At 71.6% G+C, this 115343-nt stretch carries 92 protein-coding genes, 2 pseudogenes and 1 riboswitch (2 of these 95 running past the window's edge); of the genes and pseudogenes, 39 read left to right on the top strand and 55 right to left on the bottom strand.

What is annotated here, in order from left to right; all coding sequences use genetic code 11:
* From ACZ6NZ_RS11215 to ACZ6NZ_RS11195, 5 genes and pseudogenes are all read left to right on the top strand, one after another.
* Positions 1-1170, top strand: partial view of a DNA gyrase/topoisomerase IV subunit B gene (locus ACZ6NZ_RS11215; protein WP_366611555.1) — the 3' portion only. The gene continues 888 nt to the left of window position 1, outside the view; 1170 of the gene's 2058 nt are visible here — the last part of the coding sequence; its start codon lies beyond the left edge, outside the window; it ends in the stop codon at positions 1168-1170.
* 101 nt (positions 1171-1271) lie between these two features.
* Positions 1272-1700 (top strand): annotated as a pseudogene (locus ACZ6NZ_RS11210) (DNA gyrase subunit A); the annotation flags it as partial.
* Positions 1698-2327: pseudogene (locus ACZ6NZ_RS11205) on the top strand (LAGLIDADG family homing endonuclease); the annotation flags it as partial. The pseudogenes ACZ6NZ_RS11210 and ACZ6NZ_RS11205, both read left to right, overlap by 3 nt.
* A 48-nt stretch (positions 2328-2375) precedes the next feature.
* Positions 2376-5060 (top strand): DNA topoisomerase (ATP-hydrolyzing), encoded by a 2685-nt coding sequence (locus ACZ6NZ_RS11200; protein ID WP_465858416.1) that lies wholly within the window; start codon positions 2376-2378, stop codon positions 5058-5060.
* Positions 5061-5482: 422 nt separating this feature from the next.
* A complete protein-coding gene (locus ACZ6NZ_RS11195) occupies positions 5483-6001 on the top strand; it encodes a TrmH family RNA methyltransferase (protein ID WP_366611556.1) in 519 nt (172 codons plus the stop codon).
* Positions 6002-6332: 331 nt separating this feature from the next.
* Here the strand turns inward: ACZ6NZ_RS11195 and ACZ6NZ_RS11190 are convergent, their stop codons facing one another.
* The gene (locus ACZ6NZ_RS11190; protein WP_465857903.1) at positions 6333-6905 is read right to left on the bottom strand and encodes a peptidoglycan-binding domain-containing protein; all 573 of its coding nucleotides are present in this window, start codon (positions 6903-6905) and stop codon (positions 6333-6335) included.
* 410 nt (positions 6906-7315) lie between these two features.
* Between ACZ6NZ_RS11190 and ACZ6NZ_RS11185 the strand changes: the two genes are divergently transcribed.
* On the top strand, positions 7316-10063 hold the full coding sequence (locus tag ACZ6NZ_RS11185; RefSeq protein WP_465857901.1) for an AfsR/SARP family transcriptional regulator: 2748 nt from the start codon (positions 7316-7318) through the stop codon (positions 10061-10063).
* Here ACZ6NZ_RS11185 and ACZ6NZ_RS11180 read toward each other — a convergent pair whose 3' ends face one another.
* The 7 genes from ACZ6NZ_RS11180 to pseB all read right to left on the bottom strand — a co-directional run bounded on the left by ACZ6NZ_RS11180 (position 10064) and on the right by pseB (position 17480).
* Complete coding sequence (locus ACZ6NZ_RS11180) at positions 10064-10699, bottom strand: alpha-ketoglutarate-dependent dioxygenase AlkB (RefSeq protein WP_465857899.1); 636 nt, start codon at positions 10697-10699, stop codon at positions 10064-10066.
* 113 nt (positions 10700-10812) lie between these two features.
* Positions 10813-11934 (bottom strand): PseG/SpsG family protein, encoded by a 1122-nt coding sequence (locus ACZ6NZ_RS11175; RefSeq protein ID WP_465858415.1) that lies wholly within the window; start codon positions 11932-11934, stop codon positions 10813-10815.
* Positions 11931-12671 (bottom strand): cytidylyltransferase domain-containing protein, encoded by a 741-nt coding sequence (locus ACZ6NZ_RS11170; RefSeq protein ID WP_465857897.1) that lies wholly within the window; start codon positions 12669-12671, stop codon positions 11931-11933. The genes ACZ6NZ_RS11175 and ACZ6NZ_RS11170 overlap by 4 nt, the downstream gene beginning before the upstream one ends.
* Complete coding sequence (locus ACZ6NZ_RS11165) at positions 12668-14494, bottom strand: methyltransferase domain-containing protein (RefSeq protein WP_465857895.1); 1827 nt, start codon at positions 14492-14494, stop codon at positions 12668-12670. The genes ACZ6NZ_RS11170 and ACZ6NZ_RS11165 overlap by 4 nt, the downstream gene beginning before the upstream one ends.
* Positions 14484-15332 carry a hypothetical protein gene (locus ACZ6NZ_RS11160; RefSeq protein WP_366611565.1) on the bottom strand — a complete coding sequence of 283 codons (849 nt, stop codon included), beginning with the start codon at positions 15330-15332 and terminating at the stop codon, positions 14484-14486. The genes ACZ6NZ_RS11165 and ACZ6NZ_RS11160 overlap by 11 nt, the downstream gene beginning before the upstream one ends.
* A gap of 10 nt (positions 15333-15342) precedes the next feature.
* The gene (locus ACZ6NZ_RS11155; protein ID WP_465857892.1) at positions 15343-16500 is read right to left on the bottom strand and encodes a DegT/DnrJ/EryC1/StrS family aminotransferase; all 1158 of its coding nucleotides are present in this window, start codon (positions 16498-16500) and stop codon (positions 15343-15345) included.
* Entirely contained in the window at positions 16497-17480 is a 984-nt protein-coding gene (pseB, locus tag ACZ6NZ_RS11150) for a UDP-N-acetylglucosamine 4,6-dehydratase (inverting) (RefSeq protein ID WP_366611567.1), read from the bottom strand. Before pseB ends, ACZ6NZ_RS11155 begins: the two co-directional genes overlap by 4 nt.
* Before the next feature lie 365 nt (positions 17481-17845).
* On the opposite strand from pseB, the gene ACZ6NZ_RS11145 reads away from it, so the two are divergent.
* Positions 17846-19582 carry a hypothetical protein gene (locus ACZ6NZ_RS11145; protein WP_465857890.1) on the top strand — a complete coding sequence of 579 codons (1737 nt, stop codon included), beginning with the start codon at positions 17846-17848 and terminating at the stop codon, positions 19580-19582.
* Positions 19583-19683: 101 nt separating this feature from the next.
* On the opposite strand, the gene ACZ6NZ_RS11140 is transcribed toward ACZ6NZ_RS11145, so the two are convergent.
* Positions 19684-20193: a GNAT family N-acetyltransferase gene (locus tag ACZ6NZ_RS11140; protein WP_465857888.1), complete on the bottom strand. Its 510-nt coding sequence runs from the start codon at positions 20191-20193 to the stop codon at positions 19684-19686.
* 99 nt (positions 20194-20292) lie between these two features.
* Between ACZ6NZ_RS11140 and ACZ6NZ_RS11135 the strand changes: the two genes are divergently transcribed.
* Genes ACZ6NZ_RS11135 through ACZ6NZ_RS11120 form a run of 4 tightly spaced genes read left to right on the top strand, consistent with a single transcriptional unit; the run spans position 20293 to position 23059 of the window.
* A complete protein-coding gene (locus tag ACZ6NZ_RS11135) occupies positions 20293-20544 on the top strand; it encodes an acyl carrier protein (protein ID WP_091401397.1) in 252 nt (83 codons plus the stop codon).
* Positions 20541-21803 (top strand): AMP-binding protein, encoded by a 1263-nt coding sequence (locus ACZ6NZ_RS11130; RefSeq protein WP_465857885.1) that lies wholly within the window; start codon positions 20541-20543, stop codon positions 21801-21803. The genes ACZ6NZ_RS11135 and ACZ6NZ_RS11130 overlap by 4 nt, the downstream gene beginning before the upstream one ends.
* Positions 21796-22551, top strand: coding sequence for an SDR family NAD(P)-dependent oxidoreductase (locus ACZ6NZ_RS11125; RefSeq protein WP_465857883.1), 756 nt, complete (start codon positions 21796-21798; stop codon positions 22549-22551). The genes ACZ6NZ_RS11130 and ACZ6NZ_RS11125 overlap by 8 nt, the downstream gene beginning before the upstream one ends.
* Positions 22535-23059: a hypothetical protein gene (locus ACZ6NZ_RS11120; protein ID WP_465857881.1), complete on the top strand. Its 525-nt coding sequence runs from the start codon at positions 22535-22537 to the stop codon at positions 23057-23059. The genes ACZ6NZ_RS11125 and ACZ6NZ_RS11120 overlap by 17 nt, the downstream gene beginning before the upstream one ends.
* Positions 23060-23290: 231 nt before the next feature.
* Here the strand turns inward: ACZ6NZ_RS11120 and pseI are convergent, their stop codons facing one another.
* Positions 23291-24343 (bottom strand): pseudaminic acid synthase, encoded by a 1053-nt coding sequence (pseI, locus tag ACZ6NZ_RS11115; protein ID WP_465857879.1) that lies wholly within the window; start codon positions 24341-24343, stop codon positions 23291-23293.
* A gap of 133 nt (positions 24344-24476) precedes the next feature.
* Positions 24477-25640 (bottom strand): glycosyltransferase family 2 protein, encoded by a 1164-nt coding sequence (locus tag ACZ6NZ_RS11110; protein ID WP_465857877.1) that lies wholly within the window; start codon positions 25638-25640, stop codon positions 24477-24479.
* 289 nt (positions 25641-25929) lie between these two features.
* On the opposite strand from ACZ6NZ_RS11110, the gene ACZ6NZ_RS11105 reads away from it, so the two are divergent.
* From ACZ6NZ_RS11105 to ACZ6NZ_RS11085, 5 genes are all read left to right on the top strand, one after another.
* Positions 25930-27165, top strand: a complete 1236-nt coding sequence (locus ACZ6NZ_RS11105; RefSeq protein ID WP_465857875.1) for an acyltransferase family protein — start codon at positions 25930-25932, stop codon at positions 27163-27165.
* A 93-nt stretch (positions 27166-27258) separates the two neighbouring features.
* Positions 27259-27741, top strand: coding sequence for a hypothetical protein (locus ACZ6NZ_RS11100; RefSeq protein ID WP_465857873.1), 483 nt, complete (start codon positions 27259-27261; stop codon positions 27739-27741).
* Between the two features lie 135 nt (positions 27742-27876).
* Positions 27877-28647, top strand: coding sequence for a hypothetical protein (locus tag ACZ6NZ_RS11095; RefSeq protein ID WP_465857871.1), 771 nt, complete (start codon positions 27877-27879; stop codon positions 28645-28647).
* Between the two features lie 284 nt (positions 28648-28931).
* A riboswitch (cyclic di-AMP (ydaO/yuaA leader) is annotated at positions 28932-29072 on the top strand.
* Positions 29073-29304: 232 nt separating this feature from the next.
* Positions 29305-30153 (top strand): C39 family peptidase, encoded by an 849-nt coding sequence (locus tag ACZ6NZ_RS11090; protein ID WP_465857869.1) that lies wholly within the window; start codon positions 29305-29307, stop codon positions 30151-30153.
* A gap of 123 nt (positions 30154-30276) precedes the next feature.
* Positions 30277-31023, top strand: coding sequence for an alpha/beta hydrolase (locus ACZ6NZ_RS11085; RefSeq protein ID WP_465857867.1), 747 nt, complete (start codon positions 30277-30279; stop codon positions 31021-31023).
* A 3-nt stretch (positions 31024-31026) separates the two neighbouring features.
* On the opposite strand, the gene ACZ6NZ_RS11080 is transcribed toward ACZ6NZ_RS11085, so the two are convergent.
* The 4 genes from ACZ6NZ_RS11080 to ACZ6NZ_RS11065 form a co-directional block, all read right to left on the bottom strand.
* Positions 31027-32697 carry a CDP-glycerol glycerophosphotransferase family protein gene (locus tag ACZ6NZ_RS11080; protein ID WP_465857865.1) on the bottom strand — a complete coding sequence of 557 codons (1671 nt, stop codon included), beginning with the start codon at positions 32695-32697 and terminating at the stop codon, positions 31027-31029.
* A 34-nt stretch (positions 32698-32731) separates the two neighbouring features.
* Entirely contained in the window at positions 32732-34243 is a 1512-nt protein-coding gene (locus ACZ6NZ_RS11075; protein ID WP_366611593.1) for a bifunctional cytidylyltransferase/SDR family oxidoreductase, read from the bottom strand.
* A 146-nt stretch (positions 34244-34389) separates the two neighbouring features.
* Complete coding sequence (locus ACZ6NZ_RS11070; RefSeq protein WP_036412239.1) at positions 34390-35166, bottom strand: ABC transporter ATP-binding protein; 777 nt, start codon at positions 35164-35166, stop codon at positions 34390-34392.
* A 34-nt stretch (positions 35167-35200) separates the two neighbouring features.
* Positions 35201-36094, bottom strand: a complete 894-nt coding sequence (locus ACZ6NZ_RS11065) for an ABC transporter permease (RefSeq protein ID WP_357200062.1) — start codon at positions 36092-36094, stop codon at positions 35201-35203.
* Positions 36095-36274: 180 nt separating this feature from the next.
* Here ACZ6NZ_RS11065 and ACZ6NZ_RS11060 point away from each other — a divergent pair, with 180 nt between their 5' ends.
* The 3 genes from ACZ6NZ_RS11060 (at position 36275) to ACZ6NZ_RS11050 (ending at position 41250) form a co-directional block, all read left to right on the top strand.
* Positions 36275-36913, top strand: coding sequence for a TetR/AcrR family transcriptional regulator (locus ACZ6NZ_RS11060; RefSeq protein ID WP_366611594.1), 639 nt, complete (start codon positions 36275-36277; stop codon positions 36911-36913).
* 108 nt (positions 36914-37021) lie between these two features.
* Positions 37022-39136, top strand: a complete 2115-nt coding sequence (locus ACZ6NZ_RS11055) for a DUF6077 domain-containing protein (RefSeq protein WP_366611595.1) — start codon at positions 37022-37024, stop codon at positions 39134-39136.
* 356 nt (positions 39137-39492) lie between these two features.
* Complete coding sequence (locus ACZ6NZ_RS11050; protein ID WP_465857861.1) at positions 39493-41250, top strand: CDP-glycerol glycerophosphotransferase family protein; 1758 nt, start codon at positions 39493-39495, stop codon at positions 41248-41250.
* A 119-nt stretch (positions 41251-41369) separates the two neighbouring features.
* Here the strand turns inward: ACZ6NZ_RS11050 and ACZ6NZ_RS11045 are convergent, their stop codons facing one another.
* The gene (locus ACZ6NZ_RS11045; protein WP_465857859.1) at positions 41370-41708 is read right to left on the bottom strand and encodes a DUF952 domain-containing protein; all 339 of its coding nucleotides are present in this window, start codon (positions 41706-41708) and stop codon (positions 41370-41372) included.
* A 113-nt stretch (positions 41709-41821) separates the two neighbouring features.
* Here ACZ6NZ_RS11045 and ACZ6NZ_RS11040 point away from each other — a divergent pair, with 113 nt between their 5' ends.
* The 3 genes from ACZ6NZ_RS11040 to ACZ6NZ_RS11030 all read left to right on the top strand — a co-directional run bounded on the left by ACZ6NZ_RS11040 (position 41822) and on the right by ACZ6NZ_RS11030 (position 44328).
* Entirely contained in the window at positions 41822-42133 is a 312-nt protein-coding gene (locus ACZ6NZ_RS11040; RefSeq protein ID WP_366611600.1) for a hypothetical protein, read from the top strand.
* Between the two features lie 98 nt (positions 42134-42231).
* On the top strand, positions 42232-42888 hold the full coding sequence (locus ACZ6NZ_RS11035; RefSeq protein ID WP_366611601.1) for a response regulator transcription factor: 657 nt from the start codon (positions 42232-42234) through the stop codon (positions 42886-42888).
* A gap of 9 nt (positions 42889-42897) precedes the next feature.
* Positions 42898-44328, top strand: coding sequence for a sensor histidine kinase (locus tag ACZ6NZ_RS11030; protein WP_465857856.1), 1431 nt, complete (start codon positions 42898-42900; stop codon positions 44326-44328).
* 10 nt (positions 44329-44338) lie between these two features.
* On the opposite strand, the gene ACZ6NZ_RS11025 is transcribed toward ACZ6NZ_RS11030, so the two are convergent.
* The 4 genes from ACZ6NZ_RS11025 to ACZ6NZ_RS11010 form a co-directional block, all read right to left on the bottom strand.
* Positions 44339-45295: a TAXI family TRAP transporter solute-binding subunit gene (locus ACZ6NZ_RS11025; protein WP_366611604.1), complete on the bottom strand. Its 957-nt coding sequence runs from the start codon at positions 45293-45295 to the stop codon at positions 44339-44341.
* Positions 45296-45359: 64 nt separating this feature from the next.
* Positions 45360-46112 (bottom strand): hypothetical protein, encoded by a 753-nt coding sequence (locus tag ACZ6NZ_RS11020; protein ID WP_465857854.1) that lies wholly within the window; start codon positions 46110-46112, stop codon positions 45360-45362.
* A 106-nt stretch (positions 46113-46218) separates the two neighbouring features.
* Positions 46219-47016 carry a peroxide stress protein YaaA gene (gene yaaA, locus ACZ6NZ_RS11015; RefSeq protein ID WP_366611608.1) on the bottom strand — a complete coding sequence of 266 codons (798 nt, stop codon included), beginning with the start codon at positions 47014-47016 and terminating at the stop codon, positions 46219-46221.
* Between the two features lie 65 nt (positions 47017-47081).
* A complete protein-coding gene (locus tag ACZ6NZ_RS11010; protein ID WP_465857851.1) occupies positions 47082-48737 on the bottom strand; it encodes an ArnT family glycosyltransferase in 1656 nt (551 codons plus the stop codon).
* Positions 48738-48911: 174 nt separating this feature from the next.
* Here ACZ6NZ_RS11010 and ACZ6NZ_RS11005 point away from each other — a divergent pair, with 174 nt between their 5' ends.
* Positions 48912-49952 carry an App1 family protein gene (locus ACZ6NZ_RS11005; RefSeq protein ID WP_465858414.1) on the top strand — a complete coding sequence of 347 codons (1041 nt, stop codon included), beginning with the start codon at positions 48912-48914 and terminating at the stop codon, positions 49950-49952.
* A gap of 17 nt (positions 49953-49969) precedes the next feature.
* On the opposite strand, the gene ACZ6NZ_RS11000 is transcribed toward ACZ6NZ_RS11005, so the two are convergent.
* The 4 genes from ACZ6NZ_RS11000 to ACZ6NZ_RS10985 form a co-directional block, all read right to left on the bottom strand.
* Positions 49970-50233, bottom strand: coding sequence for a hypothetical protein (locus ACZ6NZ_RS11000; RefSeq protein ID WP_465857849.1), 264 nt, complete (start codon positions 50231-50233; stop codon positions 49970-49972).
* A gap of 118 nt (positions 50234-50351) precedes the next feature.
* Positions 50352-50744, bottom strand: coding sequence for a hypothetical protein (locus tag ACZ6NZ_RS10995; RefSeq protein ID WP_465857848.1), 393 nt, complete (start codon positions 50742-50744; stop codon positions 50352-50354).
* Positions 50745-50973: 229 nt separating this feature from the next.
* The gene (gene glgB, locus ACZ6NZ_RS10990) at positions 50974-53076 is read right to left on the bottom strand and encodes a 1,4-alpha-glucan branching protein GlgB (protein ID WP_366611614.1); all 2103 of its coding nucleotides are present in this window, start codon (positions 53074-53076) and stop codon (positions 50974-50976) included.
* Positions 53064-55229 (bottom strand): alpha-1,4-glucan--maltose-1-phosphate maltosyltransferase, encoded by a 2166-nt coding sequence (locus ACZ6NZ_RS10985; RefSeq protein ID WP_465857845.1) that lies wholly within the window; start codon positions 55227-55229, stop codon positions 53064-53066. The genes glgB and ACZ6NZ_RS10985 overlap by 13 nt, the downstream gene beginning before the upstream one ends.
* 251 nt (positions 55230-55480) lie before the next feature.
* On the opposite strand from ACZ6NZ_RS10985, the gene ACZ6NZ_RS10980 reads away from it, so the two are divergent.
* Complete coding sequence (locus ACZ6NZ_RS10980) at positions 55481-56434, top strand: inositol-3-phosphate synthase (protein WP_465857843.1); 954 nt, start codon at positions 55481-55483, stop codon at positions 56432-56434.
* 12 nt (positions 56435-56446) lie between these two features.
* On the opposite strand, the gene glgA is transcribed toward ACZ6NZ_RS10980, so the two are convergent.
* Positions 56447-57664, bottom strand: a complete 1218-nt coding sequence (glgA, locus tag ACZ6NZ_RS10975) for a glycogen synthase (RefSeq protein WP_465857841.1) — start codon at positions 57662-57664, stop codon at positions 56447-56449.
* A 70-nt stretch (positions 57665-57734) separates the two neighbouring features.
* Here glgA and glgC point away from each other — a divergent pair, with 70 nt between their 5' ends.
* The gene (gene glgC, locus ACZ6NZ_RS10970) at positions 57735-58967 is read left to right on the top strand and encodes a glucose-1-phosphate adenylyltransferase (RefSeq protein WP_366611621.1); all 1233 of its coding nucleotides are present in this window, start codon (positions 57735-57737) and stop codon (positions 58965-58967) included.
* A 31-nt stretch (positions 58968-58998) separates the two neighbouring features.
* A complete protein-coding gene (gene pgm / locus ACZ6NZ_RS10965; protein WP_465857838.1) occupies positions 58999-60642 on the top strand; it encodes a phosphoglucomutase (alpha-D-glucose-1,6-bisphosphate-dependent) in 1644 nt (547 codons plus the stop codon).
* A 147-nt stretch (positions 60643-60789) separates the two neighbouring features.
* On the opposite strand, the gene ACZ6NZ_RS10960 is transcribed toward pgm, so the two are convergent.
* From ACZ6NZ_RS10960 to ACZ6NZ_RS10915, 10 genes are all read right to left on the bottom strand, one after another.
* On the bottom strand, positions 60790-61713 hold the full coding sequence (locus tag ACZ6NZ_RS10960) for an NAD(+)/NADH kinase (RefSeq protein WP_465858413.1): 924 nt from the start codon (positions 61711-61713) through the stop codon (positions 60790-60792).
* Positions 61714-61813: 100 nt separating this feature from the next.
* Positions 61814-64918, bottom strand: a complete 3105-nt coding sequence (locus ACZ6NZ_RS10955; RefSeq protein WP_465857836.1) for a M14 family metallopeptidase — start codon at positions 64916-64918, stop codon at positions 61814-61816.
* 255 nt (positions 64919-65173) lie between these two features.
* Entirely contained in the window at positions 65174-67057 is a 1884-nt protein-coding gene (locus tag ACZ6NZ_RS10950; protein WP_465857835.1) for a polysaccharide biosynthesis protein, read from the bottom strand.
* Between the two features lie 104 nt (positions 67058-67161).
* The gene (locus tag ACZ6NZ_RS10945; protein WP_465857833.1) at positions 67162-68412 is read right to left on the bottom strand and encodes a glycosyltransferase family 4 protein; all 1251 of its coding nucleotides are present in this window, start codon (positions 68410-68412) and stop codon (positions 67162-67164) included.
* Positions 68409-69662 (bottom strand): glycosyltransferase family 4 protein, encoded by a 1254-nt coding sequence (locus ACZ6NZ_RS10940; RefSeq protein WP_465857831.1) that lies wholly within the window; start codon positions 69660-69662, stop codon positions 68409-68411. Before ACZ6NZ_RS10940 ends, ACZ6NZ_RS10945 begins: the two co-directional genes overlap by 4 nt.
* A 17-nt stretch (positions 69663-69679) precedes the next feature.
* Entirely contained in the window at positions 69680-72553 is a 2874-nt protein-coding gene (locus ACZ6NZ_RS10935) for an O-antigen ligase family protein (RefSeq protein ID WP_465857829.1), read from the bottom strand.
* Positions 72550-73773 carry a glycosyltransferase family 4 protein gene (locus tag ACZ6NZ_RS10930; RefSeq protein WP_465857827.1) on the bottom strand — a complete coding sequence of 408 codons (1224 nt, stop codon included), beginning with the start codon at positions 73771-73773 and terminating at the stop codon, positions 72550-72552. Before ACZ6NZ_RS10930 ends, ACZ6NZ_RS10935 begins: the two co-directional genes overlap by 4 nt.
* Positions 73774-73845: 72 nt before the next feature.
* On the bottom strand, positions 73846-74490 hold the full coding sequence (locus ACZ6NZ_RS10925) for an acetyltransferase (protein WP_366612501.1): 645 nt from the start codon (positions 74488-74490) through the stop codon (positions 73846-73848).
* Positions 74487-75635, bottom strand: coding sequence for a DegT/DnrJ/EryC1/StrS family aminotransferase (locus ACZ6NZ_RS10920; protein ID WP_465857825.1), 1149 nt, complete (start codon positions 75633-75635; stop codon positions 74487-74489). Before ACZ6NZ_RS10920 ends, ACZ6NZ_RS10925 begins: the two co-directional genes overlap by 4 nt.
* Positions 75632-76345, bottom strand: a complete 714-nt coding sequence (locus tag ACZ6NZ_RS10915) for a sugar transferase (RefSeq protein ID WP_465857823.1) — start codon at positions 76343-76345, stop codon at positions 75632-75634. The genes ACZ6NZ_RS10920 and ACZ6NZ_RS10915 overlap by 4 nt, the downstream gene beginning before the upstream one ends.
* Positions 76346-76584: 239 nt before the next feature.
* Here ACZ6NZ_RS10915 and ACZ6NZ_RS10910 point away from each other — a divergent pair, with 239 nt between their 5' ends.
* Positions 76585-77532, top strand: a complete 948-nt coding sequence (locus ACZ6NZ_RS10910) for a DUF389 domain-containing protein (protein WP_465857821.1) — start codon at positions 76585-76587, stop codon at positions 77530-77532.
* Here the strand turns inward: ACZ6NZ_RS10910 and ACZ6NZ_RS10905 are convergent.
* Positions 77462-77998: a hypothetical protein gene (locus tag ACZ6NZ_RS10905; RefSeq protein ID WP_465858412.1), complete on the bottom strand. Its 537-nt coding sequence runs from the start codon at positions 77996-77998 to the stop codon at positions 77462-77464. The genes ACZ6NZ_RS10910 and ACZ6NZ_RS10905 overlap by 71 nt on opposite strands.
* A gap of 281 nt (positions 77999-78279) precedes the next feature.
* Positions 78280-80769 carry a Tex family protein gene (locus ACZ6NZ_RS10900; RefSeq protein ID WP_465857819.1) on the bottom strand — a complete coding sequence of 830 codons (2490 nt, stop codon included), beginning with the start codon at positions 80767-80769 and terminating at the stop codon, positions 78280-78282.
* A 155-nt stretch (positions 80770-80924) separates the two neighbouring features.
* On the opposite strand from ACZ6NZ_RS10900, the gene ACZ6NZ_RS10895 reads away from it, so the two are divergent.
* Entirely contained in the window at positions 80925-82436 is a 1512-nt protein-coding gene (locus tag ACZ6NZ_RS10895; RefSeq protein ID WP_366612496.1) for a deoxyguanosinetriphosphate triphosphohydrolase family protein, read from the top strand.
* An 81-nt stretch (positions 82437-82517) separates the two neighbouring features.
* Here ACZ6NZ_RS10895 and ACZ6NZ_RS10890 read toward each other — a convergent pair whose 3' ends face one another.
* From ACZ6NZ_RS10890 to ACZ6NZ_RS10855, 8 genes are all read right to left on the bottom strand, one after another.
* The gene (locus ACZ6NZ_RS10890) at positions 82518-83657 is read right to left on the bottom strand and encodes an MBL fold metallo-hydrolase (RefSeq protein ID WP_465857816.1); all 1140 of its coding nucleotides are present in this window, start codon (positions 83655-83657) and stop codon (positions 82518-82520) included.
* Between the two features lie 123 nt (positions 83658-83780).
* Positions 83781-84785, bottom strand: a complete 1005-nt coding sequence (locus ACZ6NZ_RS10885) for a serine hydrolase (RefSeq protein ID WP_366612494.1) — start codon at positions 84783-84785, stop codon at positions 83781-83783.
* A gap of 112 nt (positions 84786-84897) precedes the next feature.
* Complete coding sequence (locus tag ACZ6NZ_RS10880) at positions 84898-85827, bottom strand: SDR family NAD(P)-dependent oxidoreductase (RefSeq protein ID WP_465857814.1); 930 nt, start codon at positions 85825-85827, stop codon at positions 84898-84900.
* 13 nt (positions 85828-85840) lie between these two features.
* Complete coding sequence (locus tag ACZ6NZ_RS10875) at positions 85841-87025, bottom strand: zinc-dependent alcohol dehydrogenase (RefSeq protein WP_465858411.1); 1185 nt, start codon at positions 87023-87025, stop codon at positions 85841-85843.
* A 95-nt stretch (positions 87026-87120) separates the two neighbouring features.
* A complete protein-coding gene (locus ACZ6NZ_RS10870) occupies positions 87121-88062 on the bottom strand; it encodes a phosphotransferase (RefSeq protein WP_465857812.1) in 942 nt (313 codons plus the stop codon).
* Between the two features lie 136 nt (positions 88063-88198).
* Positions 88199-88963 carry a succinate dehydrogenase/fumarate reductase iron-sulfur subunit gene (locus ACZ6NZ_RS10865; RefSeq protein ID WP_465857810.1) on the bottom strand — a complete coding sequence of 255 codons (765 nt, stop codon included), beginning with the start codon at positions 88961-88963 and terminating at the stop codon, positions 88199-88201.
* Positions 88960-90897, bottom strand: a complete 1938-nt coding sequence (locus tag ACZ6NZ_RS10860; RefSeq protein ID WP_465857808.1) for a fumarate reductase/succinate dehydrogenase flavoprotein subunit — start codon at positions 90895-90897, stop codon at positions 88960-88962. Before ACZ6NZ_RS10860 ends, ACZ6NZ_RS10865 begins: the two co-directional genes overlap by 4 nt.
* Position 90898: 1 nt before the next feature.
* Complete coding sequence (locus ACZ6NZ_RS10855; RefSeq protein ID WP_366612490.1) at positions 90899-91630, bottom strand: succinate dehydrogenase cytochrome b subunit; 732 nt, start codon at positions 91628-91630, stop codon at positions 90899-90901.
* 35 nt (positions 91631-91665) lie between these two features.
* Between ACZ6NZ_RS10855 and ACZ6NZ_RS10850 the strand changes: the two genes are divergently transcribed.
* Positions 91666-92598: a LysR family transcriptional regulator gene (locus ACZ6NZ_RS10850; RefSeq protein WP_357228684.1), complete on the top strand. Its 933-nt coding sequence runs from the start codon at positions 91666-91668 to the stop codon at positions 92596-92598.
* 78 nt (positions 92599-92676) lie between these two features.
* Here the strand turns inward: ACZ6NZ_RS10850 and hrpA are convergent, their stop codons facing one another.
* Positions 92677-96741 (bottom strand): ATP-dependent RNA helicase HrpA, encoded by a 4065-nt coding sequence (hrpA, locus tag ACZ6NZ_RS10845; RefSeq protein WP_465857805.1) that lies wholly within the window; start codon positions 96739-96741, stop codon positions 92677-92679.
* Positions 96742-96891: 150 nt separating this feature from the next.
* Here hrpA and ACZ6NZ_RS10840 point away from each other — a divergent pair, with 150 nt between their 5' ends.
* Positions 96892-97278 (top strand): cytidine deaminase family protein, encoded by a 387-nt coding sequence (locus ACZ6NZ_RS10840; RefSeq protein WP_465857803.1) that lies wholly within the window; start codon positions 96892-96894, stop codon positions 97276-97278.
* 10 nt (positions 97279-97288) lie between these two features.
* Here the strand turns inward: ACZ6NZ_RS10840 and ACZ6NZ_RS10835 are convergent, their stop codons facing one another.
* Positions 97289-97648 carry a YciI family protein gene (locus tag ACZ6NZ_RS10835; protein ID WP_465857801.1) on the bottom strand — a complete coding sequence of 120 codons (360 nt, stop codon included), beginning with the start codon at positions 97646-97648 and terminating at the stop codon, positions 97289-97291.
* A gap of 118 nt (positions 97649-97766) precedes the next feature.
* Here ACZ6NZ_RS10835 and ACZ6NZ_RS10830 point away from each other — a divergent pair, with 118 nt between their 5' ends.
* Genes ACZ6NZ_RS10830 through ACZ6NZ_RS10810 form a run of 5 tightly spaced genes read left to right on the top strand, consistent with a single transcriptional unit; the run spans position 97767 to position 103819 of the window.
* Positions 97767-99746, top strand: coding sequence for a multicopper oxidase family protein (locus ACZ6NZ_RS10830; RefSeq protein ID WP_465857799.1), 1980 nt, complete (start codon positions 97767-97769; stop codon positions 99744-99746).
* A gap of 60 nt (positions 99747-99806) precedes the next feature.
* A complete protein-coding gene (locus tag ACZ6NZ_RS10825) occupies positions 99807-100847 on the top strand; it encodes a FecCD family ABC transporter permease (protein WP_355007169.1) in 1041 nt (346 codons plus the stop codon).
* Positions 100844-101884, top strand: a complete 1041-nt coding sequence (locus ACZ6NZ_RS10820; RefSeq protein WP_465857796.1) for a FecCD family ABC transporter permease — start codon at positions 100844-100846, stop codon at positions 101882-101884. The genes ACZ6NZ_RS10825 and ACZ6NZ_RS10820 overlap by 4 nt, the downstream gene beginning before the upstream one ends.
* 19 nt (positions 101885-101903) lie before the next feature.
* On the top strand, positions 101904-102872 hold the full coding sequence (locus tag ACZ6NZ_RS10815) for an ABC transporter ATP-binding protein (protein WP_465857794.1): 969 nt from the start codon (positions 101904-101906) through the stop codon (positions 102870-102872).
* The gene (locus ACZ6NZ_RS10810) at positions 102872-103819 is read left to right on the top strand and encodes an ABC transporter substrate-binding protein (RefSeq protein WP_465857792.1); all 948 of its coding nucleotides are present in this window, start codon (positions 102872-102874) and stop codon (positions 103817-103819) included. Before ACZ6NZ_RS10815 ends, ACZ6NZ_RS10810 begins: the two co-directional genes overlap by 1 nt.
* A 240-nt stretch (positions 103820-104059) precedes the next feature.
* Here the strand turns inward: ACZ6NZ_RS10810 and ACZ6NZ_RS10805 are convergent, their stop codons facing one another.
* From ACZ6NZ_RS10805 to ACZ6NZ_RS10790, 4 genes are all read right to left on the bottom strand, one after another.
* Positions 104060-104962 (bottom strand): endonuclease domain-containing protein, encoded by a 903-nt coding sequence (locus tag ACZ6NZ_RS10805; protein WP_465857790.1) that lies wholly within the window; start codon positions 104960-104962, stop codon positions 104060-104062.
* A 259-nt stretch (positions 104963-105221) separates the two neighbouring features.
* Positions 105222-105866, bottom strand: a complete 645-nt coding sequence (locus ACZ6NZ_RS10800; RefSeq protein WP_355007174.1) for a hypothetical protein — start codon at positions 105864-105866, stop codon at positions 105222-105224.
* Positions 105867-105907: 41 nt separating this feature from the next.
* Positions 105908-106219: a hypothetical protein gene (locus ACZ6NZ_RS10795; protein ID WP_465857788.1), complete on the bottom strand. Its 312-nt coding sequence runs from the start codon at positions 106217-106219 to the stop codon at positions 105908-105910.
* 190 nt (positions 106220-106409) lie between these two features.
* A complete protein-coding gene (locus ACZ6NZ_RS10790) occupies positions 106410-106829 on the bottom strand; it encodes a GNAT family N-acetyltransferase (RefSeq protein ID WP_465857786.1) in 420 nt (139 codons plus the stop codon).
* 48 nt (positions 106830-106877) lie between these two features.
* Between ACZ6NZ_RS10790 and ACZ6NZ_RS10785 the strand changes: the two genes are divergently transcribed.
* Together ACZ6NZ_RS10785 and ACZ6NZ_RS10780 are read left to right on the top strand one after the other, a co-directional pair.
* Positions 106878-107609, top strand: a complete 732-nt coding sequence (locus ACZ6NZ_RS10785) for a class I SAM-dependent methyltransferase (protein ID WP_465857784.1) — start codon at positions 106878-106880, stop codon at positions 107607-107609.
* 119 nt (positions 107610-107728) lie between these two features.
* Positions 107729-108868, top strand: coding sequence for an acyltransferase family protein (locus ACZ6NZ_RS10780; RefSeq protein ID WP_465857782.1), 1140 nt, complete (start codon positions 107729-107731; stop codon positions 108866-108868).
* On the opposite strand, the gene ACZ6NZ_RS10775 is transcribed toward ACZ6NZ_RS10780, so the two are convergent.
* Positions 108846-111359: a DEAD/DEAH box helicase gene (locus ACZ6NZ_RS10775; RefSeq protein WP_465857780.1), complete on the bottom strand. Its 2514-nt coding sequence runs from the start codon at positions 111357-111359 to the stop codon at positions 108846-108848. The genes ACZ6NZ_RS10780 and ACZ6NZ_RS10775 overlap by 23 nt on opposite strands.
* A gap of 112 nt (positions 111360-111471) precedes the next feature.
* The gene (trmB, locus tag ACZ6NZ_RS10770) at positions 111472-112179 is read right to left on the bottom strand and encodes a tRNA (guanosine(46)-N7)-methyltransferase TrmB (RefSeq protein WP_465857778.1); all 708 of its coding nucleotides are present in this window, start codon (positions 112177-112179) and stop codon (positions 111472-111474) included.
* Positions 112180-112310: 131 nt separating this feature from the next.
* On the opposite strand from trmB, the gene ACZ6NZ_RS10765 reads away from it, so the two are divergent.
* Positions 112311-113078 carry a hypothetical protein gene (locus ACZ6NZ_RS10765; protein WP_465858410.1) on the top strand — a complete coding sequence of 256 codons (768 nt, stop codon included), beginning with the start codon at positions 112311-112313 and terminating at the stop codon, positions 113076-113078.
* Between the two features lie 235 nt (positions 113079-113313).
* Positions 113314-113979, top strand: coding sequence for a class F sortase (locus ACZ6NZ_RS10760; RefSeq protein ID WP_465857776.1), 666 nt, complete (start codon positions 113314-113316; stop codon positions 113977-113979).
* Positions 113980-114136: 157 nt separating this feature from the next.
* Here ACZ6NZ_RS10760 and ACZ6NZ_RS10755 read toward each other — a convergent pair whose 3' ends face one another.
* Together ACZ6NZ_RS10755 and ACZ6NZ_RS10750 are read right to left on the bottom strand one after the other, a co-directional pair.
* A complete protein-coding gene (locus ACZ6NZ_RS10755) occupies positions 114137-115012 on the bottom strand; it encodes an alpha/beta fold hydrolase (protein ID WP_465857774.1) in 876 nt (291 codons plus the stop codon).
* Positions 115013-115279: 267 nt separating this feature from the next.
* Positions 115280-115343, bottom strand: the 3' end of a protein-coding gene (locus ACZ6NZ_RS10750) for an antibiotic biosynthesis monooxygenase family protein (RefSeq protein ID WP_465857772.1). It continues 254 nt past the right edge of the window; only the last 64 of its 318 coding nucleotides appear in the window; its start codon lies off the right edge, out of view; it ends in the stop codon at positions 115280-115282.

Genomic DNA, 115343 nt, shown 5'->3' with positions numbered 1-115343 from the left:
CGGTGGGGCACCGGTTACGAGCGCACCGTCGAGTGCTTCACCAACACCATCCGCAACGCGCACGGCGGCACCCACCGCAAGGGTTTCGAGCGGGCCCTCGTCCGCGCCCTCGCCGACGCGATCCGCAACACCCGCGGTCTGCTCAAGGCCAAGGAGGAGCCGCCCACCCTGGACGACGTCCTGGAGGGGATGACGGCGGTGGTGCACGTGCGGATCCCCGAGCCGCAGTTCACCTCGCAGACCAAGGACGAGCTCTCCACGACCGGCATCACCAAGGTTCTCCAGTCCCTGGTCGACGCCCACATCAAGGCATGGCTGGAGGACCGGCGCACCAAGGCCGAGGCGCGCACCGTCCTGCAGAAGATCGTCGACGCCGCCCGGGTGCGGCTCACCCAGAAGCAACAGAAGGACGCCGCCCGGCGCAAGACCGCCCTGGAGGGCGCGTCCATGCCGCCGAAGCTCGTCGACTGCCGGGCCACCGGCATCGACCGCAGCGAGCTGTTCATCGTCGAGGGTGACAGCGCCCTGGGTACGAGCCGGATGGCCCGTTCCTCGGAATACCAGGCGCTGCTGCCGATCCGCGGCAAGATCCTCAACGTGCAGAAGGCCAACCTCCAGCAGGTTCTGGACAATGCCGAGTGCGCGGCGATCGTGCAGGTCCTCGGCGCCGGCTCGGGGCGCACCTTCGACCTCTCCGCGCTGCGCTACGGCCGTGTGCTGATCATGGCCGACGCCGACGTGGACGGCGCCCACATCCGGACACTGCTGATCACTCTGTTCGCCCGGTACATGCGACCGCTGATCGAGGCCGGTCGGCTCTATGCGGCGATGCCACCCCTGCACAAGATCACCACCAAGGGGCGCAGTCCGCAGACGGTCTACACCTACACCCAGGCCGAGATGGAGACGACGGTCCGCAAGCTGGAGAAGGCCGGCAAGCAGATCGTCACACCCATTCCACGGTTCAAGGGTCTCGGTGAGATGGACGCCGACGAGTTGTGGGACACCACGATGAACCCGGCCACCCGAGCCGTCCGCCGGATCACCCTCGACGACGTCGACGCCGCCGAACGCATCCTCGAACTGCTGATGGGCGAGAAGGTCGAGCCGCGCCGCAACTGGCTCATCGACTCCGCCGACCGCGTCGACCGGGATGCGATCGACGCGTGAGCGAGCGACAGCGAGCGAATCTCGATACAGCGCGATGGTGTCTCGTGCCGTCGCGAAGCGACGGCGTGAGCGCCCGATCCGTTCCGATGGAGAGCTGAGTCATGGCACGCCGTAAGGAAAACAAGGTCGACCTCTCCTCGTTCGACCAGGCCGGCGCGCGGGTCTTCGACAACCCGCTGGTCACCGAGGTCTCCGACTCCTACCTGGAGTACGCGTTCTCGGTCATCCACTCCCGCGCCCTGCCCGACGCCCGCGACGGCCTCAAGCCCGTGCACCGGCGCATTCTCTGGTCGATGTACGAGCAGGGCTACCGCCCCGACCGTGGGCACGTGAAGTCCGCGCGGATCGTCGGCGACTGCTTCGTTGCCGGCACGCTGGTCTCCACGCCTGACGGCCTGCGACCGATCGAGGAGATTGAGGTCGGGGACCTCGTGCTGGACGGTGAGGGCGCTTCGGTCCCGGTCACCGCCGTGTATCGAAACCCGACCTCCGCCCTCGTTCGCGTCACCTGGAGTAATGGGCACACGATGCTCGTCACCCCAGGCCAACGCTTCCGGGTGGTCGCGGACGACCTCTCGGTGCAGTGGGCCGAGGCTCGGGATCTGGCGGGACGCCTTTCGCTGGCCTACGGGAGCCGCCGTAGCGAGGTGTCGACGCAACCTGGCAACGTCTACGACTACGTGCGCGGACTGCTGGTAGCCGAGGGCTTCCCGGCCGACCGGAACCGCGCGGCGGACGGCCGGGTTCGGATCCACATGTGTGACATCGAACCGCTCGATGTCGCTCACGGCTGGGCCATCGCCAGTGGGGTGAACGTCTCCCGAGATAAGCGCGAGGCACGCAATCCCCTCCATCGCGACCAGCACATTCTGACCTTCAGTCGGCACGAAGGGCTGCTGCAGGCCACGGAACCGCTCAGCCGCGACAAGTACGTTCCCCGTGACATCGTCGAAAACCGATCGGCGTGGGCACCGTTCCTCGCTGGCTTCTTCGACGGAGACGGTTACGTCCGTAAGCGCTTCAGGGAGATCGTCTTCGTCAGCACGAGCGAGGTGCTGGTACGGCAGATCTACGCCATGCTCGCCGACCTTGGGCTGCATGGGCATCACTGGATCAGCGGTCGTGCCTCCGCCGGTAACCCACTCTTTGGCCTATCGGTCTCCGGGCGGGACGCCGCAGAGCTTGCCCGTTTGCTGTTGCCCTGGGTGCGGATCGGATACAAGCACGATGGCTTGCAGCGGGTTACCGATATCGGCTACGAGTACAGCGGCAAGCAGGGCGACGACCGGTTGCCGTACGGTCCGGTCGTCGCGGAGTTCACGGCCGCGCACCAGGGCGGCGGGTGGTTCCGGGACCAAGACGGCCAGGCGTTTCGCGCCTCGCTCTCGGCGAGCGGCGGACCGAAGGTACGGTACGGCAAGGACCGCAATGGCGTAGCGCTTGCGGACCGGTCGTTCCAGTTGGAGCGTGCGGTCCGGGACGGTTGGATCGACAAGCTCCACCGCCTCGGCTCTCCACTCGCAGCTCGACTGGAAGCGTTGGTCGGGAGCTCGTTTCTCCGAGTCACCTCGGTCGAGGAGGTGTCACCCGACGTTACGTACGACATTCAGGTTGGCAGTGACGAGCACGCGTTCGTCGCCGAGGGCTACGTCGTTCACAACTGCATGGGTAAGTACCATCCGCACGGCGACACGGCGATCTACGACGCCATGGTCCGCCTCGCCCAGGACTTCTCCCTCAACGTGCCGCTCATCGACGGGCACGGCAACTTCGGCAGCCCCGACGACGGCCCCGCCGCCTCGCGTTACACGGAGGCCCGGATGTCCCGCGAGGCCATGCTGCTCGTCGGCGAGCTGGGCGAGGACACCGTCGACGTCGAACCCAACTACGACGGGTCGCTGACCCAGCCGACAGTGCTGCCGGCGGCCTTCCCCAACCTGCTGGTCAACGGCGCTTCCGGGATCGCGGTCGGGATGGCCACCAACATGATCCCGCACAACCTGGCAGAGGTCGTCTCCGCGGCCCGCTGGCTGATCAACCACCCCGACGCCACTCTGGACAAACTCATGGAGTTCGTCCCCGGCCCCGACCTGCCCACCGGCGGCGTGCTGCTCGGCCTGGACGAGGTGCGCCGGGCGTACGAGACCGGCCGCGGCGTGGTGCGGATGCGCGGCAAGGTGGAGATCGGCCCGATCGAGGGCAGCCGGGGCCGTCAGGCGATCACTGTTGTCGAGCTGCCCTACGGCGTCGGCGCGGAGAAGGTCATCGCCGCGATCACCAACGAGGTCACCAAGACCAAGCGGCTGACCGGCATCGCCGACGTCAAGGACCTCACCGACCGGGAGAGCGGCACCCGGCTCGTCGTCGAGTGCAAGGTGGGCGTCAACCCGCAGGCGTTGCTCGCCGACCTCTACCGGCTGACCCCGCTGGAGCAGTCGTTCGGCGTCAACAACCTGGTCCTGGTCGACGGGCAGCCGCGCACGCTGGGCCTCAAGGCGCTGCTGGAGGTCTTCCTGGCCCACCGGTACGAGGTCGTCACCCGGCGTACCTCGTACCGGCGACGCAAGCGTCAGGAGCGGCTGCACCTGGTCGACGGTCTGCTGATCGCGCTGCTCGACATCGACGAGGTGGTCCGGCTGATCCGGGGCAGCGACGACGCTCAGGCAGCGAAGGACGGGCTGATGAGCCGGTTCGGCCTCTCCGACATCCAGGCGACGTACATCCTGGACACTCCGTTGCGCCGGCTGACCAAGTTCGACCGGATCGAGCTGGAGGCTGAGCAGGAGCGGCTGCGCGCCGAGATCGCCGAGCTGAGCAAGATCCTCGACGACGAGCGGGTGCTCCGGAAGGTGGTCTCCGACGAGCTGGCCACCGTGGTCAGGCAGTTCGGCACCGAACGTCGTACGACGCTTGTCGACGGTGACCTCAAGGAGGTGTTGGCCGCGTCCGTACCGGCCGGCCCGCTGGAGGTCGCCGACGACCCGTGCCAGGTGATCCTCTCCGCGACCGGGCTGGTCGCGCGGACCGCGGCCGAGTCGGAGGAGAGCGCCGAGGGGCGCCGACGTAACGGCCGGGTCAAGCACGACACGGTACGCGCCATCGTGCACTCCACCGCCCGTGGTCGGGTGCTGCTGTTGACCAGCGCCGGTCGGGCGTTCAAGGTCGACGTCCTGCCACTGCCGGTGCTGCCCGAGCAGGCGGGCACCGTGTCGCTGCGTGGTGGTATGTCCGCCGCCGAGCTGGTGCCGTTGGCGGCGGGGGAGACCGTCGTCGGTCTGGCCCCGCTCGGCGGGCAGGCGGAGGGCTCACCGGGGCTGGCGTTGGGCACCCGACAGGGCGCGGTGAAGATCTGCGCGCCGGAGTGGCCGGTGCGGTCCGACGAGTTCGAGGTGATCGGTCTGCGCGACGGCGACGAGGTGGTCGGGGCGACCTGGCTGACCGACGGCACCGAGACGCTGACCTTCGTCACCTCGGAGGCGTCCCTGTTGCGCTTCCCCGCCGGGTTGGTCCGCCCACAGGGCCTCAAGGGCGGCGGTATGGCCGGCATCAACCTGCCGGTCGGGGCGCGGGTGGCGTTCTTCGGGGCGGTGCGCACCGACGACCCGGGGCACGGCGAGCCGATGGTGGTCACCTCCACCGGCGCGACGGTCAAGGTGACGCCGTTCAAGGCGTACCCGGCGAAGGGCCGGGCGACCGGCGGCGTGCGCGCGCACCGCTTCCTCAAGGGTGAGACGGACGTGGCCGTCGCCTGGGTGGGCCCGCGACCGGTCGGCGCGACCGCCACCGGCGAGCCGGTGGAGCTGCCCGCGGCGGACCCACGCCGTGACGGCAGCGGCTTCGCGGTGATGCTCGGTCCGACGGTGGTGGGCCACCTGATCGAACGCGACTGACCCCTGCCACGGGCGTCGGCGCGCCGCCCAGGAGGGGGTGTGCGGCGTGCGGGCCCGCTCGGGGGTGTGCGGCGTGCGGGCCCGCTCGGCCGGGCCCGCTCGGCCGGGCCTGCTCGGCCGGGCGCCCCAAGATCTGCACAACGTGGGGGAAGTTGCTGCTTCCGGGATGCCGCAGGCAGCAGTCTCCCTGAAGCTGTGCAGATCTTGATGGTCGAACTGCTGAAGATCGTGCTCGATCCAGGAGGTAGGGGTTTCACCGACGCGGTGATGCCACTCGATCCTGGATCTAGCACGATCATGCGAAGTGGGGCTTCCGCCGGCGCGCTATGGTGGTGTCCTCTGTTGTCGGTGAGGGTCCGGGTGCACCGCGAAGCACCCCTCAACATGATGTCTTTCTTGTCCGGCGGAGTCGCCGACGCGGCGTGAGCGCCGCCATCCGGGTCCGGCCGAGGCGTGAGCTCCGTGCCGCCCGCCGTCCCCGGCCACACCGCTGTTGGGGTCACCTGATCGCCGCGCCACTCTGGCCGCTGCACGGCGCGAATCTCGGCACCCTGTTGCGGACGTGCGATGCGGTCGGCGCCTGCCTCGCCGTACCCCCGTTCCGTTGGGTGGACGAGGCCGTGGCCCGGGGCAACACGCTGCGTCGGCCGGGCTGCGTTCACCGGGTCGGCAGTCCGCTGCGCTGGCTGGCCGCCGAACGGGCCGCCGGCGCCCGGGTCCTCGGGGTGGAGTTGGCCGACGAGGCCGTCCGGCTCGGTGATCTGCCCGCCGCTCGAGGTCGCACCGTTGTGCTGTTGGGGCACGAGGCGACGGGCATCCCGCCCGAGGCGCTCGACCATCTTGACGCGGCGGTGGAGATTCCCATGGTCGGCCACGGTCACAGCCTGAACGTCGCGGTAGCCGGCTCCCTGGTCCTCTACAAACTCGCCGGCCTCCTCTAGGGCAGCCGCCGGTTGAGATGTTGCTGGGGCGGACCGGGTAGCTGAGGCTGCCCGATGCCACGAACCGCGAGGTAGGTCCGGACAATCGGACCTACCTCGCGAGTCGCTGGTCAGTCGTGGCGATCGGCCACTCGCGATCGTCCCGCCTCCCACGATCCCGTCGATATCACCCCGGTAGGGAGAGGGCTGGCCGGGCCAGTTGGCCAGGTAGCGCTGCATCGCCTTCCAGCTGTTGGTCCCGAGCGCCCCGTCGATCGCGCATCCGTCGAAATTTTCCCGGATCCGCGCAGCGGCTGGCCTGGTGTCCGTCGCGTCGCGGTGCTGGGCGAGGTCAGCAGGTGCGGGAGTTGTAGGCGGCCCAGTAGGGGCCGCCGCCCTGAGGCGGGTAGAACCGGTAGTTTCCGTCGGGCGAACGCTGCAGCACGAACTGGTGCGAGCCGTACGGACTCCGGGAACCCGTCGCCCCTCGGTACACCACGTATACCCATCCGTTCTGGCTGTCGTCCTGCGCCAGCCTGTCGCCGGCCTTGGTCCAGCTGTTCCGGCCTGCTGAGCCATCCGCTGAAAGGCCCTTGTCGCGCTGGAAGTTCCTCGTCGCGGCATCGGTCTGGTCGCCGAAGACGCCGTCGATCCCGGACGAGGGCAGGTAGCCATTCGCCCAGAGGATCGTCTGCCACAGACAGGCGACGTTCGAGTTGCGGTGCGTGGTGACGTTGGTGACGCCTTCGTCGTCGAAGTCGTCAGACACCGCGCCGGTGCCATGGACGTACGCCCTGCCCGTGTAGGAGCCGCTGGCTGCGGCCGGCGTGGCGATGGTGACGTTGACGCCGATGGCCAGTGCCGCGCCGATGGCGGGTACCGCAGCTTTCTTGAGGACGCGGCGGATGGAGCGGTGCGACGACATGCATCTCCTTCGGTCGGGATTCGTTGGGGGGCATCGGTGCTGGGCGACGCGCAGCCGGCGGTGTCAGACCTGGCACGACGAGGCGAGCTGCCTCGCGCCCGGTGTGGACGGTCCGGTTCGACTTCGTTCCATCGTCGTGCGACCAGTCCTGGCGATTGGTGCTCTTGGATGGGGCGGTGAGGACGGTAGAACCGTCCTCACCGCTCCGGGGCCCCCCGTGGAGAAGGTACGGTGGGGCCGGTACAACCGCCGTACAACTAGCGCATAGATCATTTACTCGCCCGCGTTGTCCGGGTGTTGTGCGCGTTGCGGTACATGGCTGTGCCCACATGTGAGGTGCCTGGTTGCGTTTCGAACTCCTTGGCCCGATCCGGGTGTACCGCGACGACCGTTCGGTTGCACTGGGCCCGGTGAAGCAGCGTCTCCTGCTGGCGACCCTGCTGCTGCGCCCGAACGAGGTCGTCGGCACCAACGAGTTGGCCGCGATGCTGTGGGGCGACGAAGAGCCGGCGTCGGCCGCCGCGAATCTGCGCACCTATGTCCGCGGGTTGCGGCGGTCGCTGGGTGATGGGGCGACCTGGGATGGGATAACCGCTACGGCAGGCGGCTACCTGCTGCGGGTGGGCCCAGGCGAACGGGACCTGGACCTGTTCGACGACGCGGCGGCGCGGGGCCGCGAGGCGCTCGCCGCTTCCGATCTGGACCGGGCTGAGGCCGAATTCTCCGCCGCAATGCGCCTGTGGCGTGGTGTTCCGCTGTCTGACCTGCCGCTGCGCTCGACGCTGTCTCGGCGGGTGGTGCAGTTGGAGGAGCGTCGGCTGCTCGTCGAGGAGGACTACGCCGAGGCGATGCTGGCCCGCGGCGCGTCGGCCGACGTCGTGCACCGGTTGCGCGGCCTGCTCGACCGGCATCCGTTGCGGCAGCGGGCGTGGGGCCAGCTGATGGTGGGTCTGTACCGCATCGGGGACGTGGCCGGCGCGCTTGATGCTTTCCGGCAGGCCCGACAGAGGCTCGCGGAGGAGACCGGCCTCGATCCGGCGCCGGAACTCGTCACACTGTACGGCGACATCCTGCATCACCGCCCGGGCCTGACGGCGCAACCGCCAGCGGGGCCGGGCCGGCCGGCGTCGGAGACGACAGGGGCGCCGCTCATTCAGCGCCCCGAGCAACTGCCGCGCGCGGTGCCGGGGTTCGTTGGACGCAGCGTCGAGTTGGCGGGCCTCGACGGGCTTCTGCAGGGCGGTGCTGAGGGGCCGGCGAGCGTGGTCATCTCCGTGGTGTCCGGCATGGCCGGGGTCGGCAAGACGGCCCTGGCGTTGCACTGGGCGCACCGGGTTGCCGACCGCTTTCCGGACGGTCAGCTCTATGTGAACCTTCGCGGCTACGACGAAGCCGGCGTGGTGTCCCCGTCCGACGCCCTGTCCGGCTTCCTCGAAGCGCTCGGCGTGCCGCACGCCCGGATTCCCTCCGACATGGAGGCTCGGACTGGTCTCTACCGCAGCCTCTTGGCTTCGCGTCGGATGCTTCTGGTGCTGGACAACGCTCGCGACTCCGCCCAGGTGCACGCCCTGCTGCCCGGTGCGGGCAGCTGCATGGTCGTGGTCACCAGCCGTGATCGTCTCGGCGGCCTGATCGCCGCCGAGTGTGCCACGCCGTTGACACTGGACGTGCTCACGGCGGAGGAGTCGAGGAGCCTGCTCGCCAGACGTCTCGGGGTCAGCCGGCTCGCCTCCGAGTCGGTGGCCGTGGCCGACATCATCGAGGCCGCCGGCCGGCTTCCGCTGGCGCTGTCGATAGTGGCGGCGCGGGTGGCGACCCATCCCACGTTCCCGCTCGGTGCGATCGCCGCCGAACTGCACTCGGCCGAGGCGAGGCTCGACGCGTTGGCCGACGGTGACGTCCGGCGCGTCTTCTCGTGGTCGTTCCTGGCCCTGGGGGCGGACGCCGCCCGGCTGTTCACCCTGCTGGGGCTGCATCCGGGCCCGGACCTGACCACCGCTGCGGCCTCGGCGCTCGCCGGTGTGTCGGCTGCTGCGGTCACGCCGATCCTGCGGGAACTGACTCGGCTCCATCTGCTGGCTGAGCACGCGCCCGGCCGGTTCGCCTTTCATGATCTTCTGCGCGCCTATGCGGCCGAGCTCGCACAGTCGTCGGAGCGCGGCGACGAACACGTCGCGGCCCGACGACGCCTGTACGACCACTACCTGCATGCCGCCTATCCGGCCGCCCGGCTGCTCCAGCCGCAGTGGCCCTCGATCGAGCCGGTGCCGCCACTGTCCGTACCCGCCAGGTCGCCGGTAACCGATCATGACGGCGCGCTCGTCTGGTTCACGGCGGAGCATCGGGTGCTGGTCCGGGTGGTCCGACAGGCCGCCGAGAACGGCTTCGAGACGTACGCCTGGCAGATCGCCTGGGCGCTAACCACCTTCGTGGCACCGCGCGGTCTCTGGCAGGACCAGCTCGACATCCAGGAGGTCGCGCTGGGTGCCGCGGAAAAGATCGACGACCTCCCCGGTCAGGCCGTCGCCAACCGGCTGGTCTCCCGCGCGCTGACCCGACTGGGCGACCGCACCACGGCCGAGTACCGGCTCAAGCGTGCGCTCGAGCTGCACGAACGTCTCGGCGACCCGATCGGCCAGGCCCAGACGCTGCACAACTACTGCGAACTCTGCTACCTGGACGGCCGGCTCGACGAGGCGCTCGCACACGGTCGCGAGGCACTGCGGCTCTACCGGCTGGTCGGCAATCACGCGGGCGAAGCCCGGACGCTCAACGCGATCGGTTGGCTGCTCGCCACCACAGGCGATTACGTCCAGGCCATCGCCAGTTGCACCGAGGCCCTCGACCAGCAACGACGGACCGACGACCGCAATGGTCAGGCTGCGACGCTCGACAGCCTCGGCTTCGCCTACGACCGCCTGGGTGACCGCGACCGCGCGGCCAACTGCTACGAGCAGGCGATCGAGCTCTTTCGCGACTCCGCGGACCGGTATCACGAAGCGGAGACCCTCATCCGGCTTGGGGAAACCCGGGAAGGGATGGGCGACCGCGACGCTGCCGCTGCCGCTTGGCGGCTGGCTGTGCGGATTTACGAGGAGGTCGGCGACCCCGCAGCCGAGGAGGTCCGCAGCCGCCTTGAACGTCTGGTTCCGTCCTAGTTACGCGACGTTGTGGGGGCGGAACTGGACGCTCACCCGGGGGCCCACCGGGCGGGTGGTCTTGGGGATGGCGTGTTCCCAGGTGCGTTGGCAGGAGCCGCCCATGACGATCAGGTCGCCGTGGCCCACCGGGAAGCGCAGGCTCTCGCCGCCGCCGCGGGGGCGCAGCAGCAACGGCCGGGGTGACCCGAAGGAGACGATCGCGACGATGGTGTCGCTGTGCGCCGAGCGACCGATGGTGTCGCCGTGCCAGGCCACGCTGTCGCGCCCGCAGCGGTAGAGGCACATGCCGGCGGTGACAAAGGGCTCGCCCAGCTCGGGCGCGTAGTGCTCGGTGAGTGCGGTCCGCGCGGCGGTGAGGACGGGGTGGGGGAGTTGCCGCGCCTCGTCGTACCAGCAGAGCAGGCGGGGCACGTCGACCTCGGCGTCATACATGGTGCGCCGTTCGGCACGCCAGGGCACCTCGGTGAGCAGGGTGTCGAGGACGGTGTCGGAGCCGCGCACCCAGCCGGGGAGGTGGTCGACCCAGGCGCCCCGGCTGAGCTGGTGCCGGCGGATCTGGCCGGGCAGCGGCCCCAGGGTCGGCCCGGTGTCGGCCAGGTCGAGCATCGACGGCTGGTAGGCGGCCTGCGTCATTGGCCCACCCTAGCAGCACTTTCGTACACCCGTACTAGTGGCGTCCGGCGTCAACCCCCGGCCAAGATCGCGATCGGTCCCGGATCAAGTCGCCTTCGAGGGGGACGACGCGGTCAGTTCGGGACGGTGGCGGCGCGTACGGCGTCGAACACCGCGTCCACCACCCGCGCCCGGCCCTGGCCGTCGACGGTGGACCAGGCGCGGGCGGCGAGCGTCGCGCGCCGCTGCGGCGAGCTGAGCAGCCCGTGCAGGGTCCGCGCCGCCGCCGCGCGGGCGGCTCGTCCGGCGACGCCGCCGGCGGTCAGCTCCGGCAGCTCGCCGAGGCCGGCGGCCAGGCCGTGGCGAACCACCCGGGTGTACGACTCACGTTGGTTGTCGACCACGCAGACCAGTGCGCTGGGTGCGCCGAGGCAGCAGAGTTCCCAGGTGGACGTGCCGGCGGCGCTCACCACGAGGTCGGCTTCGGTGATCAGCGCCGGCAGCGAGGTGGTGGGCGGGACCGCTCGGATGGTCTGACCCCGACCGGGGGCGACATCGTCGACCTCCGCCTCGATCTCGGGTCGGCCGACGATGACCGTGAGGTCCATCGGGTGGCCGGTGGCCGCCAGCACCCTGGTCAGGACGGGGGCCGCGCCGACCGCATCGGTGCCGCCGAAGAAGGCCAGCACCCGGGGGCGGCTGACCGCCGTGGCGCGAGGGGCGACCGGCGGCCGGGCGCTGATCACGGCGTCGCGCAGCAGGGCGTACCCGCTCCCGGCGAGCAGTCGGCCGGGCAGCTCCGCGGTGGAACCCCGCTCGGGCAGCCCCGCCCCGGGACCCAGCCCCGGCGACTCCGCCCCGGAACCCGGCTCCGCTCCGAAGTTCTGGTCGAGGTAGAGGTCCGCGACCTGGCCCCGGCTGTCGCCGTCGATGATGGCGAGGGTGTGGACGCCGGCGGCGCGCACGGCGCCGGCTCCGGCCGGGTCCAGTTCGTAGGAGTCGAGGACCAGTACGTCCAGGTGGTGTCGGCGGGCCGCCTCGACCAGGTCGGCAGCCGAATCCGGGCCGGGGAGCAGCGGGATGCCCCGCGCGGCCAGCTCCGCGGTTGCCCAGTCGAGCCGTTCGACGGTGCCGAACACCGTGACGTCGGCGCCCCTGGCGAGGAACTCCTCGGCGAGCGCGAGGCAGCGGACGAGGTGGCCGACGCCGCGCCGTGGCCCGGCGTCGCAGCGCAACCCGACCCTCAGGGTGCTCAGGATTCCTCCAGGTGCTTCTGACGTACGTTGGCGTTGAGGGCGCGCAGCCGGGGTTGGCCGTCGAGCCAGTCGGCGAGCTTGGCCAGGGGCACGCTGACGTCACCGAAGTGGTCGATGATCGCGCTGACCAGCGTCCAGTCCTGCTCGGTGTCGAGGGTGAGCCGCAGCGCGGAGCGGTCCGGGGTGAGCGTCACCCCGAGCACCCGGAACAGCTCCGGATGGGTGTACGCGTACGAGGTGACGTGCACCCGGTGGTGGTCAGTGGCGAGCCGGCCCAGGGTGCGCAGTGTCTCCGCTCGGATGATCTCGACGTCCAGCCCTCGGGGCAGGGTCCGGGCGATGGAGGTGCTGGCGTAGTCCAGCCCGGGGACCGCCCGGTACACCGAGGCGACCAGGGTGATGATCTCCGGGTCGAGCAGGGGGCAGTCGGCGGTGAACCGCATGACGGCGTCTCCCGGGTGCGCCGCGAGAGCCCCCACGAACCGGTCCAGCACGTCGTCGACCGGCCCGCGGTGGCACGGCACGTCGAGCCGCGCGCACTCGGTGGCCACCGCGTCGTCGACCGCGTCGGTGCTGGTGGCGACGACGAGGTCGGCCAGGACGCCGCTGTCCCGGGCGGCGCGTACGACCCGGCCCAGCACTGAGCGTCCGGCGAGCGGGCGGAGCACCTTGCCGGGCAGCCGGGACGAACCCATCCGAGCCTGCACGATGCCGACGATCCGCGGTACGCCGGTCACTGCTGCTCCTCCTGCTTGGGGGACAGCACCGCGGTGGCCCGGCGTTTGGCGGCGCGGGCACCCCGTTTGGCCAACCGGGCCGGGGTGATGGCGAGCCGACCCACCCGGTAGCTGATCGACCCGCTGAGCAGGCTGATCGTCGTCTCGGCCCGGCGCAGCGCCCGTTCCCGCGAGGTGAGCAGGTCCTCGGTCCACGCGTTCAGCGCCGCCAATCGGGCGAGTTCCTCGCGCTGGCGCAGCCACGCCTCGCGGAGCTGCTGGTAGCTGTGCCCGCCGACCGGCGGGTCGGTCGGCGCGACGGCGTGCAGTTCGTTGGCGAAGCCGACCGTGCCGTCGGCGTCGAGCCCGTGCAGCGCGGCGGTGATGGCCGCCTCGGCCTCGATCGCCTCGCTGACCGTCGCGCGGTCGAGGTCGTGGCCGGCGAGTCCGCCGAGCACCACGGTCAGACCCGCGACGTCGAGAGTGGACGACCACGGGTGGGCGTACCCGCCGGTGAGCAGGCCCGCGGCGAAGCGCCACAGCCCGCGCGCGAGCACCACGTCGGCGGGCAACGGGGCGGTGGCCCGCCAGCTGGGGTCGAGCACCGCGTACCGCTCGCCGTCGACCACCACGTTGTCGGCGCCGGCCAGCGCCGCCGCGCCGGCGATCCGGCCGTCGGCATCGGTCTGGTCGGCGAGCCAGACCGCGTACCCGTGCAGCAGCGCGCGCAGGGTGGCCAGGTCGCGGCGCAGCGAGGCGTCGAGCAGCAGGGTACGCAGCAGCCGGCCGGACGGCACCGGTCCGGACAACGCGTCGGCGTCCCGGTAGGCGGTCTCGCGGCTGGCGAACGGCGCGACGGCCGGTGTGGTCGGGTCGGTGGCCGGGATGAGCCCCCAGCGCCAACCGGACGGGCCGTGCAGCACCTCCAGCACGCCGATGCCGGGGCGACCGGTCTGCACGAGAGCCACCGGCAGGTCCGCCTCGACGGTCGGCGCGGCCGGGTCCGTGGTGTCGGCGGGCCGGTGGGCGAGGGTCAGCCAGCCCGGTGCGAGGTCGGCGGCACGCCCGGCGTGCAGGGCGTCCACCGCGAGCCGGGCCGGGTCCTGCAGCACTGTGGCGCTGGTGAAACCCCCGGCGCAGGCGCCGTGCAGCACCGCGTCGAACAGGCCGGAGCCCGCGTCGCGGTCGAGGTGGTCGGCGTCCAGCAGCGCCGTCGGGATGCTGACATCGGGGTACGCGGCCCAGCACGCGGCCGGCCGCAGCCCCGCCGCGCGGAGCCGCTCGCGCAGTTGGTCCCGGTTGGCCGGGTGGGCGCGGTCCAGCACGCCGCCGATGGTCCAGGCGGAGTCGTCCCGGCGGGCGTACCAGGGGCTGGTGTCGACGAGCCGGTGCAGGCCCAGCGGGTTGTCCAGGCGCAGCAGCAACGCGCCTCCCGGCCGGATCGCGGCGACGAGTCGTGCCAGCACGGCGTCCCAGCCGAGGCGGGTGCCCTCCACCGACTCCACCGGTTCCAACCCGGCAGCCGCGATCACCACGTCGTACGTCTCGTCGTCCGGTATCCCGGCCGGGCCACCCACCACCACGCGGGCGGCCCGGTCCGCGAGCGCCACCGCGTCCGGGTGGCTGCGCAGCAGACAGGTGACCTCGGCGTGGGTGAGCTGGTCGAGCAGCGCCGGGTCGTGTGGACCGGCCACCAGGACCCGGGCGCCGGGCGGCACCAGCCGTGCGGCCAGCGCGGCGAGCGGCCCACCGTTGGCCAACCGTTCCTGCGGCAGGTCCGACCAGGCCAGCATCTCGCCGCCCGGCAGGGTGATCCGGTCGGCGGGTGCCGTCTCAGTCGTCACTGTCTTCCTCTTCCTCCTGGAGATTCGCCCAACCGAGCAGCTCGCGAAGCTCGGCCGGCGCGCAGCGGTGGTCGGTGCCCAGCTCGGCGCGGGCGATCTCGACGGCGGTGGGCAGGTCGACAACGGTGCCGTGCAGCTGTGGCCACTGCCGTCGGATCCGAGCGGTGCCACCGAAGGTGGGGTCCTCGTTGGACAGGATCATCGGGTCGCCGTAGACCGCCGGTTCGCATCCGGCCGCGATGCCGTAGAAGATCGCGCTGGTCAGCCGGTTGGATGCTACCCGGCGGTGCCGGCGCAGTTCGGTGAGCTGTCGGTCGAGGAACTCCGGATCGGTGTCCTTCCACCAGTGTCCCCGGTAGCCGTGGCAGATCACCCGGAACCCGGCGCGCTCGTAGAGCCGGCGCACGTTGCGCATCCGGTACTCGTGCCAGTAGAGGCAGACCGTGACCGGGCCGGGCTCGGTGTCCTGAATGAGGGCGATCAGTTTGCGGTGGTCGCCCTTGACGTGTTGACCCTCCCAGCCGTGGAACGGGTACCAGATGGTGCCCTCCCGCTCCTCGGCCGGTGGTTCCTCGGGTCGCATGGCCAGCAGGTAGCTGAACGGTGCGCCGATGACGACCACGTTGCGTCGTCCCACCGACCAGGCCCGACGACGGGTCTGCTCCGACCAGAGCAGGCTGGGGGTGCGTTCGGCGTACGGGTGGCCGGGGGCCAGGCCGTCACCGATGTTCCAGCCGTGCTGCACGTACCCGTTGATCCGGGGTGGGTGCCGGTCGCCGAGGCCGGCGTAGCGGGCCAGCACGTGCGCGTGGCCGTAGAAGTGGTTGGCGTGGTGCATCAGGTTCCCATCAGACGGCCGGACGCACCGGGCCGCCACGCACCGCGGCGGTCAGCGCGTCGATGACGCGGTCCTGGTCGGCGTCGCTGAGCCCCGGGTACAGCGGCAGCGACAGCTGCTGGAGGTAGAACGACTCGGCGACCGGGCAGGACCCGCGCCGGTATCCCAGGTCGGCGAAGGCCGGGTGCCAGTGCACCGGGATGTAGTTGACCTGAACGCCGATGCCGGCGGCCCGCATCCGGTCGTACACCTCGCGGCGGCGTCCGTCGAGCACCCGGATCGGGTAGAGGTGCCAGGCCGGGTCGGCCCACGACCTGCGGTTCGGCACCAGCACGCCGTCCAGGTCGGCGAACGCCTCGTCGTAGCGGGCGACCAGGGCGCTGCGGCGGGCCGTGAACTCGCCGAGCCGACGTAGCTGGCTGCGGCCCAGGGCGCAGAGCACGTCCGGGAGCCGGTAGTTCAGCCCGAACTCGTGCACCTCCTGGTGCCAGCCGCCCTCGTCCGGGAACCGCAGGTCGTCGCGGTCGCGGACCACGCCGACACCACGGAACCGGCGGGCCCGCTTCAGGATCTCCGGGTCCAGCGCCGCGACGGCGCCACCCTCGGCGGTGGTCAGGTTCTTCGTGGGGAAGAACGAGAACGTGGTGAGGTCGGCGAGCGAACCGACCGGTCGACCGTGGTACGTCCCGCCGATGGAGTGCGCCGCGTCGCCGAGCAGGAGCGCGTCGCTGCCCTCGATCGACGTGCGCAGCGCGTCGTAGTCGGCGGGGTGGCCGGCGTAGTCGACGGCGGCGACGACCTTCGTGTGCGAGGTGACCGCGGCGGCGGCCGCCGCCGGGTCGAGGCAGAACGTCTCGTCCTCGACGTCGGCGAACACGATCTTCGCGCCGAGGGCGACCGCGCTGCTGGCGGTCGCCACGAACGTCATCGGCGGGACGACCACCTCGTCGCCCGGTCCCACCCCGGCCGCCGCGTACGCCACGTGCAGCGCCGCGGTGCCGTTGGAGACGGCGGCGACACCGACGCCGCCGGTCCACCGGGCGAGGTCGGTCTCGAAGGCGTCGACCTGCGGACCGGTGGTGAGCCAGTCGCCGCGCAGCACGTCGGCGACGGCTGCGACGTCGTCCTCGTTGATCGACTGCCGACCGTACGGGAGCATCCCCGTCATCCGTTGATGCCGAGCATGTCGCGCAACTGCTCGACGGTGAGCCACTCGTCGTTGGTGTCCGACTGGTAGGCGAAGCCGTCCGGCACCGGGTCGCAGTCGATCGGCGCCTGGTAGCCCCAGGTGGCGATGGTCGGTTGGACGATGAACCGGCCGTCGGCGCGCAGCGTCCGCCGGCTGTCGTCGGGCGCGATCATCTCCTCGTGCAGCTTCTCGCCCGGCCGGATCCCGATCTCGTGGGTGGTGGCGTCCGGGGCGACGGCCTCGACCAGGTCGAGGATGCGCATGCTCGGGATGCGCGGCACGAACAGCTCGCCGCCCTGCATCTGGTCGAACGAGTCCATGACGAACTGCACGGCCTGGTCCAGGGTGATCCAGAAGCGGGTCATCCGCTTGTCGGTGATCGGCAGGCTCTTGCCCTCGGCGGCGAGCCGACGGAACAGCGGGACCACCGAGCCGCGGCTGCCCACCACGTTGCCGTAGCGCACCACCGAGAAGCGGGTGGGGTGCTGGGCGGCGTAGTGGTTGGCCGAGACGAACAGCTTGTCGCCGACCAGCTTCGTCGCCCCGTACAGGTTGATCGGGCTGGACGCCTTGTCGGTGGAGAGCGCGATGACCTTTTTGACGCCGGCCTCGATCGCCGCGTCGACGACGTGCTGGGAGCCGGTGATGTTGGTGGCGATGTACTCCGAGGGGTTGTACTCCGCGGTGTCCACCTGCTTGAGCGCGGCGGCGTGCACCACGTGGTCGACGCCGTGCATGGCCCGGGTGAGGCGGTGCCGGTCCCGGATGTCGCCGATGAACCAGCGCAGCCGCGGGTCGTCGCCGAGCTGCTGGCGCAGCTCGTACTGCTTGAGCTCGTCGCGGGAGAACACCACCACGCGGGCGGGGTCGGCCTCGTTGAGGATGTGCCGGAGGAACGTCCTGCCGAAGGAACCAGTTCCCCCGGTGATCAGAATGGACGATCCATTCAACTCACTCAATGTGGTGCTCCCGTGTTCGTGGATGAACGAGCGGCCCTGGGCCGGCCGACCGGGGTGACACGCTAGCCATGGCGGGTTAACTCCCCGGCGCTCGCGGGTGAACCGCAACCTCTGCTCCCGTGAATGCCGGACACCGCGCAGGCGAACACTTCCGACCGCCCGGGACGGGGGCTGACCAGGCCGGATCGGGCCGCTACAGTGACCGCGCGAACGACCCGGCGGCCCCGCGCGCAGTCGGCTCCCGTGTTCACCCGACATTCACACCGGCGTGGTGTGAGCGGGCCACCCCCAGCGTCACCGCCGCCGGCCGACGTGCTCGTCGGATCCGCGTGGGCCCGGCCCGGCCGGCAGTTCTGGAGGCGTTGATGGCACCCGTTAGTGACGTGGTCGACCGGCCGGCGGTGGCGGTCGAGACGCCGAGTGACCGGCCGGCCCGGCGGTGGCTGCTGCCGCTGCTGCTGGTCGTCGGTTGGGTGCTCAGTGTGGCCTGGCGGATGTGGTGGTCCCGGCACATCGTGCTGCCCATCGCGCACACCGACGAGGACAGCTACCTGAACACCGCCCGTGCGTTGGCCGGCGGTCCGGGGGGCTTCAGCAGCGAGAACGACCTGCTGCGCCGGGTCGGCTACCCGATGCTGATCTCGCCGGCGTTCCTCGGGGACCGGGACTTCACCGACAGCTACCGGATCGTCCAGCTGATCAACGCGATGGTGAACTCGACGCTGCTGCCGCTGGCGTACCTCTTCGGTCGCCGCCTGTTCCAGCTGCGCCGTTCGTACGCGCTGCTCGGCGCGGTCGCGGCGGCGACCCTGCCGGCCACCGCCTTCTACGCGGGCGTTGCCATGATCGACGCGGTGATGGCGCCGCTCGTGGTCGCCTGGCTGCTCGCCGTGCACCGCTGGATCACCCGGCCCGGCCCGCTCGCGGCCGCCACGGTGGGCCTGCTCGTCGGCGGGTTCCACCTGCTGCACTCCCGCGGCCTGGTGATCGTGGCCGTGCACGCCGGGCTGGTGCTGCTGCTGTTCGTCCGCCGGCGGATCAGCCCGCCCGTGGTGCTCGCGGCGCTGCTGCCGGTGCTCGCCATGGCGCTCGTCAACGAGGCCGCCATCCGCTACCTCGGCGGCAAGGTCTACCTGCTCGGCAGCACTCCCGGCGGCAGCACGCTCGACGCGATCGCCTCCGCCCAGGGCGTGGTCCGGGTGGGTGCCGCGGTCACCACCCAGCTCTGGTACCTCGTGGTGATCACGTTCGGACTGGCCGGGGTGGCCTGGGCCGGGGCCGTCCGCGAGCTGTGGCGTCCGCGGCACGGCGACGCGGCCCGCTGGACGATGGGCGTGGCACTGGTGGTGACCGTCGGGGTGGCCGGCGGCGCGTCGGTGATCCTGTCCGGCATCACCGGCAAGCCGCTGGACGCGATCTACGGCCGGTACGTGCAGATGCTCGCGCCGTTCTGGCTGCTGGTCGGGTTGGGGGTGCTGTTCACCGCCGGCTGGGGGGTGGTGCTGCGCCGGGCAGCGGTCGCGGTGGCGCTGCTGGTCGGTGGCGGCGCGCTGATCGCGGCCCGACTCGCGTACGTGGCCAGCCAGGACCATCAGCTGCGCTACGGCGGTTTCAGCGCGCCGGACCTGGTGGCGTTGACCGGGGGCTGGCATGAATTGCGACCGGTGGTCGGGTCGCTGGTCGGCATCGCCGGCTGTGTGGTGCTCGTCGCCGCGGCCCGGGTGCCCCGCCTGCGGCTGCCGATCCTCGGCGCCCTCGTGGTGGTCAACCTCGTCACGATGCAGGTGATCGACCAACGGATCGTCCGACCGGCCGCCGAGAGCACCGCCCCGACGCCCCGGGTGGCCGACGTCGGCGTACGCCCCGGCGAGCGGGTGTGGGCCTCGACCGGCGTGCACTACGTCCTGCGGTTCAATCTCAGCCACCAGGTGACCTGGACCGACGTCCGGTGGTTCGGCGTCGGGCAGCCGCCAGCCGCGGCGCAGGTCGTGTTCGCACGCTGGGCACCCGGGCAGGCCGACGACTGGGACGGCACCGCGTACGGCTTCGTCCGCCTCGGCGGGAACCCGGAGCAGCACTGGGCCGCCTGGCGTCGGGTCTGACCCGCCACGCCCCGGTGGACACCGCTATTCGTGAACGGCGGATGTCCACCGGGAGCACTGCCGGTTAATGGGTCCTGTCCATTTCGGAAAGGGTCCGACAATCAGCGCTGGCAGCGGTCCGCCCGAGCCAGGGAAATCGGGACGACGGTGATTTCGCGGCCGTCGGACAGCTCCTGTCGCGGCGTGCCCTCGACGAATCGGAAACGTCGGTTCATCTGCCGTACGACGGTATTGTGGCCGAGCACCTCGCCGTCGAGTCGATCCAGGTGCAGCCCGTCGAAGGCGTACTCGACGGCCTCCCGCATGACCCCCAGCCAGGCCGGCAGCGTCTCGCCCCTGGCGTCCAGGCCGTCGGCGTCGAGATAGAAGCCCCACGCGCCCGTCCGAGGGCCGTCCAACCGCAGGTCGAAGAAGGTGACCACGCCACAGGGCCGGTCGTCGCGGACGTACACCAGCACCCGCCGGGACGGGTCGTCGCGGACCGCCGACCACCAGCGGGCGTGCTCGGCGGCGGTGATCTCGTGGCTGGTCTTGCTGACCTGTCGATTGGTTTCCTGATTACGCCAGGACAACATCAGATGAACGTCGTCCGCCATCGCTTCGCGCAGCACGTGCGTCTCGCTTTCTAGCCGTTCACTTCGGGTTCCGGAACCTTACCCGGGCCTACCGGGAAATCGGATATGCATTCGTTGGGTTGTAGACTGCGGCGCATGAACGAATTGAGTCGCGCGCAGATCCGCGACCTCATGGCTCAGGTGCTGAAGAATCAGGACAAGGAGCTGCCCGCGGACGACGCGGCGCAGTTGCGGGAGATCGGCTTCCGGTCGCTCGACTTCTCCGAGCTGGCCCTGCGGGTGGAGGACGAGACGGGGGAGGAGCTCAACTTCGACGCCCCCGGGCTGCGTCGCATCGCCACCGTCGGGGATGTCCTCGACTTCCTCGTCGAGCTTCAACACCAGTGACCGTCGCGACGTCGCGCCACCTGACCCCCGCAAGCCCGGAGCCGGCCGGTGTCGACAACCGGCTCGTCGTCGGTGGCGCCACGCTGACCTGGCGTTCGCTGCCGACGCCCACACTGCCCGACCCGGCGGCGGTGCTCGCCCGCTCGGCCGTGCACGCGCTCACCGCGGCGCGGCAGCACGCCGTGCACGGCACCGAGTTGCTGCTCAGCACCGTGGGTCGGGTCGACGCGGTCATGCGCACCGAGCTGCTGGAGGCCGGGTTCACCGTCGGCGTCCTCGACGACGACGGCGTGCACCCGAGCGCACCGGCCCGGCCGCGAGCCGCCGAGCCGGGCCGGCTCTGGCTGCTGACCTCGGGCTCCACCGGGCGTCCGAAGCGGGTCGGGCACACCCTCGACACGTTGACCACGGTGCGGGCCGACCAGCCCGACCGGACCTGGCTCTGCCCGTACGCGCCGGGCACGTACGCCTGGTGGCAGGTCGCCACCCTGTCGCTGACCCAGCCCGGCCAGCACCTGGTGGTGGTCGAGCCCGACGAGTTGGACGACTGGCCCACGGTCGCGGCCACCCACGGGGTGGACGCGGCCTCCGGCACCCCGACCTTCTGGCGGCGCACCCTCTACCGCGACGTTGAGGCCCTCGCCCGGGTGCCGCTGCGCCAGATCACCCTCGGCGGGGAGCCGGTGGACCAGGCGATCCTGGACCAGCTGCGGGAGGTCTTCCCGGCGGCCCGGATCTCCTGGATCTACGCGTCCTCCGAGGTGGGGGCGTCCATTGTGGTGCACGACGGGCGGGCCGGGTTCCCGGTCGACTGGCTGGGCCGGGAAACCCCGGGCCGACCGACGCTCTCCGTCCACGACGACGAACTGGTGGTCACCTCCCCGTACCACGGGGCCGGTCTCGCCGGCCCGATCCGCACCGGGGACCGCGTGCAGGTGCTCGACGGCCGGGTGCTGATCACCGGCCGACTCGACTCCGACGAGATCAACGTCGGTGGCAGCAAGGTCTCCGCCGGTGTGGTCCGCGGCGTGCTCGCCGGTCATCCGGGGGTGGCCTGGGCCCGGGTTACCGGTCGCCGCGCCCCGGTGCTCGGGCGGATGGTGGTCGCCGAGGTGGTCCTCGCCTCGTCCTCTGTGGACACCGACGAGGCCGCGCTGGTCCGGTGGTGCGCCGACCGGCTCCCCGAGCACGCGGTGCCGCGCCGCATTCGCGTCCTGACCGACATTCCCGTCAAGGAGACCCTGAAGAGCGATGTCTGAGCCAGCCGACAACCAGCTCGTCCCGCCCAGCTCCGTGGTCCTCGTCTCCGGCGGTTCCCGTGGCCTGGGCCTGGCCATCGTCACCGACCTGCTCGACGCGGGCGTACGCGTGGCCGCGTTCGCCCGCACCCTCACCCCGGAGTTGGAGAAGCTTGCCGCCGCCCACCCCGACCGGGTGCACGTGGGCTCGGTGGACGTCACCGACCTGCGCGCCGCGCAGAGCTTCGTCCGCGAGGTGGAGCAGCACCTCGGCCCGATCGACGGCCTCGTCAACAACGCCGCCATGGGGCAGGACTCGCTGCACGCGCACACCGCCACCGACGACATCGCCCGGATCATCGAGACCAACCTGACCGCCCCGCTGCAGCTGACCCGGCTGGTGATCCGTCGGATGCTCGCGAAAGGGCTGCGCGGGCGGATCGTCAACATCACCTCGATCTGCGGGCAGCGCGGATTCCCGGGCCTCGTCGCGTACTCGGCCACCAAGGGCGGCATGGACGCCGCCACCCGCTCGCTCGCCCGCGAACTGGGCGGCCGGATGCTGGTCAACTCGGTCGCGCCCGGGTTCTTCGCCTCGGAGATGTCCGCCGTGCTCGGCCCCACCCAGCTCGACCAGATCGTGCGCCGCACCCCGACCGGTCACCTGACCGAGCCGGAGGAGGTCACCCCGGTCGTGCGGATGCTGCTGCGGGAGCACACCAACATCAACGGCCAGGTCATCGTGGTGGACGGTGCCGCCGCCATCTGACCTGCGGCCGGTTCGCCCGCCGGTGCCACCGGCGCGGCGGATCGGCCGCACCGGGCCGGCCCTGTCGCCGGAGGTGGGCGGCGGCTTCGCGCCTCGTCCGGTGCCGGGGCTGCTCGTCGCCGCCGAGCAGCATCTGCGCATCGGGTCGCCGGAAGCCATGGCCGACGCGGTGACCCGGAGCCACCTCGACGACGGCCGATGCGTCGGCTGGTACGGCCCGTCGACGCCCGGTTGGCGGGTGGCCATCGACGCCGAGCGCGCCGACGCCCCGGTGCCGCCGGCGCTGGCCCGCCGCTTCGGCGCGGACGACTTCTGGGCCCGCTGGACCCGGGCCGAGTGCTGCTGCAAGCTGGCCGACGTGCCGGTGGCGGCCTGGTGGCGGCGTCACGGCCTGGGCGCGCCGGCCGACGGCTCGGCGGTCTGGCGGACCCTCCGGCTGGCTGACCTGGTGCTCACCGTCGGCTTCGCCTCCAGTCGCGGCGCCCCCACCCCCCGCCAACCCCGATAAACCCCACCCGCCCCGCCCCCGATCGACCCTGCCCACCCCGTCGGTCGACCCGCCCCACCCCGTCGATCATGGAGTTGTGGTGCCTCACAAAGCAGGCACCAGGGGTGTTAACGCCCACCACAAGTCCATGATCGACGCGGGCGGGGGCTGGGGCGGGGCAGGGCAGGGCGGGGCAGGGCTGGGCTGGGCGGGGCAGGGCTGGGGCGGGGCGGGGCGGGGGCGCGGCGGGGGTTAGATCTGGTTCCAGTTGAGGGGGGTTCCTCGGGGGACGTCGGTGGTGAAGGTGCGGCCCAGGACCCGGTCGATCTCCACGGGGGCCAGCCCGCCGGCCGGCCGGATCGAGCGGACGTTGTGCGCGGTCACCGGATCGCCGGCCCGGACGTCCTCGACCACGAAGAGCGACCGGCGGAACCGGAGTCCCTCCTGCTCGGCGGGGGTCGGTCCGATCGCGGTGCCGCCCAGCGCCTCGAACGCGCGGCCGGACTCGGCGACCAGGGCCGTGAGCTCGGCCGGGTTCAGGGAGAAGTCCGAGTCCACACCGCCGTCGGCCCGGTCCAGCGTCACGTGCTTCTCGATGAAGCAGGCGCCGAGCGCCACCGAGGCGACCGCCACCCCGATGCCGGGGGTGTGGTCGGAGAGCCCGACCGGCACGTCGAACGCGCCGGCCAGCACGGGCAGCCGGCGCAGGTTGCTGTCGGCCGGCGGGGCCGGGTAGGACGCGGTGCAGGCCAGCAGGACGATGCCTGCCGCGCCGCCGGTCCGGGCGGTGCGCACGGCGGCGTCGATCTCGGCGACCGTCGCCATTCCGGTGGAGATCACCATCGGCTTGCCGGTGCTGGCCACCAGCCGGATCAGCGGCAGGTCGACGAGCTCCGACGAGGCGATCTTGTACGCGGGCGCGTCCAGCGACTCCAACAGTTCCACGGCGGTCGCGTCGAACGGCGACGAGAAGACGGTCAGGCCACGCTCGCGGGCCCGTTCGAAGATCGGGCCGTGCCACTCGTACGGGGTGTGCGCGCGTTCGTAGAGGCGGTACAGGTTCTCCCCGCCCCACAGCTCGTGCCCGCCGGAGATCCGAAACGCCGGGGTGTCGACGTCGATGGTGATGGTGTCCGGCCGGTACGTCTGCAGCTTGAGCGCGTGCGCCCCGCTCGCTGCCACCGCGTCGACGATGGCCAGCGCCCGGTCCAGATCGCCGTTGTGGTTGCCGGACATCTCGGCGACCACGAACGGCCGTTCCCCGGCACCGACCGCGTGCGGTCCGATCTTGATTGTCGCTGTCATTCCGACCTCTGCTCAGATATGCCCGCACCGGGGTGCGGTGGTGCTGTCGTCATCCACCCGGCGGGCGGACGACCTGGAAAATCAGGGTGCCGGGAGTCGCCCCGGCTCCCGGCGTGCTCAGTGGTGGGGGCGATCACGGCCGCCGGCCGACGGCCAGCGCGTCGCGCCGCTCCGGCGCGAGCCCACCGTCGCGCGTCGACCCCGCGCTCGCCCCTCGCCCCGGGTCCTCGTCGGCGGCGAGCGAACCGCCCTCGGCACCGCCCTCCGGGCCGGATCGACGCAGGCGGCCGGCGACCCGGTGGGCCTGGCGCAGCGCCGAGTACGCCAGCCAGTCGCCCCGCCCCACGAGGCGGTGCTTGAGGCCGGTCACGCCCGGGGGCAGCGGGTAGCCGCCGGTGGGCAGGTAGCGACGGTAGTGCGCGGCGGCCCGGTGGAAGAAGTCGCGGCGCAGGTGTGGGTGCAGCCGACCGTCGTTGCCCACCACCACCAGGTAGTGACTGATCATCAGCTCGAAAAGCTCGGCCTGCAACCGCTCGTCCGGGTGCTTGCGGTCGACCCAGTCCATCAGCCGCTCGTACTGGGCGAAGGCGTCGAAATGCCGGCTGCTGCAGGTGGAGGTGATCGCGCCCTGGCGGCCCTGGCGGTACAGGTAGCAGACCCGGTCCAGCACGGAGATCTTCTCGGCCCCGATCAGCAGGGGGTGGCTGAACGGGATGTCCTCGTACCAGCCGGGAAAGAACCGCAGCTCCAGCTCGTCCATGAAGTCCCGGCGGACCACCTTGTTCCAGGCGGTGTGCTGCACCCGCAGCAGTTGCGGCTGGTCGGCCAACCGGGTCACGCCGGTGATCCCGCGCAGCAGCGGGCTGCTCGCGTCGACCTCGCGCCGGCCGTCCTCGTGCACCCGCAGGTGGTCGAGCATCAGCACGTCGGGCTGGTGCTGGCGCAGCCGGTCCAGCACCGCCGCGATCGTGCCCGGTGGCAACCAGTCGTCGCTGTCCACGAACCAGACGTACCGGCCGGTGGCCACGTCGAGCCCGGCGTTGCGGGCCAGCCCCAGACCCACGTTGCTGCTCAGGTGCACGACCCGTACGCCGTCGCGGCTGACCGCGTACGAGCGGAGCATGTCGCCGCAGCCGTCCGGGGAGGCGTCGTCGACGGCGATCAGCTCGACCGCGTCCGACTCGCTCGCCGGGATGTCGGCCCGGATCGACTCGAGGCACTGGTACAGGTACGCCTCGACGCCGTACACGGGCACGACGATGCTCAGCAGCGGTGCGTGCGTCGGCTCATTGACCACGTCCGCCACCTTCGACGACCCGGGTGGCCGGCCCCGGAACCTGACGTTGCCGCCGATGGTGAACTCTCTGAACTCCCGCCCAGCGGAAGGTTAACGCCGAGCCGCTGGGCGGTTCCCGAGCCGGGGGGACGCGGGCCCATGCGGCGGGCGGGATGCGTCCGGTTCACCCGGTAGGGTGCCTCGGTGCGGCCCTGCCGGGTCGTCGTGGGCGTCGCCGTCGCGCCGTCCGACGCCGCGCCGAGGAGGCTACGACAGTGCTGGTGACCCTGCCGAGCGCCGGGATCCCGGCATGACGAGCGTCGCCGCGACGTCGGCCGCCCGGCCCGCACCGTCCCCGCCCCGGCTGCCCTCGCTGACCGGGCTGCGGTGGATCGCCGCTCTGCTGGTCTTCGGCTTCCATGCCGGCACCATGCGGATCATCGCCGAGCCGGACTACAAGGCCGTCATCGACGCGCTGTTCACCCTCGGTCTCTCCGGGGTGCAGTTCTTCTTCATCCTCAGCGGTTTCGTGCTGGTCTGGTCGGCCCGTGAGGGCGACTCCCGGCGGACCTTCTGGCGGCGACGGATCGCCAAGATCTACCCGAACCACCTGGTGCTCTTCGTGGCGACGCTGGTGGTCGCCGGGTGGTTCGCCGACCCGGTCCTGCCGGCGGCGGCATTGGAGAACCTGCTGCTGTTGCAGGCGTGGGACCCTCGGCCGGGCTGGTTCTACAGCATCAACACCGTCAGCTGGTCGCTGTCCTGCGAGTTCTTCTTCTACCTCTGCCTGCCGCTGGTGCTGCCGTTGCTGCGCCGGGCCCGACCGAAGCTGCTCTGGGCGCTGATCGTGGCGATGCCGCTGCTGATCCTCGCGCTCTGGCCGGCGCAGCAGCTGGTGCCGGAGGAGAGCCGGTGGTGGTTCACCCAGGTCTTCCCGCTGACCCGGTCGCTGGAGTTCTGGCTGGGCGCGGCGGCGGCCGAGTTGATGCGTCGGGGTCTGTGGCGTGGCCCCGGGCTGACCTGGGCCAGCGTCATCTTCGTGGTCACCTGGGTGACGGCCGCCCAGTGGATCCGTGCCGAGCTGTGGACCACGCTGCTGGCGGTCGCGTACCTGTTGGTGATCGCCGCCGCCGCGGACGCGGACGTGCGCGGTCGGCGCTCGCCGTGGCGGTCCCGGCCGTTGGTCTGGCTCGGTGAGGTCTCGTTCGCCTTCTACCTGGTGCACGTGCTGGTGATGACGAGCGTGCTGCGGTGGAGCGGCACCTGGGGGGTCGGCTTCGGAGGCTGGCGTGGCCCGGCCGTGGTGCTCGGTTTCCTGGCGGCGAACCTGATCCTCGCCGGATTGCTGCACCGCTTCGTCGAAACCCCGATGATGCGCCGGCTCGCGCCGCGCCGCGCGGCCCGTCCGGCGCCCGTCCCCCGACAACGCGCGGCCGGCGACGACGACGCACGAGACCCCGCGAGCATCGCCCGCGGCGAGGTCGACAGACCCGCCGACGAGGTCGGTCAGGCCGGCGGTCGATCGCCGTACGTCGACCTGCGCTGAGGGCGTCCAACCTGGTCAAAGGGGCCGGCGCGGCGTGATCCGACACGCCCGTGGTCGGTGCGCCCGGGTCGGCGCGAGGCGTAGCGTGGGGGCGTGCTTCCGGTCGCGTTCACCTGTCCGCTGTGGTGGGTGGCGCGCTGGGCGACGCGGGTGCTGACCAGCCTCGCCGTCGTCGCGGCCCTGGCGCTCGGCGCAGGCCCGGCCACGGCCGCCACGTCGACGCCCGGCCCGGGGCCAACGTCCAGCGTGGTGCCGACCACTGTCGCCGGCTCGCCGGCGGCCTCCTGCTGGCACGCCGCGCCATCGGGGCCGACCGTCACCACCGCCGGCCGTGCGCCGGGCGACGATGGTGCCGACGCCACCGGGTCGGGGGCACCTGGCGCGGTCCGTCCGGCCCCCGCGCGGGCCGCCGAGGAGTCGGCCCCGACCTGGTCGGTCGACGCGCCGGTGGCGCTCCCCGGCGATGAGGGCACCATCGCGGCCGGCGTGCTGCCGGTCCGCGCGGCCGACTCTGACCGGCTGCCCCACGTCGACTGTGCCGGCGGTCGGGCTTCCCGGGCCCCACCCGGGCGCTGAGCCACCGGGACGACCGTCCCGCCGCCTCGCCCTGTCGACCCACCCGCTTCCTGACCCGCCGACCCGTGGCCCGCCGTGGCCCGCTGGTCGGCGCGGCTTTCCATCGCACTGCTCACTCTCCACGAGGTGCCGACCATGGAGACCGTCGTCTTCTACCAGTTCGTGACCGAGGTGCCGCGGGCCGCCGCCATCTGGTCGACGCTGTTCCTCCTGACCCTGGGCCTGCTCACCGTGCTGGCCGCCCGCCCCGAACGGGACCGGCCCACTGGCGAACCGCTGCCGGCCGGGCCCACTGCCCAGGAGCTGGCCGCGGCCGAGGCCGTCGACAGGCGCCGCTACGCCGAGGAGGTGGCCGTCGCCGCGGCCGGCGCGGCCACCACCGCCAGGCGGCGGCGCGCCGCCTGGCTGACCGCTCAGGAACAGCTGAATCGGGCCTGGACCGGGTACGACGAGGCGGACGCCGTCGCGCGTCGCTTCGCTGGCGCCGGAGCGCTGCCCACCCCGCAGACCCCGCACACCCCCGCCGAGTACGCAGCCCGGGAACGTTATCTGCACCGGGCGGCGATGGCGGCGTACTGGCGGGGGGACCTGACCATGGCGCAGCTCGGCGACGTGTTCGGGCACCGGCGCGGCTGGGACCCCCGGCGACACCCGGTCGAGCAGGAGGTGCTGATCAGCAGGGTGATCCGGGATGCGCGGCTGGCCGACTACCAGGTGGCCGTCGACCGTGAGCGGGTCGCCTGGCGCGACGCGGAGTTGGCCGCCGAGTCGGCCCGTGCCCTCGCCGAGGAGGCGTACGCGGCGGCGGCCCGGCTCCGCCCGACCCTGGTGCCGGCGCGCCGCACGGTCGCCGGGGCGTTGCGTCCCGCCGTCGTGGCACTGTGGCGTCCGGCCCGGGTGGGTTGAGCCCAATCTGTTATGTGAGCCGGGTCACCCAGGTGTGAAATCGGACGTCCGGCGCGATCGACGGCATTGTTGCCGCGATTGTGGTCGCGTTCTTTGCGGCCTGTCCGGTTGTCGCCCGTAGGCGTCGCCGTAACTGGTTGTCCCATCGAGTCACATCATCGGCAATACGCGCAGAAATTGTGGCGCCAATTGGGGTTTACGCAGGTGAAGCTGGCTTGGCAGGGTGTTGAGACGCCAGTAGTGTCGTCCCGTCCGGTGCGGTAACCGATCGCAAGACGCGACGCCGCATCGACCCGCTCAATCGTGATCAACGAACCGGGGACCCACCAGTATGTCCGGGGTGAATCCGCGAGCCACGGCCCGCGGTAGGGCGTCTTCCCGCCCGAATCCGTCAGCTAACCCGGTAGGCGGTGTCGGAAGGAGTCCCATCCTCGTGCAGCACCTTTCCACCCCTCGGTTGTTCCCTCGCCTCCACGGCGCGGCGGTGCACCCGCTCAATCGTCGCGTGACGGTGAGCTGACCCCCGGGTCATCGCCTTCCCCGCCCGGCCGATCCGGGCGTTCCCCTGAGCGGTTCACCATCCGCGGACCACGGTCCGCGCGCTGGTGCCTGCCCGGATACCGGTCCGGCCCCGGTGTGCCGCTCTCCCCCCGATCCGTGGAGGACCCCGTGAAGCACACCCTGCAGCGTCAGCTCCGCCGCCTCGCCACCGAGCGCCCGTACCAGATCGTCGCCGCCTCCGCCGCAGCCCTCGCGATCGCCACCACCACCGGCGCCCTGCTCACCACCGCCGACGACGCCCCGGCCGGCCAGCGCACCGCGACCACCGTCGCCGAGATGCGCAGCGACGTCGCCGCCTCCCGCGGCGAGGCTCGGGAGGCGTCCCCCTCGGCCAGCGCCGCGCCGACCACGGCCGCCCCGGCCACCAGCGCCGCGTCGCCTGCCGCCAAGGCCAAGAGCAACCCCGACCTCACCCGTAAGCCGACGCCGCCGAAGCCCCCCGCGACCAAGGTGCTCGACTACGACTACGAGGCGCAGAACACCTATTACAACTGCGGCCCGGCGGCCACCCGCAACGCGCTCAGCGCCGCGGGCATCGACCGCACCCAGGAGGAGCTCGGCGCCGAACTGGGCACCACCGAGATGGGCACCAACTCGGCCGAGGACACCACCCGGGTGCTCAACGCCGAGGTGAAGGGCTCCCCGTACCGGACCCGGATGTTCCCCGGCGCGCCCAGCCCGGCCCAGATGGACCGGCTCCAGGCCGACGTGGTGAAGGCCGTCACCGACGGCCGGGGCGTGGTGGCCAACGTCGTCGGGGACGCCGTGGACACCGACGGCGGTTGGCACTCCTACGGCGGCGGGCACTACATCGCCGTCGTGGGCTACAAGGACAACGGTCGCACCGTACGGATCGCCGACTCGGCGAACCCGGCCGACCCGTCGTACTGGATCACCACGATCGACCTGGCCAACTGGATCACCAGCCGGGGCTACTCCGCCTGACCCGGGCACGCTGACCGCCGCGGGCGCCGTCTCCCACAAGGGGCCGGCGCCCGCGGCGTCTGTCCGCCCGGCCCGCCGTCGACGGCTCTCGTACCCGGCCGCGAACCGTGGGAGACTGCGGCCGTGGTGGATGAGACGGGTGGTCACACCGGCCGCGGGTCGGTCCTGCTGCTACTGCACGGCATGGGAACGACCGGGGACGTGTGGTTGCCCTGGGCCCCGTACCTCGAGCGGCACTGGCCCGGGCGGTGGCTGGCACCGGACCTCGCCGGCCACGGCTGGGCGCCGCCACTGCCGTCGTACTCCTTCGCGGGCTTGGCCCGGCAGGTCGCGCGGGCCCTCGCCCCCGACGACCGGCTGGTCGTCCTCGGGCACTCACTGGGTGGGGTGGTCGGCCTGGCGCTGGCCGCCCGCGACGCCGGTGCGCCGGTGGACGCCGTGGTCGGGCTGGGCATCAAGGCACTCTGGTCGCCCGCCGAGCTGACCCGCGCAGCCGAGGTCGCCGCCCGACCCGTGAGCTGGTTCGCCACCCGCACCGAGGCGGCTCGCCGCTACCTGCGCGTCGCCGGGCTCACCGGCCTGGTCGCGCCGGACCACCCGGTGGTGGAAGCCGGGTTGCGCCAGGTCGACGGCCGGTGGCGTCTCGCCATGGACCCGGCCGCCTTCGCCGTCGGCGAGCCCGACCTGGCCGCGCTGCTGGCCGCGACCGACGTGCCGGTGGTGCTGGCGCGCGGGGAGAACGACCCGATGGTCACCGACGAACAGCTCAAGGAGTACGGGGTGCCGGTCGCCACGCTGCCCGGTCTCGGACACAACGCGCACGTGGAGGACCCGGCGGCGGTGCTGGCGCTGCTGGATCCGTACCGTTGAGCGCTATGCCGGTGCGGTCGCGGTGAGCGTCTCGGCCGGCGCCAGTTCCCGGCGGGCGGCGGTCAGGAACGCCTCGGCGTACGACTCGGCCGGGAAGTCACCCAGGTAGCGGCGGCGGGTGGCCCAGCGGGCCTCGGCCAGCGGGTCGGTGTCCAGCAGAGCGGTCAGCACGTCGTCCACGTTGGACATGTCCCGACGCAGCACGTAACCCGACCCGGCCAGCGGGAACCGCTCCACGAACCGGTCACCCTCGTCGCCCATGTCGGTGACCGCGTACGGCTTGCCGGAGTAGAGGAAGTCCGAGATCACTCCGGACACGTCGGAGACCAGCGCGTCGGCGGCGTTGACGCACTCGGTCAGGCTCAGTTCCCGGGCCGCCGCGCCGACCACGTGCTGGCGGCCGGTGTGGGCCCGGTCGGCGGCCAGCAGGTCGGTCAGGCGGCCCAGTTGCCGCGCCGATGCCGGGTTCTGCGTGGTGTACGGGTGGGCTCGCAGGATCACCGTCGCGCCGCGCTCCAACAGTCGGCGCAGCAGGCTCTCGGCCACCGGCAGCGAGCAGTAGTCGGCGTCGGCGTGGTGCCCGGTCCAGGTCGGCGTGTAGAGCACCGTCGGATGCGCCAACCCTCGTGCGGACTCCGGGCGTACCTCGATCGACTCGACCTGCGGGCGACCGACCACCACGAACTTGTCCGCCGGGATCTGCACTCCGGCGCGGGCGTACCGGTCGATCGCCGCCTGCCCGGCCACGAAGATCCGGTCGAAGATCCCCGACACCGGGTTGGCGCTCGGCGCCTTGTCGCTGTCGCCGTGGTGCAGCTGGATGTGGGTGAGCTGGGTGAAGCGGACGCAGTGGCTGTTCTTCGCACCGTGGTTGACGTAGAACGCCGCCCGCAGGCTCGGCACCAACGCCTGGTCCATCGCCCCCAGGGTGGGGCAGTAGACCACCGGCGCGTCGGTGGCCGCCGCGATCGGGGCCAGGAACTCCGGCTCACGCAGCACCACCAGGAACGGCCGGCCGATCCGTTCCAGGTACGGCAGCCACATGGTGACCTGGTATTCCGAGCCGGGGGGCGCGGAGAAGTAGAGCAGGAACTCCGGCTGGTGCCGGCGTAGCGCGGCGGTCACCGACCCGCCACCGGCGCGTGGCCGGAACCGTCGCCGGGCCAGGTCCAGCGCGACCGCGCCGGCGCCCGCCCCGACCAGCAGGCTGGCGGCCAGCGCCACCCCGGCCGGCAGGGCGAGCGCGGCGGCGAGCGCCAGGGCGGCGAGCAGCCCGAGCAGGGCGGTGCCGAGCCGGTCGGCGATCAGCGGCGTCCAGGCGCGTACCGGCAGGTTGGCCGCGCGGATCTCCAGGCCGCCAGCGGTGCGCAGCGGCCCCACCAGCAGCACCAGACCCAGCAGGACCAGCCCGGTGGCGACCAGGGCGAGGTCGAGCCCGTCGTCCAGCCGCCGGGAGTAACCGACCAGGATCGCCGTGGCGATCAACGCGGTCTCCGCCACCAGGTCGGCGCCGGGCCGGATCCGCTGCTCGGCGGCCGAGGCGGCCAACGCGGCGACCGCCAACGCCAGCCCCCAGCCGGTGGCGCCGGTCAGCGCCAGCACGACGAAGGCCAGCACGGCCAACCCGGTGCTCAGGCCCCGGGCGGCCAGCTTTCGGACCAGGTCGCCGCGCATGTCGCTCCGTTCGTGGTTCCGCAGCCGGTCGGCGTCAGTTGGCGGACGTCGCGCCGGCCGGTGCCTCGACCCGACTCGACCCGGACTGCGCCGGCACGCTCGGCCCGTCACCGGGTGCCCGGCGTACGTCGATCACCTGACCGGTCAGTTCGGAGATCAGCACGTCCAGCGACGACTGGGCGACGGCCTCGGCGGCGAGCAGGGTGTGCTCCGGCTCCTCGCCGAAGGCCCGCGTCCGCATCGGGGTGGCGGTGCGCTCCGGGTTGATGCAGTTGACCCGGACGCCCATGTCGGCCCACTCGTCGGCGAGCGCCTGGGTGAGGTTGACCAGGGCGGCCTTGGTGGCCGAGTAGAGCGCGTATCGGGCCCGGCCCCGGGTGTAGGAGCTGGAGGTGTAGAGCAGCAACTGGCCCTTGGTCTGCTGGAGGTACGGGAGGGCCTGGCGGGCGATGGTCACCGGGCCGACGAAGTTGACCTGGAGCACCCGGTCCATGGTCTCCTCGTCCATCTCGGCGAGTTCGCCCCGCTCCAGGATGCCGGCGGTGACCACCACGTGGTCGATCCGGCCGGTCGCCTGGAAGGCGGTCGTCAGCGCCGCCTCGACGTCCTCGGCCCGCTCCACGTGGGTGCCCGTGCTGGAACGGCTGAACGGGAAGACCTGGGCGCCGAAGCGGCGGGCCAGCTCGGTCAACTCGTGGCCGATGCCGTAGCTGCCGCCGAACACCACGATGGTCCGGCCGGTCAGCTCCTCGCTGTAGCTGCGGTGGTCGGTCAGCCGGGGGGCCTGCGCGGCGGCGAGCTGGAAGAGCTTGTCCGCCAGGTGCACGTCGACCGGGTGGGTGACCTTGATGTTCTCGTCGGAACCGTCGATCACCTTGATCGGGGTGCCGGGAAGGTAGCGCAGCACCACGCCACAGTCGTCGGTGGCGGCGAAGTCCGGGTCGTCCTCGGCGATCCGGTACGCCTCACGGATCGTGGGGGAGCGGAATGCCTGCGGGGTCTGCCCACGGCGCAGCCGGGAGCGCACCGGGATGTCGGTGATGCAGTCGTTCTCGTCGACCTGGATGATCGTGTCCGCGGAGGGGATGGCCACGTCCACGGCGTCGTAGCTCCAGAGCGCGTTGACGCACTCGCGCACGATCCGGCCGCTGAGCAGCGGGCGTACCGCGTCGTGGAAGAGGATGTTGCAGTCTTCCGGGCCGACCGCGTCCAGGGCGATCCGGGTGGTGGCGTTGCGCGTGTCACCGCCCTCGATCACCTTGGTGACCTTGCGCAGGCCGGCCTTCTCGACGATCTGCTGGGCGTCCTCGACGTGGCCGGTGGCCATCAGCACGATGATCTCGTCGATCTCCGGTGCCGCCTCGAAGACCGCCAGGGTGTGCTCGATGATCGGCTTACCGGCGATCTTCAGCAGCTGCTTCGGGATGCCGAGGCCCAGCCGCGTCCCGGTGCCGCCGGCCAGAACCACCGCCACTGTCCGCGAGGGCCGCCACGGCGTCGGGGTTCCCGCTTCGGCGTCCGGGCCAGGGGTCTGGTCCTGCGTCATTGCCGGATCCTCACTCTCAGGGATGCGTTAACGGAAGGTTCCGCCCGAGCGGCGACGGGATGAACCTTAACGCGCGGACCGCGTCGCCCCAACGCGGGCGACGCGGTCCTCAGGTGCCGTGTCGATGCCGGACGTTCGCCGGAACTCTACTTGCTGTTCGCGTACGCCTCGTACGCCCGGATGACCTCGTCGGTGGGGCCGTCCATCCGGATGACGCCCGATTCCAGCCAGATCGTCCGTTCACAGGTGTCCCGGACGGAGGAGAGCTGGTGGCTGACCAGGAACACCGTCCCCGCGCCCTCCCGCAGCTCCCGCACCCGCTGCTCGCTGCGCTTGCGGAAGCCCTTGTCGCCGGTGGCGAGCGCCTCGTCGATGAGCAGCACGTCGTGCTTCTTGGCGGCGGCGATGGAGAACCGCAGCCGGGCCGCCATGCCCGACGAGTACGTCCGCATCGGCAGGCTGGCGAAGTCACCCCGCTCGTTGATCCCGGAGAAGTCGATGATCCCCGCGGCCTGCTTGGCCACGTCGTCGGGGTGCATGCCCATGGCCAGGCACCCGAGGACGACGTTGCGCTCCCCGGAGAGGTCGTTGAGCAGGGCGGCGTTGACGCCCAGCAGCGAGGGCTGCCCCTGGGTGTGGATGGCGCCGCGGTTCACCGGCAGCAGACCGGCGATGGCCCGCAGGATGGTGGACTTGCCGGAGCCGTTGCTGCCGATCAGCCCGATCGCCTCGCCCCGGTACGCGGTGAACGAGATGCCCTTGACCGCGTGCACCTCCCGGACGTTCGGCGCGTGGGTGCGCTTGACCAGCCGGCGCAGCGCGGCAACCGGCGTGGTGCCACCGGCGGCGCCCTGGTGCACCCGGTAGATGATGTGCGCGTCGTCCACGACCACTGTCGGGATGCGCTCCTGGGTCCGGGTCATCGTCGCGCTCGCCTCGATGGGGGCGTCGAAGTGCTCAACCACGGCCGTACTCCTGTTCGCCGCGCCAGAAGTAGATGAAACCGCCGATGCCGGCGACCAGCGCCCAACCGGCGCCGACCAGCCAGAGCTGGGTCAGCGACTCGTTGAGCAGCGGCGCCTCCTCGAGCAGCGCGTAGCGCGCCAACTCGATGTAGACGAGCAGCGGGTTGTACTGCACGAGGGTCGTCGCCCAGCCGGGCAGCCGGTCGAAGAGGCTGACGCTGTAGAGGACGCCGGAGCCGTACATCCAGGTTCGCATGATGAACGGCATGACCTGCTTCAGGTCGCTCGACTTGGAGCCCAGCCGGGCCACCAACAGCACCACGCCGGCGTTGAACACCGCCTGCAGCAGCAGGGCCGGCACCAGCAGCAACCACTCCCAGGTGAGCGGTTCGCCGGTGGCGAGCACGATGCCGACCAGGACCACCATCGAGGCCAGCAGTTGCTGGAACTGGGTGATCGTGGTGGACAGCGGCAGGCTGGCCCGGGGGAAGTGCAGCGCCCGGATCAGCCCCAGGTTGCTGCTGATCGACTGGGTGCCGGCCAGGACCGCGCTCTGGGTGAAGTTGAAGATGAACAACCCGGTGGTCAGGTAGGCGATGAAGTTCGGGATGCTGTTCTGTGCCAGCACCACCCCGAAGATCAGGTAGTAGACCGCCGCGTTGGTCAGCGGGGTGAGCACCTGCCAGAGCTGACCCAGCTTGGCGTTGCTGTACGAGGCGACGAGCTTGGCGTTGGCGTACGCGGCGATGAAGTGCCGGTAGGCCCAGAGTCGGCGGCTGTACTCGACGAGGCTGGGTCGCTCACCGGCGACCCGTAGCCCGTGCCGAGCGGCCAGCTGCGCCTGGGTCAGGCCCGTGTCGGGGTCGACCAGCGCGGTGGTGGCCATGGAAATGGCGCTCCGATCTTTCGTGCAGACGGGGGTTGCTCGCGACGATCGAATCCTAGTGGGAAATTTGCGCGGGGCGCCGCCTCGTCGCTGCGAGGACAGTAGTCCGAAACACGTCGGGACGCAACCGTACCGTCGTTGCGCTACGCTGTCCGGCGTGACCTGCGATAAGAGCCCTCGATGACCACCGAAAAGAGGCGGGTGCCGGCCGGCGCGGCGGTGCTGCGCGACGAGATCACCACGGCGATCCGGCGGGCGCTGACGCAGGAGCTCGCCGCGGTCGGCTACGGCCGGCTCTCCATCGAGGCGGTGGCCCGGCGGGCCGGCGTCAGCAAGACGGCGATCTACCGACGGTGGAGCTCGAAGCTCGACCTGGTGCTTGAGGTCGTCGCCGCCGCGGCGCATGGCAAGCTCCCCGCACTGGACACCGGTACGCTGCGCGGTGATCTCGCGCTGCTGTTCCAGGCGGTGGCGCACGCGCTGCGCCACCCACTGGCGTCGCAGATCATTCCGGATCTCCTGGCGGAGGCAGCCCGCAACCCCAGCATCGACGCCACCCTGCGTCAGGTGCTGCACGCCCGGCAGCAGGAGATCGGCGGTCAGCTGGTCGTCCGTGCCGTGCAGCGCGGCGAGCTGCCCGCCGACACCGAGTCGGACGCCGCGATCGACCTCATCGTCGGGCCGCTCTACTGGCGGCTCGCCATCGCCCGTCTCCCACTCACCGACGACTACCTCGACAACCTCGTCGAATCCGTGGCGGCGGGGCTCGGCGCCGACAGCGTGCTGCCCCGCCCGCGGGCTGCCCCGGTCTCCGGCTGACCACGCCCGCGACACCCCACCACACGGAAATGGTTCAGCTACCGGTCTCCGCTACGCTGCCCCATTGACACCCGGCCGTCACCGTGCCGAAGCCGCCCTGCTCCCCTGATGAGAAGGACACCCGTGGCCAACGTCGACAGCATCGCCGTCGCGCCCACCGGTTCGGACCCAGCGCCAAGGTCCGACCAGGCTCCCCAGCCCTCCAACGGCACCGGCCGGGCCCCGGCGGCCCGGGTCCGCGCGCTGGTCGCGGCCGCCCCGGTGCTGCTCACCGATGGCGCGGTGCTGGCGTTCGCGCTCTGGACCGTGCTCTACCACCTGGCCTTCCTGTTCGGCCTGGCGCCGTCGACGACGTTCCTGATCTGGATCGCCGGCTGTCTGGTGGTGCTCGGGGCTTGGCTGTGGCGCCGCCGCCGGGGCCGTGCGTCTTCCGCCGCTGCCGTGGGTCAGGAGGCTGTCGAGGGCGCCGTTTTGGCGTATCCGCGTCCCCTGCTCGCCCTGGTGCTCGGCGCGGGCACGGTCGCCGCGGTCACGGCAGGGCTGACCACCGTCAACGACGGCGTCGGCGAGGGCATCCCCTGGTGGATCCCGGGCGGCTTCGGCGCGCTCGCCGCGGCGGGGGCCATGGTGCTGGTCCGACGTCGCTGGCTCGCCACCCCGGCCGGCGACGCCCCGGCGGCCGTCACGACTCCGCTCTCGTCGGCGTACGCACTGATCGTTGCCGTCTCGGCCGCGATCTCGGGGCTCTTCTTCGCCCGCAACTCCGTCGACGACGCCTTCTTCCTCGGTAAGTCGGTCTGGGTGGCGGAACGCGACGAGGTGCCCCTGCGGGACTTCCTGTTCACCGACGGTGTCGCGCCCGCGATGAACTCCCAGCCGCCAGTGCCCTCGATCGAGGTCTTCTACGGCGCGTTCGCCCACGTCTTCGACCTGCACGCCGCCTCCGCCACGTGGTACATCGTGACGCCGGTCATGTCCGTCGTGGCGGTGCTCGCCCTGTGGCGGCTGGTGCAGCGCTGGGCTCCACGCCGCGCCGTGCTCGCCTTCACCGTCGCGGTGGCCTACCTCTACCTGGTCGCCGGCGAGGACGCTGCCCTCGGCACCTTCCACCTGACCAGGCTGCACCAGGGCAAGACCATGTTCGTGGCGGCGGTCGTCCCGCTGATGTGGGTCTACCTGACCGAATGGTTCGACTCGCGTTCCCGCCGCGGTCTGCTGCTCATCGCCGCGCTCTCCATCGTGGCCACCGGTCTCTCCACCACCTCCGCCATCGTCCTCCCGCTGCTGGTCGGCGGCGCGGCGTTCGCGATGATGGTGGTCGGCCGTTGGCGGGACGCGTTCCTGGCCGGTGCGGCGGCGCTGGTCTACCCCATCGGCGCGACGATCTGGTCGCGGCTCAACGCCGGTCCCATCACCGAGAACGCCGCCGCGGCCTTCTACGACGCCGAGGTCACCTACCGGCGGACCATCCTGTTCGGTGTGCTCGGCGTGATCGGTGGCCTGGCCCTGTGGCTCGGCCCCCTGGTCGTTCGTCGGCGGACGCCCCAACTGCTCGTCGCGGGCAGCACACTGGCGATGAGCGTGCTGCTCTTCCCCGGCGTTCTCGAGGCGCTCAACAGCCTGACCGGCATCGGCGTCGTGCTGTGGCGGATGCCGTGGATGTTCGCCCTCCCGGCGGTGATCGGCATCCTGTGCACCGTCGACCTGCCGCGCCTGCGGGTGTTCGGGAGCGTCGCGATCGCGGTGGCACTGGTCGCTGGCTTCGCCCTCGTCGGCACGCCCATGTGGTCGGCGAAGAGCTATGTGACGGTGCACGAACAGCCGGTCTGGAAGCTGCCTCAGCAGCGCAAGTTGATCGTCTTCTGGATGACGCGGCTCGACCGGCCGGACGGCGTGGTGCTGGCCCCGTCCACCCTCATGCACACCGCACCGATGGTGACCAGCAGAATGCGGGTGGTCAGCCCCAACGACCGCTACCTGCCCGACTACGGCATCGACTCGCCGTTCGCCCAGGACCGGTTGAAGTTGGTCGCGCTCGCCAACGGCAAGCCCGAACTCGCGCCGCTGCCGGAGTTGGCCGGGGCGATCGAGCGGCTCAACGTCACCACCATCTGTGTCTACTCGGGCAACCAGGTGGCCCGGGATCTGGCTCCGCAGTTGGGTTTCCAGCAGTTCGCCAGTCGTAAACGGCCGGGAGCGATGACCTGTTTCCGGCGCGGCTGAACCCCTGGCACCCACTCTGGTCCACAGCGCACGGGCGGAGAGCGCTGGACGTACGGCTACCGAGTTTGTAACCGGAAAGGGCATTGATACCTGAACGACACCCCGATGTCCGCTCGCGTTAAGGTCATAGGGGCGCGAGCGGCGCGTAGGGGATTCGGTCGCCGCCGTGCGGGCTGTCATGCGGGAGTTCGGACATGGGTTGAGGCTGCCAGCTGTCGACATTTGTCCAGTTCCGCAACAGTTACTCACGGTGATGGGCGGCGGACCGGGCGCGACGCCTCGGTCTGTCCTTGTCGGGTGTTGCCGTGACGAATCCGGGCCCTGCCCGTAACCGATCTAGTAGGGAGCGAAATTCGTTGTTCGGCACGTTGACAGGACGCCTCGGGGTGGCCGCCCAGAGTGCGCTACTGGTACTGGCCTACCTGGTCATGCTCGTCGGTGGCGTGTTCGGTTGGGTCGGCCTGTTCGCCGTCGCCGGGCTGGCCGCCATCATCGGCGAGTTCGCCGTCGCCCGCTGGTCACCGCCGTCACAGGTGCTGCTGGAGAAGGTGGGCCTGCACTGGTCGTACCGGCAGCTGACCCGCGACCTCGCCGCCGTGTTGCTGGTCGTCGCCGAGGTGCGCCTCAGCGGCGGCGAGCTGACCCTCCTGTTGGTGCTGCCGGCCGCGGTGTGGGTCGTGTCGGTCTTCGCGGGTGCGCTCTCCACCATGATCGACCGTCGTAACCCGCTCTCCGCCATGGTGCGCAACATCGAGCTGGGTCCACTGTCCAGCGCCCCCCAGCCGCCCGCCTGGGCGGCGGCGGTCGCCGGTGACCGGATGCCTCTGCTCAACCTGCTGCTGGTGCCGGCCGGCGTGGCCGCCGCGGTGCAGCACGATCCGACGCCGTTCTTCGCGGCCGCCGCGGTGGCGGTCGTCGCGACGGGTCTGGTGGGCGCCATCATCGCGCTGACCTGGCTGCGGGGCCGGGGCAGCGGGCAGGGTCCGTTGCTGCCGGCGGTCCAGCGCTGGATGGACAACTACCGGCCGGAGGTCGCGCTCTACTTCGCCGGCCCGGCCAAGGACGTCTACCAGGCGAACATGTGGTTGGCCCCGACCGAGGCGCTCCAGCAGCGCGCGGTGGTGCTGATGCGCAGCCGGGAAGCGTTCCTCGAGTTGGCCGACACCCGGCTGCCGGTGATCTGCGTACCGGCCGGCGTCGACTTCATGAATCTCGACCTCGGTGGCATCCGCGCGGCGCTCTACGCCGCGAACGTCGGCGCGAACATCCACATGCTCCGCGAGCCGGGTACGAAGCACGTCTTCGTCGGGCACGGCGACAGCGACAAGCAGGCCAGCGTCAACCCCTACAGCAAGGTGTACGACGAGGTCTGGGTCGCCGGCCTGGCCGGCCGGGAGCGCTACGCGCGGGCCGGCGTGGGTGTGCTCGACTCGGACATCGTCGAGATCGGCCGGCCGCAGCTCGCCGGGGTGCACACCTTCGGCGCGGAGTCGGTGGACCGGCCGTTCACGGTGCTCTACGCGCCCACCTGGGAGGGGTGGCTCGACGACGACCCGTACCACACCTCACTGGTGCTGATGGGTGAGAAGATCGTCAAGGGGCTGCTGGCCACGAATCCCCGGGTGCGCCTGATCTACAAGCCGCACCCGCTCACCGGGTCGCGGTCCAAGGCGGCGAAGGCCGTGCACGAGCGGATCGTCACCGCGATCCGCACGGCCGGCGGCAACCCGGACGCGTCGTCGCTGGACGGCACCGAGCACCTGGTGGTCACCGGCCGCACGCCGGCGTTGTTCGACTGCTTCAACCAGACCGATCTGCTGATCAGCGACGTGTCCAGTGTGGTGTCCGACTTCGTGCAGAGCCAGCGGCCGTACGTGGTGGCCAACCCGGCCGGCATGCCCGAGGACGATTTCCGCCGCGAGTACCCGACGGCGCGGGCCGCGTACCTGCTCTCCAAGGACTGCGGCGAGCTGGAGAAGATCGTGTCGGTCACCCGGGCCGGTGACGACCCGATGACCGAGGCCCGCCGGGAGCTGAAGACCTACCTGCTCGGCCCGGCCGAGGCGAACCCGATGGACCGGTTCCAGCAGGAGATCGAGCGGCTCTGCCGCTGAGCCCCGTCAAGGGCGGCGACCAGCTCTGCCGCTGAGCGCCGCCGCTACGGCATCGCGCCCGGCCCGACACTGTCGGGTCGGGCGCGTCCGTGTCTGCCGGTGGGAGGGCGGCCACCGGGTCAGCCCAGTAGAGCGGCCACCGCGTCGGCGACCGGAAGGTCCGCCGGCAACGCCCGCGCCGCCAGCACCGCCTCGACCGGCAGCGGGCCGTACACGTGCGGGAAGAGTTGCCCGCCGCGCGACGGCTCCCACCGCAGCGCGTCGCCGAGGCGTTCCTCCTCGACGCTGAGCATCGTCAACCCGGTCGCCCCGGTGAAGTACCGTCGCGCCGTCTCGACCACCTGGTCGGCCCCGGAGAGGTGGATGAACCCGTCCTGCCGGTCCACCGCGGAGCCGGTGAAGGCGCCGGCGGCGAGGGCGTCGTCCCACTCGGCGCTCGACAGCAGTTTGTAGATCACCACACCAGCGTACGGGCCGGTGGTCGGCGCGCCCGCCCGGTTTTCGCCGGTACCGCCGCGCCCGTCGCCTCCCGCCGGGCATGCTCAGGTCAACGGCCGCGGAGGGATGGGCGATGCAGAGCTACGACGACGACTGGACCGACAGCCAGCGGGCGCTGTACGACGAGTGCTACCGGGCCGGCGGTGAGTGGGCCGAGGACCCGGACACCCCGTCCGAGGACGTGCAGTACGTGATCAACCTGGCGGAGGCGGACGACGACGCCTTCCAGGACGCCGAGATCGACTACCCGCCCCTGGTCGACGCCGTCACCCAGGCCGGCGGGGTCACCGTCACCAGCGTGCCGGCCAGCCACGAGGACCCGGGTTTCCGCGGCTTCACCGACGGCGTCCGGGACGCCACCGCCGACGACACCTTCGGCCTCTAGGGCGTGGGTAGCCCGCCCGGCACGGGTGGGCGGCCTCCCGGTCCGCACGGACTTCTGCCACCATTCGCAGAACAGCGCTGCGAGGGACGGGGGCACGGGTGCGGATCCTGCTGGTGGAGGACGACCGCCGGGTGGCCGCTGCGCTGTCCTCCGCCCTCACCCGCCGGGGGTACGAGGTCGAGCACGCCGCGACCGTCGCCGCCGCGCTCTCCGCCGCCCCCTGTGACCTGGTGCTGCTCGACCTGACCCTGCCCGACGGGGACGGCACGGACCTGTGCCGGGAGCTGCGCCGGCGCAGCAGCCAGCTCGGCATCATCGCGGTGACCGCCCGGGGTGAGGAACGTGACCGGGTGCTGGGTCTGCGCCTGGGCGCGGACGACTACGTGGTCAAGCCGTTCTCGATGGTGGAGTTGCAGGCCCGGATAGAGGCGGTGTTGCGCCGCGCCGCGAACGCCGCGCCCGAGCGGCACCTCATCGAGGCCGGGCCGGTCCGCATCGACGTGGCCGCGCGGACGGTGACCGTCGACGGCCGTGACGTCACGTTGACCCGCAAGGAGTTCGACGTGCTGCTCTCGCTGGCCCGCCAGCCCGGGGTGGCGGTGCCCCGCGATCGGATCCTGCTCGACGCCTGGGGCACCACCTGGGCCGACCGGCACACCGTCGAGGTGCACGTCGGGTCGCTGCGCGGCAAGCTCGGCGACGCCCGCCTGGTGGAGACCGTCCGTGGCGTCGGCTACCGACTGCGCGACGCGTGAGGAGCTGACGTGCGCCGTCGCCTGGTGATCAGCTATCTGCTGCTGATGGTCCTCGTCCTCATCGCGTTGGAGACCCCACTGGCCGCCACCATGGCCAGCCGCGAGACCGAACGGGTCCGCGCCGACCGGCTCGCCGACGCGACCCGGTTCGCCTCGTTGGCCGGACCGGCGTTGCGTGACGGCGGGCCCGGTCCGATCGAGTCGGAGCTGACCAGCTACGACGACCTGTACGCGATCAGCGCCGCGATCGTCGACCGGGACCGGAACATCCCGGTTTCGTCGCCGGGTTGGCAGGCCAGCCCGGGGACCACGACGGTGCTGGACGTCGCGCTGTCCGGGCAGCAGACCAGCGCCCCCGAGTCGGTCTGGCCCTGGACGACCGACCCCGTGGTGGTGGCGGTACCGATCAACGACGGCGGTGAGGTGCTCGGCGCGGTGGTGATCGTGACCCCGGCCGGCCCGATCCGCCGAGCCGTCGTCGCGTGGTGGCTGCTGCTCGCCCTGGCCGGTCTGCTCGCCGTGCTGGCCTGTGTGCTCACCGCGTTCGGGCTGGCCGGTTGGGTGCTGCGCCCGGTCACCGAGCTGGACGCGGTCACCCACGAGATCGCCGAGGGCGACCGGGGCGCCCGGGTGCAGCACCGGCTGGGCCCGCCGGAGCTGCGCCGCCTCGCGGCCAGCTTCAACCACATGGCCGACGTGGTCTCCGACGTGATGGACCGGCAGCGTGCCTTCGTCGCGCACGCCAGCCACCAGCTGCGCAACCCGCTCACCGCGCTGCGGCTGCGGGTGGAGGAGTTGGGGCCCAGCCTCACCGACGCCGACGGTCGGTCCGAGCACCGGCTGGCCCTGGAGGAGACCGACCGGCTCGCGCTGGTGCTCGACGCGCTGCTGACCCTCGCTCGGGCGGAACGGGAGGAGAACGAGCGCGTCACGGTGGACGCCGCCGCGGTGGCCGCCTCCCGGGTGGCCGCGTGGGCGCCGTTGGCCCGGCACCGGTCGGTCGCGTTGCGGCTGGCCACGACCGACGCCCCGGCGTACGCGCAGACCGTGCCGACCGCCGTCGACCAGGCGCTGGACGCCCTCATCGACAACGCGGTGAAGTTCAGCGGGGCGGGCGGGGCGGTGACGGTGACGGTGGACCGCCGCGACGGCGGGGTGACGCTGGAGGTCCGCGACTCCGGCCCCGGCATGACCGAGAGTCAGCTCGGCCAGGCGACCGAGCGGTTCTGGCGGGCCCCGGACGCGCAGAACGTGGACGGCGCGGGGCTCGGTCTGACCATCGCCGCCGTGCTGGTGGACGCCTCGGACGGACGCCTCACCATGCGCCCGGGGGAGTCGCGGGGGCTCATCGCCGCCCTGTGGTTCCCGGCACCGGCCCTCCCGGTGGAGCCGGCGGCGGAGGAATCGGCCGGCGACCTGCGACCGACCCCGGCGCGGTGAGGACCAGCCGTCACGGTTTGGTGGCGCGGTACCAGGACGCGGCGCCGGGGTGCAGCGACAGCGGCGCGGTGACGATCGCCGAGCGAGGGCTCATCCGTCCCGCCGCCGGGTGGGCTGCGGCCAGTTCAGCCCGGCGTTCCATCAGCAGCCGGGTCACCTCACGGACCAGCGGCTCCGGCAGGTCGGCCCGGACGATCAGGTAGTTCGGGTCGGCCACGGTGGTCACCGCGTCCACCCCGTACACCGAGCGGGGGATGTCGCGGGAGACGTAGACCTGGCCGTACCGTGAGCGCAGCGGCTCGGTCCACTCGCTGAGGTCTAGGATCCGGATGGCGCTGGCCTTGGCCAACTCCTCGATGCCGCGGACCGGCAACCCGCCCGAGAAGAAGAACGCGTCGATCCGCCCGGAGCGCAGCGCCGCCACCGAGTCGTCCAGTCCGAGCCGTTCCCGGCGTACCCCGTCACCACCGAGGCGGGCCACCTCCAGCAGCCGGGTCGCGGTGATCTCGGTGCCCGAGCCGGCCGCGCCGACGGAGACTCGCCGGCCGCGCAGGTCGGCGACGGTGCGGACCGGGCCGCCGCTCGTGGTGATCAGGTGCAGTTGGTCGTCGTACACCCGGGCGACGGCGTCGACAGTGGGGCTTCCCGCCGTGCTGGTGGGCAGCACGTCGGCCTGGGTGAAGCCCAGCTCGGCCCCGCCGGAGCCGACGAGTCGCACGTTCTCCGCCGAGGCGGCGGTGACCACCACGCTGGCCCGTACGCCGGGCAGCTCCCGGTTGAGGATGGCCGCCAGGGACTGCCCGAACGCGTAGTAGACAGCGGTGGGGCTGCCGGTGGCGATCCGGATCGACGTCGGCTCGGTCGGCGTGTCCCGGCAGCTGGCGATGGCCAGGTTCGCGATCAGCAGCACCGTCAACAGGGTGGCCGGGCCGGCGCGGCGGGACGAGGTACGACTCACGCGGTGCACTGTGCGCCGTCGGGCGGGTGCGCGCAAGCCCGGGTTGGCGATGCGCTCCGGCGGTCGGGCCCGCTCAGCAGGCCGCGCGACCTGCCGGCGTCATGCCCACGCCCCGTGTGGACGCCGGGGTCACCCCGCGCGCCGTCGCCGTCCCGGGTTCCGCCATCGGGCCGCGCGCCGGTTCCAACGCCGCGCTGCGCAGGATCCGCTGCCGGTCCGGGCCGTCGGCCACGCTGACCAGGAAGCAACCGGTGCCGGGGCGGAGCCGGGCCGGTACGTCGAGCACGGCCGCTCCCCGGATCAGCACCGCGGCCAGCTCCCGGTCGGTGAGCCGGACACCGAGGATGTGCCGACGGACGTGCCGCCCGGCGGCCAGCAACGCCGAGCGCCAGGCCGCCTCCGCCAGGCGGGTCACCAACCGTCGGCGGGCCGGTGAGGCACCGGGCAGCGGCCCGCCGAGCAGCTCCCGTCGCCCCTGCCACCAGCCCGCGTCCAACATCCGGGTGTACGCGCCCTGGTGCTCCCGGGGCACCCACAGCCGGTGCAGCTCGTAGCGGCGACGCAGGCCGCCGACGGCCACCTCGTGGGTGACCGGGATGTCCAGCCGGTTGAGCAGCTGCCGCATCCGCTGCGCGGCGTCCTCCCGGTTGAACTCCACCCCGGCGGTGTGCTCGGCCCGGACCGCGCTGGGCCGGGCGGCGGTCGGTGGTGGTGTGCAGCGCAGCAGGCAGGCAGCCTCGAACGCGTCGCCCAGGGTCAGCCAGCCCAACGGGGATGGGGTGGTCGGGGTGTGCGGCCGGTCGAGCAGGGCGGGTTCGTGGGTCAACGGAGGCTCCCTTGTCGGAGTCTGGGTTGCCCTACCGTGGCCCCTGCCACGCCGTTACGGAACTCCTCCGGCCCAGCCTTGAGCAAATCTTGCGGCTGCGGTGCCGCTAAAGGTCGGTGACCACCAGATCCACCTGCCGCACCCGTCCGGGAGCGGCAGGCTGCTCCAGCACCGTGTGCTTCAGCTCCCGCAGCGTGCCGACCAGCTCCGCCGCGGTGCGCGGTCGGGCGTCGGCGACGAGCAGGTCCCGGACCAGCCGCCCCTTGGTCGCCTTGTTGAAGTGGCTGACCACCGATCGGACCGGCACGCCGTCGACCTCCCGCTCGTGCAGCACCCGGACGGTGACGGTGCGCTCGGCCAGCTCACCGCGCGGCGTCCAGGTGGCCGCGTACGCGCCGGAGCGCAGGTCCAGCACCGGGCCGCGTCCGGCCGCGCCGTCCACCGTCGGCGTCAGCTCCCTGCGCCAGTACGTCGACAGCGCCCCGACGTCGGGCAGGCGGGCGCCGATCGGGCAGCGGTACGGCGGAATCCGGTCGGCCAGTCGCACCGCGCCCCACAGCCCGGAGCTGATCAGGATCGACCGGCGGGCTGCCCGCTGCGCCGTGGCCGGCAACGAGGCCAGGTCCAACGCCTCGTAGAGCACCCCGGTGTAGAGCCGTTCGGCCGGCGCGGTGGCCGCCTCCCGCAGCCGGGCGTTGCGCCGCAGTTCGCCCCGCTGGCCCTCGCTGAGGCCGAGCGCCGCCCGCGCGACCGCCTCGTCCGGCCCGGCGCTCAGCGCCACCAGGGCGTCCAGCACCCGCTCGCGGGCCGGGTTCAGCTCGGGCAGCGAGAGTCGGTCCGCGGCCCAACGCCGTCCGGTGCCAGCGTCGGCCTTTCCCTCCGAGGGCGGCAACAGGATGAGCATGGGTCTCCTCGACGGGCGAAACGGCGGCGCCCCACGCGCCGGCCCGGCCAGCGTACGACCAGCGCCTACCGCCAGGGCCGCACCGGGGTGTCGGGGTGGTACACGCGATAGCCGCCGACCTCCCGCACCGGCGCGGCGTCGGCCCGGTCGGCCAGCAGCCTCCGCAACCGCCGGTCCATCGGCGAGTCGATCTCCACCACGTAGCCCGGCCGCTCCGCCCGCCCCACCTGCCGCCAGTACGGTCGGTAGCGGTTCTGCCCCGGTGACAGGTTCCCGTCGAGCACCCCGCAGACCACCGACTCGTCCGTGTTGAAGATCAACCGGTTGCAGGTCCAGTAGTCCCCGTACACCTCATGGGGTCCGTCGGCGCGCAGCGCGGCGGCCAGCTCCCGGGCCTGGCGTTCCTCGGTCCGCGACGCCGCGGTGCCGGTGGCCGCGAACAGCACGGTGATCACCAGGGTGGTCACGGTCAGGGCGGCCAGCACCGCGGCGGACAGCGCGCCGGTGAACCGCCCCAGCACGCTGCTGGTGCCCCGCCAGGCGGTCAGCGCCGCCACCCAGAGCGGCCAGAGCACCGCCGGCAACGACAGTTGCAGCACCGACAGGTAGCGGGCGTTGTCCAGCGGGCTGGTCGCGGCGAGCGGACTGCGCACGTACGACAGCAGTGTCAACGTCGCGCCGGCGACCAGCGCGAGCTGCACGACGGGCCCGACCCGATCCCCCCGTAGCCCGCCGGCCCCGCGTCCGACCCACTCCGCCCGCGGCGCCCCGGCGGCGCGACGGTACGCGAGCACAGCGAGCGCCGCGCCGGCCAGCAGCAGCACCGGGTACACCACACCGAACCACTGCTGCCAGCGTCCGCAACCGTCCACCGGGCAGAGCCCGTGCGCCAGCGGCACGCCCTCCAGCAGGCCGCCCCGGATCCGGTCGGACCACGGCGGCTGCGGGCCGACCTTGGTGCTGACCTCGCGGAACACCGACAGCGAGTCGTCACCCGGCCCAGCCCGCAGGTTGTCGACGATCATCGGGGCCACGCCGACGACCGTCCCCGCCACCAGCAGCAGACCGGACCAGCCGAGCAGCTCCCCCCGTACCGCCCAGATCAGGGCCAACCCGGCGACCGCGAGGTACGGCAGGATCAGCCAGTCCGACCAGACGGCCAGCCCGACGAGCAGCCCGAACAGGCCGACCGCCAACCGTCGGCGGTGGACCGTGCCGGCGGCCAGCCCCACGGTGATCAGCAGCATCAGCAGCACCGCCGGCTTCACCTCCGGCCGCCCGCCGACGACGGTGAGCTGGTCGCGCACCACCCGCTCCGGCCCGAGCGCCAGCAGACCCACCACGAACGCGGCGAACCACGGGGTGCAGAGGCGGCGGGTCAACCGGTGGATCAGGTAGAGGAAGATCGCGTACAGCGCGAGCATCGGCAGGCGCAGCACCGGCCAGCTCGGCCCGGCCACCGCCACCAGGGGAGCGGCCAGGTACGACTCCAACATCCCCATGTAGTGCTGGCCGTAGAGGAAGACCGGGCGTTCCCGGCCCTGCCCGATGTGCAGCGCGGCGAGACCGAACGTCGCCTCGTCGCTGTTCGACACCGGCACCGTGAACAGCGTCAGGACCAGCCGGTAGACGACACCGGCGAGCCCGAACAGCAGCGCGGCGAGCGCCGGTCGATCGAGTCGCGGGCGCCATCGCCCACGGTGCTGCTCTGGATGCGACACGACCAACGCCCCCGTCGTCGTCCCGACCGGAGTGTTTCACGTTCGGCCGGGCCGCCGAGGCCGATCGGCGCAGCCCGGTGGGGCTGGGTGGGCCGCACGGACGTCCGGGCCGGATCGGCGCGGCCGGGGTCGGCTCGCGTGGCCGTGGCTGTCGACGTGTGGCAGGGTTGGCGGGTGCCACCCACTCCCGCCGGCCAACTGGCCGTTCCGAACCTGCACCGGGCTGCGCGGATCGAGGACGCCGTGCACCAGCTCGTCGAGCGCCGGCTGCGGCGCACCGGCTGGCGGGTCAACATCGTCGCGTACACCGGTTATGGCGCGCCGGGTTGGGTGCGGGTGATGTGTCGGGTGCTGCTGGGCCGTCCGGACACGCGTCAACGGGGTCGGCTCGACAAGGTTCGCGGCTGGCGCAGCTTCACGACGCTGCCCAACAAGCACGTGACGGTGACCATCGAGGCCGGCGGGGTGCGCCACGAGACGCGGGCCGACCGCAGCGGGTTCGTCGACACCCTGGTCGAGGCGGACCTGCCGCCCGGTTGGGGTACGGTCCGGCTTAGCGTCCCGGACGCCGAGCCCGTCGACGCCCCGGTGCGCATCCTCGACCCGGAGGTCAGGTTCGGCATCATCTCCGACATCGACGACACGGTGATGGTGACGGCGCTGCCCCGGCCGCTGCTCGCCGCATGGAACACCTTCGTGCTCGACGAGCACGCCCGCAACGCGGTTCCCGGCATGGCGGTGCTCTACGAGCGGCTGGTCACCTCGCATCCCGGCGCACCGGTCTTCTACCTCTCGACCGGCGCCTGGAACGTGGCCCCGACCCTGACCCGCTTCCTGTCCCGCCACCTCTACCCGGCCGGGCCGCTGCTGCTCACCGACTGGGGCCCGACCGCCGACCGCTGGTTCCGCAGCGGCATGGAACACAAGCGGTCCACCCTGGCCCGGCTGGCCAAGGAGTTCCCCGACGTGCGCTGGCTGCTCGTCGGCGACGACGGCCAGCACGACCAGGAGATCTACCGGGAGTTCGCCGCCGCCCACCCGGAGAACGTCGCCGGGGTGGCGATCCGCCGGCTCTCCCCGACGCAGTCGGTGCTGGCCGGCACCCTGCCCGCCCCGGCCGGCCGCCCGTCGTCGGGGCCGGTGGGGCAGAAGTGGCTGTCCGCCCCCGACGGCGCCGGCCTCTGGCAGTTGCTCCGCGACGCCGGCCTGGTCTGACCGTCAGCCCCGCTGAGCTATCGGCCGTCGAACACGTCTTCGAGGACAAGTCTCGCCCGGCCGGGGACCTCTTCGTCCGGAAAGATCTCGGCGCAGAGGTCGAGGACCTCTTCGGGGTTGTTCAGCCCGAGGTGCTCCACCAGGAAGCGGATGTTCAGCCACCACCGCGGCAGCCCGAGCTCATCCGCGACGGCCCGCGCTTCGTCGAGCACGATGCCGTGCGGCTGAAACACAGCGTCGATGTCCCGGGTCGCCCGACGGGCGTCGTAGGCCAGCGCCATTGCAGCTCCACCGAAGATGTGTACAGGTCGGCGATCACACCTCGCTTCGCCAGCCGGTCACCGAGCCTCCGGAAGGCGTCCTCGATGGCAGTACGGTCCAGCAGCGGATCGTCGGCGCTCACGCGACCTTCAACTCCTGTGGGGAGATGAACACCCCACGGCGCCGGAACGCCGCAGGCGAGTGCACCACGGCGTCGACGCGGGCGGCGCGAGTGTTGAAGGGGAACCAGAACCGCCGTAGCGACCGCGTCTCGACCCACGAGGCAGCGCCGCGCCCGTCGCGGGCGGCGAGGTACTCCGTCAGCGCCGCGAGGAAGACGTCCCAATGATCGTCACCGGTCGGCGCTGGCTCCTGGATCAGCAAGTCAGCGCGACGCTCGGACGCTTCCCAGCTGTACTCCTCCAGAAACTCCGCCACCAGACGCCACCGCCTGGAGTCGTCGACCCCGGCGAGCAGGACGCCCAAGCGTGCCACCGTCATCGGCTCGTACATCGCAGGACGATTGCTCACAGCGTCAACGCTAGTACAAGGCCGCGCCGATCCTCGGTAAGGCTCTGTCCTTTCAACTGCAGCGGATGGTTGCCCTACCGCCCGTTACGGTTCCCTCCGACCCGCGCGAGCAGCGGACGGGGAGCGACGCGGACGTGGACAGAGACGTGACCGCGCGCCTACAGGGCGAGCAGATCGCGGCGTACGAGCGGAGCGGGCCGTTCTGGGGGCGTCTACGCAGTTGGCGGGATCAGCTCTGGCGGAGCCAGACGGCACCCAGCGGCGGCACCTGGAGGGCCGCCGAGGCCACCATCCCGTGCCACGGCACGTCCTCGGCCCGTACCTCGCCCAGGTTGCCCACCCCGGACCCGCCGTAGTGGTGCGCGTCGGTGTTGAGCACCTCCTGCCAGGTGCCGCCGGCCGGCAGGCCGATCCGGTAGTCGTGCAGCGGCTGGGCGGAGAAGTTCGCCACGCACACCAGCGTCGAGCCGTCCGGGGCGATCCGGACGAACGACACGGTGTTGTTGGCGACGTCGTCGCCGGCGATCCAGCGAAAGCCCGCCGGCTCGGTGTCCTGCGCCCAGAGCGCCGGGGTGTCCCGGTAGACCCGGTTGAGGTCACCGACGAGTCGTTGCACACCGGCGCGGGCCGGGTCGTGGAGCAGGTACCAGTCGAGGCCGCGCTCCTCGCTCCACTCCCGGTCGTCGGCCATCTCGGAGCCCATGAAGAGCAGCTGCTTGCCGGGGTGCGCCCACATGTACGCCAGCAGCGCCCGCACGTTCGCCAGCCGCTGCCAGGTGTCGCCGGGCATCTTGCCGGCCAGTGAGCCCTTGCCGTGCACCACCTCGTCGTGGCTGATCGGCAGCACGTAGTTCTCGCTCCAGGCGTACGCCAAGGAGAAGGTGAGCTGGTGGTGGTGGTGCTGGCGGTAGATCGGGTCCTTCGAGGTGTAGAGCAGGGTGTCGTGCATCCAGCCCATGTTCCACTTGAACCCGAAGCCCAGCCCTCCGCCGGCGGTGGACTGGGTGACCCCCGGCCAGGCGGTGGACTCCTCGGCGATCATGACGACGCCGGCGTGGTGCTTGTAGACCGTCGCGTTCACCTCCTGCATGAACGCGATGGCCTCCAAATTCTCCCGGCCGCCGTACCTGTTGGGGGCCCACTCGCCGTGGTTGCGGGAGTAGTCCAGGTAGAGCATCGAGGCGACCGCGTCGACCCGCAGCCCGTCGACGTGGAACTGGTCGCACCAGTAGAGCGCGTTGGCGACCAGGAAGTTGCGGACCTCGTTGCGGCCGAAGTCGAAGACGTACGTGCCCCAGTCGGGGTGCTCGCCGCGCCGCGGGTCGGGGTGCTCGTAGAGCGGGGTGCCGTCGAACCGGGCCAGGGCCCACTCGTCCTTCGGGAAGTGCGCGGGCACCCAGTCCAGGAGGACGCCGACGCCGGCCTCGTGCAGCCGGTCCACCAGGTGGCGGAACTCGTCCGGGTCGCCGAACCGGGAGGTCGGCGCGTAGTAGCCGGTCACCTGGTAGCCCCAGGAGCCGCCGAACGGGTGCTCCATCACGGGCAGGAACTCCACGTGCGTGAAGCCCAGCTCGGTGACGTACGCGGTGAGCTGCTCGGCCAGCTCGCGGTAGCCCAGGCCGGGCCGCCACGAGCCGAGGTGCACCTCGTAGACGCTCATCGGCTCCTGGTGCGGCTGCCGTTCGGCCCGGCGGGCCAGCCAGTCCGCGTCGTTCCACCGGTACGTCGAGTGGTGCACCACCGAGGCGGTGGCCGGCGGCACCTCGGCGTACGCCGCGAGCGGGTCGGCCTTGTCCCGCCACTGCCCGTCTGCGCCCAGCACCCGGTACTTGTAGCGGGCTCCGACCCGGGCGTTGGGCACGAACAGCTCCCACACCCCGCTGGAGCCGAGCGACCGCATCGGCCAGCCGTCGTCGGGGCCCCAGCCGGTGAAGTCGCCGATCACCCGCACCCCACGGGCGTTGGGCGCCCAGACGCTGAACGCCACGCCCTCGTCGAAGACCCGGGCGCCGAGCGCCTCCCACAGCCGCTCGTGCCGGCCCTCACGGATCAGGTGCAGGTCCAGCTCACCGAGGGTCGGCGGGTAGCGGTACGGGTCGTCGTGGGTGGTCCCGTCGACCTCCAGCCGGTAGTCGAGCACCGTGCCGTCGACCTGTGCCTCGAAGACGCCCACGTCGTGCACCCGCTTCATCGGGTGCCGTTCGTCGCCGACGAGCAGCGCGACGTCGCCGGCGCCCCGTCGCATCGTGCGGATCGTCGTCGAGTCGTCGGCGGGGTGCGCGCCGAGCAGCGCGTGCGGGTCGTGCGTCGCGCCGGAGATCAGCTGGTCCATCGGTCGTCCTTCGGTGCGGCATCGGTCGGTGCCGGGGCGGACCGGCGGGCGGTCGACCGGCGCGGAGGGGTCGGAACGGGGCCGGACCGGCGGGGCGGAGTCGGCACCGGGATCGTCGGCGCGGTGCCGCCGGACAGCTCCTCCGGGACGTCGGCGACGGTGAGGTCCGCCGGTTCGGCGCCGGCGGGATCCGGCGCGGCGGGCGCGACCGGGCGGCGCACGGTCAGCACGTGCGCGGGTTGCAGGTACGGGTCGAGGCGTACCGCGTTGCGCTGACCCCAGTCGTAACTCGTGCCGGTCAGCTCGTCGTACACGGTGAACCGCTCGTGCCAGTCGAAGCCGAGCGCCGGCATGTCGAGCGTGGTGTTGCCCCACTGCACGACGCGCGGGTCGAACGAGCAGATCACGATGACCGTGTTGCCGGTCTCCGGGTCATGCTTCGACCAGCAGAGCAACGCCGGGTTGTCGATCTCGTGGAAGCGCAGGTTGCGGAGCTGGTGCAGGGCCGGGTTGTCCCGGCGTACCCGGTTGAGGGTGGTCAGGAACGGTGCCAGCGAACGGCCCTGCGCCTCCGCCGCGGCCCAGTCCCGGGGTCGCAGCTCGTACTTCTCGTTGTCCAGGTACTCCTCGGCGCCCGGCCGGGCCACGTGCTCGAACAGCTCGTAGCCCGCGTACAGGCCCCAGGAGGGGGAGAGCAGCGCGGCCAACACCGCCCGGATCTTGAACATCGGCGGGCCGCCGTGCTGCAACGACTCGTGCAGGATGTCCGGGGTGTTCGGCCAGAAGTTCGGCCGCATGTAGTCGGCCGCCTCGATCAACTCTTCGCAGTACGCCCGCATCTCGGCGGCCGTCGTGCGCCAGGTGAAATAGGTGTACGACTGCGTGAAGCCGATCTTGCCGAGGCCGTGCATGATGGCCGGCCGGGTGAACGCCTCGGCCAGGAACAGCACGTCCGGGTCGATCTTCTTGACCTCGGCGATCAGCCAGTGCCAGAAGTCGAACGGCTTGGTGTGCGGGTTGTCCACCCGGAAGATCCGGATGCCCTCGCCGACCCAGTGCAGCACCACCCGCAGCACCTCGGCCCGGATGCCCTCCGGGTCGTTGTCGAAGTTGACCGGGTAGATGTCCTGGTACTTCTTCGGCGGGTTCTCCGCGTACGCGATGCTGCCGTCGGCGCGGGTGGTGAACCACTCCGGGTGCTCGGTGACCCACGGGTGGTCCGGCGCGCACTGCAACGCCAGGTCCATCGCCACTTCCAGGCCCTGTGCCGCCGCCGCCTGGGTGAAGGCCCGGAAGTCTGCCGGCGTACCCAGGTCGGGGTGGATCGTGTCGTGGCCGCCCTCGGCGGCGCCGATCGCCCACGGTGAGCCCACGTCGGTCGGCCCGGCGGTGAGCGCGTTGTTCGGGCCCTTGCGGTTGACCCGGCCGATCGGGTGGATCGGCGGCAGGTAGAGCACGTCGAAGCCCATCGCGGCCACCCCTGGCAGCCGCTCGGTGGCGGTCGCGAAGGTGCCGGACCGCCCGCCCGCCGCGCCTTCCGAGCGGGGAAAGAACTCGTACCAGGCCGAGTAGAGCGCCCGTTTGCGGTCAACCCAGATCGAGTACGTCTCACCGGCGGTGACCAACTCCCGCACCGGGTGCTCCCAGAGCAGGTCGGCCAGGGCCAGCGCCGGACCGACCCGTTGGGCCAGCGGCAGGTCGGTGTCGACCAGCGCGGTGAGCGCATCGGCGACGCGGGGCCGGTCGGCGGTCGGCACGAGGTGCCGGGCGGCGGCGAGCACCCGGGCGCCCTCGGCCAGGTCGTTGGCCAGGTCCTCCGGCCCCTGCCCGGCGGCGATCTTCTTGGTCACCGCGTTCTGCCAGGTCAGGTACGGGTCCTGAAACGCCTCGACGGAGAAGGTCCACGCGCCGACGGCGTCCGGTGCGATGGTGGCGTGCCAGCGGTCCTGGCCGGGCTCGCCGGGGCGCATCCGGGTGAACGGCCGGCCCGCGCCGTCCGGACCAGCCCACACCACGTTGCAGCCCAGCGCGTCGTGCCCCTCCCGGTAGGCGCGCGCCGACACCGGAACCGGCTCGTCGACCACCGCCTTGGCCGGGTATCGCCCGCACGAGACGACGGGGGAGACGTCTTCGATCGGGAACCGTCCAGTCACTCCGCCAACCTACTGCGCGAGATCCGTTCGCGCGCGGCCAAGCCTGCCAGCCGGCGGTCGGGCTCTCCCCGAACCGGGCCCGTCGCTCGCCTCGGCGGGTCGAGTCCGGGGGACGGACGTCGCGGTGAGCCTGATGACACAGGGGCATCGTGATGACTCAGGGACATCACGCTCGCCGCGGTGTTCCTCGCGCGGAGGTCACACTCCGTTGCGTACCGGCGCGACGGGCGGAGGTGACGTAGCCTCCCGCCATGTTCGAACGGGTGAGGGTCGCGGTTGTCGGGGTCGGTAACAACACGTCGGCACTGGTGCAGGGGCTGGCTCTCCACCGTCAGAGCGGCAGCCTGGTCGGAATCCGCAGGCCGGCGATCGACGGGCTCGGGGTGGGGGACATCGACATCGTCGCGGCCTTCGCCACCTCCGAGGAGAAGGTCGGTCGGGACCTGACCGAGGCGATCTTCCTGGCACCCAACAACTTCCCCCGGCTGGACTGCGACCTGCCCACAGCGGGCGTACCGGTCACGAAGGGCCTCGTCGACGCGACCGAGGTGCCGCGGGTGGCGGCGGCTCTGGCGGGCGCGGAGGTGCTGCTCTACTCGGCGCCCAGCGGCCGGCCGGAGACCGCTCAGGCGTACGCCGAGGCGGCTCACACGGCGGGCCTCGCATTCATCAACACCACCGCCGACCCGGTCGCCCGCGATCCACGCCGGATGGAGAGGTTCGAGGCGGCCGGTCTGCCGCTGCTCGGCGACGACCTGGCCAGCCAGTTCGGCACCTCGGTGCTGCACAAGGCGCTGCTACGGCTGCTTGAGGAACGCGGCCTCACCCTGGTCAGCTCCTACCAGGTCAACCTGGGCGGCACCGAGGACTTCCGCAACCTGGTCGAGAACCCCGACACCAAGATGCGGTCCAAGCTCAACGCGCTGCCGAAAGGCCGGGCCGCCGACAGCGTCGAGGTCGCCCCGCTCGGCTACCTGCCGCACCTGCGCTCGCAGAAGGTGGCGCACCTCAACCTGGAGGCCCAGGGCTGGGGTGCGACAGCGGTGAGCCTCGACGTGAAACTGAAGGTGCACGACCCGAGTGGTGCCGCCGGGGTCAACATCGACCTGATCCGCATCGCCGCGAGCGCGCTACGGGACGGGCGTGGTGGTCACTGCGACGAGGCGACCTCGTTGTTCAAGTCGCCGCCGGGAACGTCGATCTGACGTCGGTCCCCCTCAGGCCGCGCCGACCGAGCGGTAGACCTCCAGGGTCTGCCGGGCGATGGCGTCCCAGGAGAAGTGCTCGACCGCGCGCCGGCGGCCGGCCAGGCCGAACCGTTCGGTGCGCGCCGGGTCGGCGAGCAGTGTGTTGACCGCTGCCGCCAGGTCGGCCACGAACTTCTCCGGCTCCAACGGGGTGCCGGAGCCGTCGGTGGCCTGCGCGATCGGCACCAGCAGGCCGGTCTCGTCGTCGGCCACGACCTCGGGAATGCCGCCGGTCGCGGTCGCCACCACGGCCGTCTCGCAGGCCATCGCCTCCAGGTTGACGATGCCCATCGGTTCGTAGACCGACGGGCAGACGAACACGGTGGCGTGCGTCAGCACCTGGATCACCTCGGGCTTGGGCAGCATCTCGGCCACCCAGACCACGCCGGAACGGTTGGCCCGCAGCTCGGCGACCAACTCCTCCACCTCGGCGGCGATCTCGGCGGTGTCCGGCGCGCCCGCCAGCAGGACGAGCTGGGTGTCCGCCGGCAACTCCCGGGCGGCCCGCAGCAGGTACGGCAGCCCCTTCTGCCGGGTGATCCTGCCCACGTAGACCACGCTGGGGCGGGACGGGTCGACACCGAGCCGGTCGAGCACGTCGGTGCCCTGATCCGGGGCGTACTGGACGGTGTCGATGCCGTTGTAGACCACCCGGACCCGGTCGGGGTCGATCTGCGGGTACGCGGTGAGCACGTCGTTGCGCATCCCGCCACTGACCGCGATCACCGCGTCGGCGGCCTCCATCGCGGTGCGCTCGATCCAGGAGGAGAGCGCGTAACCGCCTCCGAGCTGCTCGGCCTTCCACGGCCGCAGCGGCTCCAGGCTGTGCGCGGTCACCACGTGCGGCACCCCGTGCAGCAGCTTCGCGGTGTGGCCGGCCAGGTTCGCGTACCAGGTGTGGCTGTGCACCACGTCGGTGCCGGCCGCGCCGGCGGCCATCTCCAGGTCCACGCCCATCGTGCGCAGCGCGGCGTTCGCGCCGGTCAGACCCGGCGGTTCGGCGTACGCGGTGACGCCCGGCTCGGTGCGCGGCAGGCCGAAGCAGTGCACCCGTACGTCGGCGAGGCCGCGCAACTCCCGAGCCAGGTACTCGACGTGCACGCCCGCGCCGCCGTAGACCTCCGGTGGGTACTCGCGGGTGAGCAGATCGACGCGCAGGGATCCGGTGGCCGGGGAGGAGTCGGTCATGTGCGCACCCTAGTGCAGAAGACTCCCCGTACGAGTGGTGAAGTGGGACGCGGGTGGATAGCGTCGTGGCATGGCTGCCAAGGTGCTCGCGATCGTCCTGGCGGGTGGGGAGGGCAAGCGCCTGATGCCGCTCACCACGGATCGGGCCAAGCCGGCCGTCCCGTTCGGCGGGATGTACCGCATGGTCGACTTCGTCCTCTCCAACCTGGCCAACGCCGGCTATCTCAAGATCGTCGTGCTGACCCAGTACAAGTCCCACTCTCTCGACCGACACATCACCAAGACCTGGCGGATGTCCACGCTGCTCGGCAACTACGTCACCCCGGTGCCCGCGCAGCAGCGTCGTGGCCCGTGGTGGTTCGCCGGCTCGGCCGACGCCATCTACCAGAGCTTCAACCTCATCAACGACGAGCAGCCCGACTACGTGATCGTCTTCGGCGCCGACCACATCTACCGGATGGACCCGCGGCAGATGGTGGAGGACCACATCGCCTCCGGCGCGGCGGTGACCGTCGCTGGCATCCGCCAGCCGCTGTCGATGGCCGACCAGTTCGGCGTCATCGAGGTCGGCGAGGACGGCAAGCGGATCCGGGCGTTCCGCGAGAAGCCCACCGACGCCGTCGGCCTGCCCGACGCGCCGGACGAGATCTACGCCTCGATGGGTAACTACGTCTTCACCACCCGGGCGCTCTGCGAGGCGGTCGAGCGCGACGCCGAAGACAAGTCCAGCAAGCACGACATGGGCGGCAGCATCATCCCGATGCTCGTCGAGCGCGGCGAGGCGAACGTCTACGACTTCCGCGACAACGAGGTGCCGGGCAGCACCGACCGCGATCGCGGCTACTGGCGCGACGTGGGGACGCTCGACTCGTTCTACGACGCGCACATGGATCTGATCAACGTGCACCCCGTCTTCAACATGTACAACTTCGACTGGCCGATCTACACCGAGCAGCTGCCGTGGCCGCCGGCGAAGTTCGTCCACCAGTGGGGTGAGCGGGTCGGCCGAGCGGTCGGCTCGATGGTTTCCCCGGGCGTGGTGATCTCCGGCTCGTTGGTGGAGAACTCGATCGTGTCGCCGAAGGTGCGGGTGCACTCCTGGGCGCACGTCGAGGGCTCGGTGCTGATGGAGGGTGTGGAGATCGGCCGGCACGCGGTGGTCCGGCGGGCCATCCTGGACAAGAACGTGTTCGTCCCGGAGGGCGTCGAGATCGGCGTCGACCTGGAGAAGGACCGGCAGCGTTACACCGTTTCCGACAACGGCATCGTGGTGATCGGCAAGGGCCAGAAGGTCGAGCCGTGACCGACAGGCACTCCCCGAGGAGGATCCCGCAGTGACCCACCCCCGTGCCGGCCAGCCCGCCGAGCCCGCCGACCTGGTCGACGTGCCGCGCCTGGTGACCGCCTACTACGCCGAGCATCCGGACCCCGCGGACCCGGCCCAGCAGGTCTCCTTCGGCACCTCCGGCCACCGTGGCTCCAGCCTGCGCAACGCGTTCAACTCCGACCACATCCTGGCGGTCACCCAGGCGCTCTGCGACTACCGGCGCGAACAGGGGCTCGACGGGCCGCTCTTCCTCGCCCGGGACACCCACGCGCTCTCCGCGCCGGCCGCGGTGGACGCCCTGGAGGTGCTCGCCGCCAACGGGGTCACCGTGCTGGTGGACAGCCGCGACGGTTACACCCCGACCCCGGCGCTGTCGCACGCGATCCTCACCCACAACCGTGGGCGGACCAGCGGGCTCGCCGACGGCATCGTCATCACCCCGTCGCACAACCCGCCCGACGACGGCGGTTTCAAGTACAACCCCACGAACGGTGGGCCGGCCGACACCGACGTGACCAGGTGGATCCAGGACCGGGCCAACGCCATCCTCGCCGCCGGGCTCAAGGAGGTCCGCCGGATCACCTACGCGCGGGCGCGGGCCGCCGACACCACCGGGGAGTACGACTTCCTCGCCAGCTACGTCGACGACCTGCCGGCGGCGATCGACATCGACGCGATCCGCGATGCGGGGATCCGCATCGGCGCGGACCCGTTGGGCGGGGCGAGCGTGGCGTACTGGGGTGAGATCGCCGAGCGGCACCGCCTGGATCTGACAGTGGTCAACCCGAACGTCGACCCGACCTGGCGGTTCATGACCCTGGACGGCGACGGCAAGATCCGAATGGACTGCTCCTCGCCGAATGCGATGGCGTCGCTGATCGCCGCGCGGGCCGACTACCAGATCTCCACGGGCAACGACGCCGACGCCGACCGGCACGGCATCGTCACCCCGGACGCCGGGCTGATGAACCCCAACCACTACCTGGCGGTGGCGATCGGTCACCTGTTCCGTACCCGCACCGAATGGGGCCCGGACGCCGCGGTGGGCAAGACCCTGGTCTCCTCGTCGATGATCGACCGGGTCGCCGCCGACCTGGGTCGGCCGCTGCTGGAGGTGCCGGTCGGCTTCAAGTGGTTCGTGCCCGGCCTGCTCGACGGCGCGGTCGGCTTCGGTGGCGAGGAGAGCGCCGGGGCGTCGTTCCTGCGGCGTGACGGCTCGACGTGGACCACCGACAAGGACGGCCTGCTGCTCTGCCTGCTGGCCGCCGAGATCCAGGCCACCACCGGCCGCAGCCCGAGCGAGCACTGGGCGGAGCTGGCCGAGCGTTTCGGCGCGCCCGCGTACGCCCGGATCGACGCTCCGGCCACCCGGGAGCAGAAGGCCGTGCTCGCCAAGCTCTCCCCGGAGCAGGTCACCGCCACCGAGCTGGCCGGCGAGCCGATCACCGCGACGTTGACCACCGCGCCCGGTAACGGCGCGGCGATCGGCGGCCTCAAGGTCAGCACCGAGTCCGGCTGGTTCGCCGCCCGTCCGTCCGGCACCGAGGACGTCTACAAGATCTACGCCGAGTCGTTCCAGGGCCCCGACCACCTCAAGCAGATCCAGGAAGAAGCCAAAAACCTGGTAGACCAAGCCCTAACCCAGCCCTAACCCCGCAGCCCCCCAGTCCCCACCCTCTCCCGCCCCGTGGCAGTTGATCATGGAGTTATTGCCATTCGACACGGCGTGTCATGGCAATAACTCCATGATCGACGATGGTCAATGGTGGGGTGGGGGGTGGGGTGGGGGGTGGGGGGGTTAGCAGGGTGGGGGGTCGGCGGGTGGGGGGAGTTCCTGGCCGCGTCGGCGTAGCTCTTCGGGGAGCAGTTCGCGGAGCTGTTCGGGGAGGAACGGCAGGTCGAGCAGCGTCATCTTCAACTGGTTGCGCTCCTGGTAACGCAGCGGGTCGAAGCGGACCACCAGACCGGCGTCGCGCCGGTACGAGATGTCCACCGCCCCCTCCGTCGCGGCGTCGCGGAACACCAACCCGTCCATCTCCACGACGACCGGCGACGAGTTGGGCTGCAACTCCAACCGGATCTTCTCGTTCGGGGAGAGCACCACCGCCCGGGAGATGCCGGCCATCGGCGCCGCCGGGGTGATCACCACCGAGTCCGCCGCGGGGGAGATCAGTGGACCACCCGCCGCGTAGCTGTACGCCGTCGAGCCGATCGGGGTCGCGACCACGACGGCGTCGCTGCGGTAGTAGCCGTACTGCTGGCCGTCGATGGCGAGCGTGACGCTGACGAACCCGGCGCCCGGCTGACGGACCAACGCGATGTCGTTGAACGCCACCACGTCGTCACCGCACACGTCACAGGCGAGGCAGGCGTGCGACTCGATCGTGAAATCTCTCGACAGCAGCCGGCTCAGCGCCTCGGGCAGCCCCGGCGGTTCGATCTCGACGAGAAAACCCACCCGACCCAGGTGTACGCCGAGCACCGGCTTCGGGTTGAGAACGGCGGATCGCAGCGCACCCAGCATGGTGCCGTCGCCGCCGATGCTGATCAGCGCGTCGGCGCGGGACGCCACCTGGTCCCCCGGCACCGGTTCGACCGAGGACGGGACCCGGTGCTGATCCTCCTCGCGCACGTACAACGTCTTGTGGTGACGCGTCGCCCACCGTTCGATGATCCCGACCACCTCGGTGACATCCCGGGTGGGGTGCAGCACAAGTCCCAGCCCCGACACCCGTACAGCTCACCACATCGGCGGCGACCGTACGCGGCGTACACCGAAGGTGCGCCGACAGCCCGCGGGCCGTCGGCGCACCTCGCCGCCGTCAGGGGCGGGGCTGCCCGGTGAGGTGGGTCAGCGAGCGGGCGACCAGGTCGTCGCGGGCCGCCGGGGGCAGGCCCTCCAACCCGAAGCCCAGATACACGGTGTCCCCGGTGACCACCACGGAACCCTCCTCGAACGCCTGCTGGCTGCGCGACCAGTCGTTGGCGTTGCCACCGGAGCCGGCCGGTGGCCCGGCCACCGTCCAGCCTCCCAGGTCGGCGGACTCGAAGGAGGTCTCCGCCACCGTCGACCCGTCGACCACCACCCGGGCGTCGTCCAGGAAGACGCCGAGAGCCTGGGTGGACCAGTCCGAGGCGTACGTGATCGACACCTCGACCTGTTTGCCGGCGTACGCGGTCAGGTCGACAACGAACTCCTTCCAGCCGCCCGACGTGCCGGTCGCCGCGTTCCAGCTTCCGGTGCTGCCGGTGGGGGAGCAGCCCTCGCCCTGGTAGTGGGCGAGGAACGGGTGCAGCAGGTGCCAACCCGAGGCGCAGCTCTCCCCGGTGACCGTGCTGGTCTTGCCGTTGACGTCGGGCAGGGTCGTCCACTGGTCGCTGCCCACCTCGTGCGCCTCGACGAAGAGGAAGTCCCAGTTCTGCTCGATCTCGTACGAGGTGAAGAAGCGCAGTTCTCCGCTGCTCGCCCCGCTGAGGTCCACAGTGCGGGTGAGCCGCTTGTACGACTCGTCGGCCTGCCCGCTGTGCAGGTACCACTCACCCGTGCGCGGGTCGAACGGCGCGCCACCCGGTCGGGCCCAGCCCACCGGCGCGGAGCTGGCGAACTGCGGGAACTCGTCCGGCGGCAGGAAACTCGACGTGGTCAGGAACGACGCGGTGTGCCCCTGGTTCTCCGCCGAACCGGGGGCGTTGAGCTGCCCGGTGAAACCGGTGAACGCGCCGTCGCTTCCGGCGACCGGGAACGGCTCTCCCTCCGGCGCGGTGCCGCCGTCGCTGACGTACGTGTGCGCCCCCAACCAGTACTGCTGGAAGTCGTTCAGCAGTGGCAGGCAGGCGAGATCGTCGGCGTCGGTGCACTCCGGCGGCGCGTCCGGGTGGTAGACGTACGAACCGTTGGCACCCTGGGCGAACAACGCGTACTGGCCGCTGACCAGGAGCTTCCCGCCCTCGTTCAGGTAGTCCCGGACGGCCAGTTCGGTGTCCAGCGCAGCCCTGGCCGTGGTGCCGGCGACCTGGCCGGGGGAGCGCATGATGATGTCGTCACCGGTTTCCCACACCACGGCCCGGTAGTGCGACAGGACACCGAGCGGGTGCGGAGCCTTGCGGCCCATCGCGTCGAAGTCGTACACGTCGGTGGTCCGCCCGGCGGCGCTCAGCGATGCCGCGACCTCGTCGGCGTACTTGGCGGTGGTGCCGGTCTGCGCCGGGCTGAGGCCGGTGACGTCCTCGGCGGCGAGGATCAGCACGTCCCCTCCGACGTCGCTGTGCACCCGGTAGGTGAAGTGTTCGCTTGCGACCACTCCGGACCGGGGCTTGTTGCCGGTGAACCAGACCTCCACCCGGTCGCCCGGCTTCGTGCCACCGACCCTGCCGCGAAGCTCCGCGTAGTAGTCGTCGTGCGTGCCGCCGTACCGCTCACCGCCGCGCCACTCGCGGACCGCGACGGTCTTCGGCCGCCCGCCGTTGATTACGTAGTGCATCTTCACGTTCTTCAGCGCCCGCCGGGTGATCGCGGCGACCTGCTGGGTGCGCCCGTACGAGGTGTCGAAGGCGTCCACCACGAAGTCCGGGGTGCTCCGTCCGACGACCGAGACCGGCTCGTCCGGGTCCGCCGCCGACTTGGCCACGGCCAGCGCGAAGGGCAGGTTCTTGCTCACCTCCCCAGCGATCAACTCCTCGTCGTCGGGGAAGATGAAGCCGCTGACGCAGTCCTCCGGGCGCCACTCGTCGTCGGGGTCGACCGCCGAGGCGGCCTCACACGTGGACATCTCGGGGGTGAAGCCCAACGTGCCGTACCGAACGGTGGCGTGGCTGTCGGTGTCACCGTTCGTGGTGTAGAGCTCGGCGGAGATGTCCGGGTCGTAGCCGGGCACCGCCGGGTGCGCGTCGTCACCGGCCATCGCCTTGTAGATCTCGTCGTCCGGGGTGGGAGTGCTCACCTGCCAACCGAGGCCGTAGAGCAGCAGTTCGGCCGCCGAGTGGTAGTTGACGAAGAACTCGAACCCGACCCGCTTGAAGAGCCGGTCCAGTGCCTTGGTCTCCGGTTCCGAGTTGGGGCCCGGGCCCCGGTAGGTCTCGCTGTTCGGCTCCGGTGACGAGCCCTCGTTGTCGTACCCCCACTTGTAGCTGAAGTTGCGGTTGAGGTCGACGCCGTCGCTGGCGCTGATCTGGCCGTCGCCGTTGTTGTCCCGCAGGTTCTTGCGCCACAGGCGGTTGCCGGGGGTGAAGGTGTGGTCGTAGCCGTCCGGGTTGGCCACCGGCAGAAACCACAGCTCGGTCGTGTCCAGGACTCTGGTGATCTCCCGGTCGGTGCCGTAGCTGTCCAGGACGTGGTGCATCAGTCGACGGGTCATCTCCGGGGTGATCCACTCGCGGGCGTGCTGCGCGCCGGCGTAGAGCACGGCGGGCCGCTTCCCGTCCTCGACGGTCCGCGCGTTCCTGGTGACCTTGACGGCGACGATCGGTTGGCCCTGCTGCGTGCGGCCGATCGTCTCCACCTTGGCCAGCTGGGGATATCGGGCCGCTGTGGCGTTCAGCTCGTCCCGCAGGCCGCCCGGCTCCCCATAGGGCCGGAACGCCGTCCAACCCGCCGCCGCCTGCTCCCGCAGCGCCTGCGACGCGTCCTTGCCGCGCACCTTCTTCACCGCCAACGGGACGCCCTGGTCGGTCAGCCGTTTCGCCTGCCGGCGGCTGAGCACCGTCTCGACGGTCGTGCGGCCGGATGCGTCCGCCTTCGCGTCGTGGCCGAGGTCGACCCCCACCGCGCGCAGTTGCTCCCGCTGTTTCGCGTTGACAGTGCCGACGTACACCTCCAGGCCGTCGCGGACGCCCGGGTCGGACGGCGGCCGCGCGCTGGCCGGTGGGGTCAGTGCCAGTGCGCCGAGCAGGGTGACCACGCCGGCGATCGCCAGTCGTCTCGGTCTCATCGCGCCTCCTTGGGTGAAGGACCTGTAGGCGCGAGCCTTCGGTGTGTTGCTATCGATGTCAATCAGTCGATGGTCGGTTCGTTGCTGACCGTGTCGGCGTTGGTGCCAGGTGTGACGCTGAACGCGAGGTGGGCTGACGGCGTGGGCGGGTGCTCGTCGACCACCTCGCGATGATCGGGCCGGGCCGGAAAACCGGGACCCCGCAGGCGCGCCGGGAATTCATCCCGGACGTCACCTGCGGGGTCGGTGTCGTGCTCAGCTCGCGCTGGGTGCCGAGGCTGTCGACTTGACGGCCTGCTGCGCGACGACGCCGGTCGACTGGGCGCACAGCCACGCGAGCCGGTCGATGATCTTCTCGGGGTCCTCGAACGGGTCCAGCGTGGTGATCTCGATGGGGTCGAGTGGGGGCACTTCCACGTGCGAGATGAGCGGGTGCAGCGGGCGCAGGTCCCGCTCGCCGGCGCCGATCAGGTCCTCGTGGAGCTTCTCGCCCGGCCGGAGCCCGGTGTAGACGATCTGGACCGGTCCGGGTGCCTGGCTCGCCAACTGGCGAGCGATGTCGTCGATCCGTACCGGCTCGCCCATGTCGAGGACGAGCGCCTCGCCGTCGCGGCCGATGCCGGCGGCCTGGAGCACCAGGTGCACCGCTTCCTGCACTGTCATCAGGTAACGCGTCACGTCGGGGTGGGTGACAGTGATCGGCAGGCCCGCCTCGATCTGGGCCCGAAACGCCGTGACGACCGACCCTCGGCTGGACAGGACGTTGCCGAAGCGGACGCTGAGGAACGTGCCGCCGTGCGTCGCGGCGGCGTTCGCGGTCAACCGCTCCGTGATCCGCTTGGAGTAGCCGAGAACACTGACCGGGTCGGCGGCCTTGTCGGTCGAGATGTTGACGAACCTCGCCACGTCGCGGCACGCGTTGAGCACTGTCTGCGTGCCGAACACGTTCGTCTTGACCGCCTCGCCCGGGTGGCGTTGCAGCAGTGTCAGGTGTTTCAGGGCCGCCGCGTGGAACACGATGTCGGGTCGGCGTTCCGCCATCACCCGCCGGATCCGTTCCTCGTCGCGCAGGTCGGCGAGGATCAGCTCGGGGCTGTCCAACATCGCCCGGCCCGACATCGACAGTTGCAGGGCGTGCAGGGCCGACTCGTCCCGGTCGAGCATCATCAGTTCGCCTGGATCGGCCCGCATGATCTGGCGGCACAGCTCGGAGCCGATCGACCCACCGGCGCCGGTCACCAGGATCCGGCGTCCGCGCAGCTGGGACTCCGCGTCCCGGAGGTCGCCGATCACCTGTCGTCGTCCGAGCAGGTCCGCCATGTCCGGGTCGCGAACGTCGTTCACGGTGATCCGATGGTCGACGAGTTCCCGTACCGAAGGAAGGATCTTGAACGTCGCCCCGGTCTTCAGGGTGCTCTCGCGAACCTCGTTGATCAGTTCGGAGTCGGCGTTGGCGGCGGAAAAGATGACCATCTTCGCGCCGGTACGCCGCACGACCGTGTCGATGTCGGAGCGAGAGCCGAGCACCCGCACGCCGGCCAGCGACAGGTGGCGTTTCTGCGGGTCGTCATCGAGCATGCCGACGGGCAGGAACTGCCCTGCCGGATCACTCAGCATGGCCCGCAGCAGCCCCTGACCGGCGGAGCCCGCGCCGAAGAGCAGCACCGGCTCGGCGCGGCCGGCGTCCGGGCGCAACGTCCGGTCGCTGCGGCTGCGGTACGCCAGACGGGTGGCGAGCATGACGGCCAGCGCGATCACCGCGCCGACGAGCGGCGTGCTCGCGGGCACCGGTCGGGAGGTCATGGGCACGAGGGCGATCAGCAGGAGTACGCCGGTGGTGAGGGCCGTGTTGGCGAGCCCCTGCATCTCCTCGACGCTGCCCAGGGGATGCCGGCCGGACAGGTTGCGGCGAACGGCGGACACGGCGAGGTGCGCTGCCGCGGCGACCACGCCCATGCCGATCGCGCGGGCCAGGGCGGGGCCGGTGAGCGAGAACTCGAAGCGCACCCACGCGGCGACGGCGAAACCCGCGATCCAGGCGAGGGTGTCCGCGGCGAGGAGGCGGCCGACCAGTCGAAGGTTGCGATGCGACCGGCCGAGGCGTATGGAATCGCTGGGGCTTGTCCCCGAAGGTTGCATGTGGAAACTCCTGCTGCGATAGCGGCCCATCCGGGGTTAAACCACCAAGATGGTCTTATTGGCGTCTACCAAAACTAATCACTTTATGACGGGTTTATTGCTGTTTACGAAGTTTGTCCAGCTGCTGACCTGGCCGACTGTCGTGGCATCACCGCCCCCCGCAGCACGTCCTCGAACCGTTCGAAGAGCAGGTCGCGGTCGAACTCGTTGGCGGCGACCACCCGCGCCGCGGCCCGCGCCGCGGCGGTCCTGGCCGGATCGCTGACGAACGCGCCAGCGAGCGTCGCCGCCGCGGCGGGATCTCCCGCGGGCAGCACGAGTCCGGCGCCGCTACGGCGCAGGATGTCGGCGATCCATCCCTCGTGGTTGACCGCGACCGGCCGACCCGCGGCCCACCCGTCGAAGACCTTGTTGGCCGAGTTGGCGTGCAACGCGGGCTCGTCGCGCACCGTCGAGACGGCGAGATCGCAGGCACCGAAGAACGCCACCACCTCGGCCTTCGGCACCTGGTCGACCATGAACAGGTTCCGGTCCAGGACGTCGGACGCGGCTGCCTGTGCGCGCACCTGTGCCGTCTCCGCGCCCTGCCCGACGATCGCGATCCGCACGTCGGGGTGGTCACGACGCAGCGTCTCGGCCATCCGCACCAGATAGCCCACGTCGTTGACGAACCCGAGCGTCCCCGCGTACAGGATCAGAGGACGGTCGCCCAACCACGGTGTGCGATCCCGAAGCGCTCGGCCGGCGGCGTCCGCGTCGGCGAACAACTGACGGTCGCAGCCGTTGGGAATGACCGTCACCGCGGCCTCGGGGTGCCGTGCCCGGACGCCCGCCGCCATCCCCGGCGACAGCGCCAGGATGTGAGCGGCGTTGCGGTAGGCCCACCCCGCCAGACCGGTGGCCGCACGTCGCGTCAGTGGCGACCGCAACGCGCCCAGCGCGATCGGCACCTCCGGCCAGAGATCGCGTACCTCCAGCACCAGCGGCGTCCGTCGGCGGCGGGCGGAGTAGACAGCGGGCAGCGCGATGGTCAGCGGCGTGCTGGTCGCGAAGACGACGTCCTGCTCCAGCGACGCCGCGCGCGGAGCCGCCAACCGGGCGAACTGCCCGAAGGCCGAGAGCCGCTCCCGGAAGGACATCGCGTTGCGGTAGGGGACAGCCGCCCAGTGCACCACCACGCCCGCCTCGACGGTGGTCCGCCAGGTCTGCCGGGCGTCCGACGAGGGCTCGGTGTCGCTGGTCACCACGTGCACGTCGTGGCCGTTGCGGACCAGACGGCGGGCGAACTCGTACGACCGGGTGCCGCCGGACATGGCCGGTGTGCGGAAGTACTGGTGCAGGTAGACGATCCTCACCGGGTCACCCCGGCTCGGTCGGCGCTCAGCTGTCGGTAGGACTCCTGCACGACGGAGACCTGGCGGGACCAGGACTCCGACGTCTCGATGAAGCGTCGGTTGCGCTCTTGCAGATTCGGCTCCAGCGGGCGGGCGGCCATGAGTTGTTCCGCCAGCGCGGTCTCCAACGGCCCGGTGAGGATGTCGGCCGCCATGCCGTCGTCGACCATCTCGCGATATGGCGGCAGATCCGCGAGCAGAAGCCGGCAACCGGCGAGCGCCGCCTCCAGCACCGTGCAGCTGCGCTGGTCGAAGCGAGGAACGGAGATGCTCACCTCACTCGCCCGCATCAGCCGGAAGGTGTCCTCCGGTGTCAGAGAGCGGTCCAGGACCGTGACCCGCCCGGGCAGGCTCGCGGCGAGTTCGTGGGCTTCGGCGACGCACCGTCGCTGCGCCGCGGCGGCCGCCGCCTCGGCGGGACGGTGCCCGGCCAGGACGACGAGGTGAAGGTCGGGACGAGCGCCGGCCACCCGGGCGAACGCCCGCAGGACCTCGGACGTGCGGTAGACGGGACCGGCCGTCCGGGCGGCGAACAGCACTGTCGCATCGGCCGGGATGCCGAACTCGGCCCGCACCGACGCCGGCGTCACGGTGTCCCGGAGCGCGAACAGCTTGTCGTCCACTCCCCACGACACGGTCTGGGTGCGGTCCGCCGGTATCCGGTAGCGCGCGATGATCTCGGTACGGACCGACTCCGCGGTGGGAAGGACGAGGTCGCAGCGGCGAAGGGCGGCGCGGGCGACCCATCTGCGGACTCGCGACCGGCGCGCCGACTGCAGGTCGACTCCCCAGGGCGTGACCACCCGGGCGGGTCGACGCGGGGCCAGCAGCGACAGCAGACCCGCCATCCCTACCGAGTGCACGTGCAGCACGTCGGGGCGAGCCTCGCGCGTCTGCCGCCGCAGCCACCAGCCGGCGGCGGCGAGCTGCCACACCGCTCCCCACCGTCCCTTGCGGGTCCGGCCGGTCCCGGGCGCCACGCGCAGTTCGACGCCGTCGATGGGCTCCGCGTCGATCCAGCTGACCGCGATGACCGGATGACCGCGTTCGGCCAGGGCGACCGCCCACTTGCGGGCGTGCAGCGAGCTTGCGCCGCAGAGCAACATGACGGACGGAAGTACGGGCGTGGGGGCCGGGCCCGGGGCGGCCCGCTGCCGACGTGGCTGGTCGTGGCTCTCGATCGTCGGTGTGTCGGGACGCGTCGCGGTCACCTTCGTCTCCTTCATGATCACGTCAGGACCTTGTCGGCGGCGGACCGTCCGCGGCGCAGGCCGTAGCCGCTCTGGTCGGGCGTCCACGCCGGTCGGGTCCGCACGGAGTGCTTCGGCCCGGCGGGACGCGGGTCGGTCACGCGTTCCGGCTCGGCCTGCGAACGGGCCGTGGCGACGGCCAGGAGCAGCACGAACGGGATGAGCACCGGCAGGGTGAGCAGCGGCTCACCGAAGAGGCTGCACCCCCCGATCGCAGCCATGCCGAGCACTGCCGCCTCCGCGCTCTGGTCGCCGGCGCGCAGGCGTCGACGGGCCTGGCGGATCACGATGAACAGGAGCCCGCCGACCAGGAGGACGCCGACCAGCCCGGTCTGGGCCAGCACCGTGAGGTAGGTGTTGTGGGCGTGGTTGAGGCTGTCGAGCTGCACGTCGACCGCGGCCACGGTGACCTCGGGCTGGAAGTACTCCGGCAGGTGGGCCCGGAAGTTCTGGAAACCCACGCCGGCGAGAGGGTGGTCGGCGGCCATCCGCAGGGCACTGAGCCACAGGTCGAGGCGTACGCTGCTGGAGCTGTCCAGCCTCCCGTCCACTGTGGTGTACGAGATCCGCTCGGCCACCTGGTCCGGCACCAGTTGTACCCCGGTCAGGCCGACGGCGAGGACGACGACCATGCCGGTCAGAGCCAGGGCCACGGTGCGTCGTCGCTGGATCGCGAAGCAGAGCAGGAGCAGCGCTCCGCCGATGTACGTCGATCGGCTGTAGGACAGCACCACGCTGACGACCACGGCGGCGATAGCCGCGACGGTCAGGACGCGGGCTGTGCCCGACACGCCCGGTCGCAGCCGGGCCAGCAGCACGGCGAGCGCCAGCAGCAACATCGGCCCCCACGCGTTGTGGTTCAGGCTGCTGAGGGATTCGGCGAGGTCCGGGTTCTCCTCGGCGAGCACCGGCGCTCCGATCAGGGCGAGCGCGGCGTGGAACAGACCGACGCCGGTCGCCGCGACCGCGAACACGAGCAGGACGGACCGTGAGCGGGCTCGGGCAGTGTCGATGAGTGGAATGCAGGCCAGGGGTATCGCGATCGCGGCGACCGACCGGAACGCCTGGTTGGGTTGGCCACCGATCGTCACACCGAGAGCGAGGACGCAGGTCAGCCCGGCCACGATGAGGACGGCGGGGGTGCTGCGGCGGGTCGCCCGGCCACGGAGCAAGGTGCCGACCAGGGTGCAAAGGATCAGCGCCAGCAGCGGCGTGGTGCTGCTGGCCGCCGGGGCGATGGGCAGTTGCGACGCGGGCACCGCCAGAGCGATGCAGTAGAGGCCGAAGCCGGGCAGGATGATGACCAGCACCACCACGGCGAGGGCGGCCAGCCGCAGCAGGAACGAGGTGTCCTGCACCGCCACCACACCGGCGGCCACGCCGGCGACGAGTACGCCGGCCGCTCGTCCCCACGCCGGCAGCAGGGAGTCGCGGTCCGGTGTCGTTGGCCTCGCGTGCCGGCCGCCCCGTTCAGTCGTCATTCTGGCCGGACCGTTTCTCCGGCCCTGGACAGGCCGGTAGTCGAGGAAGGCCCAGCCGACGACCAGGCCGTAGAGGACGTATCCGGCCGACACGGCGACGCCCGCGCCGAGCGTGCCGAAGCGTGGGATCAGGACGACCATGGCGAGCAGCCCGCCGATGGCGGCGCTGACGGCCGCCAGGGTCGGCGGGCCCGGACGGTCGACGGCCGTCAGGTAGCTCTGCGCGGTGCGGGCGACCGCGAGCACGATGAGGCCGGGCAGCATCGCCCAGAGCACCGGTACGGCCTCGGCGAACTGCGGGCCGAAGAGCAGCGGGAAGGCCAGCGGCGCGACAGCGGCCAGCAGCCCCGCCCCGACGGCGGTGATGAGCAGTGTCTGCACCGACATCCGACGGACCGTGTGCCAGTCGGCGCCGCCGTGTGCGACCGCCGGCACCAGGATGAGACTGAGCGCCACCGGGAGCACCAGGAGCATCTCGGCGAACGGCACCGCGACCGAGTAGACGCCGACGGCGCCGGCACCGGCCACCAGGTGGATGGCGGGGACCTGGCTGCGCACCATCGCGAACTGGGCCAGGTTGGGCGCGTACACCCGGCGGGCGAACGCCCGGTACGCGGGCGCGTCCTGGGGTGTGCCGGGGTCGCGGCTCAACGGCAGAGCGCGGACGAGCAGCACCGTCGCGGCGCAGAGCTGGCCGACGAGGTACGCGCCGATGACCGTGTCGGTGTCGGCCCGGTCGGTCACCGTCAGGGCGACGAGCAGCAGTCCGTAGACGAGCAGCCCTCCGATGACGGTCCAGTTGTAGACCGATGCGCGACTGCGGCCGATCTCGGCCGTGCCGAGCAGCGAGGAGAGCAGCACCACGGGGCCGAGGCTCAGCGCGAGGGCGAAGGTGACCGGGTCGAGCCCGATCCGGACGGTTGGCCCGACCACCAGCGCCAGCGCCCCCCAGGCCGCTGCCACGCCGACGCCCACCGTTGCGACGTGGCGCAGGCTCCACCACACGGTTCGACGGTGGGCGGCGGCCGAAGCCCCCGCGAAGCGGAGGTTGGCCGTCTCCATTCCCACCGTGAGGACCGCTCCGAAGATCGCCGCACACGCGAGGACGACCGCCACCACACCCCGGTCGTGCGGGCCGAGGACCCGGGCCGCCAACACGCCGGTCGCCAAGCTGACGGCCAGGAGCACGACCCTGGTCCCGACGGACCCGGCGGCGGCAGCCGACACGCTCTGCTCCGAGGCACGCGCCGACGGGCCGGGACCGGTGGCGGGCGGGCCGCTTGCGGCGAGGTCCCGACCGCCTGTCACCGACGGCCCGGTATCCGCACCGGGGCTGACGCCCGGACCGAGGGGCGGCGTCGCGGCCGTCACCGGGCCACCTCGCGTGGGAGGCCGGCCTGCGGCAGTGGACGACCGTCGAGCGCCGCCCGGTAGATCGCCTCGACGTCGGCGACCGTCCGCCCGATGTCGAAGAGGTCCAGACAGCGGCTGCGTCCGAGCCGGGCCATGGCAGCCCGCCGCTGAGGATCCCGCAGCAGGTCGGCGACGGCATCGGCCAGCGCCTCCGGGTCTGCCGGAGGCACCAACAGGCCGCTCTCGCCATGTTGCACGGTGTCGGGCAACCCGCCGACGTCGCTGGCCACCACGCCGCGCTCCATCAGCAGCGCCTCGATGGTGGCGTACGACGCGGACTCCTCCAGCGACGGTGTGACCGCCACGTCGAGACCGGCCAGGACGCTCTGCACGTCGCTGCGGCGACCGGTGAAGTGCACGCGCTCGGCGACGCCCAGTCGGACGGCACGTTCCTCCAGCTCACGCCGGTAGCCCACGTCGCCGGTGAACTCGTCGCCGACGACGAAGAGGTGGGCGTCCGGCACCCGGTCCAGCAGGCGCGGGGCCGCGTCGAGGAAGACCTCGTGGCCCTTGAAGCCGATGTCCTGGAACGCCTGGAGTCGGCTGCGGTACATGTGCGCGAGCATTCCGACGGTGGGGGTGGTGGCGGTCAGCCCGAACTCCGCCCGGAAGGACTCCCCACTCGCGGTCGGATCGAGCCGGTGCACGTCACAGCCGTAGTGACTGACCGTGACCGCTCGCGCGCCCAGGCTCCGGTACCGTTCGGCGAACGCGTGACACGACCCGATCAGGACGTCCACCCGGCGCAGGGTGGCGCGATCGATGCGGTTGAACAGTGGGCTGCGCAGGTGGACGGTGCCGGCGATCTGGTTGACCAGCAGCGGTCGGCGGGCGGCGAGACTGGCCAGGCGGCAGACGACGTTCGCCTTCACCAGATGGCCGTGCACCACATCGGGGTCGAAGCGCCGGACCAGGCGGACGAGACGCAGTTGTGCCGCCGCGACCCGGGGGAGCTGCCGCGGGCGCCAACCGGACATCGACACGATCTCGGTACGGACCCCGGCCGCCCGGAGGCGGTCGGTGAGTGGGCCCTCGCCCGGTACGACAGCGCAGACCTCGTGGCCCAGCCGCGCCAACCCGGTCACCTGGTCGTAGAACCAGTCCCCGCCGACGGCCGTACTTGTCACCTGGAGAACGCGCAGTGGCCGGTTGCCGGCACCGCGGCGGTGTGTGCTCACGTCCTGCTCCTCGTGCCGGACCACATGGGCGCGGCGTCGGTGTCGATCCCGTCTGGTCTCGGTCAGTGCTGGTCAGCGCGCCGGTACGCCCTTGACCACGACATCGGCGGGAACGTCTCTGGTCACGCAGGCACCCGCTCCGACGGTGGCGTCGCTACCGATGCGCAGCCCCTGGAGCACCGCGGCGGTGGTGCCGATCAGCACCGCCTCGCCGAGCTGGCAGTCGCCCGAGACGGCAGCGAGTGGATTCACCGAGACGAAGTCGGCGAGAGCGGTGTCGTGACCGACCGTCACGTTCTGGTTGAGATGCACGTGCCGGCCGATGGTCACGTTGGTGGTGACCCGGGCGCCGGCGAACGCCAGGAACCCGGGGCCGTGCTCCGTGTCCGGCCCGACCGTCGCCGCCGGGTGGATGAGGCTGGTCGCCGGCGTCCCGTAGGCGTCGACGCGCTGGGCCACCGCCCGTCGGGTCCGAGGGTCCCCGATGCCGATGACGTGATGGGTGTCGGCAGGGGCGTCGCGCAGCCACGGCAGCCCGCCGAGGTACGGGACGTCCAGTCTCTGCACCCGTTTGAGGTTCTCCTCGCTGGGTCGGTCGTCGACGAAGCCGACCAGGTGCCATCGAGGTCGGCCCGCGGCGGCGTTCATCGCCCGAGCGATGCCCAGCGCCTCGCGTCCGTGTCCACCGCAGCCCACGATCACCAGTGGAATCGTCATGCCGCCCGTACCCCGCTGTGGCTGGTCAGGAACTCGTCGATCGCCTCGAAGACCCGCCCGACCTGTTGCTCGGTCAGGCCGCTGCCACTGGGTAGGGCGAGGCCGTGGGTGAAGAGCCGGTCGGCGGCCCCGGTGAGCAGACTCTCGGCACCGGCGAAGACGGGCTGGCGGTGCATCGGGTTCCAGACGGGCCGCGTCTCGATGCTCCCGCCGGCGAGGTGGGCTGCCAGGTCGGCGGCCCGCCAGCCGCAGTGCTGGTCGTCCACCGTGATGACGGTGAGCCAGCAGTTGGAGTCGACGTCGTCGATGCCGACCAGCTCCACGCCGGGCACCGGTGCGAACACCTTGGCGTACTGGTCGCGTAGTTGACGGCGGCGGGAGATCATCCCGTCCAGCCGGACCAACTGGGCCCGACCGAGCGCGGCCAGCAGGTTGCTCAGGCGGTAGTTGTACCCGGTCTCGCGGTGCTCGTAGTGCGGCGTCGGTTCCCGCGCCTGCGTGGCGAGGTGACGGGCCTTGGCCAGCAGTGCCGCGTCGTCGGAGACGAGCATCCCACCGCCGGAGGTGGTCATGATCTTGTTGCCGTTGAAGGAGAGCGCCGCGACCTGCCCGAAGGACCCGGCCGGGCGGCCTCGGTGGTGCGAGCCGAGCGCCTCGGCGGCATCCTCGACCAGCGGGACGCCGGCCTCGGCGCAGAGCGGGACGAGCCCGGTGTAGTCGACGCAGCTGCCGAACATGTCGACGGGCACGACCGCGCCGACCCGCTCACCGCGGGACCGCAGCCGTCGCAGCAGGTCGTCGACCAGGCCCACGTCCACGTTGCCGGTGCGGGGGTCACAGTCGACGAAGACCGGGCGGGCCCCGATGTAGCGGACGGCGTTGGCGGTGGCGATGAAGGTGAGGGTGGGCACGATGACCACGTCGCCGGGCCCGACGCCGACGCCGAGCAGCGCCAGGTGCAGGGCGGCCGTCCCGGAGTTGACGGCGACCGCCCCGCCGGTGCCCACCCGCTCGGCGACGTCGTGTTCGAACGCCTGAAGGTCGGGGCCGACCGGGGCGACCCACCCCGAGCGGAGGGCGGCGACCAGGTACGACTCCTCCAGCGGCCCGATGTCCGGCGGGGACAGGTACACGGTCTCCCTCATCGGGCACCGCCCGAGCCGGTGGTAGCGGTGGTCGAGGTGGTGCGTGCGGGCGGGGACCAGTGCGGCGTACCCATGAACTCGGGAGCCGTGACGGACCCCGCCGCGGAGATTCCCTCGCGCCGCAGCACGGTCCGTACTGTCGCGACGAGAATCGACAGGTCGGTTCTCATGGTGTGGCTGTCCACGTACCGCACGTCGAAGTCCAGCTTCTCTTCCCAGCTGATGCTGTTGCGTCCGCGCACCTGGGCCAACCCGGTGACGCCGGGGCGTACCTCGTGCCGTCGGGCCTGGTGGGGGGAGTAGCGACCGAGGTACTCGGGCAGCAGTGGCCGGGGGCCGACCAGGCTCATGTCACCCCGCAGCACGTTCCAGAGCGTGGGCAGTTCGTCCAGGCTGCTGGCGCGCAGCCAGCGTCCGAGTGGAGTGAGTCGTTCCCGGTCGCCGAGCAGGCCGAGACTCAGGTTGGGTGGCCGCATGGTGCGGAACTTGACCATCTCGAAGGGCTGGCCGTGCAGTCCGGCACGGCACTGGCGGAACAGCACCGGGCGGCCGAGGCCCACCGCGACCAGCACCGTCACCACGAGCAATGCCGGTGACGACAGGATGAGAAGGACTGCCGCGACGACGACATCGACGATCCGCTTACCCCGCTGCGGGCTGGTCCGGGGCAGCGACAGGTCGGCGTCGACGAGACCACCAGGCACCGGCACGTTGGACCTCCCATGCGATGTTCACAAAAGGTACGTATTATTCATACCAGGACAGACCGTATGGCGAGGCTGATTAGCGACTCTCGGTCCGCATTCCCCCGATCAACCCCGAAACCCCGTAGTCGGACACGGCCAGATCCGTGCCCTTGTGCAGCTCTTGCGGCCGATGGACCGAGCGGTAGAGTCGCGGCGACCGGTCGGGCGAGGGAAGAACCAGCCGGTCGGGCGAGGGAGATGACGTGTTGCACCTGAGGGTGGTCGCGCCGGTGGACCGGTCGGCGGAGGTCGTCGACATGCTGGCCGAGGAGCCTGGGGTGACCCATCTGGCCGTGCTCCCCGGTGCCGCCCGGCAGCCAACCGGCGATCTGATTCTCTGTGACGTGGTGCGGGAGAGCGCCGACCGCGTCCTGGGGCAGTTGCAGCGGATCGGCGTGGACACCGACGGCGGCATCGCGGCCGAGGACGTCGAGTTGACCATTTCCGCGGCGGCCGACCGGGCGGCGGACAGGGCCCCGGGCAGCGGCGCGGACGCGGTGGTCTGGGACGAGATCGCCGCGAAGACCGGCGAGCAGACCGAACTGTCCGGCACCTACCTCGTGCTGATCGTGGTGGCCACCATGATCGCCGGCATCGGTGTGCTGCTGGACCAGCCGATCCTCATCGTCGGGGCGATGGTGGTCGGCCCGGAGTTCGGCCCTCTCGCCGCGCTGTGTGTGGCGCTGCTGCGCCGCCAACTCGGGGTGGTCGGCCGCTCCGTGCAGGCTCTCGCGGTCGGCTTCCTGGCGGCCATGGTGGCGACCGTGCTGAGCACCTGGGCGCTGACCGCCGCCGGTCTGGTCAGTCGGGAGATGCTGCTGGCCGACCGTCCGCTCACCGACTTCATCTGGCGGCCGGACGCGTTGTCCTGGGTGGTCGGACTACTCGCCGGTGTCGCCGGCATGCTCTCGCTGACGTCGAAGAAGTCCGGCAGCCTGGTCGGCGTGCTGATCTCGGTCACCACGGTGCCGGCGGCGGCGAACGTGGCGGTGGCGGCCGCCTACGGAGTGTGGGACGAAGCGGGCGGCTCGGCGCTCCAACTGGTGATCAACCTAAGCGCGATCGTCCTTGCCGGCCTGCTCACCCTCGTGGTGCAGCAGGCCTGGTGGTGGAACCTGGCCCGTCGGGCCCGTCGTCCAGCAGCCGGCTGAGCAGCGTCCGCAGCGGGATCGACTCACCGTCGCGGCCCCCCGCTCCGACGACCAACGGCGCCGGGCTGGGCTGCGGGTCGACGCCGAACAGCCGGGCCCGCAGACCTCCCGGCACAGTCAGCAGGTGGAACCGGCCCGCCACGTCCACCGCGCGGGTCTCGGCCCGGTCGACGTACCACCCGGTCAGCCCGGTCCGGTAACGCCCACGCCCGTCGTACCCCCGGGCGACCAGCCGGGTGGTGCGCAGCCCCCGCCGGGTCGCCTCGGCCACGAACCAGGCGACCAGCTCCGCCGCCTCCGCGTGCTCGGCGGCCCGCCGCCGCGCGTCCGCGTCGGCGTGCGCCCGCACCGCCTGCCGCTGCTGATCCCGCCACTCCCGGGCGTCTCGCTGACCCACGACGCCGACGGTACGCGAGTCCACTCGGTCGAGCACGGCCCGCAGCGTGTGCCGGGCGATGCCGGCCATCACCGGGTTGGTCACGAGTACGGCAGCGCATTGATCGCCCGCTGCCACCGCCGCTGCCGGTCGCTGCCGCTGCCAGTGCGGGTCGCCGCCCGCGGCCGTCCTCGGCGGGGCTGGGCTCACCTTGACGGCGCGATGGCTCCAGATCTTGGACAGTTTCCGTTCTGACAGAACGGAAACTGTCCAAGATCTGCTGTGCCTCGGCGTTGCGATGGCGAGCGCCGTCGCCGAGGTGCCCGGACGGCCGCCCGTTCGGCCGCATTCCGGTCACCTCTCGCGCTGGGTCAGGCCAGTCCGGCGCGGCGCAGGGCCTCCGCCATCGCGTCATTGGCCGGCGCGGGTGCGCCCTGCCGTTGCCCGCCGCGACCACCCTGCTGCCCGCCGCTTCGACCGCCCTGCCCACCACGACCGCCCGATGAGCCGCCACGACCGTCCTGCCCACCGCGACCGTCCTGCCCGCCGCGACCGCCCTGCCCACCGCTACGACCGTCCTGCCCGCCGCGACCACCCTGCGGCGCGCGCTGCGCCGGGCCGCCCCGCCCCTCCTGGCCCGCCCGACCACCACCACCGCCGCCACCACCGGCGGCGGGTTCGTCGTCCAGGCGCAGGGTCAGTGAGATGCGCTTGCGGGGTACGTCCACGTCGAGCACCCGGACCTTGACCACGTCGCCGGACTTCACCACCTCGCGGGGGTCCTTCACGAAGGTCCGGGACATCGCCGAGACGTGCACCAGGCCGTCCTGGTGCACCCCGACGTCGACGAACGCGCCGAACGCGGCCACGTTGGTGACCACGCCCTCCAGCACCATCCCCGGGTTCAGGTCGCTGATCTTCTCCACCCCCTCGACGAAGGTGGCGGTGCGGAACTCCGGGCGGGGATCGCGGCCCGGCTTCTCCAGCTCGGCGAGGATGTCGGTGACGGTGGGGAGACCGAACCGGTCGTCGACGAAGTCGGTGGCCCGCAGCCCGCGCAGGATGCCGCTCTTGCCGATTACCGAGCGCAGGTCCTGGCCCGTGGTGGAGAGGATGCGACGCACCACCGGGTACGCCTCGGGGTGCACGCTGGAGGAGTCCAACGGGTCGTCGCCACCGGGGATGCGCAGGAAGCCGGCGCACTGTTCGAACGCCTTCGGCCCGAGCCGCGCCACCTTCTTCAACTCGGTACGCGTGCGGAACGGCCCGTTGGCGTCGCGGTGCAGCACGATGTTCTCGGCCAGGCCGGCGCCGATCCCGGAGACCCGGGTCAGTAGCGGCGCGGACGCGGTGTTGACGTCCACCCCGACCGCGTTCACGCAGTCCTCCACGACCGCGTCCAGCGACCGGGACAGCTTCACCTCGGACAGGTCGTGCTGGTACTGCCCGACGCCGATCGAGCGCGGGTCGATCTTGACCAGCTCTGCGAGGGGGTCCTGGAGGCGGCGGGCGATGGAGACCGCGCCGCGCAGCGACACGTCCATCCCGGGCAGCTCCTGGGAGGCGTACGCGGAGGCGGAGTAGACCGACGCGCCGGCCTCGGAGACCATCACCTTGGTCAGACCGAGCTGCGGGTGTCGGGCGATCAGATCAGCGGCGAGCTTGTCGGTCTCGCGGGAGGCCGTGCCGTTGCCGATCGCGATCAGCTCCACCCCGTGCGCCCCGGCCAGCCGGGCGAGGGTCTCCACCGATGCGTCCCACTGCCGGCGCGGCTCGTGCGGATAGATCGTGTCGGTGGCGACCACCTTGCCGGTGGCATCCACGACGGCCACCTTCACGCCGGTCCGTAGTCCCGGGTCGAGGCCCATCGTGGGCCGGGTGCCGGCCGGCGCGGCCAGCAGCAGGTCCCGCAGGTTGGTGGCGAAGACCCGGACGGCCTCCTCCTCGGCCGCCTGCCACAGCCGCATCCGCAGGTCCGCGCCGAGGTGGATGAGGATCCGGGTACGCCACGCCCAGCGGACCGTGTCGGCGAGCCAACGGTCGGCCGGGCGGCCCGCGTCGGACACCCCGAACCGACCGGCGATGGCCGCCTCGTACCGGGTCGGGCCGGTCGGTACGGTGTCCGCCTCGCCCGCCTCCTCCGACTCCATGGTCAGGTCGAGCACGCCCTCCTTCTCGCCCCGGAACATCGCCAGGATCCGGTGCGAGGGCAGCTTCGGGTACGGCTCGGAGAAGTCGAAGTAGTCGGCGAACTTGGCGCCGGCCGTCTCCTGACCCTCGCGTACCCGGGAAACCAGCCGGCCCCGCGACCACATCTGCTCGCGCAGCGTGCCGATCAGGTCGGCGTCCTCCGCGAAGGTCTCGATGAGGATGGCCCGGGCACCCTCCAACGCGGCGGCGGCGTCGGCGACGCCCTTGTCCGCGTCGATGTACCCGGCGGCCGTCAACCGAGGGTCCTGGCCCGGGTCGGCCAGCAGCGTCTCGGCCAACGGGGCCAATCCGGCCTCGCGGGCGATCTGCGCCCGGGTCCGCCGCTTCGGCTTGTACGGGAGGTAGATGTCCTCCAGCCGGGACTTCGAGTCGGCGGCCATGATCTGCGCTTCCAGGGCCTCGTCCAACTTGCCCTGGCCGCGGATCGACTCCAGCACCGCGGCCCGCCGCTCGTCCAGCTCGCGCAGGTAGCGCAGCCGCTCCTCCAGGGTGCGCAGCTGGGTGTCGTCGAGCAGGCCGGTGGCCTCCTTGCGGTAGCGGGCGATGAACGGCACTGTGGCGCCGCCGTCGAGCAGCTCCACGGCCGCCCGCACCTGACGCTCGGCCACGCCGAGCTCGTCGGCGATCCGGTGATGAACAGACTGGGTCACGATCTCGATCCGCCTTCGGGAGTGGGTACCGGTTGCATTCTGCCGGGCGGCCCCGGTGGCTGTCGCCGCGCCCGGCCGGGGCGGCGGACCGCACCGCATCGCCCGGCCGGGGTGACCGGCGGCGGTCCTGTCGGGCCTGCGCTAGCGTTGCGATCATGGAATCTGCTGCGGAGCCGCGTGCCCGGCGGCTCTTCGGCGGCAGCGCCCGGGCCCTCGGCGACCTCACGGCCAACCCGTTCCGAGCCGACCGGGACCGGATCGTCGGCTCGCCGTTCTTCGCCCGCCTCGGTGGCGTCACCCAGGTGATCAGCCCGGTCGGCTCCGGGCTGCTGGTGCACAACCGGCTCACCCACAGCCTCAAGGTCGCCCAGGTGGCCCGGGCGGTCGCCGAGCGGTTGGGCGCGGACGAACGGTGGCGTGACCTGCTGGACAAGCTCGGCGGCTGCGACCCCGACGTGGTGGAGGCGGCGGCGCTCGCCCACGACCTCGGCCACCCACCGTTCGGGCACCTGGGCGAGCGGGTGCTGGACCGGCTGGCCCGCCAGCGTCTCGGCCTCTCCGACGGTTTCGAGGGCAACGCGCAGTCGTACCGCATCGTCACCAGCACCGAGATCCGGGGTGCGGCCACCACCGGGTTGGACCTGACCGCTGCGGTCCGCGCGGCGATGCTGAAGTACCCGTGGACCCGCCTGGACCACCCGGACCCGCACCCGCGCACCATGGACCCGCCGCCGCGCGGCGCCACCCCGCCGCCGGACGACCCGGAGAGCGGGTCGTCGAAGTTCGGCGCGTACCGGACCGAGCTGGACGACCTGCGGCAGGCCCGGGCACCGTTCGCGGACCGCATCCCGGACTGGCAGCAGACCGTGGAGGCGTCCGTGATGGACACCGCCGACGACATCGCGTACGCCATCCACGACGTGGAGGACTTCTACCGGGTCGGGGTGCTCCAGCAGGGTTCGGTCTCCGCGGAGTTGATGGCCTGGCAGCGCGAGAGCGGGCAGCTGCGGGCGATCACCGACGCGGCGCTGGCCACGGCTGCCCGGCGACCCGGGGCGGCGATCGAGCGGCTACGCCGGCAACTGCACCGCAAGGACGCCTGGATCGCCGACGACGACGCGTTCGCCGCGGCCGTCGAGCACGTCCGCGAGGAGTTGGTGGACGGGCTGCTCGCGATGCCGTTCGACGGCTCGATCGAGGCCGAGCAGTATGTGGCCCGGTTCTCCGCCCGCTGGTCCACCCGTTTCGTCGAGGCGATCACGGTCACCGAACAGCCGTCGGTGCGCTCCGGGCACGTGCTGCTGGGCTGCGCCCAGTGGCACGAGGTGCAGGTGCTCAAGTTCGTCCACCACCGGTTCGTGCTGGCCCGCCCGGACCTCGCCCTGCACCAGCGCGGCCAGGCCCGGCTGCTGGGCACCCTGGTCGAGGCGCTCTGGGAGTGGCTGCTCGACCCGGAGGAGGAGTCCCGGCTGCCCCGCCGGTTGCACGACCTGGTCGAGCTGGCCGAGGCGGAGCTGCACCCGCGTACCCCGGACCGGATCGGTCGGGCGCGGGGCCGGGCCATCGTCGATTTCGTCGCGCAGCTCACCGACGGTCAGGCGGTGGCCATGCTGGACGCGCTCTCCGGCCGGTCCGGCGCGCTCTGGACCGACGCGTTCGTGCTCTGACCCGACCGGCGGTGCCTGCGACGGCCCGCCTCAGGCGATCCTGCGACGGCCCGCCTCAGGCGCTGCCTGCTCTGGGGTGCCTCAGGCGACGGCCTGCCACCACCCGTCGACGGCGGGCGGCTCGTCTACGACGACCCGCTCGCCGGGACGGGGCACGGCGAGGCGCACGTCGCGGGCCTTGGCCTCGGCCCACAGCCGGTCCACCGGCTCGGACCAGTCGTGCAGGGCCAGGTTGAAGGTCGCCCAGTGCACCGGCACGAACAGCCCGCCGCGCAGGTCGAGGTGGGCGCTGACCGCCTCCTCCGGGAACATGTGGATCGTCGGCCAGGCCCGGTCGTACGCGCCGATCTGCATCAGCGTCACGTCGAACGGCCCGTGCTCGGCGCCGATCTCGGCGTACCCGTCGAAGTAACCGGAGTCGCCGGTATAGAAGACCTTGCGGCGTGCCCCCGCCACCACCCACGAGCTCCACAGGGTGCCGTCGCGGCGCAGCCCGCGTCCGGAGAAGTGCTGGGCGGCGGTGGCGGTGATCTCCAGGCCGGCCACCTGGTGCGACTCGGACCAGTCCAGCTCGATGATCCGTTCGGCGGGTACGCCCCAACGGTCCAGGTGCGCGCCCACTCCGAGCGGCACCAGGAACGGCGCGGACTGCCCGGCGAGCAGTGCCCGCACGGTGGCCATGTCGAGGTGGTCGTAATGGTCGTGCGAGATCAGGATGGCGTCCAGCGGGGGCAGCTCGTCGATGCCCACCGGCGGTTCGTGCAGCCGGCGGGGGCCGACCAGACCCGAGGGGGAACAGCGTTCGCTCCAGACCGGGTCGAGCAGCACCCGCCGGCCCTCGATCTCGATCAGCGTCGAGGCGTGGCCGTACCAGACGATGTTGAGCTCGTCGGCTGCCTCCGGCCCGTCGGCGCTGGGGCGCAGCAGCGGGACGGCCGCGGTCGGACGCCGCTTCTGCTTGCCGAAGACCAGCTCGCGGACTAGGTTGCGCCCCGGCTCGGCGACCATGGTGCGGGTGCTGGCCCGGTTGTGGAAGGTGCCCTCGCGGAACTGCGGCGAGCGGGCCGCCCGTTCGGCCCGCGCCCCGCTGAGTCGGCCGCCCAGCGCCGCCGGCACATCCCGGGCGACCCAGGCCAGGCCGGCCAGCGCGGCCAGGCCGGCGACGCCCCGCATCCGCCGCCCGAGCGACCGTTCGACGTCCGTGTTCTGCGCTCGTGCCATTGCCGTCCCTCCGACGTGTCCGCCCTACACGGTAGTCACCCGGACCGACCCGTGCCTCGGTGGTGGCCACGCCGGGTCGGCCGCCGCGGCGACGACCGACCCGGGACGAGGTTGAGAGCGTGTTCAGCCGCCGTTGCTGGGGCGCCGGGCGGTGATCCGGAACGTCGTGCCCACGCCCGCGATCCGGTCCACCGCCGCCAGGAACTTCGGGCCCATGGCGGCCCGGGCCTGCACCGCCGGGTGGGTCGCGCCGAAGTCCTCCGGGTTGGCCTGCCCGTCGGCGAAGAGGGCGTAGGTGAGCACCGCCGCGCCGGAGCGGTCGAAGATCACACCGGCCTCGTGGCGGGCGTCGGCGTACCAGCCGGCCTTGGTGGCGATCCGGGCCCGCTCGTCGGAGGACATGGTGCGTCGGATGCCGTCGGTGAACGCCACCGGGGAGCGCAGGAGGCCCAACAGGTACGTCGTGGAGGCGGGGGAGAGCAGCGTGCCGGCGACCAGGGCGCGTAGCAGGTCGTGCGTCTCCCGGGGGGTGCTGGTGCCGAGGAAGAACCGGTTCGGGTTGGCCACCGGCTGGACCTGGGTGTTCGGGAAGCCCTTGGCGACCAGGATGGAGTTGATCTCGGCGGCCGGGGCGACCAGCCCGCACAGCCGCACCGCCGTGTCGTCCGAGACGGTCAGCAGGTTGGCCAGCACGTGCCCGATGGTGACCAGGCTGGGGTACGCGCCGTCCAGGCTGAAGATGCCGTCGCCGCCCGGTACGACGATCGCCGCGGACACCTCGACCTGCTGGTCCAGGGTGAGCAGCCCCCGGTCGACCTTGTCGAGCACCGCCGTGGCGACGGCGATCTTGTTGACGCTGTACGCCTCGATCCGCCGGTCCGCGTCCGCCTCCACCGCTACCACCGGCGCACCGGCCGGGTCGGCGACGCTGACGTACGCCTGCCAGTTGCCGCCGGCCTCGGCGCTGTGCTTGGCGAAGACGGAGGCGACCCGACGGGCGGCCCGAGCGGGGGTGGTCGGCGACGCCTCGGTGGTCTCGGCCGCGCTCGCCGGGGCGGCGGCGCCCAGCACGGTGCCGGCGGTGGCCACAGTGCCCAGTCCGAGTGCCGTTCTGCGGTTCAGTCGCATGGTGAATCGTCTCCCCGATCGTGGTGTGCCTGAGCGCTTGCTGGCCCACCACCCTAGGCGAGTTGATCGATGCACGATGCCCCCGAATATGTCCCGAACAGTCCCGAACAGGTCAGCCGAAGCGTCGGCGCAGCACGGCGCCCACCGCGCCCACCGGCCCGGACACGAGTTGCCGCAGGTCGGGCAGGTGGCCGCCGCGTACCGCCTCGCCGGCCGGGTTCGCGGTGAAGACCGAGCCGTCGTTCGCGGCGACCGACCGTCCACTCAGGCCCGCCGCGCGCATCAACGGCCCGACCAACACGTCGTAGACCCCCGGCAGGACGGTGAAGCCGGCCCGCATCAGCACGTTGAGCCGGCCCACCGACACCTCCCGGCGAGGTCGGTCCACACAGTGCACGATGGCCCGGGCCACCCGCTGCGGTCCGGCCACCGGCGGCGGAGGTCGCCCGATGCGGCCCAGGTAGTTGGCCGCCTGCTGGTACACCGGGGTGTCCACACTGCCCGGGTTGACCAGGCACAGCCGGATCTCCGGGCTGTCGCGCAACTCCTGCTGCACCGTCCGGGCCAGACCCTGCAACCCCCACTTGCTGGCCACGTACGCGCTCATGTACGGCGCGGTGATGTGCCCGAGCACCGAACCGGTGAGGATCACCGTGCCGGCCCCGGCGGCCCGGAAGTGCCGCAGCGCCACCCGCACCGAACCGGCCGCGCCGAGCAGGTCGGTCCGGACCACCTGGTCGAAGACCCGTTGCGGCAACTCGTCGAAGCGGCCGTAGGCCATCACCGCCGCCGTGTGCACCCACACGTCGACACGGCCGAAGCGGTCGATCGCGGCCTGCGCGAGCGCGTCCAGCGCGTCCGGCTCGGTCACGTCGGTCGGCACGGTCAGCACGTCGACGTCGGCGCACTCGGCGCGTACCTCGGCCAGGGTCGTGGCGGCGCGGGCGGCGAGGACCAGGCGGTCGCCGCGCTCGGCGAACGCCCGGGCCGTCGCCCGACCGATGCCGCTGCTCGCGCCGACGATCACGACCACCCGGCTCACGGCACACACACAATCATGGTTCGAGGACGACCTTGATGCAGCCGTCCTCCTTCTTCTGGAACATCTCGTACGCCTGCGGCGCCCGGGCCAGCGGCACCCGGTGGGTACGCAGGTCCTCCACGCCCAGTGGGTCGTCGTCGCCGGAGAGCAGCGGCAGGATCTCGTCGGTCCACCGGAGCACGTGGCACTGCCCCATCCGCAGCTGGATGCCCCGGTCGAACATCTCCATCAGCGGCATCGGGTCCGCCTCGCCGCCGTACACCCCGGAGAGCGACACGGTGCCGCCGCGGCGTACCCCCTTGAGCGCGGCGTGCAGGACGGACAGCCGGTCCACGCCGGCCCGGTCGGTCATCGTCTGGGCCAGCTTGTCCGGCAGCAGGCCGACGGCGGTGTGAGCGAGCTTGCCCATCGGCGACCCGTGCGCCTCCATCCCGACCGCGTCGATCACCGCGTCCGGGCCCCGGCCGTCGACCAGGTCGATCAACGCGCCCGGCACGTCGGACAGTTGACTCACGTCGATCACCTCGATGCCGTGCCGGCGGGCCAGCTCCAGCCGCTCCGGCACGAGGTCCAGCCCGATCACCCGGCCCACGCCGAGGTGACGGCCGATCCGCGCGCAGAACTGCCCGACCGGACCCAGACCGAAGACGGCCAGGGTGCCGCCCGGCGGGGTGTCGGCGTACTTCACCGCCTGCCAGGCGGTGGGCAGGATGTCGGACAGGTACAGGTAGCGCTCGTCGGCGCCGGTCTCCGGGATCTTGATCGGCCCGAAGTGGGCCTGCGGGACACGCAGGTACTCGGCCTGCCCGCCCGGCACCGAACCGTAGAGCGAGGTGTAGCCGAACAGGGCCGCGCCCTTGCCCTCGCTGGTGACCTGGGTGGTCTCGCACTGCGCGTAGAGCTGGCGCGAGCACATCCAGCACCTGCCGCAGGCGATGTTGAACGGCACCACCACCCGGTCGCCCGGCTTGAGCCCGGTCACCCCCGACCCGACCTCCTCGACGATGCCCATCGGCTCGTGGCCCAGGACGTCACCCGGCTTCAGGTACGGCCCGAGCACCTCGTACAGGTGCAGGTCGGAACCGCAGATCGCGGTCGAGGTGATCTTCACGATCGCGTCGGTCGGTTCCTCGATGCGAGGGTCCGGGACCTCCTCGACCCGTACGTCCCGCTTGCCCTGCCAGGTGAGCGCCTTCATGTCCCTCATCCCCTTCACGCCGCCGTCTCGAAAGACTGCTACCCGCGCTCGGGCACTTGAACCGGCTGCCTGTCCCGCCCCGTCTCGGACGGAGGTCAGACACGGTCCGGTACGCCATGCCGCACCCACCGCCGGACCTGCTCGGCGGCCTGGTCGGCGACGGCGTGCCCCACCGGGCGGGTCAGCAGGTCGCTCAGCGCGAACATGTCCAGGACCCGCCCCAGGTAGGTCCAGTTCCGCACCAGGGGCAGGTCTGCCGGCTGCTGTTCGGCGAAGCCCGCCTGGAAGCCGCCCAGGAACCCGGCGGGATAGTCAGCGCCGAACCGGGCCATGTTCGCGGCATCACCGTACGGGCATCCGGAGTAACTGAACTCCCAGTCGAGCAGCGCATCCACCCGCCACCCGCCGCCCACCCGGGAGACCAGGATGTTCTTCGGGTTGACGTCGGCATGCACCAGCCGAGTCTGGTGGTCGACGCTCTCCAACGCCGTCGCGTGCGCCGCGCACAACGTCACCCAGGCACGGCGTGTCCGGCCGTCGAGTCGGCTGTCGGGAACCGCGGCCATGCACTCCTCGGCGACCTCCACCAACTGCTGCGACCAGGGACGCTCCTCCTTGACGGTGAGATCCCCGTCCACGAAGAAACCCCGTCGGTCGAACCTCGCGCCAGCGACCCGCGCGACGACCCGTCCGACCTCGGCCCCCAGCTCACCCGCCTCCGGCCGCCCGAGATCACCCCTGGCGAGCACGTCACTGAGCACGACGCCGTCCACGTACTCGATGACCATGGCGGGTCGCACCCGCCCGTCTCCGGCGGGCATGACCAACAGGACCTCCGGGACCGGCACGTACCGGCGGGCGACGTCCATGACCCCCGCCTCAACCGCCGGATCCGTTCCGCCGAACCGGGCGACCACCCGACGGTCGGCAAGCGTGAGCAGGCGGGTCTCATGAGAGAAACCGCCCGCCAACACGGATGTCGACACGACCCTGCTGTCCAGGGCCGCGGCGATCTCGTCAACTGCCTCGATCTGCATCGGCCCAGTCAATCAAGGCACCACGACATCCGACCGGACCGCCGCCGGGGCAGCCACCGACGGCCAACCCCGCGAGGGCCGAACAGCAGACCGCCGTACCCCGAGAAGAGCCCGGGGTACGGCGGTCTGGCGCAGCTCAGGAGCCGGGTGTGTTGTTCGCTCCCTTGGCGGTGGCCGTGAGGTAGTCGCGGTTGAGCCGGCCGATGGTGTTCAGTGGGATGCCCTTCGGGCAGGCCGGGGTGCATTCACCGGCGTTGGTGCAGCCGCCGAAGCCGGCCTCGTCGTGCGCGTCGACCATGCCGATCACCCGGGTGTACCGCTCCGGCTGGCCCTGCGGCAGCAGAGAGAGCTGGGTGAGCTTGGCGGCGGTGAAGAGCATGCCGGAGCCGTTCGGGCAGGCCGCGACGCAGGCGCCGCAGCCGATGCAGGCCGCCGACTCGAAGGCGGCGTCGGCGTTGGCCTTGGCGACCGGGGTGGAGTGGGCCTCGGGCGCGCTGCCGGTCGGCGCGGTGACGTAGCCACCAGCGGCGATGATCGTGTCGAAGGCGCTCCGGTTGACGACCAGGTCCTTGACCACCGGGAAGGCGCTGGCCCGCCACGGCTCGATGTCGATCGTCTCGCCGTCGGAGAACTGCCGCATGTGCAGCTGGCACGCCGTGGTGCCGCGCTGCGGTCCGTGGGCGTCACCGTTGATCATCAGGCCGCACATGCCGCAGATGCCCTCGCGGCAGTCGTGGTCGAACGCCACCGGGTCCTCGCCAGCGAGGATCAGCCGCTCGTTGAGCACGTCGAGCATCTCCAGGAACGACATGTCCGGGGACACGTCGTCGACCGGGTAGGTCACCATCCGACCCTTGTCCTCAGGGCCCTTCTGGCGCCAGATGCGCAGGGTCAGGTTCACTTGTAGCTCCGCTGCGTGGGGTGGACGTATTCGAACTTCAGGTCTTCCTTGTGCAGCACCGAGGGCTCGCCGTCGGCGGTGAACTCCCAGGCCGCCACGTACGCGAACTTCTCGTCGTCGCGCTGCGCCTCACCGTCGGGGGTCTGGTGCTCGGCCCGGAAGTGGCCGCCGCAGGACTCCTCGCGGTGCAGGGCGTCGATGCACATCAGCTCGGCCAGCTCGAAGAAGTCGGCCACCCGGCCGGCCTTCTCCAGCGACTGGTTGAGTTCCTCGCCGGTGCCGGACACCTTGACCCGCTGCCAGAACTGCTCGCGCAGGGCACGGATCTCGTCGATCGCCTTGCGCAGCCCGGCCTCGCTGCGCTCCATGCCGCAGTGCTCCCACATGATCTGGCCCAGCTCCCGGTGGAACGAGTCCACGGTCCGGTCGCCGTCGACAGCGAGCAGCCGCCGAATCCGGTCCTCGACGTCGGTGCGCGCCTCGATCGCCGCCGGGTGGGTGGCGTCGACCTTGTCCAACCCGCCCGAGGCCAGGTAGTTGGCGATGGTGGTGGGCAGCACGAAGTAGCCGTCGGCGAGGCCCTGCATCAGCGCCGAGGCGCCGAGCCGGTTCGCGCCGTGGTCGGAGAAGTTCGCCTCGCCGATCACGAACAGGCCGGGGATGTTCGACTGGAGGTCGTAGTCGACCCACAGGCCGCCCATCGTGTAGTGCACGGCGGGGTAGATCCGCATCGGCACCTCGTACGGGTCCTCGCCGGTGATCCGCTCGTACATCTCGAAGAGGTTGCCGTACTTGGCCTCGATGGCCTTGCGGCCCAGCCGGTCGATCGCGTCGGCGAAGTCGAGGTAGACGCCGAGCTTGGTCGGCCCGACGCCCCGCCCCTCGTCGCACACGTTCTTCGCGGCGCGGGAGGCGATGTCGCGGGGGACCAGGTTGCCGAAGGAGGGGTAGATCCGCTCCAGGTAGTAGTCCCGCTCGTCCTCCGGAATGTCCTTCGGGCTGCGGTCGTCACCCTTGGTTTTCGGCACCCAGACCCGGCCGTCGTTGCGCAGCGACTCGCTCATCAGGGTCAGCTTCGACTGGTGGTCGCCGGAGACCGGGATGCAGGTCGGGTGGATCTGCGTGTAGCACGGGTTGGCGAAGTACGCGCCCTTGCGGTGCGCGCGCCAGGTGGCGGTGACGTTGCAGCCCTTGGCGTTGGTGGAGAGGTAGAAGACGTTGCCGTAGCCGCCGGAGCCGAGCACCACGGCGTCGGCCATCTCGGTGCTGATCTCGCCGGTGACCATGTCCCGCACGACGATGCCGCGGGCCTTGCCGTCGACGAGGACCAGCTCCAGCATCTCGTGCCGGGTGTTCATCTCCACGTTGCCCAGGCCGATCTGCCGCTCCAGTGCCTGGTACGCGCCGAGCAGCAGCTGCTGGCCCGTCTGGCCCCGGGCGTAGAAGGTGCGCTGCACCTGGGCGCCACCGAAGGAGCGGGTGTCCAGCAGGCCGCCGTACTCGCGGGCGAACGGCACGCCCTGGGCGACGCACTGGTCGATGATGTTGACGGACACCTCGGCGAGCCGGTGCACGTTCGACTCCCGGGAGCGGAAGTCGCCGCCCTTGACGGTGTCGTAGAAGAGCCGGTGCACGGAGTCGCCGTCGTTGCGGTAGTTCTTCGCCGCGTTGATGCCGCCCTGGGCCGCGATGGAGTGCGCCCGGCGCGGGCTGTCCTGGTAGCAGTAGGACTTGACGTGGTAGCCCTGCTCGGCCAGGGTCGCGGCGGCGGAGCCGCCGGCCAGGCCGGTGCCGACCACGATCACCGTCATCTTGCGGCGGTTGGCGGGGTTGACCAGCTTGGCCTCGAAGCGCCGGGTCTCCCAACGCTTCTCGACCGGGCCGGCGGGTGCCTTGGTGTCGGCGATCGGGTCGCCCTCGGTGAAGAGTTCCATGTCAGGACACCAATCCGGTGAGTACGGCGAACGGAACCACCAGGTACCCGGCGCAGAGCAGCACGGCGAAGACCAGAGCCGCGGTACGCGCCCGGCGCTCGCCGCGCGGCGTCTGCTGGCCGAGGCTGCGGAACGCGCTGAACGCGCCGTGGCGCAGGTGGAAGCCCACCGTGACGATGGCGAGGGTGTAGAAGAGCGTGACGTACCAGCGCTCCGGGGCGAAGTCGGCGACGACGTTGCCGTACGGCTTGCTCTCGTCGCCGACCGGGTTCAGCGTGCCGGTGGTCAGGTCCAGCAGGTGGTAGATCACGAAGAGCAGGATGATCACTCCACCCCAGCGCATCGTGCGGGCCGCGTAGCTGCCGTTGACCTTCTTGCGGTGGGCGTACTTGACCGGGCGGGCGGCGCGGGCGCGCCGGGCCAGCACGGTGGCGGCCACGATGTGGGCGACGACCGCCACGACCAGCACGGTGCGCAGGATCCACAGGAACCAGACGCCGGGCAGCAGTGGCTTGCCGATGTCGCGCAGCCAGTGCGCGTAGTGGTCGAACGAGGTCTCCCCCGTGAACACCTTCAGGTTGCCGAGCATGTGGGCGATGAGGAACAGCGCCAGCAGGATGCCCGTCACCGCCATGACGGCCTTGAGACCGACGTTCGAGCGGATGGGCGACCGAGTCTTCGTGATTACCACAGGACCGACGCTAGGAGCACTTCGATCAGTCGTCCAATGCATCAAACTCGTAGTGTTGATAGCCGTAAGCTATGTAGATGCAGCTCCATCAGCTTCGGTACTTCGTCGCGGTGGCCGAAGTACGACATTTCACCCAAGCCGCCGATCTTGTCGGCATCACCCAGCCTTCTCTCAGTAAGCAAATTCACGCTCTGGAGGCCGACCTCGGAGCCCCGCTGTTCGAGCGGGTAAGGGGCAACATCGCCCTCACCGCGGCGGGTGAGGTGCTGCTGCCGTTGGCCACCCGGATCCTCGCCGACGTGGAGACCGCGACCCGGGAGGTCCAGGAGTTGGTCGGGTTGCGGCGGGGCCGGGTCCGGCTCGGGGCCACCCCCAGCCTGGCGACCTCGCTCGCCCCGCCGGTGCTGCGCCGGTTCCGCGACGCGCACCCCACCGTCGACCTGCGCGTCGAGGAGGGAGGCTCGCAGGACCTGGTCCGCGACCTGCTCCGCGGCGACCTCGACCTGGCCCTCATCATCATGCCGGCACAGGGGGCCGACCCGGGGCTGCGGGTCGACCCGATTCTGCGGGAGAGCCTGGTGGTGGCCTCGGTGGGGGAGGTGCCCACCGCGTCGACGACCGGGGAGCTGCGCATCACCGACCTGCGGGACCAGCCGATGGTGATGTTCCGGGAGGGGTACGACCTGCGCGACGCGACCATCCAGGCGTGTCGAGAGGCGGGCTTCGAACCCACCTTCGCGGTGGACGGCGGCGAGATGGACGCGGTGCTCAGCTTCGTCGAGGCCGGACTCGGCATCGCTCTGGTGCCCGGCATCGTGTTGGCCCGCCGGCCGGGCGTGCGGATCACCCCGCTCGCCCCGCCCGGGGTGCGGCGGACCATCGCGGTGGCCCGCCGGCGCGACGTCGTCCCCACCCACGCCGGTCGGGAGCTTCGGCGCATCCTGCTCGACTACATCCAGTCGGCGATCAACCTCGGCGAGCTGCCCCCCGGCGTCGAGCCGCTGACCTGACCCGCCGGGGACCGCCGCCGCGAGGAGGCCGAACGGGGCCGCCGCCGCGATCAGATCGGCGGCGGCCTCCGGCCCGGATCAGCGGCCCTCGGCGTCGTCCATCGCCCGGTAGATCCGCTGCTCGGAGACGGGGTACGGAGTGCCCAGCGCCTGAGCGAAGACGTTCACCCGCAACTCCTCGATCATCCAGCGGATCTGCCGGACGGCCGACTCCTGGCGGCGGGCCGGCGACAGGTTGGCCAGCAGGTCGGCGTACTCCTTCTGCACCACCGCGATCCGGTCCTGCTGCTGGCGGTCGCGCTGCGGGTTGCCGCCGAGGCGCTCCAGTCGACGCTCGATGGCGGTGAGGTAGCGCAGCAGGTCGGGCAGGCGCGCGTACCCGGTTTCGGTGATGAAACCGGCGTGCACCAGCCCGGCGAGCTGGTTGCGGATGTCGGCCAGCGCCGCCACCACGGCGAGGTTGCGGGTCGCGCCGAGCCGCTGCTCGACGGCGTACGCGGCGGCGAGGACCTTGCGGACCCGGTCCATCACCTCGACCACCGTGTCGACCAGGTCGGCGCGGACCTTCTCGCGCAGGGCCGCGAAACCGTCGGCGTCCCACGCCGGCCCGCCGGCCACACCGATCAGCCGGTCGATGGCGGCGCCCGCCGCATCCTCGATCAACTCCTGGACGCCGCCGTGCGGGTTGCGGCTCAACGCCAGCTTCGCCTCGTTGTCCAGCCGCCCCTGCAGGAACCGCGCCGGGGACGGCACGGTGAGCCGCAGCAGCCGGCGGGTGCCGGCCCAGTGCGCCGCCTCCGCCTCGGCGGGGGAGTCGAACACCCTCACCCCGACCGTGGCGCCCTCGTCGACCAGCGCCGGGTACGCGGTGACCGCGTAACCCGCACGGACCTGCTCGATGGTCCGGGGTAGCGTGCCGATGCTCCACTCGCGCAGCCCGGTGCGGGCCACCTCCGGCGCGGCGGCCGCCACCACCTGGCGTACCTCCTGGCGGAGTTGGCGTTGCAGGGCCGGCAGGTCCTTGCCCTCGGCGACCGGCTTCTCGTCGTCGCCGAGGACCCGGAACGTCACCCGCAGGTGCGCCGGGAGCTTGCCCGGCTCCCAGGCGTCGCGGGGCACTGTCACTCCGGTCATCCGGCGCAGTTGCCGGGTGAGCGCGTCCAGCAGCGACTCCTCGCCGGGAGTGATCGCCGCCAGGGCGGCCCGGGCGTAGTCCGGCACCGGGACGAAGTTGCGGCGGATCGCCTTGGGCAGCGAGCGCATCAACGCGATGACCGTCTCCTCGCGCAGCCCCGGCACCTGCCAGTCGAAGGTCTCCGCCGGCACCTGGTTGAGCAGCGGCAACGGGATGTCCACTGTCACGCCGTCGTCCGGAGTGCCCGGCTCGAACCGGTAGGTCAGCGGCAGGCTCACCCCGTGGGCCTGCCACTCGTCCGGGTAGTCGTCCTCGTCCACCCCCGGTCGGCCGTCGTTGATCAGCAGGTCGCGGGTGAAGGTGAGCAGGTCGGGTTGCTCGCGGCGGGTCTTCTTCCACCAGCTGTCGAAGTGCCGCCCGGAGGACACGTCGGCCGGGATCCGCTGGTCGTAGAAGCCGAAGATGGTCTCGTCGTCGACCAGGATGTCCCGGCGTCGGGCGCGGCTCTCCAACTCCTCGATCTCGGCCAGCAGCCGCTTGTTGTCCGCCCAGAACTGGTGGTGCGTCTGCCAGTCGCCCTCGACGAGGGCGTGCCGGATGAACAGCTCCCGGCTCAGCGTCGGGTCGATCCGCCCGAAGGTGACCTTTCGGGAGCTGACCAGCGGGACGCCGTACAGGGTGACCTTCTCGTAGGCCATCACCGCGGCCTGCTTCTTCTCCCAGTGCGGTTCGCTGTAGCTGCGCTTGACCAAGTGCTGCGCCAGCGGCTCGACCCACTCCGGCTCGACCCGACCGGCGATGCGCCCCCACAGCCGGGAGGTCTCCACCAACTCGGCGGCCATCACCCAACGCGGCGGCTTCTTGAACAACGCCGACCCGGGGAAGATCCCGAACTTCGCGCCCCGCGCCCCCAGGTACTCGTGCTTCTGGGCGTCCTTCAGGCCGATGTGCGACAACAGGCCGGGCAGCAGCGACTGGTGCACCTTCGGGGTGTCGATCTCCTCCGGCAGGTCCGAACCACCCCGGCGGCCCCGGCCGGCGTCCGCGTCGTCCGAGCTGTCGCGCGCCGGCCGCCCACCACGCCGGTCGCCGTCGGCCGGGGTACGCAGCACCTGGCGCAGTTGGCTGACGATGTCCTGCCACTCGCGGATCCGCAGGTAGTTCAGGTACTCCGCCTTGCACATCCGGCGGAACGCGCTGGAGGACAGCTCCCGCTGCTGCTCGCGCAGGTAGCGCCACAGGTTGAGGTAGGCGACGAAGTCCGACTCCTTGTCGGCGAACCGGGCGTGCGCCTGATCCGCCTGGGCCTGCTTCTCCGCCGGCCGCTCCCGTGGGTCCTGGATGGAGAGCGCGGCGGCGATCACCATCACCTCGGTGGCGCAGCCGTTGCGTTCGCCCTCGACCACCATCCGGGCCAGGCGTGGGTCGACCGGCAACTGGGCCAGCCGCCGGCCGAGCGCGGTGAGTCGCTTCGCCGGGTCGGCCTCGGTCGGGTTCAACGCGCCCAGCTCGTGCAGCAGGTTGACGCCGTCGGTGATGTTGCGCTTGTCCGGCGGGTCGATGAACGGGAACGCGGCGAGGTCGCCGAGCCCGATCGCGGTCATCTGGAGGATGACCGACGCCAGGTTGGTCCGCAGGATCTCCGGGTCGGTGAACTCGGGCCGGGAGGCGAAGTCCTGCTCGTCGTAGAGGCGGATGCAGATGCCGTCCGAGGTACGGCCGCACCGGCCCTTGCGCTGGTTGGCCGACGCCTGGGAGACCGGCTCGATCGGCAGCCGCTGCACCTTGAGCCGACTGGAGTAGCGGGAGATGCGGGCGGTGCCCGGGTCCACCACGTACTTGATGCCGGGCACTGTCAGCGAGGTCTCCGCGACGTTGGTGGCGAGCACCACCCGGCGCGAGGAGTGCGCGGCGAAGACCCGGTGCTGCTCGGCGGAGGAGAGCCGCGCGTACAACGGCAGGATCTCGGTGCCGAGCAGCGATCGCTTCTTCTGCACCAGCTTGCCCAGCGCGTCGGCGGTGTCCCGGATCTCCCGCTCGCCGCTGAGGAAGACCAGGATGTCGCCGGGGCCCGCGGCGGCCAACTCCTCGACGGCGTCGCCGATCGCCTGGATCTGGTCGCGGACGGTCTCCTCGTCGCCGTCGCCGTCCTCCTCACCCTCGGCGAGTTCGACGAGGGGCCGGTAGCGCACCTCCACCGGGTAGGTACGCCCCGACACCTCGACCACCGGGGCGGGCACGCCGTCGGGCTCGTCGGCGGTGGGTGGCCCGGCGAAGTGCCGGGCGAACCGGTCGGTCTCGATGGTCGCCGAGGTGATGATCACCTTGAGGTCGGGTCGTCGGGGCAACAGCTCCCGCAGGTACCCGAGGATGAAGTCGATGTTGAGGCTGCGCTCGTGTGCCTCGTCGATGATCAGCGTGTCGTACTGGCGCAGCATCCGGTCGGTCTGCAACTCGGCCAGCAGGATGCCGTCGGTCATCAGCTTCACCAGGCTGCGCTCGCTGACCTGGTCGGTGAAGCGCACCTTGTAGCCGACCACGTCGCCCAACTCGGTGCCCAGCTCGTCGGCGATCCGGTCGGCCACCGTCCGGGCGGCCAACCGGCGGGGCTGGGTGTGCCCGATCAGGCCGTGCACCCCGCGCCCCAGCTCAAGGCAGATCTTGGGGATCTGGGTGGTCTTGCCGGAGCCGGTCTCGCCCGCCACGATCACCACCTGGTGATCGCGGATGGCAGCGGCGATGTCGTCCTTGCGCTCACTGACCGGCAGACCCACCGGGTACGTGATCACGGGCACCGCCGCCTGCCGGGCGGCGAGCCGCTGCTCGGCCCGGACCAGGTCGGCGGTGATCTCGGTCAGCGCCGCCTCCCGACGCTGCGGGTCGCGCAGCTTGCGGGCGCCGTCCAGTCGCCGCTGGAGCCGGCGCTGGTCGCGGAACATCAGAGGTGTGAGGCGGCGGTGCAGCTCGCGAACGGGGTCGGACGCGACGGAGGCGGTTGGATTCTGCATGTCGTGCCCAAGGATAGGCAGCCCGGCGGCGCAGCGCCCCTGGGTTACCGAGCGGCCGGCTTCCCGGTGGCTGCCTCCGGTCCCCTGACGCTCACGAGCGCGCCCTAGAGTTGGCGGCCGACGTCGAGCGTTGGGGGAGCCGTGCTGGAGATGCGTGACACCGACCGCGCCCTGGTGCAGGCCGCCACGGCGGTCTCCAAGCTGCGCTGCCGCAGCCAGCACCACACTGTCGCGTCGGCGGCCCGGACCGCGGACGGGCGGGTCTTCACCGGCGTGAACGTGCAGCACGCCACCGGAGGGGCCTGCGCCGAACTCGTCGTGATCGGCACGGCCGCCACCCAGGGCGTCACCGCGCTGGAGACGATCGTCACCGTCGCCGACCGTGGCCGCGAGGTGGTCGCGCCCTGTGACCGGTGCCGGCAGGTGCTGCGGGACTACTTCCCGGACCTGCGGGTGGTCGTCGGCCCGGTGGACGCCCCGCGGGTGGTCCCGATCGGGGAGTTGCCGGCGGAGACCGACAGCGGCTCGGCCGGCTGACCGGCCCGGGTCAGTCCCCGGAGGCCGCCTCCAGCATCGACTGCGGCACCGGCACGCTCTCGAACCGCAGGGTGCCCTCCGGAAGCAGCCATGACGTGACCCGCGCGACCAGGCGACCGGCCCGCACGGCGGGGTCGTTGGCGAACAGCGTGCGGGCCTCGTCCGGGGCGATGGACAGCACCACGAAGCCCCGCAGTTGTTCGTCGTCGGGATGCAGGAACGGCCCGGCCGCGAGGACGAGGCCCTGCTGCACGAGCCCCGCCTGGTGGGCCAGGTGCGCGTCCCGCAGCCTGTCGATCGCGTCCTGCAGCAGCTCCGGCGGATCCGACGGTCGGGTCAGCAGGACGACCGTGTGCTGGTCGAATCGCATGCCCACACCCTATGACGCGAATGTCCCTCTTCTGGGTGTCATCCGCCATCTGTCCGTCCTGTGGTCGTCCGCGAATCCCATTCTCGTATCGGGGTTCGCGGCGATTGGGAGGTGCGGCATGGTCACCAGACGTCGGCTGCTCGCGGCTGGTGCCACCGGCGGCGCGGCGGCGCTGATCCCGATGGGCTGGGCGGCCTCGGGCCGGGCGCTCGCCGCGGTCGCGCCGCTGGACGCCCGGGACCTCCCGAAGTACGTCACGCCGCTGCGGATCCCCCCGGCCATGCCGACGGTGGTCGGCGAGCCGGAGCGCGACACGTACGAGATCGCGGTGCGACAGTTCCGCCAGCAGATCCTGCCGCCCTCGTGGCCGCGCACCACGGTGTGGGGTTACGGCTCCACCGCCCACCCCGGCAGCTTCGGCTACCCGGCGCCCACCATCATGGCGCGGGTCGGCCGCCCGGTGCGCGTGACCTGGGTCAACCAGCTCGTCGACGACCGGGGCGACTACCTGCCGCACCTGCTGCCGGTGGACCCCACCCTGCACTGGGCCAACCCGGCCGGTGGTATCGAGCACCGGGACCACCACGGGCAGTGGGACGGCAGCCCGCAGGGCTATCGCGGCCCGGTGCCCCAGGTGGTGCATCTGCACGGCGCGCACAGCACGCAGGAGAGCGACGGACACTCCGAGGCGTGGTACCTGCCGGTGGCCCGTGACCTGCCGCCCGACTTCGCCGTGTCCGGCAGCGCGTACCGGGAGTTCCGGTCCCGGTTCGCCGAGCGGTCCGGCCTGCGCTGGGCGCCCGGCTCGGCCACCTTCGAGTACGCGAACGACCAGCGGTCGTGCACCCTCTGGTACCACGATCACGCGCTCGGGCTCACCCGGGAGAACGTCTACGCCGGGCCGGCCGGGTTCTACCTGCTCGGTGGTGGGGACGAGCTGCCGCGGGGAGTGCTGCCCGGCCCGGCGCCGACCCGCGACGATCCGCCGGACGCCTCGTACCACGACATTCCCCTGATGATCCAGGACCGCAGCTTCACCGCCGACGGTGAGCTGCGCTATCCGTCGAGGTACTCCGGCGGCGGCGACGGGCCACCGACCTGGGTGCCCGGGTTCTCCGGCTCCACGATCGTCGTCAACGGCCGCACCTGGCCCACGTTGACGGTTCAGCGTCGGCGCTACCGGTTCCGGCTGCTCAACGGCTGCAACAGCCGGTTCCTGCTGCTCAGCGTGGCCGCCCACGCCACCGCGCGGCCGGCCCGGCCGGTGCTGCCGGTCTGGCAGATCGGCAGCGACGGCGGTCTCCTGCCCGAGCCGGTGCCGCACGAGCGGGTGCCCCTCGGCCCGGCCCAGCGGGTCGACGCGATCGTCGACTTCACCGACGTGCCGGCCGGCACCGAGCTGTACCTGGTCAACGAGGGGCCGGACGGGATGTACGGCGGCGGTCGGCCCGGGGTGGACTTCGACCCCGCCGACCCGCACACCACCGGACAGGTGCTGCGCTTCGTGGTCACCGACACGGCCGGCGCGGATACCAGCGTGCCACCGGAGCAGTTACGGCTGCCGGCACACCCGCGGCTCGGCCCGGCCCAGCGGGTACGTCGACTGTCGCTCAACGAGCGGATGTCCGGCGGATCGATGATCATGCTACTCGGCGTGCTCGACGAGCGCGGCCGGGGTCTGCCGTTGCGCTGGAGCGACCCGGTGACCGAGCAGCCGTTGCTCGGCGACACCGAGGTGTGGGAGGTGCGCAACTTCACCCGGCACGTGCACCCGGTCCACCTGCACCAGGTGCAGTTCGAGCTGCTCGGCCGGGGAGGCTCGGGGCGGTCCCTGCCGGGCCCGGGGGACCGGGGGTGGCTGGACACGGTTCTCGCGTACCCGTGGGAGGTGACCCGCATCAAGGCGCGCTTCGACCTGCCGGGTCGCTACGCATGGCACTGCCACCTGCTGGAGCACGAGGACAACGAGATGATGCGACCGCTGAACGTCCTGCCGCGCGGCGGCGCGTCGGCCGGGGACGGCGGCTCAGGTGACGTCCCGGAGTCGCCACGGGGGGTGCCGGAGGTGCCGGATACGGCATCGACCGACGCCGGTTAGGCACCTTTTCGCAGGTCGGCTAAGGTTAGGCGAACCTAAGCCCGATCGTGCAGGAGATTCGTGACCGCCCTCGCCAGCCGGCCGACCCGTAGTCGGGCCAGCACCCGCACCGGGCGTCGGGTGACAGTCACCGTCGGGGCCGCGCTGGTGCTGCTGCTCACCGTGCTGGCCAGCTTCGCGCTCGGCAGCCGACAACTCGGCGTCGACCAGGTCTGGCACGCGCTCGTCGCCCCTGACGGCAGCGACGCCAGCACCATCGTCCGGGAGTTGCGGATGCCCCGGACCGCGCTCGGTCTCGCTGTCGGGCTCGCGCTCGCCGTTGCCGGGGTGCTGTTCCAGGCGCTCACCCGCAACCCCCTCGCCGAGCCGCGCATCCTGGGCATCAGCGCGGGCGCGTCGTTCGGGGTGGTGCTCGCGATCTCCGTCTTCGGCGTCGGCACGCTCGCCGGGTACGTCTGGTTCGGCATCGCCGGGGCCCTGATCGCCGGGCTGCTGGTCTTCGCCATCGCCACCCGCGCCCGCGAGGGCGCCAGCCCGGTCACCCTCGCGCTGGTCGGCGCGGCGCTCGACGCCAGCCTGGCCTCCGGGGTGTACGCGCTGCTCAGCATCGACGCCCGCACCTTCGAGGAGTACCGCTTCTGGGTGGTCGGCGGGCTGGCCGGACGGGACCTGTCGGTCGCCGCGCAGGTGCTGCCGTTCGTCCTCGTCGGGTTGGTGCTCGCCGCCCTGGTGGCCCGGGGCCTGGACGCGCTGGCGCTCGGCGACGACGTGGCCCGTGGTCTCGGCCACCGGATCGGTCTGGTCCGCCTCGGCGGTGGCCTCGCCGCCGTGCTGCTGACCGGTGCCGCGGTGGCCGCCGCCGGACCTGTCGCGTTCGTCGGGCTGGCCGTGCCGCACCTGGCCCGCGCCCTGGTCGGCGCCGACCACCGCTGGACGCTCGCCGTCTCCGCCCTGCTCGGCCCGGCGCTGCTGCTGGCCGCCGACATCGCCGGTCGGCTGGTCGCTCCGCCCGGCGAAATCCCGGCCGGTATCGTCACCGCGCTGATCGGTGCGCCACTGCTGGCCGTGCTGGTCCGCCGCGCCCGGGTGGTGACAGCGTGACCACCGCCCAACTGCCCGGGCGGTCGCTGCTGCGGCTCGGCCCGGTCAGCCTGCTGATCCGCCGACGCGCGGTGCTGGTGGCCGCCGTGCTGACCGTGCTGCTCCTGCTGGCCGTCGTGCTCAGCCTCTCGCTGGGCACCCCGTACGTCGCCCCGGCCGACGTGCTGCGTGCCCTCTCCGGCGCCGGCACCCCGTACGACCTCGTGGTCTTCGACCTGCGGCTGCCCCGGGTCGTGCTGGCGGCCGTGGCCGGCGCCGCCTTCGGCGTGGCCGGCACGCTGATCCAGAGCGTGGCCCGCAACCCACTCGCCAGCCCGGACGTCATCGGCATCACCCAGGGCGCCGGCCTCGCCGCGACCGTGGCCCTGACCAGCGGGATGGCCGCGGTGCTGGTGGCGCCCACCGCGCTGGTGGGCGGGTTGCTCGCGGCGGTGCTGCTGTTCGCCCTCGGCGCCCGGCACGGGCTGGCCGCGCAACGGTTCGTGCTCGCCGGGGTGGCTGTCGCGTTCGGTTTCCGGGCGCTCACCGAGGTGGTCATGCTCACCGCCGACCCGATCGACGGGCTGCGCGCGCAGATCTGGCTGATCGGCACCCTGGCCGGCAAGGGCTGGACCGAGGCCGCCTGGATCGCCGGCACACTGCTGGTGCTGCTGCCGGTGCTGGCCTGGGCCGGCTGGGCGCTGAACAGCACCGCCCTGGACGACGACACCGCCCGGGGAGTCGGGCTGCGTCCGGTGGCCCGCCGGGTCGGCCTCGCCGGCGCCGGCGTGCTCGTCGCCGCGATGGTCACCGCCCAGGTCGGCGCCGTCGACTTCGTGGCGCTGGTCGCCCCGCAGGTGGCCCGTCGCCTGGTACGCGCCGAACGCCCACCGCTGGTCTGCGCGGCGTTGCTCGGCGCCCTGCTGCTGGTGCTGGCCGACCTGGCCGGTCGGCGCCTGTTCGCACCCACCCAGCTACCCGCCGGTGTGCTGACCGCCGCGATCGGCGGCCCGTACCTGATCTTCCTGCTGCTGCGCGGCCGGCGGCGGTCGTCGTGACGCCTCAAGGAGTCGTGTGATGCTCTCCACCCGCGACCTGGTCGCCGGCTACGACGAGCGGACCGTGCTCGACGGGCTCGACCTCGACCTGCCCACCGACGCCTTCACCGTGATCGTCGGACCCAACGCGTGCGGCAAGTCCACCCTGCTGCGCACGATGGCCCGACTGCTCACCCCCCGCCGAGGCACCGTGCTGCTGGACGGCACCGCCATCCGTGACCTGCCGACCCGGGAGGTCGCCCGCCGCCTCGGCGTCCTGCCGCAGAGCCCGCTGGTGCCCGAGGGCGTCACGGTGGCGGACCTGGTCGGGCGCGGCCGACAGCCCTACCAGCGATGGTGGCGGCAGTGGTCGGCGCAGGACGGCGCCGCGGTGGACCAGGCGATGGCCCTCGCCGACGTCACCGACCTGGCCGACCGACCGGTGGACAGCCTCTCCGGCGGTCAGCGGCAACGGGTGTGGATCGCCATGACACTGGCCCAGGACACCGACGCCCTGCTGCTGGACGAGCCGACCACCTTCCTCGACCTGGCCCACCAGGTGGAGGTGCTGGACCTTCTGCACCGGCTGCGCTCCGAGCGTGGCCGCACCGTGGTCGCCGTGCTGCACGACCTGAACCAGGCCGCCCGCTACGCCGACCACCTGGTCGCCATGCGCGCCGGCGCGGTGGTCGCCGCCGGCCCACCGCGGGAGATCCTCACCGCCGACCTGGTCCGCGACGTCTTCGGGCTGGCCTGCGTGGTCGTGCCCTGCCCGGTGACCGGCGCACCCCTGGTGGTGCCCGCCTACACCGGCGGCAACGCTCAGACTCGCGCTGTCCCGGTCGACGCGTCCGCCGGCGCGCGGGACCCCGATTCGTCTGTCCCGGTCGACGCGTCCGCCGACGCGCGGGACCCCGATTCGTCGACGGCGTCCGTACCGGACGCCCGACCCTCCACCGGCGACGCGGCCAACCCGCTCGCCGGCTCGCACCCCTCGAAAGGACTCTGATGCGTCGTCTCGTCGCAGCTCTCGCCGCGGCCGTCGCCCTCGGCGCCGGCCTCACCGCCTGCGGTAAGAGCGACCCGGTCGCCGGCTCCACCACCGGGGAGACCCGGGAGATCACCCACGCCATGGGCACCACCAAGGTCCCGGCCGAGCCCAAGCGCGTCGTCGTGCTCGACACCGACAAGATCGACACGGCGCTCTCGCTGGGCATCACGCCCGTCGGCGCGGCCACCGCCGGGGAGGCGAAGAGCTGGCCCACGTACTTCGGCGCGGACAAGCTCGCCGACATCAAGGAGGTCGGGGTGCTCACCGAGCCCGACCTGGAGGCGATCAACGCGCTGAAGCCGGACCTCATCCTCGGCAGCAAGTTCCGCCAGGAGAAGTTCTACGACGAGCTGGCCGCCATCGCGCCGACCGTGTTCACCGACAAGGTGGGCATCACCTGGAAGGACAACCTTCTCCTCGACGGCAAGGCGCTCGGCCGCGAGCAGCAGGCCAAGGACCTGCTCGCCACGTACGAGAAGCGGGCCAAGGACTTCGGTGCGACGCTCGGCGACGCCGCCGCGCGCAAGGTCTCCATCGTGCGCTTCCTGCCCGGCAACATCCGGGTGTACGGGCCGGATTCGTTCTCCGGCATCGTCATCGGCGACACCGGCCTGGGCCGCCCCGAGCGGCAACTGCTCGCCAACAAGGAGGACAAGCGCTTCGACCTGGTCAGCCCCGAGCGGATCAACGAGGTCGACGGCGACGTCATCTTCGTGACCGCGTACGGCGACAAGGCCGCCGCCGAGCAGACCAAGGTCGCCGGCGGGACGCTCTGGAAGGGCCTCGGCGCGGTCAAGGCCGGCAAGGCCTACCCGGTCTCCGACGAGGTCTGGATGACCGGCATCGGCGTCGGGGCCGCCAACAAGATCCTCGACGACCTGACCAAGTACCTCCCCGCCGCCTGACACCCCCCGCGCCATCCGCACGAAGGCGCACCCCGCGACCCGACCGCGCACTGGCGCACCCCGCGGGCCGCACGTCGCCCACTGGCGCACCCCGCGCACCCCGCGCACCCACGCGAGGCCTGCGCTCACGTGCTCCCGGCCCATGATCGTGCTCGATCCAGGATGTAGTGGCTTCCCAAGACGAGGAGGCCACTACATCCATGTTCGAGCACGATCATTGTCGTTCGAGCACGATCATCGTCACCGGGGATAGTTCGAGCGTGCCCGTAGGGCGGCCCGGACCTCGGCGAGGAACCCGTCAAAGTCGTCTCGGAGGCGCTTGGCGGTCAGGTGCAGCACGATCCAGTCGCCGCCGAGCAGTCGGTTGAGGCGTTGACGGTCCCGATGGAACTGCTCAGGATCGTCGTGCCAGAGGCCGTCGTACTCCACCGCTACCTTGAACTGCGGCCAGGCCAGGTCCAGGCGGGCCACGAATCGGCCCTGCTCGGCCACGACCCACTGCGTCTCCGGCCGCGGTAGGCCGGCGAGCACCAGCCCGACCCGGGTACGGGACTCCTCAGGGGACTCCGCGCCCGCGTCGGCCAGGTCGACCGCGCGTAGCAGCGATCGCCAGCCGCGTCGACCGGCCCGGCTCAGGGCGTACTCGCGCACGGCTTGGGTGGTCGTCAGCCGGTTGGCCAGCATGGCGTCGATGACGACCACCGCCTCGATAACATCGAACCAACGGGCCAGGTCCCAGCAGGTACGCGCAGGGCTGGTCACCCTGATCCCCGCCCGGTCCACGGTGTCGCCGGAGTCGATCTCGCCGTGGTGGACCCGGATGCCGGCGGTCGGGCCGATCCGGGTGGCGGTGGGAACGAGGACGTCGAGCGGCTCGCTCGCGCTCGGTTTCGCGCATCCGTAGAGGCCGGCGGCAGCGAGTCCTGCGATGGCCGCACCGGGTGGGACCAGCCAACGTCCGATGGCGCTGCATCTGATGGTGTGGGTGACGGTGATCTGGGCATCGGCGTAGATGTCGCGGAAGAGCGGTCGCCACGCCGAGCTGCGTAGCTCATTGCGGGTCAGGAGGCCTCGCGAGACGGCGGTCGAGCCACGGAAGACCCGGCCCCGCAACTGCGGCGGCCGACGAGGAACTTTCGGCATGGGCCTGAGACTGGCCGAACCTATTCGCGCCACGCTGCCCCTGTGGATAACCACGGTCAACACACCGGCGCCGGTGCGCGTCGTTATCCCCATGATCGTGCTCGAACATGGATGTAGTGGCCTCCCGAGGAGCGGAGGCCACTACATCCTGGGTCAAGCGCGATCATGCGGGCGGGCGCATGGAGCGCGTCGGCCTCAGGCGGGCGTGGATGGCGGGAGCGGGTGGGGTGCGTGGCTGCGACGCGGAGGTCGGGGTGGGTTAGGCGGCGGTGGACCAGATGGCGCGGAAGGCGGCGGCTTCGCCGGAGAGCCACCGTTCGATCTGGTCGGGCTTGGCGTCGGTGGGCATGCGATGGGCCAGGCCGCGGCGGACGTCGACCAGGACCGGCTCGGCGTGCGGGAGCACCGCGTCCATGTGTCGGGCCATCAGGTGCAGGGTGGCGAGGACCGATTCCTCACTCGGTGGGGCCTCGTCGAAGTGCAGGCGGACCGCTTCGGCGCGGCCGTCGGCGTGGCGTACCCCGAAGTGGGGGTTGATCTTCACGGGCAGGTCGCCCAGCATGGCCAGGGCGTCGCGGGTCTGGGCGAGATCGACGGCGGCCGGCTCGCCGAGGGAGCGCAGCCAGGTCGTGGCGCCGGGGACGAGCGCCTGGTAGAGCGGGCGCCATCGGGGCTTGACGATGTCGGCCACCCCGGCCAGGTGGGTGCCGCCGGTGTGGAAGGCGATGTCGGCCTTGAGCGCCTTGACGAACTGGCCGTGTGGGTTGAAACCGGACCGGCTGGCGCGCTGCTTGCGCAGCCCGCCCACGAAGGTCGCCTTGGTGGGGCCGGTGCGGTCGACGTAGCGGGTGAAACCGAGCAGTGTCGCGTAGGGGGTGAGGGGCGTGGAGGCGGGCGCGGTCACGGGCGTCCTCCCAGGTCAGGAACTCGATTAGTACATACATTCTAATCGACAGGTCTGACATTGCCCAGCGAAGTTGAGGGGTCTGTGCGGTCCAGCCGGAGGTGGCCAGTCCACGGAAAGTTGGCCGACGGGGTGGCAGCGATCGCCTCCCGCCGCCCGTGGATCGTCGTGACCTGCGCGGAGGCGACCTGCGGCCAGAAGGTGAACAGCGAGCGGAAGTAGGTGCCGTGCTTCTCCGCCACTGCCGGGTCCTGCTCGACGACGTCCAGTTCGTTGACGATGCTCAGGTCGACGAAGGGCTGTAGCGTCACGAGGTCCCGAAACTCGACCTCGTTGGTGAAGCGGTTCCACACCTGACCAGTGTCGGGTAGCCGCCGCCAGGTCCGCTTCCGGTCGCAAGCGCCATACAGGTAGACCAGTCTCTCCGCCGACGCGCCGATGAGATCCCCGCAGCGTCCTGCGGTCGGCTGAGTCGAGCAGCACGAGATCGAAACCGTCCGTGCCGTAGACCGCACGTGCCAGGCCGGCCAACTGCACGTCGCACTACCGCCCGGGCGGGGTGCCGATCGGCTTGGAACACAGCACGTCTGGAAGCGGCAGATATCCCAGCGCCTGCCAGAACCGTAGTGCCTCCACGTGGTCCGGCATGACCAGCAGGTTCACCCTCGGACACCCCAGGGCGGCGAAACGGGTCTCCAGTTCGCCGATCAGGCGGCTGGCGATGCCGCGGCGTCGATGCGCCGGATCTACCGCCAGCCGGAGGAGCCATCCCCGCCGACCGTCGAAGGTGCCCAGCACCACCCCCGCCACAGTGTCGTTGTGCTCGGCGACCAGGAACAGTTGCGGATCCCGCACCAGCTTGGCCGCAAGCTCCGCGCGGGGCAGTACGTCACGGCCCGCCGATTTCCACACCTCGCTGACGCGGTCGTAATCCGCCCAGGTGAACCGTCGAATGTGAATCACAGCATCCATCCTTGCCGCGGCCGGCACCGAAGCGGTTGGGTCAGTGACATGGCTCGCATCGCCTACAACAGCCACGACGCGGCAGCGTTCGAGGCCACCCGCCACTTGTCCGACCAGGCACTCGCCGGCTGGCTTGAAGCGGTGAGCCGCCACCTCAACCCTCAACCCGGCACCCGTCTGCTCGACCTCGGCGCGGGCACCGGCGCGTGGGCGCAGACCTTCACCCACTGGTACGACGGCATCGACGTTGTCGCCGTCGAGCCGGCCGAGGCCATGCGAGCCCGCTGCCTGCACCCTCAGGTGCTGGCTGGAGACGCTGCCAACGTCCCGCTGGCCGCCGGCAGTGTCGACGCGGCCTGGCTGTCCACCGTCATCCACCACGTGCCCGACCTGGGCGCTGCCGCAGGTGAGCTGCGCCGCGTGCTGCGTCCCGGCGGCCCGGTGCTGATCCGCTCCGCCTTCGCCGGTCGCCACCACGACATCACACTGTTCCGCTTCTTTCCCGAGGCCATCCGCGTGTTGAACACCTACCCCAGCGTGCGCGACGTCGGAGCGGCTTTCGCTGCCGCTGGCTTCACGACGATCTCACTCGAACAGGTCCCGCAGACCACCGCGCCGTCGCTGCGTGACGTCGCGGCCACCATGCGCCGGGAAGCGCACACGCCCCTGCAACTGATCACCGACAACGAGTACGCCGCCGGTCTGGCTCGACTCCACCTCGCCGCTCAAACCGAATCCGGCCCAGTCGTCGACGCCCTCGACCTTCTCGTCCTCCGATAGACGTCGTCCTCAGGGGCCGCTGGCTGATCGGAGGGACAGCCCGCCGGCAGCCGGCCACGCGCGTTACTCGCGTTCGCGATGTAGGTAAATTTGTCTTAGTTGTGGCGTTATTGTGCGTTGTGGTCATCGGTGAGGCGTCCAGGGTCGTCATCCCTGGCAGGGGTACGGCGGCGCGCGCCGCCCAGTCCGCCGACCCTGCGCACGGGCGGGACCGCTACCTGGACCTGTTGCGGACGATCGCCCTGGTCCGCGTCGTGATCTTCCACGTCACCGGGTGGATCTGGCTGAGCCTGCTGGTGCCGGCGATGGGTCTGATGTTCGGCATCGCCGGCTCGTTGATGGCGGCGTCGCTCGACCGGCACGGTCCGCCGGCCGTGCGTCGGCGGCTGCGCCGGCTGCTGCTGCCGTACTGGGCGTTCGGTGCGATCGCGCTGGTGGTGCTCTCCGTCGGGTGGCGTCCGTCGCCCAGTGGTGTGGCCGGCTGGGCTGAACTGCTCTGGTGGGTGCTACCCCTGCGGGTGCCGCCGGTGGGAGGTCAGTCCTGGGCCTGGGTGTTCCACATCGGGCTCTGGTACGTCGTCACCTATCTGTGGTTGGTGCTGCTCTCGCCGGTGCTGCTGTCGCTGTTCCGCCGTTGGCCCTGGCCCAGCATCGGTGTCGCCACCGCGCTGCCGGTCGGAATGCACCTCGGCGGTGTGCACGCCGGCTACTTCGTCGCCGCCTACCTGTCCTGCTGGCTGCTGGGCTTCGCCCACCATGATCGGCTGCTGCACCGCGTCCCGTGGCGCTGGTACGGCTGCCTCGTTGCCGGCCTCGCCGGGGTGGGCGGCACCTGGGTGGTGGCCGCCATGATGACCGGCCGGGCCGTCGACCTCAACCACATCGCGGGTGGCACCACACTGTGGTCGATGGCGCTCGTCGCCGTGCTGCTCAGGGTGCAGCCCCGGTTGGTCGGCCGGGTGCCGCTGGGTGCCGTACTCCGGGTGGTCAACGCCCGAGCGGTCACCATATACCTGTGGCACATCCCGGCCAGCCTCGGGATGTTCCTGCTGCTCGCGCCGGTGCTCCCGTACAACTCGGTGGCCTCGGTCGCGCTGCGACTGACCGGGGTGTGCCTACTCACCGCCGGGGCGGTGCTGCTGTTCGGCTGGATCGAGGACGTGGCCGCCCGGCGTACCCCCGCGCTGTTTGGTCCTCGGCCGGGCACTGCCGGTCGGCACCGCGCCGACCGGCGGGTCAGAGCTGGCCGACGTCGGTGATCCGTACGACCGCCGCGCCGACCTCGTCCGAGGCCACCAGGTCGATCTCGGCGCTGATGCCCCAGTCGTGGTCGCCGTCCGGGTCGTCGAAGATCTGGCGGACGGTCCACCGCTCCCGGCCCTGCTCGATCATGAGCAGCGCCGGGCCGCGGGCGTCCGGCCCGACCCCGATCGAGTCGTACGCCTCGAAGTACGGTGCCAGGGCGTCGGCCCACGCGTCGTAGTCCCAGCCGTTTTCGGCGTCCAACTCGGCCAGCAGGTCCCAACGGCGTAGCGCGGCCAACTCGACGCGTCGGAACAGCGCGTTGCGCACCAGCACCCGGAACGCCCGCGCGTTGCGGGTCACCGCCGGTGGCCGGTCGGTCAGGGCGGCGTGCGCCTGAGCGACCTCGGCCACGTCGGACGGGTTGCGCAGCCGTTCCCACTCGTCGATGAGGCTGGAGTCGACCTGGCGGACCAGCTCGCCCAACCACTCGATGAGGTCGATCAGCTCCTCGGTCTTGGCATCTTCCGGCACGGTCTGGCGCAGCGTCTTGTACGCGTCGGCCAGATAGCGCAGGACGAGACCTTCCGAGCGGGTCAGCCCGTAGAACTGCACGTACTCGGTGAAGGTCATGGCCCGCTCGTACATGTCGCGGACGACGGCCTTGGGGGAGAGCTGGTGGTCGGCCACCCAGGGGTGCCCCTGCCGGTACATCTCGTACGCGGCCTCCAGCAGCTCGGCCAGGGGCTTCGGGTGGGTCACCTCGTCGAGCAGTTCGAGGCGCGCCTCGTACTCGATGCCCTCGGCCTTCATGGCGGCGACCGCCTCGCCGCGGGCCTTGAACTGCTGTGCGGACAGGATCTGCCGTGGGTCGTCGAGGATCGACTCGATCACGCTCAGCACGTCGAGGGCGTACGACGGGGACTCGGCGTCGAGCAGCTCGATGGTGGCCAGCGCGAGGGGGGAGAGCGGCTGGTTGAGGGCGAAGTCGAGCTGGAGGTCGACGGTGAGCCGGATGCGCCGGCCGGTCTCGTCCGGCTCGGGCAGCTCCTCGACGACACCACCGGCCCGCAGCGCCCGGTAGATGGCGATGGCGCGGCGGATGTGCCGGCGCTGCGCGGCGGGCTCCTCGTGATTGTCGGTGAGCAGGTGCCGCATCGCGGTGAACGCGTCCCCGGGCCGGCCGATGACGTTGAGTAGCATCGAGTGGCTGACCTGGAAGCTGGAGGTCAGCGGCTCGGGCTCGGCGTCGACGAGCCGGTCGAAGGTGGGCTGGCCCCAGCCGATCGAACCTTCCGGCGGCTTCTTGCGGACCACCTTGCGCCGCTTCTTCGGGTCGTCGCCGGCCTTGGCGAGGGCCTTCTCGTTGTCGATGACGTGCTCGGGTGCCTGCACGACGACCCGGCCGATGGTGTCGTAGCCGGCCCGGCCGGCCCGCCCGGCGATCTGGTGGAACTCCCGGTTCTTCAACAGCCGGGTACGGACCCCGTCGTACTTGGACAGGCCGGTGAAGAGCACGGTGCGGATCGGCACGTTGATGCCGACGCCGAGGGTGTCGGTGCCGCAGATGACCTTCAGCAGGCCGGCCTGGGCGAGGGTCTCCACCAGGCGGCGGTACTTGGGCAGCATGCCGGCGTGGTGCACGCCGATGCCGTGCCGGACCAGCCGGGACAGCGTCTTGCCGAAGCCGGCGGTGAACCGGAAACCACCGATCGCCTCGGCGATCATGTCCTTCTCGGCGCGGGTGGCGACGTTGACGCTGGTCAGCGCCTGAGCGCGTTCCAGCGCGGCGGCCTGGGTGAAGTGCACGACGTACACCGGGGCCTGCTTGGTCTCCAGCAGCTCCTCGAGCGTCTCATGCAGCGGCGTCATCGCGTACGAGAAGATGAGCGGGACCGGCCGCTCCGCCGAGCGCACGACGGCGGTGGGCCGCCCGGTGCGCCGGGTCAGGTCGTCGACGAAACGGGTGGTGTCTCCGAGCGTGGCGGACATCAGGATGAACTGGGCCTGCGGCAGCTCGATGATCGGCACCTGCCACGCCCAGCCCCGGTCGGGTTCGGCGTAGAAGTGGAACTCATCCATGATCACCTGGCCGACGTCGGCCTTGGCGCCCTCGCGCAGCGCCAGGTTCGCCAGGATCTCCGCGGTGCAGCAGATGATCGGGGCGTCGGCGTTGACGCTGGCGTCGCCGGTGAGCATGCCGACGTTCTCGGCGCCGAAGACCTCGCAGAGCGCGAAGAACTTCTCCGACACCAACGCCTTGATCGGCGCGGTGTAGAAGGTCGTCCGGCTGTCGGCCAGGGCCGCGAAGTGCGCGGCGATCGCCACCAGGCTCTTACCCGAGCCGGTGGGCGTGTTCATGATCAGGTTGGCGCCGGAGACGATCTCGATGACCGCCTCTTCCTGATGGGGGTAGAGGTCGAGGCCGCGCTCCTTCGCCCAACCGGCGAACGCGTCGAAGAGGGTGTCGGGGTCGGCGCTTGTCGGCAGCGCGGCGGTGAGCGTCATAGCCTGTCCATGGTGCCTGGATCATGCCCCGGTACGCCAACCCGGTCCGCACCGGACCCCCGTCCGGGCATCCCGAACGCCCCACCGCGTTCCGGTTCGGGCGTTTCGTCGGTCACCGTCGGCGGTACAACAGGTCGGCGACCGGCCGACCGGCAGTGATCGCCCGACGTTCGAACTTCGTCACCGGTCGGTGCGCCGGCCGTGGCGCGAAGCCGCCGTACGCGTCGACCAGCTCCGGGTCCGCGTCGAGGGTCTCCCGCATCGCCTCGGCGTACTCGGCCCAGTCGGTCGCGCAGTGCAGCATCCCGCCGGGGCGCAGCCGGGACCGCAGCAGCGCCACGTGCGTCGGCTGGATGATCCGCCGCTTGTGGTGGCGGGACTTCGGCCACGGGTCCGGGAAGAAGACGTGCACGGCGTCCAACACACCCTCGGGCAAGCCGTTGACCAGGGACAACGCGTCGCCCTCCGCCACCCGTACGTTGCGCAGGCCACCGCGCTCCACCAGGTGCAGCAGGTTGGCGATTCCCGGCGTGTGCACCTCGACCGCCAGATAATCTCGATCCGGGTCGGCGGCAGCCATCGCAGCGGTGGTGTCGCCCATGCCCGAGCCGATCTCCAGCACCACGGGCGCCCGACGACCGAACAGGTCGGCCAGGTCGACGGGCAGCACAGGTCCGTCCGGCACATCCAGGCCGTACGCGGGCCAGAGCCGGCTCAGCGCGTCGGTCTGCCGCTCGCTCATCCGACCCCGGCGGGGGTGGAACGTGCGGATCGTCCGGCTCGCGGGCGGGACGGCGGGGTCATGGTCGGTGGCGGTCACAGCCAGCCGAGCGTACGCGACGCCGCCGGCGGATCGGATGTGATGTGCGACCGGAAATGAGAGGATCCAACTGGTACGGCAGGTCGGGTGCTCCGCTGCCCGACACGGCCGCACGGCGTCGGAAGGGGGGCATCGTGACAGTGACCCGCGGCGTCGTGACCCTGTCGCTGGTGACGGTGCTGGCCGGCCCCCTGCTCGCCGCCGCGCCCGCCGCTGCCCTCGCCGCGCCCGCGCCGGCCGTCGTCGCCGCCGCCGCCGCCGCTGAGCCTGCCGTCGCCGCCTCCCAGCCTGTCGTCGCCGTCTTTCCTGTGCCCGAGCGGGCTGATGCCGTTCTCGCCGTGCCCGATCGGGCGGTTGTCGTCGCGCCCGCGCCTGAGCAGGGTGTTGCTGTCGCGTCCGTGCCTGAGCGGGCTGTTGCCGTTGCGCCCGCGCCGCAGCCCGGAGGGCCGCCCGGCGGAGCGCCCCAACCGACTCCGGCCGTGGACATCTTCGTCGAGGTGAGCCCCAGCACGGTGCAGCCCGGTTACCTGGTCGGCATCCGGGCCAGTTGTCGGGACAACTCGGTGGGCGCCACCGTGGTCTCCGACGCCTTCGGGGCGGTCGGCGTGCAGCCGCAGCGCGGGGTGCTCACCGCCGCGCCGATGGTCCGCGAGCGCACCCGCCCCGGCAACTACCGGGTCAAGCTGGAGTGCCGCGACGGCGAGACCGCCTCGACAATGCTCCAGGTCGTCAAGAAGGTCCCCGTGCAGCCGAGTCGGGGTCCGGCGACCGGGTTCGGTGGGAGCAGCGGCGGAATCACCGGCAAGCTGCTGCTACCCGGCGGCGCGGCACTGACCATCGCCGGGCTGGTCCTCGCCGTGACGGCGCTGCGCCGCCCCCGAGCCGCCACGCGTCGCTGAGGCCGCCATGACGATTTTCCGCCCCACGCCGCCGCCAGCCGGTTCACGCCCACCGTCGCCCGGTCGTTCCGCTTCGCCGCCGGCCGCTGCTCGCCAGCCGTTCGCCGGTCGTCCCGCCTCGCCACCCGACGACGTCCGGCTGCCGCTGGACGACGGTTGGCCGGGCTCCGACCGTGCACCCGGTCCCGAGCGCTCGTCGCGGCCCCAGCGCCCGCCGGATCCCGACGGCCCGTCGGTGGTCGCGCGTCCGCCGACCGCCGTCGCTCCTCGGCGTAGTCGTCCCTCCGGGCGCAGCCCCTGGTCCGTACCGTTGGCGGTGGTGTTGGTGTTGGCCGGGGTCTTCGCCACCGGAGCCGGGCTGGGCCGTTCGGTCGGCCCGTTCGACCTGGCCCCGACCGGCGGTGACCGCCCGGCCCGCAGCGAGTCGGTCGGGCTGTCGGCCAGTCGTCCGGTGCGCCTCTCGGTGCCGGCGATCGAGGTGGCCGCGCCGGTGGCACCAGTCGGGCAGGCGCGGGACGGCTCGATCGCCGTACCGCCGTTGGAACGGCACAACGAGACCGGCTGGTACGACCGGGGCCCCACGCCCGGTGAGCCCGGCCCTGCGGTGATCGTCGGGCACGTGGACACGAAGAGCGGCCCGTCGGTCTTCTACGACCTGGGCAAGCTCAAGCCGGGCGACCTGGTCGAGGTCGCCCGTGCGGACCGGTCGACGGTGATCTTCAAGGTCGACACCGTCGAGCACTTCCCGAAGGACCAGTTGCCCGCCGAGCGCATCTACGGCCACGACGGTCCACCCGGTCTGCGGTTGATCACCTGCGGCGGGCAGTTCATCGGCGGACGCACCGGCTACGCCGACAACGTCATCGCCTTCGCCAGCCTCCAGTCCTCCCGCAAGCCCTGACCGTCGATTACGGCCGTTGATCCACTCGTCTTCCCGGAAACCGGGGCAACCACGTCACCCCGGACACCCCGACATCAATGAACCCGAGTGGATCAACCGCCGGTGGGGTCGCACCGGCCGCCCTCGGTTTGCGGCGTCCGCAGGCGCGGAGCAGCCGTCAGCCCAGGAAATCGAGAAGGTGGCGGGTGGTCTCGTCGGGGGCCTCCTCGGGGATGAAGTGCCCGACCGGGACCGGCTCGCCGCGTACGTCGTCGGCCCACTCCCGCCAGATCGCGAGCGGGTCGTCGTAGAGCTTCGCGACCTGGCCGTGTTGACTCCAGAGAAACAGCACCGGGCAGGTGATCTTCCGGTTTCCCCGGTCCGCCTCGTCCTGCTGGTAGTCGAGCGTCGCGGCGGCGCGGAACTCCTCGCAGATCGCGTGCACCGTGGCGGGGTCGCTGAACTGCTTGACGTACGCCGCCCGCACCTCGGGCGGGAAGGCGTCCTTCACCTCGGGCCAGGTGTCGAGCATGAAGTCGACGAGCACCGTGGGCGCCGCGGCGATGAACCGCTCGGGCACCGGCGCCGGCGCGGCCAGGAACGACCAGACCCAGTAGGAGAGGCTGAACGTCCGGTCGGCGCGGTCGTAGACGTCCCCGACGGGCACCACGTCCATGACGGCCAGTCGGGTGACGACGTCCGGTTCGTCAAGCGCTAGCCGGTACGCGCAACGAGCCCCACGATCGTGGCCGACGAGCCGAAACCGCTCGTGGCCCAGGCTCCGCATCACCTCGACCTGGTCGCGGGCGATCGAGCGCATGCTGTACGGCTCGTGATCCGCTGTGCTCGGCGGTTTGCCACTGTCGCCCCAGCCCCGCAGGTCGGTGGCGACGACTGTGTACTTCTCGGCGAGCCGTGGCGCGACCTGGTGCCACATGAGGTGCGTCTCGGGAATGCCGTGCAGCAGCAGAACGGGCGGCCCGCTTCCGCCCCGGCGCCCGTGAATCCTCGCACCCGGCGTCTCGATGTCGAACTCTTCGAACCCGTCGAACATGACCAGGGTCCCCCGCGCCTTGGGATGCGCCCTGAACGAACGGCGTGGAATGGCTGGCAGGGCGACTGGTGGCCGACTACCTCTCGATCTGCCTCGACGCTATCAACAGCGACAGCCGGTCCGGCGCGATTCGGCTGCCCTGGCCCGACCTCGGCACGCCCCACCTACGTTGATCGACACGGGATCATTGAAGTCGGGGTGTCGGACCAGCCGGGACACCCCGACTTCGGCGAAACGGAGTGGATCAAGCCGGCGGTGGCGGCGGTCCTAGGGCTGGGGGACGTGCAGCGCCACCTCGAACTCCAGCAGGCTGGCACCGGTGGAGACCGGG

Source organism: Micromonospora sp. NPDC047756 (assembly GCF_055587245.1).
The sequence above is the reverse complement of the archived record's forward strand: the minus strand, read 5'-3'. Positions and strand labels throughout refer to the sequence as shown.

Excerpts from the sequence above, each read along its gene's own strand:
- ACZ6NZ_RS11190 (WP_465857903.1), bottom strand. The coding sequence starts at position 6,905 with ATGTCGTCGCACCGCTCCATCCGCCGCGTCCTCAAGAAAGCTGCGGTA.
- ACZ6NZ_RS11180 (WP_465857899.1), bottom strand. The coding sequence starts at position 10,699 with ATGACGCAGGCCGCCTACCAGCCGTCGATGCTCGACCTGGCCGACACC.
- ACZ6NZ_RS11160 (WP_366611565.1), bottom strand. The coding sequence starts at position 15,332 with ATGCACCACGCCAACCACTTCTACGGCCACGCGCACGTGCTGGCCCGC.
- ACZ6NZ_RS11155 (WP_465857892.1), bottom strand. The coding sequence starts at position 16,500 with ATGACGGGGATGCTCCCGTACGGTCGGCAGTCGATCAACGAGGACGAC.
- ACZ6NZ_RS11145 (WP_465857890.1), top strand. The coding sequence starts at position 17,846 with ATGGCACCCGTTAGTGACGTGGTCGACCGGCCGGCGGTGGCGGTCGAG.
- ACZ6NZ_RS11135 (WP_091401397.1), top strand. The coding sequence starts at position 20,293 with ATGAACGAATTGAGTCGCGCGCAGATCCGCGACCTCATGGCTCAGGTG.
- ACZ6NZ_RS11125 (WP_465857883.1), top strand. The coding sequence starts at position 21,796 with ATGTCTGAGCCAGCCGACAACCAGCTCGTCCCGCCCAGCTCCGTGGTC.
- pseI (WP_465857879.1), bottom strand. The coding sequence starts at position 24,343 with ATGACAGCGACAATCAAGATCGGACCGCACGCGGTCGGTGCCGGGGAA.
- ACZ6NZ_RS11105 (WP_465857875.1), top strand. The coding sequence starts at position 25,930 with ATGACGAGCGTCGCCGCGACGTCGGCCGCCCGGCCCGCACCGTCCCCG.
- ACZ6NZ_RS11095 (WP_465857871.1), top strand. The coding sequence starts at position 27,877 with ATGGAGACCGTCGTCTTCTACCAGTTCGTGACCGAGGTGCCGCGGGCC.
- ACZ6NZ_RS11080 (WP_465857865.1), bottom strand. The coding sequence starts at position 32,697 with ATGCGCGGCGACCTGGTCCGAAAGCTGGCCGCCCGGGGCCTGAGCACC.
- ACZ6NZ_RS11075 (WP_366611593.1), bottom strand. The coding sequence starts at position 34,243 with ATGACGCAGGACCAGACCCCTGGCCCGGACGCCGAAGCGGGAACCCCG.
- ACZ6NZ_RS11070 (WP_036412239.1), bottom strand. The coding sequence starts at position 35,166 with ATGACCCGGACCCAGGAGCGCATCCCGACAGTGGTCGTGGACGACGCG.
- ACZ6NZ_RS11065 (WP_357200062.1), bottom strand. The coding sequence starts at position 36,094 with ATGGCCACCACCGCGCTGGTCGACCCCGACACGGGCCTGACCCAGGCG.
- ACZ6NZ_RS11060 (WP_366611594.1), top strand. The coding sequence starts at position 36,275 with ATGACCACCGAAAAGAGGCGGGTGCCGGCCGGCGCGGCGGTGCTGCGC.
- ACZ6NZ_RS11055 (WP_366611595.1), top strand. The coding sequence starts at position 37,022 with ATGAGAAGGACACCCGTGGCCAACGTCGACAGCATCGCCGTCGCGCCC.
- ACZ6NZ_RS11040 (WP_366611600.1), top strand. The coding sequence starts at position 41,822 with ATGCAGAGCTACGACGACGACTGGACCGACAGCCAGCGGGCGCTGTAC.
- yaaA (WP_366611608.1), bottom strand. The coding sequence starts at position 47,016 with ATGCTCATCCTGTTGCCGCCCTCGGAGGGAAAGGCCGACGCTGGCACC.
- ACZ6NZ_RS11000 (WP_465857849.1), bottom strand. The coding sequence starts at position 50,233 with ATGGCGCTGGCCTACGACGCCCGTCGGGCGACCCGGGACATCGACGCT.
- glgB (WP_366611614.1), bottom strand. The coding sequence starts at position 53,076 with ATGGACCAGCTGATCTCCGGCGCGACGCACGACCCGCACGCGCTGCTC.
- ACZ6NZ_RS10980 (WP_465857843.1), top strand. The coding sequence starts at position 55,481 with ATGTTCGAACGGGTGAGGGTCGCGGTTGTCGGGGTCGGTAACAACACG.
- glgA (WP_465857841.1), bottom strand. The coding sequence starts at position 57,664 with ATGACCGACTCCTCCCCGGCCACCGGATCCCTGCGCGTCGATCTGCTC.
- glgC (WP_366611621.1), top strand. The coding sequence starts at position 57,735 with ATGGCTGCCAAGGTGCTCGCGATCGTCCTGGCGGGTGGGGAGGGCAAG.
- ACZ6NZ_RS10955 (WP_465857836.1), bottom strand. The coding sequence starts at position 64,918 with ATGAGACCGAGACGACTGGCGATCGCCGGCGTGGTCACCCTGCTCGGC.
- ACZ6NZ_RS10950 (WP_465857835.1), bottom strand. The coding sequence starts at position 67,057 with ATGCAACCTTCGGGGACAAGCCCCAGCGATTCCATACGCCTCGGCCGG.
- ACZ6NZ_RS10925 (WP_366612501.1), bottom strand. The coding sequence starts at position 74,490 with ATGACGATTCCACTGGTGATCGTGGGCTGCGGTGGACACGGACGCGAG.
- ACZ6NZ_RS10920 (WP_465857825.1), bottom strand. The coding sequence starts at position 75,635 with ATGAGGGAGACCGTGTACCTGTCCCCGCCGGACATCGGGCCGCTGGAG.
- ACZ6NZ_RS10905 (WP_465858412.1), bottom strand. The coding sequence starts at position 77,998 with ATGGCCGGCATCGCCCGGCACACGCTGCGGGCCGTGCTCGACCGAGTG.
- ACZ6NZ_RS10895 (WP_366612496.1), top strand. The coding sequence starts at position 80,925 with ATGGAATCTGCTGCGGAGCCGCGTGCCCGGCGGCTCTTCGGCGGCAGC.
- ACZ6NZ_RS10890 (WP_465857816.1), bottom strand. The coding sequence starts at position 83,657 with ATGGCACGAGCGCAGAACACGGACGTCGAACGGTCGCTCGGGCGGCGG.
- ACZ6NZ_RS10885 (WP_366612494.1), bottom strand. The coding sequence starts at position 84,785 with ATGCGACTGAACCGCAGAACGGCACTCGGACTGGGCACTGTGGCCACC.
- ACZ6NZ_RS10875 (WP_465858411.1), bottom strand. The coding sequence starts at position 87,025 with ATGAAGGCGCTCACCTGGCAGGGCAAGCGGGACGTACGGGTCGAGGAG.
- ACZ6NZ_RS10870 (WP_465857812.1), bottom strand. The coding sequence starts at position 88,062 with ATGCAGATCGAGGCAGTTGACGAGATCGCCGCGGCCCTGGACAGCAGG.
- ACZ6NZ_RS10860 (WP_465857808.1), bottom strand. The coding sequence starts at position 90,897 with ATGGAACTCTTCACCGAGGGCGACCCGATCGCCGACACCAAGGCACCC.
- ACZ6NZ_RS10855 (WP_366612490.1), bottom strand. The coding sequence starts at position 91,630 with ATGCATTGGACGACTGATCGAAGTGCTCCTAGCGTCGGTCCTGTGGTA.
- ACZ6NZ_RS10850 (WP_357228684.1), top strand. The coding sequence starts at position 91,666 with ATGCAGCTCCATCAGCTTCGGTACTTCGTCGCGGTGGCCGAAGTACGA.
- hrpA (WP_465857805.1), bottom strand. The coding sequence starts at position 96,741 with ATGCAGAATCCAACCGCCTCCGTCGCGTCCGACCCCGTTCGCGAGCTG.
- ACZ6NZ_RS10840 (WP_465857803.1), top strand. The coding sequence starts at position 96,892 with ATGCGTGACACCGACCGCGCCCTGGTGCAGGCCGCCACGGCGGTCTCC.
- ACZ6NZ_RS10835 (WP_465857801.1), bottom strand. The coding sequence starts at position 97,648 with ATGCGATTCGACCAGCACACGGTCGTCCTGCTGACCCGACCGTCGGAT.
- ACZ6NZ_RS10830 (WP_465857799.1), top strand. The coding sequence starts at position 97,767 with ATGGTCACCAGACGTCGGCTGCTCGCGGCTGGTGCCACCGGCGGCGCG.
- ACZ6NZ_RS10815 (WP_465857794.1), top strand. The coding sequence starts at position 101,904 with ATGCTCTCCACCCGCGACCTGGTCGCCGGCTACGACGAGCGGACCGTG.
- ACZ6NZ_RS10810 (WP_465857792.1), top strand. The coding sequence starts at position 102,872 with ATGCGTCGTCTCGTCGCAGCTCTCGCCGCGGCCGTCGCCCTCGGCGCC.
- ACZ6NZ_RS10805 (WP_465857790.1), bottom strand. The coding sequence starts at position 104,962 with ATGCCGAAAGTTCCTCGTCGGCCGCCGCAGTTGCGGGGCCGGGTCTTC.
- ACZ6NZ_RS10785 (WP_465857784.1), top strand. The coding sequence starts at position 106,878 with ATGGCTCGCATCGCCTACAACAGCCACGACGCGGCAGCGTTCGAGGCC.
- ACZ6NZ_RS10775 (WP_465857780.1), bottom strand. The coding sequence starts at position 111,359 with ATGACGCTCACCGCCGCGCTGCCGACAAGCGCCGACCCCGACACCCTC.
- ACZ6NZ_RS10755 (WP_465857774.1), bottom strand. The coding sequence starts at position 115,012 with ATGTTCGACGGGTTCGAAGAGTTCGACATCGAGACGCCGGGTGCGAGG.